This window comes from Yersinia sp. KBS0713 (genome assembly GCF_005937895.2).
Lineage (GTDB): Bacteria > Pseudomonadota > Gammaproteobacteria > Enterobacterales > Enterobacteriaceae > Yersinia > Yersinia bercovieri.
Window position 1 is genome coordinate 2,930,882 of sequence record NZ_CP042173.1, and the last position, 115,343, is coordinate 3,046,224.

Below are 115,343 nucleotides of genomic sequence, written 5' to 3' on the forward strand. Positions count from 1 at the left end.
TGGTTCCTGCTACCACTAGGGCATAACGTCGGCACCATCGACCTATTCGGCGCCGCATGTGCACTGGGTGCGGGTGCCTGCTGGGCGCTCTATATTATTTCCGGGCAGAAAGCGGGCGGCGATCATGGACCGGGGACTGTTGCTATTGGCTCGCTAATCGCAGCACTGGTTTTCTGCCCCATTGGTGTGGCGTATAACGGCATGGCGCTGTTCGACCCCGCCATTTTGCCAATTGCCTTGGCCGTCGCCATTTTGTCCACCGCACTGCCCTACTCACTTGAAATGGTTGCGCTAACCAATCTCCCTACTCGCACATTCGGCACATTAATGAGTCTGGAACCTGCATTGGCGGCAATTTCAGGATTAGTGTTCTTAAACGAGCATCTGACATTGATTCAATGGATGGCACTGGCATCAATCATCTGTGCCTCTATAGGCGCAACACTGACTATCAGACCCAAGCCACAGCTTGATAACATTACCTGAGAAGGGGCATAAGGTGGAGATTAGAGCTGCAACAACCGCAGATTTTGCTGAAATTTGGCCACTATTTCAGGCCGTGGTGAGTGGCGGGGATACCTATGTATTCAGCCCCGAGACACCGGAACAAGATGCCTACGACTACTGGTTTGGTGCGGGTGTCCGCTGTTTTGTCGCAGTACATCAGCAGCGTATTGTGGGGATGTATAAACTCATCAATAACCAGCGCGATTTAGGTGCCCATGTGGCGAATGCTTCATTTATGGTTGACGGGCAAGCGCGTGGCTTGGGGGTCGGCAAAGCACTCGGCCTTCATTGCATTGAGCAGGCGACTGCGCTGGGCTACCGGGCAATGCAGTTTAACTTTGTCGTCAGCACCAATACTCTGGCCGTCGCGTTATGGCAAAAACTAGGTTTTAAGATTATTGCCACCCTGCCAAAAGCCTTTAACCACCGCCAACTCGGTTATGTCGATGCCTATGTGATGCATCGGGTATTGGAAGCAAACCCGCACTAATTGCCCTTGTTACCCCCCAATATTATTTTTATTTATTGCACGCCAACCCAGTCATTTCGCGGGTTGGCGTTTTTTATAGCTTATTTTTCATTTTATTTGCATCCAAAACCACAAGCTGATTCGTATAGGTAGATGTGAGGCAAGACTTCACCTCAACCATCCTAAAAGGAATACATTATGAAAACGCTTATTCGTACCGCTATCTGTGCTTCCTTACTGTTCAGCACTGTTTCTATGGCCGCTATGATGTCCGAAACTGTCATGGTGGGTGGCGCTTCAATGTTCCCCAGCAAAAATATTATTGAGAATGCGGTGAACTCAAAAGATCACACCACCTTAGTGGCTGCGGTTAAAGCGGCGGGATTGGTTGATACCCTACAAGGCCCAGGGCCATTTACCGTGTTCGCGCCCACCGATGCCGCGTTTGCAAAATTGCCCGCAGGTACGGTTGAAAGTTTGGTCAAACCAGAAAATAAGGCCATGCTCACCCAAATCCTGACCTATCACGTGGTGTCGGGTAAGTACGATATGAAACAGTTAGAGAGTAAAATTAAAGCCGGTGGCGGGAGTGCCGAGCTGAAAACAGTCAACGGCCAATCACTATGGATTATGAATAATGGGCCGCATAACATTCAGCTTAAAGATGGCAAAGGTAACATCGCCAATATCAGCACCTATGATGTACAACAGAAAAATGGCGTTATCGATGTGATTGATACTGTTCTGATGCCTAAATAAAACCCGTCTATACTGGGTGCAGTGTCTCACTACACCTGACGGATTTTTAGGGATTGGCGCATGAATGAATGTTCTGTGGAACAACAAGTCGGACTGATAGATGCCATTGCTAAAGGCGATCAGTCCGCCTTTGAAAAACTTTACCGTTTGACCTCCCCCCGATTATTCGCGGTCGCCGTACGTATGCTACGCAACCACGCCCGTGCAGAAGAAGTTTTACATGACAGTTTTCTCACCGTCTGGAACCGGGCTGATAATTACAACGCTCAACTCAGCGCCCCACTAACTTGGTTGACCCATATCGTACGCAACCGGGCAATAGATCTGATGCGCGGCAGTGATAATCGTCTGCAAACACTCGACGACGATGCAACTGATACACTGACCGATAGCGCGCTGACACCACTGGCACAATTACAGCAAGATGGCGAGACTAAACAGCTGGCAGACTGCTTAGCACATCTGCCCGCAGATCAACGTCAAAGTATTATGCTGGCTTATTATCAAGGGCTTTCTCATGGGGAGATCGCGGTTCATTTACAGCACCCCCTTGGTACGATAAAAAGCTGGATACGTCGTGCACTGGACCACCTAAAGGGCTGTGTAGGCTTATGAAAAACAGACGCGAATATGACTCAGCACTGGCCGCAGAGTATGCACTAGGCACCTTGCGTGGCTTGGCACGGATGCGTTTTGAACGCCGCTTCCGTCGTGACCCACGGCTGGCGGCAGATGTTGCCAGTTGGCAGAGCCTGTTTACTCAACTGGACAATCAGCTCGCCCCTTTAGAGCCACCTGAGCGCGTTTGGAAACGCTTAGCGTTGGAGCTACCACAGGAAAATGTGCGCCACATCAAACGTCATCGCTGGTCGTATGCCGGTTGGGCGGTCGCCGCAGGCCTGGCGGCACTCCTCATCGTGCCGCGTCTATTGGTGGAACCCCCTACCGCGATACCGGTAGCCGTGCTATCAAATAGCCAGCAAAATAGCCAATGGGTGGTCAGTTTGGAGAAATCGACCCGCAATTTGACCTTAACGCCACTGAATCCAGTCGCGGTAAGCCGCAATAATAGCCTTGAGCTGTGGAGTATTCCTGCCGGTGAAAAGCCGCACTCACTGGGGTTGCTCAATAGCAGCGGGCCGACACAACTGATATTGGCTGAAAACCAGCTAACCGATAACTCACTGCTGGCGATTAGCCTTGAGCCTCACGGGGGTTCCCCGACCGGTCAGCCAACCGGGGCGGTGTTGTTTAGCGGGCCATTGCAGAATCTGTAACATGCCCTTTTATCTGGCGCGGCAACTCCACTGAATTGCTGCACCAGCGCTCTCCCCACGCCCAGCTTGTCGGCATTGATAACTCGAAAGCAATGTTGGCGAGCGCGCAACAGCGCCTCCCTGATTGCGCTTTTCTTGAGGCAGATATCCGCCACTCATTGATGGCCGGCGTTTACTGGCATTTCCGCGCTTATTTATCATCGCCCGCGCCCGCCCATAATCCCACAATAAATGCCGGTTAATTTAATTAGCCGGTATATCGCACTGATAAAACAACAATAAAATAGTCAATGGTGAGAACTATTTATTTTCATAAATAATATCTCACCTTAGCGTCAGCATAAAATACTTAGCCAAGATATTGAAAAACATTTAAATAATAAAACAGATATAAATCACAGCGATAGTTATTATCAATTAGACATGAAAATAAAAGTGACACTATTTTATCAATGAAACACCAAATTACATTTTCAAACACTTTCGGCAGTTGGCTATTTAATTGATAGGCGCTATCTGACCTGCAAAATTAAATATCTTTGTTATACTTATTGCGGTGAAGAAATTGGCAATCAACTCAATAAAGGGATACCTATTATGAGTACAGCAAAACTGGTAAAAGCAAAATCTTCTGAACTAATCTATACCCGTAATGACGTTGATGAACATGATAAAACGCTGACGATTAAGCTATTAAACCAGCTGGTTATTCAGTTTATCGACCTGTCGCTGATCACCAAGCAGGCTCACTGGAATATGCGCGGTGCGAACTTTATCGCAGTCCACGAAATGTTGGATGGCTTCCGCACGGCCATTAATGATCATCTGGATACTTTTGCCGAGCGCGCGGTTCAATTAGGTGGCGTAGCACTCGGGACTGCACAGCTAGTTACCGATAAAACCCCACTGAAGAGCTATCCGACCCATATTCATAGTGTGCAAGAGCACCTGAAAGAGTTGGCCGATCGCTATGGGGTGGTCGCAAACTTTATCCGCAAAGCCATCGCTGAGGTCGATGATGAGGCGAGCGCCGACATGTTTACTGCTGCATCTCGTGATCTGGATAAATTCCTGTGGTTCCTTGAGGCAAATATTGAGTAATCACCCCCATTGCTCTCCAACATACCGGCTATTTGTAAGATGAACGGTATTTGAAAGATGACAGACAGGGCCGGTTAATCGGCCCTATTAGCGGAGGTCATATGGCAAGTGGATGGGCCGGAGACGGCGCAGTACAAGATCAAATTGACTCCACCCTTGAAGATGCGGTTCAGCGCGCCCGACAGGCTCTTGGCAAAGGCGAGAGTGAAATCTACTGCCTGGCGTGTGGAGCAGCCATTCCCGAGGCACGACGTACAGCACTGGCTGGTGTGAAGTATTGTCTGGCCTGCCAAAACCAATTAGATAAGCATCAGGCAAACCATGCCGGCTACAACCGCCGTGGTAGCAAAGATAGCCAACTTAGATAGCCCCCGCACGACTCACTCCCAAGCTGCACCCTTTTCAGGCAAAAACTCGATACAGTTAACAAGATTGTTGCATAAGTGTTATTTATCGATTGTTTCTTATTGATTGGCGAGTTAATAATAAGTAAATATATAGCTTGTTGCACCACAATGATAATCACGCACCATTTTGGTGAGTCAGCATGGTGCAATAAAAGCTTGCTAAGTAGTTTCAGGCTAACTACCCGCAGCAAACTCTTTATTTTTAAATAAGTTGCATTTCTGGCACGATCTTTTCATATTGCTCCCTGAAATATAAAAATGGATCTCTTTGCCCCAAGTTATTGCATCGCAGGTTAACTGCGGTGTCGGTACAAAAGGTATATCCACAAAAGCACAAAGGAACACCCACTTATGAAGTCACTTGTTAAAGTTTCATTGGCCGCACTCGCACTGGCCTTTGCCGTTAGCTCCCACGCCGCAGAAAAAGAGTTGATTGTTGCTACAGATACCGCTTTCGTTCCATTTGAGTTCAAACAAGGGGATAAATACGTCGGTTTTGATATCGACTTATGGGATGCCATCGCGAAAAAACTGGATGTGAAATACACCCTGAAACCAATGGATTTCAGTGGCATCATTCCTGCACTGCAAACTAAGAACGTAGATCTGGCACTGGCGGGTATCACCATCACCGACGAACGTAAAAAAGCGGTCGATTTCTCTGACGGCTACTACAACAGCGGTCTGCTGGTCATGGTCAAAGCGGACAACAACGACATCAAAGGCGAAGCGGATCTGCAAGGCAAAGTGGTAGCAGTAAAAAGTGGCACCGGTTCTGTTGATTATGCTAAAGCCAACATCAAAACCAAAGACTTACGTCAATTCCCGAATATCGATAACGCCTATCTGGAGTTAGGAACTGGCCGTGCTGATGCCGTATTGCATGACACCCCCAACATCCTGTACTTCATCAAAACGGCCGGCAATGGTCAGTTTAAAGCGGTGGGCGACTCCATTAAAGCTCAGCAGTACGGCGTAGCATTCCCGCAAGGTAGTGACCTGCGTGATAAAGTCAACGTAGCTCTGAAATCTCTGAAAGAAGACGGCACTTACGCTGCAATTTATAAAAAATGGTTCGGCGTAGAACCTAAATAATTAATTTTTTGCCGTTTTTAGACCAGGAGAATATCCATGCAGTTTGAATGGAGCGCTATTTGGCCCGCCATCCCAATCCTGCTTGAAGGCGCCAAGTTAACCCTATGGATTTCGGTCCTCGGGTTGCTTGGCGGCCTGATTATTGGGGTTATAGCCGGTTTTGCCCGCGCTTACGGTGGCTGGCTGAGCAGAAATATCGCATTAGTATTTATTGAGCTGATCCGTGGCACGCCAATTGTGGTGCAGGTGATGTTTATTTACTTTGCCTTGCCGATGATGATGCCAGTGCGCATCGATCCTTTCTCCGCCGCCGTTGTGACGATTATTATTAACTCAGGGGCTTATATCGCGGAGATCACCCGTGGTGCGGTGCTGTCAATCCACAATGGCTTCCGTGAAGCGGGTCTGGCGCTAGGTTTATCCAAACGCGACACTCTGCGTTACGTGATTGCCCCTCTGGCCCTGCGCCGTATGCTGCCGCCACTGGGTAACCAATGGATCGTCAGTATCAAAGACACCTCACTGTTTATCGTGATTGGCGTTGCAGAACTGACTCGTCAGGGTCAGGAAATTATCGCCGGTAACTTCCGCGCCATGGAGATATGGAGTGCGGTGGCGGTGATCTACCTGATAATCACCCTGGCTCTGAGCTTTGTTCTGCGCCGGTTAGAAAGAAAGCTGAAAATAATATGATTGAATTCAAAAACGTCTCCAAACACTTTGGCAAAACCCAGGTGCTCCACGACATCAATCTGAATATCACCAAGGGAGAAGTGGTGGTGATTATTGGCCCTTCCGGCTCGGGTAAATCTACCCTGTTGCGCTGTATCAATAAGCTGGAAGTGATTACCAGTGGTCAATTGATTGTCGATGGCCTGGATGTAAATGACCCCAAAGTTGATGAACGCCTGATCCGTCAGGAAGCTGGCATGGTGTTCCAACAGTTTTATCTGTTCCCGCATCTGACCGCGCTGGAAAACGTGGCCTTTGGCCCAGTCCGGGTCCGTGGGGCCTCGAAAGAGGCGGCGAATCAGCTAGCGATGGAGTTATTGACCAAGGTTGGGCTGGCAGATCGTGCTCACCACTTCCCGGCAGAGTTGTCGGGCGGTCAACAGCAGCGGGTGGCGATCGCCCGCGCTCTGGCGGTAAAACCCAAGCTGATGCTGTTTGATGAGCCGACCTCCGCGCTGGACCCGGAATTACGTCATGAAGTCTTGACCGTAATGAAAGATTTAGCCGAAGAGGGCATGACGATGGTCATCGTCACCCATGAAGTGGGCTTTGCCCAAAAAGTGGCATCGCGCCTGATCTTTATCGATAAAGGCCGGGTGGCACAAGATGGTGAACCAGACAGTCTGATCTCCAATCCGCCAAGTGAACGTTTGCGGGAGTTCCTGCAACACGTCTCCTGATGTGCGGTTTAGTATTAGCCTAAAATAAAATGGGCGGGCATCTTAGGATCCCGCCCATTTTTTATCTGATAAACCGCTCATAGATGGGGTTGCTGATTCTTGACCTGCGCAAATGCGGTCTTGAGCAATTGCCAGTGACGGCGATAGCCACCGCTAAGCACATATTGCGGATCACAAAACAGTAGTAGCCTCAAGGACGAAGGGTCAACCCAAAGTTATTGGAGTTGCAGCTAGGCAGCAAGCGAGCGAATCCCGATGAGCTTACACCAGTAAGTGATTCGGGTAAGTGAATGCAGCTAACACCCCTGCAGCCTCAAGGACGAAGGGTCAACCCAAAGTTATTGGAGTTGCAGGTAGGCAGCAAGCGAGCGAATCCCGATGAGCTTACACCAGTAAGTGATTCGGGTAAGTGAACGCAGCTAACACCCCTGCAGCTTCAAGAACGAAGGGTCCAGCGCTCAGACCTCCAAACAGCCTGCTCCTCTGGCGTCAGAAAAGTCCATGCTACAAAACGACTCACTTTCTGACCCTGTGCCATATCAATGGTGCGAACTTCAACTGCATTGGCGTAGCGCAGAGCATGATAGATAGCGGGTAACGTCGTTTTCTTGGAGATCAATGAGGTAAACCAGAAACAACTCTTCGCTTTAGTGGCGCTTTCCACCACCATGCGGCTGACAAAACCCTCTTCGCCGCCCTCACACCACAACTCGCTATTTTTGCCACCAAAGTTTTGCACCGGCTTGGCGGCAACCTCGCCTTTACCTAATTTGTGCAGCTTACGGCGTGTAGTGGCTGCGGCCTCTTCTGCCGAGCCGTGGAACGGCGGATTACACAATGTGGCATCGTAGCGCTCATTCGCCGCCAGAACCCCCTCGAAAATGGCCTGCGGATCTTTTTGATGTTTCAAACGCAGGGTATTTCTTAGGGTCGGGTTCATGGATACCACCATTTTTGCCGCGCTCAGTGCTTGCGGATCAATGTCAGTACCGGTAAAACGCCAGCCATATTCACGCTGACCAATAATCGGGTAGATGCAATTAGCACCGACACCAATATCCAGTAGCGCAATATTTTTACCTGCCGGGATCACTCCATCATTGCAACTGGCTAATAGATCAGCCAAATGATGAATATAATCAGCGCGGCCAGGGATCGGCGGGCATAAAAAGTCAGCGGGGATGTCCCAGTATTCAATGCCGTAAAAATGTTTCAGTAATGCCCGATTCAGCATTTTCACTGCCAAAGGATCGGCAAAATCGACAGAAATATCACCATAGGCATTCGGGGCCAAAAAAGGGATTAACTCTGGGCAACTCACTGAAAGCGCATCAAAGTCATAACGCGAGCGATGACGATTCCGGGGATGCAATCCACTTTTTTCTTTGGGGAATACTTTTTTGTTTTCCATCGTACTGACTCTCTAATCGGCATTTTCTGGCGCGTAAGATAGCATAAATCGCCCTAAAGCGGGTGTCATCCCGTGAGTGGGGCAACTGAGATGAGTTGAATGGCATTATGTGCCGCCCTCTCAACCAATATCAGCGGGCTACGTTCATCAACCACCTGCGGTTATCAACCGAACACTTAATGTCATTATCCCTCTCCATCATCTCTCCCTATGCTCACTCATACGACCTGGATATCGTACCTGCGAAAGCACATCGGTCTGGGGCGACCTTTTTTCCCTTCAGGAGAAACCAAAATGACCAATACTCACTTGTCTGCCCATCCCGGAGAGCCTGACAGCCGGCTTGATACTACTCTGCCGGCACCCGGACTGCGCGAATCCGCCGGGGGGGCCATTCAGCTTAGCGAGCTCGGCACGAAAAAAACCGTCAATGTGGATATTCTTCCCTGGCCCGGAATGGCCGGAGGTCAGTATGTCACTCTGCGCTGGTGGGGGGTTCTACCCGACATCAATCTGTTGGGGCCCAACTATAATAAAGGCAAAGCCGTGTCGGCAGGCACCGTGGATAAAGTCATCACTTTCCCGGTCGATATCGCCACTTATCTGAAGCCCTATGCCGATGGAGGTACATTGTACCTGAGCTACGATGTAGATGGTGTCTACTCAGAGGAAGAGCACATTGGGGTGGATGTCCCGCCGGTGAGTCAACTGGCCGCCCCGGAGATTGAAGAAGCGCTGGCGGGTGAAATTGACCCGCTGGAGCCGGAACTCCTCACCCTGACCGTCCCACCCTGGCCAGGAATGGCAGCAAAAGACAAACTGAGTTACCTCTGGCGGGGTAGCCCCCCGTCGGGCGACCCGGTGACCCTGACGGACAGTATGCCTGTACCAAGGGCGCTGGTCGGTGAGCCAGTCAGTTTTGACTGCGAGGCGGCAGAGGGCGCGCAGCCGTTTGATGGCGGGACGGTAGAGGTCTGGTACGAGGTGGAGCCGGTGGCCGGTGGCGACACACAGGTGTCATTACATCAGACTTATCGGGTGGGCGAAGCCGCCCCATTGACTGCCCCGGTGATAGAGGAGGCAGACGGTGACCAGCTTGACCCGGAAAGACTGATCGGCGGGGCCCAGGTGCGTATCAGCTACCCGCTGATAGCCGCCGGAGACAGAGTACAGCTGGAGTGGATGCCCGTTGATGCGGCGGGGACTCCGGGGCAGGTATACAAGTCACCGGCCAATTTGGTGAGCACAGTGGACGTTGCCCAGGGATATATCCGCGTCCAGGTGCCGACCGCACAGATTGACCCCTATCTGGGGGGCTCGGTGGACCTGCGCTACGCGGTCAACGACGACAGGCTGTCGGCCATAACGCACTACGGTATCCAAAAACTGGTTCATGTCGGCAATCTGTGGGTGGTGGGGGCCAGAGGTAGTTCGGCCTCCTATCATCAGGGTTCGGGCTGTCTGGTGGCCCAGGACCAGACCACCCGGGCGCTGCTCAAGGCGCACTGGCAGTATGAGGGGCTGCCCGAGGTGAGCACTGACGTGCGCTTTATCGATACCCACCCAGAGCTGGAACTGGTCGTCAGCGTCGGCACCGAGGTGGTGCGGTTACGACCGCAGAACATAGCCCTGTCTAGTGGTGCCTGTGCGGTGGTGCTCAATGACGGTAGCGTGGCGGCCTGGGGGGGTTACGATTACCCGGGCGACGCAGCCACGGTGGCCAGCCTGCGCGATATTGTCCAGGTGGTCGGGGGTCAGTCTACCTTTGAGGCACTGGGCGCCAACGGCAGCGTGGCAGCCTGGGGGTATGACTTCGCCGGGGGCAAAGTACCACCAGCGGTAGCTAACCTGCGCAATATCGTCCAGGTGGTCGCGGGGGGGAGTGCCTTAGCGGCACGGTGCGCGGACGGCAGCGTGGTGGCTTGGGCGAAGGATGCCAATAATGGGGGCACAGTGCCGCCGGCGGTGGCGGGCCTGCGCGATATTGTGCAGGTGGTCGGGGGCTTGTCGGCCTTTGCGGCGCTGCGGGCAGATGGCAGCTTGGTGGCCTGGGGAAATCCCGACGATGGGGGTACTGTATCGCCGGCGGTGGCGGGCTTGCGCGATATCGTGCAGGTGGTCGGGGGTGATTATGCCTTTGCGGCGCTGCGCGCCAACGGCAGCGTGGTGGCCTATCCCTACTACGCGTTCGGTGGCGACACGAGCTCAGTGGCGGGCCTGACCGATATTGTGCAGGTGGTCGCAGGGGAGACTGCCTTTGCGGCGCTGCGCGCCAACGGCAGCGTGGTGGCCTGGGGGAGCTCAGACAGTGGGGGCACGGTATCGTCGGAAGTGGCAGGCCTGAGCGATATTGTCCAACTGGTCGGGAGTGGGAGTGCCTTTGCGGCGCTGCGGGCGGATGGCAGCGTGGTGGCCTGGGGGGATCCTGCCCGTGGGGGGACGGTTTCCAAGGAGGTGGCTGGCCTGAGCGATATTGTCCTACTGGTCGGGAGCTCGTATGCTTTTGCGGCTCTGCGCGCCAACGGCAGCGTGGTGGCTTGGGGGAATCCTGACCTTGGCGGCACAGTGCCGACCGAGATTACCGCACTGCATAACCTACGGGCAGTCTACGGCGGTTACGGAGTCCTTGCCGTACTGGATGATGCCGGTGTTCCAACCTCCTGGTCGTCCGTGACGGGCAGCCCCCCAGCCGGGGTGGCGGGTAATGTAAGTTACACCCTACCGGAGCGGCCGAAACTGCGCCAACTGAAGTAACTGCTCTACAAGCGGGGGACAGCGGAAGTCCCCCGCTTTATCAGCGGCCGTGGGTATATTCACTCAATAACCACACCGCTACCGTGACAGAGGCTGTAACGGTCAGTGATTACCAAACACGGTAAATTTTACCGCTCTCGATCCCTTCAATACTGCGCTGATACGCCATGGCCACCCGGCTGCCCGGAACACTTTCAAATCCCGGGAAGAAGGGGCCGTAGCTCTCTTCAGCTTCGGTCAGTATGGTTGGGCTAACCGCGTTAATCCGTAATCCCGGCAGCTCATTGGCTACCGCGCTGACAAAACCTTCCAATGCGGCATTCACGGTGGTGGCATTCACCCCATCGCGGATGGCATTCTGCGCCAGTATTCCGGTGGTTAGGGTAAAGGAACCCCCAGGATTCAGGTAGTCCTTGCCGATCATCACCAGTTGTACCTGCCCCATGAGTTTATCATGCAGCCCAGATTGAAACTGTGTAGCCGTCATCTCGCGAAATGGCCCAAAGTGAACATTTCCTGTGGCAGCCACAATGGCATCAACATGGCCGCTTTGCTTAAACAGGGCACGCACACTCTCCTCATCCCTGATATCAACCTGCAAATCGCCCTGCGTTTTTCCAACACAGATGATGTCATGCCTGCTCTTCAACTTTTCTACTATTGCACGCCCAATGGTTCCACTGGCCCCGATAATCATCACTTTCATTTTGATTTTTCCTGTTGTTAAGTTAGATGAAGAGAGTCAAAGAGTCCCCCCTCAGTCTGGCACTATCAGATCAGACAACAAACCACGAGCAGATCAGACAACCACGAGAAAAACTAGATCTTTTCAATCTGTTGCAGCGCTTGCTCAACAGAGTCAGCCCGCCCTGCCGCCACTAAGCAGCACGCCAGCTGTTTTTGAATCGCGTCAGGGATTGGAACCTCGCCCGCCAGACAGCGCTCAATCCAACCTGCGGTTACCGCCGCCTCTTTCGACGCGGGCAGCTCAGATTCCGTCAGCTCTGGTTGGCGATCGAGTAAAATCTGCTGTTCGCCCCCATTGATATAATGAATCGGCGAGCTACGTAATGGGCTGGCATAAACCTCCCCTTCAGTGCCTTGCTGCAACAGCGCGGGTGCATTGATCGCCTGGAAGAATCCCCCGACTTTTTGCATATATTCAGGGTGGGACACACTGGCTAGCCGCAGTGCTTCATCATGAATGAATGGCGTGGCCAGTTTTGCCAACGTGTGGCTACTGTTTCTCACCCCCATACGCCAGCGTTGCTGTAATTGATTATCCAACGGCGCGGAGAGTGCGGACACCGGGATAAACACGGGCAATCCGCTATCTAGCCGCTGTTGGGCTTCTGCTGCGGTGAGTGACCACGGGATATTCAGCTGTTGGAAAATCTCGGCACTGGTCACCCGGCTGCTGTCTTCGGTCACACCGTGTACCACCACCGGCAGACCAAGACGCGAGAGTAACAGCGCCAGTAAGGGGGTTAGATTGGCTTGCTTGCGAGCGCCGTTATAGCTTGGGATCACCACCGGTAACGGGTGGCCCGCCGGTGCGCGCAGTGCCATCACCTGCTCTTGCATCGCCTGATAAAAGCCCAAAATCTCCTGTTCAGATTCACCTTTGATCCGAAAGGCGATCAGGATGCCACCCAACTCCAGCGCCGGGACTTGCTCTGCCAACATGGCTTTGTACAGTTCATAAGCCGTCGGTTGATCCAGATCGCGGGCATGGTTCTTACCGCGCCCAATCTCTTTGATAATTTTGCTGTAATCCATGGTGCGGTATTACCCCTGTCATGATCTGTTAAATATAAATCAGGTTAAATATTAGCGAAACTCTATCACTGATAGTAATAGATATAGCCCAATAGTTACCACTCGGTTGTGATGTAACAGCCGCAACCAATGCATCAAGGATATCAATCGGCTATGTTGCTTTTAGTGACCTGTCACTGGTGGGTTTATGAGGGGGGTGACGTGAGAGCAGGCCACTGCTGAGATAATTACAGCAGTGGCCTGAAGATTAGTGCGGCTTACTCAGCTCTTCCGGTGGGCTGAACAGAACACGATAGATGGCACCGCCCAGCGCTCCCCCCACCAAAGGGGCGAGCCAGAATACCCATAATTGTTGTAAGGCAACCCCCCCGGCAAAGATCGCCACGCCGGTGCTACGTGCAGGATTTACCGAGGTATTATCCACCGGGATGCTAATTAAATGAATAAGTGTGAGACATAACCCGATAGCCAGTGGGGCCGCAGCAGCCGGAGAACGTGTATCGGTCGCCCCCATAATAACCATCACAAACCCCATGGTCAGCACCACCTCGGCCACCAGCACCGCTTGTAAGCTATACCCCCCCGGTGAGCGCTCACCAAAACCATTGCTGGCGAATCCGGCAGTGACATCAAAACCCGCTTTACCACTGGCGATTAAGTACAAAATTGTCGCACCCGCTAGCCCGCCTAGCACCTGCGCCACGATATAGGGTATCAATTGCGAACCAGAGAAGCGGCCACCGACCCATAAGCCCAGTGATACCGCCGGGTTAAAATGCGCGCCAGAGACATGCCCCAATGCATAAGCCATGGTGACCACCGTCAGGCCAAATGCCAGCGCCACCCCGAGAAATCCAATCCCCGCCACCGGGAACATAGCCGCCAAAACTGCGCTACCACACCCGCCTAACACCAACCAGAAAGTGCCAATAAACTCTGCCATTAGCTGTTTCATGCTGCTTCACCCCTGCCTGATAAATATGTCGATAGCAGTTAGCGCAACCGCTAACCCACCACCCGCTATTTACGCCGAAGGTACTACCAGACTTAACTTGTTAGGGTCAGCTCCCCAGCGGCTTATTTAATCTTAGTCACTGATTTTATGCCGATAGGGAAAGATTTCAGATGAAATGACTTTTTATATAAATAATTAGGTAAAAAGAGGGTTAGTGAGCCAAAAACCAAACTTTACCCCCGTTTCTTACGCCCTCTCTTCCCCGCTGGCTTAGCTGGCGGCGCTAACATAGGGGTAATTTCCCCCTCCGGCATATCGGGTTGCTCAATGGGGAAGATTGGTAGCGCGGCCAGTAGTCGTGGCCCATAACCTTTGGTTAATAAACGCCGATCATAAATTACAATTTCACCGTGGCACTGATTACTGCGGATCAGCCGCCCGACCTGCTGAATCAGGTTAAACGAGGCGCTTGGCAAACTTTGCACCTCAAATGGGTAGCGCTTCAGTGACTTCAGCCACTCCCCCTCCGTGAGGATCACTGGGCTGTCGATAGGCGGGAACGATATTTTGTGGATATGAACTTGAGTCAGTAATTCACCCTTCAAATCCAATCCCTCGGCGAATGATTGCAAGCCAATCAATACACTGGCAGTGCCACTATTGACCCGTTTACGGTGCTCCTCGACCAGCCGATAGCGCGGTTGATCGCCCTGTACCAGCAGCATCAGACGTAAATCCGTCACATGGCTGAGGAAGGTTTGCATTGCCCGGTGGCTACTGAACAGAATCAGCATCCCCTTATGCCGCCCACTGGCCTGCTGGGCGCGGAAAAAGTGCGCCATTTCAGCTAAATGTTCAGCCTCATGGGCCATGGTCGGCTCAAAGCGCATTTTGGGAATAATCAGCTTCCCTTGCTCAATATGGTTAAACGGCGATGACAGCGCGGCAAAGCGATCTCCAGCCTTTTCGCTCAAGCCACTCAGCTCTTGCAACCGTGCAAAGCTATTTAGCGAGCGCAAGGTCGCGGAGGTCACAATCACATGAGGCACTTTACGCCACAGCATTTTATCGAGTTGATCGCTGACCCGTATCCCCACGCAGTGAAAATAGAGGTGCGTTTGGTTTTCGCGATAATCGCGGGTGATCCATTTGGAAATAGGCGCATTCGAGGCTTTGGCCATCGCCGCCAGCCGCCAAAGCTTGCTCATGGCCTCCAGATAGCCCAACGTTCGGCTCATTTGAATAATCGCCCGATGCAAACGGACAATGTCGTGCTTACCGGTCTGTTCGCTCAAATCATTGAGCACAAACTCGGCCAAACCGCGTAAGGCATCTGTCAGCTTAAATAATTTGGCGCAATCCTCCGTCAAACTGCCCGGTAGCTCGCCCATCTCAAAACGGTACACCGCCGGGCTGCCATCGGCGGGTAGCAGTTGATTTACCTGCTGTTCGACACTCAACATCAGCTCGCGCAACTGCTCACAATGATCTTTTAGGCGCTCCGGATTCGATAAACTGGGGGGGCTTTTTGGCCGATACTGCACCATACATTGATCCACCAGTCGCACAATCATATCCAACTGCATATTGGCAAAAACGGCGGTAATTTCACCTTCAATTTCAAGGGCATCCCGCGCCACATCCGGCAAATGGTGGCCTTCATCCAACACCAATAGCAGCTCTTTGGGATTAGGCAACACCGATTCCGTTTCCAGCGCCGCCATCACCAATGCATGGTTGGCGACCACCACATCAGCGCTCTCTATCTCTTTGCGGGCAATAAAAAACGGGCATTCACGAAAATAGTGACAATTACGCCCCAGGCAGTTGGCTTTATCAGTGCTCAATTTGGCCCACAAGCTGTCACTGAGTGACAACTGATGATGGTCGCGCAGCCCGTCCCAGAGATGGCTATTCAGTGATTTAGTGAGCGCCAGACAGGTAGCTTGCTCTTCACTATTGGCGGGGGCCAGTTCATCACCGAGAAACAGCGAGAGATCCCCCTGCCCGGAAACATCGGTGCACATTGCCGCCAGATTACGCGGACACACATAACGCCCACGGCCAAAAGCACCGGTGAATTTAAGATCGGGAATAATTTTCTTCAGCAGCGGCAGATCCTTGCTGTAAATCTGATCCTGTAGTGCCACGTTAGCGGTACTGACCACTAACGGCTTGCTTTCTGCCCGACCAATCGCAATGCCGGGGATCAGATAGGATAAGGTTTTGCCGACACCGGTCGGTGCCTCAATGGCCAAATGGCGGCCAGCATCCCCCGCCAGCGTTTTCGCCACTTCGGCTATCATCTGGCGCTGTGGCGCGCGGGAAATAAAATCGGGGATCTGCTGCGAAAGCGCCTTATACCACTGACTTATTTGCTCTTTTACTGCTGGGGACAACGCCATGCATATCTTATCTAAACTGAGTGTTGCCCTATTGTCCCACACCATAACGCCCACGTCAGCCTGAAAGCACAGCAGCAGTAGTTGAAATCCGCGACTTGTGCCAATGACGGTGGAATAAAATTTACGCAATGTCGCAGTTATTTATGATTTGTCATAAATAGATCACACAGATGCGGTAAAAATTCTGCGCTGGACGAATTCAGACAGATATTGGATACAGCAAAAAATTTCACCATTCGTGTCTTTTCAAATAAGAGAAACAGGGCAAAATATGAAACGTAATATTCTGGCAATCCTGGTACCGGCTTTATTAGTTGCCACTACGTCACACGCAGCAGAAATTTATAATAAAGACGGCAACAAACTTGATTTATACGGAAAAGTAAAAGCATTGCATTACTTCTCTGACAATAATAAAAGTGATGGCGACAAATCTTATGTCCGTTTTGGTTTTAAGGGTGCCACCAAAATTACTGACGATCTGACCGGTTACGGCCAATGGGAATATAACATTGCGGCTAACTATGCTGAAAGCCAGGAAACAAAAGATAACAAAACACGTCTAGCTTTTGCTGGTTTACGTTACGGTAAATTAGGCTCCATCGATTATGGTCGTAACTACGGCGTATTATATGACGTCGCCGCCTGGACCGATATGCTGCCTGAGTTCGGCAATGACAGCTACACCAGAACCGATAACTTTATGACTGGCCGTACCACGGGCGTAGCAACATACCGCAATACAGATTTCTTCGGTCTGGTTGATGGCCTGAAATTTTCTCTGCAATATCAAGGCAAAAATGGCAGCGAAGCAGAAAGCAATAATGGCCGTGCCGATGCGACCAAACAAAATGGCGACGGCTTCGGCATCTCCTCTAGCTATGAAATTGGTGCGGGTGTGAGTGTTGGTGCGGCCTATGCTTCATCTAACCGTACCACCGCACAGAAGAACGGCACCTTCGGTAAAGGCGATAAAGCTGATGCCTGGACTACCGGTCTGAAATATGATGACAACGGCGTTTATCTGGCAGCAACTTATGCCGAAACCCGTAATATGACACCTATTTCTGGCACTGCGGTGATTAATAGTGTGTCAACCAGCGTAAGTGGTTTTGCTAATAAAACCCAAAACGTGGAATTAGTCGCTCAATACCTGTTCGATTTCGGTTTAAAACCTTCATTGGCTTATGTTCAATCTAAAGGCAAAGATATCGAAGGTATCGGCGATACTGATTTAGTAAAATATGTTGATATCGGTGCTTCTTATTACTTCAATAAAAACATGTCCACCTATGTGGATTATAAAATCAACCAACTGAGTGACGATAATAAGCTGAAGCTGAATACCGATAACGTTGTGGCTGTCGGCCTGGTTTATCAGTTCTAATTACCCTATACCGGTATTATCCTCATTGCTTTACTGTTTGAATGCTTCATTGTGATTGGTAAGTTTAATTTGTTACTTGTCATTATGCCGGGATAATTCCCGGCTTTTTTATTTATCGGCAAACGACTATTTTATGTGCCAACAACCCTTTGCGAATGGACGATTAATCTGCGCTCACTGCCAATAGCCTTGATTCGCGCACTGCCTCAGCGACCGCACCTCTTCGCTTTGCATCGTCAATAGCGGAAAAATCTGCGCGTTTAATCTATTGCTGGTAGCGATTTTCACCTAAGCCTTTATCAGCCTGAACCATCAGTGGCACCAAGCAGACGCCGATATGATCAAGGCTGCGATAGGGCCATTTCTTCTGCTCATCTGAGGGAGGCCATCACTTTTTTCGCTATCTGGCCACCAGTAGGCACTGAGACTGAGATAATCATGTTTAGAGCCGCTAGGTGGCATCATGCTTTTCTCCATGACACTTTGATCCGGCTGTTTCAGTGCTCTATCCGCTTGTTGCAGTAGCCGCTGATAGGCCTGCATGGTCTCCTTCGATGCCTGTTTCTGTGCAATCGCTAGTTTATTATGCTGCAACGCGTGGGCCGATAGAAAAGCATACTCATGTTGCGCGGCATCAGCGGGCATGGCGGTGAATGTAAATAGCAGTATTAGGCCGGCGAAGAAAGCGCCAAAAATGAGGGAGTTAATACCAAACTGCCGCCCTTTGCATAAAGAGATCACAGCCATAAATCATTCACCTTGTCTGATAATCAGAAATAACGGCAAAAACCATACCTAAGATAGGGATCTAACTTTATGCATCATGCCTGAAGCATTTTTAGCTTTCATGGAAAAGATAGATTTTGTCACTGCTTATGAAGCCAATCGCCACCAATTTCAAGAATAACCCCCTGTTTTAGCGTAAAATTTAGGCGAAAATTTAAAACATAAAAAAACGATAAAAACCTTTGCTAACCAACACTGTTCTCATGTTTACTGATGCATCTCTGTTTTACTGCCCTTTTCCTATTGAATAACTATGCTAAAGCAAAATAGCCGTAATCTGTGGTTGCTGGTCGGTTCACTCTTCACCCTATATTTCGTTTGGGGTTCAACTTATCTGGTCATCCGCATCGGGGTGGAGAGCTGGCCACCGCTGATGATGGCGGGCTTACGCTACCTGATCGCCGGAGTGTTACTGTTCAGTTTCCTTGCCATTCGAGGCCATGCTCTACCCACGTTACGTCAATGGATGGGTGCCAGTGCCATCGGCATCTTATTATTGGCCATCGGCAATGGGCTAGTTACCATCGCCGAACACCAGCACGTCCCTTCCGGCATTGCCGCCGTCATGGTCGCCACCGTACCACTATTCACTTTATGTTTCAGCATGTTATGGGGTATGCGCAATACAAAACTGGAGTGGTCTGGGATTGCTCTCGGTCTGGTCGGCATCATACTGCTAAATACCGGCAGCAACTTATTGGGTAACCCAATGGGTGCGGCCCTGATATTGCTCGCTTCTGCTAGCTGGGCATTTGGCTCGGTCTGGAGTTCACGTCTGGCATTGCCAAGTGGTGCGATGTCCGGCGCGGCACAGATGTTGGTTGCCGGGGTGGTGCTGTTAGTTGCCAGTACATTAAGTGGCGAAGAGCTAAATCAAATGCCAAGTATGAGCGGCATTCTTTCATTACTTTATTTGATTGTTTTCGGCTCAATGCTCGCCATCAGCGCCTATATGTATTTGCTGAAGAGTGTCCGTCCGGCGGTGGCAACCAGCTACGCTTATGTGAATCCGGTAGTTGCTGTGTTGCTGGGTATCGGCTTTGCCGGTGAAAGTTTATCGACCACTGAATGGTGTGCATTAGCCGTGATTGTTTCTGCGGTGGTATTGGTCACGCTGGGGAAATTTCTGTTTAAGTCGCGTTAATCTTTTCGCATCAAGAGTGCAACACAGTTGTTTCATTGAGTGAACAGGCTATAATTCCCGTTGGTTAGATAAAAGTGAAAATAATTATGCTAAGAAAAGCACTCATTATCCTGATTGCGATAATGGCTCTGAGTTCATTAGGTGGCGTTTTTCTGGCCGGGCTGAACATTTATACCCGTTCAACCACGCCACATGAAACTGAAACCACAGAATCCTCCCCACTGTCTGATATCGGCCCTGCGGGCTTATCCAACAATGGTCAAGAGTCCCCGTAGCACCCATTAATCACAGGGTATAATCACTCCCCTGTGATTAATAATCAAACACAGTCACAACGACTGCTTCAACACCCAGATAAAGTAGCACCCATCTTTCTGCTCGGAACCTTCCAAAATCTTCTCGAATCCGGGGAAATGCCGGCCCCAATCAGCAAGGCTTCGGATGTAGCGCAACCACGGCTCATCATCGCGCCCAAAACTCTCCCCCGGCATCACAATAGGAATACCCGGAGGGTAAGGAATGACGCCGACAGCAGAGATGCGCTCTGCCAACTTGTCTAGTGGTAGCAACTCACAACGCCCAGCCATATGTTCTTGAAAAGCCTGACGCGGTAAGGTTACTGGAGTGGGTAAATGACCGAATGCCTGCGCCTGCAACTTATCCATCTCACTGGTTTTCATATAAGCAAACATGGTGTCACACAGCTGTTTCAGACCAATATGCCCATATTGCTGCGGATAACCTTTAGCCAGATTAGGCAGACAGGTCGATACTGGCGTATTGCTGTCATAGTGCTGCTTGAACTCCAGCAGTACATTGATTAGCGTGCCCCACTTCCCTTTGGTCACCCCAACCGAAAACAGGCACAACACCATAAAGTCAGTGGTTCGCGAAGGCACAATCCCCCGCTGCCCGAGGAATTCCGTCACCACCGCCGCGGGGATCCCCTCGGCAAGCAATCTGCCATCATCCCCCATGCCCGGCACCATAATCCCAGCCTTGATGGGATCAAGCATGCACCAATCATCCTCCAATTGATCAAAACCATGCCACGACTCACCGGGTTTGAGCACCCAGCAGCCAGGATCGGTGGTTAACTGCTCTCTTGACGCTTGTGCAAAAGGAACCCGCTTACCACTTTTACGCTCCGTGATCTCCGGCGCATTCCAGGGTTTAAAGAACCACTCACCTTGTTGGGCAAAAGCGTCATGGGCACGTGCTAGCGCTAAGCGAAAATCGACCGCTTCATCAATAACCTCTTGCGTTAACGCCCGGCCTTGATCCCCCTCCATCATCGCCGCTCCCACTTCATTGGCGGCAATAATGGCGTAGAGCGGCGAGGTGGTGGATTGCAACATATAGGATTCATTAAAACGTGAGTGCTCAATGGGTTTTTTACCATTTCTCACGTGAATATAAGAAGCTTGAGATAGTGCTGCCAGCAATTTATGTGTTGATTGCGTGGCAAAAACAGTCGGCCCCTGCGGATCATGATCTGTGGGGGCGCCGCGCATGGCGAAACGATCACGGTAAAGAGGATTAAAGCGCGCGTAGGCATACCACGCCTCATCGAAATGAATCTGATCGACACTTTTGGCCAATAGATCTTGTGCTTGTTTCGCGTTATAGCACATGCCGTCATAGGTACAATTGGTGATCACTGCATAGACAGGTTTAGCCTCTGAAATCAATGCCTTTAGCGGATTCTGCGCAACTCTCTCGGTAATGGCGGCGGGCTGAAATTGGGCTTTGGGAATAGGGCCGATAATGCCATAGCGGTTGCGGGTTGGGATAAAAAACACCGGTAATGCCCCGGTTAACACCAACCCCTGCTCAATGGACTTATGGCAGTTACGGTCACATAACGCGATCTGCTTATCACCCACCACCGCCGTCATAATGGCGCGGTTAGAACCGGAAGTGCCATTGAGCATTGAGTAACTGATATGTGCACCAAAGATTTGTGCCGCATAGGCCTCGGACTCTTTTATTGGCCCGCTGTGGTCAAGTAACGAACCCAATGATGCCCGCTCGATCCCGGTATCTGAACGAAACAGATTTTCGCCAAAGAAATCCAGAAACTCACGCCCCACGGCACTCTTACTGAACGCCACTCCCCCCTGATGGCCCGGTGCGGCCCAGGAGTATTCAGGATTATCTTGCGTGTACTGCAACAGGGCTTTGGTAAAGGGGGGTAATAACTGCTGATAATATTTGCTAATCAATGCATTGGCGCGGGCAGCAATAAACTCAGCTGTATCTTCATGCATCCAGACAAACTCATTGACCAGCTTCATGGTATCTAAGTTTAGGCTATCAATACATGAATGCTCCGCCATCAATAACACCGGAATAGATTTATTACGGTGGCGAATATCTTGCAACAGAGCAAATGCCTGACTGTGGGATTCATCATCATTACCACCGGAAGTCCAATCGACAAAAATACAGCACAATGAAGCATCCGACACCACTGTTGCCCGGCCATCTTCAAATGTCGCGGCAGCAATGACATTGAAGTTGATATCATCCAACGCAATAATAAGTTCATTCACCGCCCGACCATTAGCCGTATTGAAATCACGAATATTACTGTCGACGACTAAAACGTTACGTTTTTTGTGGCTACTTAAGTCAATCATCGTATTGGTCCTTATTCGCTATGATTATCGCATCATAACAATGATGCCCAATCAATTAGCAGGTAACCCCATGATTACGAAGAACTCCTAGCAGAGGAGTCGAGTGGGAATGGGTTTTTATGGGTACGGTTATAATTGAATGTGTATAGGGCAGTGATAACCATTAGAGTGACGAATGACCACATCACCTCTTCTGCCCCCGAACCGACGACAGCCCAAATACAATAGACAAAAGCGATCAGTGTAATGCCGACATAGGTGTTTGCTCTTGATCCTAAATGACCATGCCCCACCAGCAATAACGCGGCGCAGGTATACAAATAGGGAACTAACGTAAAAATAACGGAGACAGAAGAGACTAAACCAAACTCTTTAGCGGCATTGGGCGAGATACTGCTGATTTGGAATATCGTCATCAGAACCCCCAGGATCAGCAGCCCTGCAACCGGTGTCCCGGACTGATTAACCTTCCCAAATATCGGCGGGAATAATCCATCATCAGCGGCCGCTTTAGCCGTTTGCCCGGCAACCAGTGTCCAGCCCCCTAGCGAACCTAAACAACCTATTGCCGCACAGAGTGAAACTATTGCGCCAGCGGTGTCCCCTAAGGCAAGACGTGCCGCATCACCAAAAGGTGATGCTGAAACACGTAACTCCGCATTAGGAATCATACCCATGATGGCGCTACTGGAGAGGAGGTAGCAGACGGCAGCAATCAGCACGCCCCCGACAGTGGCAATCGGCACATTGCGCTTGGGATTCTTCACTACACCGGCAGCTACCGAGGCCGTTTCTACCCCAATAAATGACCATAACGTGACATTTAGCGTACTTTGAATTGCGCCAAAGGTGCCCAAACCGCTGACATTCCAGGCGGCCATATAAATTTCGCCTTTGAACCAGAACCAGCCAAATAGTGCGATACCAACAATAGGTATCAATGCTAGCGACGTGGCAATAGCTTGTACTCGGGTAATCATTTTAGGCCCAACAATATTTAGCCCAACAAATATCCATAGAACCACGACACAGGTAATAGTTAATACCATTGGCTCTTTCAATATTGGGAAGAAATAGCTGAGATAACCGACACCAATCACTACCATCGCAATATTGCCAATCCAGCAGGCTAACCAGTAGAGAACATTGGTCTGATAACCTAAAAATGGGCCAAAAGCTCGCCGCGCATAAGCATAGGAGCCACCCGGGCTATCATCTAAAGATGACATTTTGGCATAAACCATTGAAAGTGCTAAGGCACCAATAATTGTCACCAGCCACCCCCAGATGGCTATTCCACCCGTTGAGGCTAAACTAGCCGGTAATAAGAAGACACCAGACCCCATTATATTCCCTGCAACCATAAGTGTTACCGGAATAAGCCCGACCTTTTGATCATCTGTAGACATAGGTAATCCTTACAAACGCCTATATAAGAGTAAAAATGAGAATAGATATTTTGTGCAACTATAAATGTAGCTGATATAAGGTATAAATAAAGAAAGTTTACAGTATGAATAATGACATTTATATAATCTGACGCATTTAAATTATTATTTGACAAATTATTTATGATATAAATTATTTAATATGAAAACCCAACCCATATATTAACCATCAATATAATTACATGCATTGTGAATATATATTATCAAAGCATTTCTGCGCCCAATGTAAAAGCTGTGGCCTACATCTGCTTAATGATGCTCTAAGCCGCTCAAGATAATAAGCGGCTTTACTCAATATTTTATCTTTAGCTAACACGGCCTCAGACCCATTGAACACATCCATATATCGGGAGTGAAATCAGCATAACTTCCTGCTGCTCATGAGGACTATCAAAAATAGTCAGTCGTGCTTCACTACGGGAAACGTTGGTCATTCGCGCCAACCTGACAACCGCCGACTCAAACGTGAAAATAACATATCTGTAATTATCGCCAATAGTGCGACAACAACCGCCCCCTGAATAACATAGGCGGTATTAAAGCCACTTAGGCCAATAATGATGGGAGAACCCAGTGTTTTAGTCCCGACGGTCGAAGCAATAGCGGCAGTACCAATATTGATAATGACCGATGTTCGAATACCCGCCACAATAACCGGGGCGGCTAGAGGTAATTCAACCCGCCACAAAATCTGCCGGCTACTCATTCCCACCCCTTGCGCCACCTCGCGGATACCTCGCGAAACAGACTCAATACCGGTGATCGTTCCTTGTAAAATGGGCAATAGGCCATACAGCACTAGAGCGATAATTGCGGGTTTCTCACTAAACCCCATCACAGGTACTGCAATGGCAAGTACGGCGACAGGTGGAAAAGTCTGCCCCATCGCGACAACAGTTTCCACCACTGAACGAAACTCTTTCCCTGCTGGACGAGTCACTGCCACACCAGCACTAACGCCGATCAAAACAGCGATAATACTGGAGGCCACTACCAGCATGACGTGAGCGACGACCAGTGACCAGAAGGTATCTTGCAGATAAACGGGCCTATCAAGACTGGGAAATAGAGCAGCAAAAAAATCGTGTAGGGAGGTCATGCCAAAAACCAGCCCTGCGAGCAGAAGCACCGCCCAACAGAGCGGGTCTGTTAACCCATTCAGTAGCCAAAATGCTCCGCGCTTAGAGGTGGCTCTCTTTATATCACTGCTGTTGGTCGCCCCAAATTTCACACGCCCCCCTTATCTGCTATCAAATCAGCAAAATAGAGCACACCTAATGGCTGGCCATGTTCGTCGATTACAGGCAATTTATCTGTCTGACGTGACACAAATAGGGAGAGTGCTTCACGCAGACTGGTTGTGCCGAGTATCGGCAACCCAATCAGTGTTTCACCGCGCCTAACCCGTTGTTCAGCCCAGCCGAGTGATAGCAACTTGATACCGAGGTCACTACGACCAAAGAAATCACGGACAAAATCATTGGCGGGTTGAGTCAACATTTCAAGTGGTGTTCCTTGCTGGATAACTCGCCCCTCATCCATCAGGACAATGCGGTCAGCCAGGCTCAGCGCCTCATCAATATCATGGGTGACCAACACGATAGTCCGCCCCGATAGTTGGTGGATACGGCTAATCTCGACCTGTAATGCTGAACGCGTCACCGGATCTAACGCGCCAAATGGCTCATCCATCAATAAAACTTCCGGATCAGCGGCCAAAGCTCGCGCAACACCAACCCGCTGCTGCTGCCCACCAGAGAGCTGATGGGGGTAGCGATGGAGAAATTGTTCTGGCTCCAGATGTAATAACTCAAGTAACTCTTTCACCCGCTGGCGGATACGATCCTGTGGCCATTTTAGTAACTGCGGCACAGTGGCGATATTGCGCTCCACAGTCCAGTGCGGAAATAAACCTATGGATTGAATGGCATACCCCATCCGCCGCCGTATCTCTTCCGGCTTATAATTGCGGATCTCTTCACCGGCAAAATGAATCTCCCCTTCATCATGCTCAATAAGCCGGTTAATCATCTTCAATGTGGTCGACTTACCAGAGCCAGAAGTCCCAATCAATACGGTGAACTCCCCCCTGGCAATCTGTAACGTCAGGTTGTCTACCGCCCGTTTGCCGGCAAAATATTTACTTACCTGATGGAAATGAATCATCGATTTGAAGTATCCATAAAAATAACGATGAATTTAAACAGTGAGTCAACCATGACTGCCATCACTATCACCGGTATCACGCCCAGTAGCACTAAGTCCAATGCGCTACTCAGCAAACCTTGAAACATAATCGCCCCTAGCCCGCCGGCACCAATTAATGCAGCCACGACAGCAAGCCCTACCGTTTGCACCGCAATAATTCGAATACCGGACAAAATAAGTGGCATCGCAATGGGTATTTGTACCCAAAAGAATAGCTGGCTACGAGTCATCCCCATACCTTGGGCTGACTCGACAACACTGTCCGGAACAGACTCTAGCCCCGCAACCACACTGCGCACTAGCGGTAACAACGCATAAAGCACCAGTGCGATAATCGCTGGTGCCAGACCGATACCGCTAACACCGTGATCTGCTAACCATGGGATGATCGCAGCCAATCCCGCCAAAGGTGCAATGAGCAAGCCAAACAAGGCAATTGATGGGATAGTTTGGATAATGTTCAAGGTTGAAAAAATAGTGTTTTGAAAGCGGCGAGAGCGAAAACAGAGTAAGCCAAGAGGGATACCAATAACTACCGCGGGGAGTAGCGTAGCCAATAGAATCTGAAAGTGTTGCCAGAGGGCATCATCAAATACGTCCTGGCGATTAACGTACTCTTTCATTAAAGATAGTTGATCAAGTTGCCCCGTAGCCAGCAATACCACGACCGGTAAAACCAGCAAGAGATTAGCTAAACTGCGCCAGAGAGGATTGGCAATGGCGCGGGACAAGCTATCCACCGCAATCAATATAGTTAACCCACTCATTAGCCAAAACCCACCACCAAGTGAGGTGCGAGCAAGGCTATCTTCCCCCCCCGTAAGCTGTGTGGCCGTTCTCCCCGCTAGCAGCAGCAAGCCAAATAGCAGCAGTTCGGCAAATAAGAGTGTTGACCCATACAACACAATATTTTGTTTACAAAAAGCACAGGCAAACAGTAGCAATATAGGAGCTAACAGCCACCAAACCGAACCTGTTATCAACGACATTAGCGCGATCCCCTGTCCGGAAATCAGCCTATTCGGTGCGTGACTGACAAAAGATAGCCCTAGCCCAGATAAAACTAGCAAAATAACCAGTGCTAGCAGGACTCGGTTTTTAACGGCCATAAAAATCCATCTCCATGACAGGTAACCTTAATCACAATAACGGATTAGCTGTGTATTTGAATGGCACTACAGATTGCAGCTATAGCACCATCCCTAACACACGCGGTTATCCTTTAATGAAACCTTTTTCTTTCAGGTAATTAGCCGCCACTCTCTTCGCATCCTGACCCTCAACCGCGATACGCGCATTCAGTTTTTGTAACGTCGGGCCATCCAGAGTGGCAAATACTGGGTTGAGTAACGCAGGTATCGTTGGATGTTCTTTCAGTGTGGCCTCACGAATAATCGGTGTTGGCGCGTAAATAGGTTGCACCCCTTTAGGGTCTTCCAGCGTTTGTAACCCTAAAGCCGCGACAGGGCCATCTGTGCCATAAGCCATCGCCGCATTAACACCTGAGGTTTGCTCAGCAGCGGCTTTAATGGTCACTGCTGTATCGCCACCCGCCAGTGATAACAGCTGGTCTTGATCCAATTTAAAACCATAGGCTTGCTGGAAAGCAGGTAAGGCATCAGGACGCTCAATAAACTCGGCAGAGGCCGCCAGTTTGAATTTACCCCCCGCATTAATCCATTTACCCAGATCATCCAAGGTTTTCAAATTATTCGCTTGAGCTAAATCCTGACGCACTGCAATGGTCCAGGTATTATTTGCTGGCGCGGGCGAGAGCCATACCAATTTATTTTTCTCATAATCCAGCGCTTTTACTTTCTCATAGCCCGCTTTGCTATCCTTCCAGGCAGGATCTTTCTCATCAGAGAAGAAAAAAGCACCATTACCGGTATATTCAGGATAGATATCAATCTCACCGGCAGTGATGGCACCACGCACCACTTTGGTAGTACCTAACTGTGATTTATTGGTGGTTTTTATCCCATTGGCATCTAGCACCTGCACAATAATATTGCCTAACAATGAGCCTTCGGTATCAATTTTTGAACCAACACGAACCGTATCTGCTGCGTGAGATACGCCACTGAATGCTGCCACCATCACGGCAAGCAGCGCAAAAATCCCGCTACGGGGTAGGGTCTTTGCCATGTTTACCTCTATATGCTTAAGGGTTAGTAAAAGTTCAAACGTGAATGTTTCCAGCAACTGACCGTCTGAAAGCATGAAGAACAACTGCCATTAACAAATCAGTAACCATATTAGATTTAGTCTAAAACAACCCAAATAACCAATTGATATTCAATATATTATTACTACACACCAATCTAACGGGCTAATCTATCTTAGATACAACAGTATGATTGCTAAGTATTTAAGCAAAATTTTGTTACTTAGGATCATGAGTAAGATTACATTAATGACTGTATATAACAACAGTTAATTTTCAGTGACGAGAGAGATTGACAAGAGTTCACGGCCAAGACGTTAAATTGATGAGCCGCTTTCAATTGGCGAGCAATGACGGCTAATATGTAGGGTACTGGCGCAATAACTGGCGTGTCGGCAGTGATGGAGGGGCCGCCTGTTCCCGCGTCAGTGACTCTAAAAGGAGAGTTAACGAGTCAAATTTTAGACTTGTGCATTAATTCACTGCTGTATTATATGCACCAAAAAGCAACGCAGGGAAAGGCCCTACCAGTAAGCGGCCTTTCCCGAATCACATCCTAACAACAGTGTTACAGCTCTTCACCGTTACTGGAGATCACCTGCTTATACCAATCAAAGCTTAATTTACGTGAGCGCGCCATGGTGCCGGTGCCGTCATCGTTTTTATCCACATAGATAAAACCATAACGTTTGCTGTATTCACCGGTGGTAAATGATACACAATCAATGCAGCCCCACGGGGTGTACCCCATTAAGTCAACACCATCTTCAAATACCGCTTTCTTCATCTGTTCAATATGCGCTTTCAGATAAGCAATGCGATAATCGTCATGCACCATGCCGTCATCGGCCACTTTGTCGATCGCACCAAAACCGTTTTCAACAATAAACAGCGGTTTTTGATAGCGCTCATACAATACGCTCAGTGAATAACGTAAACCAACCGGGTCAATCTGCCATCCCCAGTCTGACGCCTTGACGTGCGGGTTAGGGACACTGCCTTCAAAGCCAGAAAGTGAGTTGCCACTCCCTGGATTGACCGCAGAAACCGCATTACTCATGTAATAGCTCAGCCCCATGTAGTCAGCACAGCCCTCACGCAGAGCCTCGAGATCGCCCTCTTCCATATGGATAGTGAATCCACGGCGCTCCCACTCATTTAGGATATATGACGGGTAGTAACCGCGCATATGGACGTCACCGAATAGATAACGCTCACGCATGGCTTCCACGGAGTACATCATGTCATCTGGATGGCAGGAGAAGGGATAGAGCGGCACCATCGCGACCATACAGCCAATTTTGAACTCTGGATTAATGGCATGACCGAGTTTTACCACTTTAGCACTGGCAACAAACTGATGATGCAGCACTTGGTACATGGTCTCTTCCGGGTTCTCCTGCTCGGTGAATATCACGCCCGAGCAGCAATAGCCGAACAATGGATATTTCCAGTTGCGCTGGTTATTGATCTCGTTGAAGGTCATCCAATATTTCACTTTGCTTTTATAGCGCTCCATCACCACTTCGCTGAATTTCACGAAGAAGTCGACCACTTGCCGGTTTTTCCAGCCGCCATACTCTTTCACCAAATGCCACGGCATCTCGAAGTGAGATAAGGTAATAACCGGCTCGATGCCATATTTCAGCAACTCATCAAACATGTCGTCGTAGAATTGCAGGCCCGCTTCATTCGGTTGCTGCTCATCGCCGTTCGGGAAGATGCGCGTCCAGGCAATGGAGGTGCGGAAACACTTAAAGCCCATCTCAGCAAATAACGCGATATCTTCTTTGTAATGACCATAGAAATCAACGGCTTCATGGTTTGGATAGCGGTAACCCTCCTGCACGCCATCAGTCATAACACGATCAATACCGTGCGCGCCGCCGGAGAGCACATCGGCAATACTCACGCCTTTGCCGCCTTTATCCCAGCCACCTTCAACCTGATGTGCGGCGACTGCGCCACCCCATAAGAAATCTTGCGGTAATTGTTTGTGACTCATAACTTTCTCCCTTAGTGCTACGGGCAACTATGCACCCTGAAAATGGAAATCAACGGCGGGTAATTGCCCGCCGGAAGATGAAAATGACTTTAGCCCTGATTCATCTGCGCCTGAGCAATCGGCATTTCTGGTGCTTTGCCGCTTTGCTCCGCACTTTCTGGCTCATCAGTAAAACCAACCAACCAGGTGAAAACAGCACCTAATACGAATGCCACCGTGATAGAGAGCAGGAACCCGAGGAACTGTGCCATATGCCCCTCTTTAAAGAAGACCGGCAGTACCGCGATCCCCGGTAAACAGTAACTCCACGACACGGCATTAAATGAACCGGCAACCGCCCCGCCAATCCCACCGGCGGCACAACTGCACAAGAAAGGTTTTTTCAACCGTAAAGCGACGCCATAAATTGCCGGCTCGGTAATCCCGAACAGTGCAGTGATACCTGCCGACAGTGAAATACCTTTCATTTCGCGGTTACGGGTTTTTAAGTAAACGCCAAACATAGTACCCGCCATGGCAAAGACCGCAGAAGCCTGCAGACCGGTAAAGGTGTCATAACCCAGAGTCGCGTAGTTACCGACCGTGACCGGCGTAATCCCCCAATGAACACCTAAGGTGACCAGTGGCTGCCAGAAAGCCCCGACCATAAAGCCTGCAATAGCTGGGCTAAGGTTATACAGCGTGTTGTAAACTCCACCAATAGCCCCGCCAATCAGATTACCGACCGGGCCGAAAACCAGCAGTGTTAATGGCACCATGATGGCGATACAGAACATCGGGGTAAACAGATTACGCACCACCATCGGTAAGATGCGCTCGAAGAAACGCTGCACATAAGACATCGCCCAGACCATTAAAATGATCGGGATAACCGAGGCGGTATAACTCAGGTATTGCACGGGAATGCCGAAGAAATCCAAGGTCGGGGATGATAAAGGAATGCCAGCAATGGTATTCAGAATATGGGCAACCTGCGGATTATTCACCGCTTCATGCATCAGTTGCTGAACAGCTGGATCAGCTGAATTCACCGTGGTGATTTTATTGGCCGTCAGCATATTCATATAATCAGGGCTGATCAGCGCACAGGCGGTAATAACGGCGGTAAAGGGATTAACATTGAATTTTTTCGCGGCGGTAAAGGCCACCATCACCGGCAAGAAGGTAAAACCAGTCCATGAAACAAAATTCAAAATACGGTAGGTTCCGCTCGCCGCATCCATCCAACCGATCGCGGCAAGAAAAGAGATGATCCCCTGCAAGATACCGCAGGCAGCCAGCGGGTAAAGAAAGGGAGCGAAGATACTGGAGATGATATCCATCAGGCGGCTAACAATACCCACCTTTGGTGCAGCAACCGGGGCGCTTTCATCGATACTTATCAAACGGGTAACGTGCTGATAGGCATCACCGACGTGATTGCCGATCACCACCTGCATTTGTCCGCCCGCTTCAATAACGGTAATAACACCCTTAACGCGATTTAACCGCTCTTTGTCGACAATTTTATTATCTTTCAATATAAAACGTAAACGTGTCGCACAATGTGTGACAGTAATCACATTATTATCACCGCCAATATATTTAATAATTTCCTGAGCGGCCAATGCATAATCAATTGCCATTATTAATCTCCTGTCGCGAGTACTGAGTATAAGGTAAGCAGAACGTTATTAACTTATTATTAGTATTTTTATTTGATGCAGAGTGGAGTTTAGCAAAAAGAAAAATGAAGTCACGATATAACAAAAATCACAATTTGTAATATGTCACATGTAAAAAACACCCTGTTTTAGGGTGCTTTTTTATGCGTTATTTGCGGGAGTTTCTTGCCAATGGTTTCAATAATATATAACACCGGAATTTGAGTGGTAATATTATAATGCCCTTCAAGGACAATAGGTGGCATATGGTAAGAGATATTAAGGTCGGCCATTTTAGCCAACGTCGAGTTTTCACTATTGGTCAGACTAATTATTTTACATTTGTGTAGACTAAACTGATTGGCTATGCGAATAATCTCTTCTGTTTCACCGGATACCGAGAGAATGATAGCAATGGCATCCTGATACATATCACTGTTAATAGGGTAATAGGGATCATCAATATAAGTGCTGAACTTACCAATATTAGAGAAGAAACGCGCGCTATATTTCCCCAGCGCACCAGAGGTGCCAATGCCAACAAATATAATTCTATTTGATGCAGCTATTTGGGCTGCTGCCGTATCAAGTAACTCATCAAACTCACTATTATTTATACTCTTAAAATAACTAATTATTTCACTAATACCAAAACTGACCGGCGGTTTATCATCGTGTTCTAAATAGAGCTTAAAACGAATTCGAAATTCAGAGTAACCATCACAATTCATCTTCTTGCAGAAACGTAACACTGTGGTGGTAGAGACACCCGCAGCATCCGCCAGTTCTCTGATGGTCATATACATCACTTTGTCGGTATTTTTTATGATGTAGTTATAAACAATCAATTCCAGTTCGTTAAGCGCTGATATTTCTTTATATGTAAACATATGATACCTAAAACGATGTATTGACCTTAGATACGCGAATTTAGCATGAAACGAAGAGACTAACGAGGGGGGTGGTTGTAGGGCGACAATCACGTTGTTTTATTTTAAAATTAACTGTATATTTAAGGGTCTTCCCCTGTTGTGGTGGCTGAGGGCATTATAGTGGCAGTCTTGATTTTCTGGGGAGCCTGCCATGGACGAAAAGTCCCTCTATGCACACATTCTCAACCTGTCCGCGCCGTGGCAGGTCAAATCAGTTTCTCTCGATGAAAATGCCGGTTCTGTGACAGTTACTGTCGGCATCGCTGAACATACTCAGTTAACCTGTCCGACCTGTGGTAAATCCTGCCCTATACATGACCATCGACACCGTAAATGGCGTCACCTCGATACTTGCCAGTTCACCACGCTGGTTGAAGCTGATGTCCCACGCATTGACTGCCCTGAACACGGTTGCCAGACACTGCCCGTCCCCTGGGCTGGACCCGGTAGCAGGTACACGTTGTTGTTCGAGTTTTTTGTCCTCTCATGGCTGAAAATCAGCACGGTAGATGCCGTCAGAAAGCAGCTTAAGCTGAGCTGGAATGCCGTAGACGGTATCATGGTGCGTGCCGTTAAACGGGGCCTGTCCCGGATAAAAAGGCCTTTATCGGCCCGCCACCTCTGCGTGGACGAAGTGGCCTTCAAAAAAGGCCATAAGTACGTCACCGTTATCTCTGACCGGCAAGGCCGGGCTCTGAAACTGACAGATGACCGCGGCGTTGAGAGCCTTGCTAGCTATCTGCGTAGCCTGAGCGATCACCAGTTGGATGAGATAAAAACGTTGTCGATGGACATGAACATGGCCTATATCAGCGCAGCCCGGATCCATCTTCCCAATGCCGTGGATAAAATCGCCTTCGACCACTTCCATGTGGCAAAAACGCTCTGCGGCGTTGTTGATAAAACACGAATGACGGAAATGAAACGCATCTCGTCGTTAGACAGGAAAGGGGCTCATCGCTCGCGTTATCTGTGGTTTTACGGTAAACAAAATCGACACGGAGGCAGGGCGGAACGGTTGGAAGTAGCACGTCTGGTATTACCCGAAACTAGCCAGTGTTGGGTAATGAAAGAACTTGCCCGCGACCTTTGGCACAGGCGTTATGACAGGCATAGCCGCAGGCTGTGGCAAGAATGGATGTTAATGGCAAAGAATAGCGGGATCCCTCTCATGGCAAGCGTTGCCCGCATGGTGGCAAAGCGTCTTTACGGGATCCTAAATGCAATGAAACACCGAGTATCGAACGGTAATGCGGAGTCTCTAAACAGCAAAATACGCCTGCTCAGGATCAAGTCACGAGGCTTTAGGAATAAAGAACGGTTCAAACTGGGTGTGCTGTTCCACTACGGAAAGCTGAACATGGCGTTCTGAGTCTCCCACCATGATCGGGGAAGACCCATATTTAAACAGTTGTTTGTTCATTTAGGAAAAACCCATGCGTGTTGAATTGATTTATGACAAACGGAATGTCGCCGGCCTTACCAATGCTGGTGAAATGATTAAGGTTGAACTGACTAAACGTGTGCATCGTGTGTTTCCAGGTGCCGAGGTTAAAGTCAAAGCAATGCAAGCTAACGGCATCAATACAGATGCCAACAAGCAAGAGAAATCAGTACTCAATCGCCTGGTCGAAGAGATGTTTGATGAAGCAGACGAATGGCTCGTTACTGAGTTTTGATATGAAGTCACCCGGGTGATCCCGCCCGGAATAGACTGTTTTTTGTGCTATTCTAACAAAGTTAGTGCCGATTAATATTTTTAATATTCTTTTAATTTTTAATTTAAAAAATTAAATCTGTATCAATGTTATTTTTCATTATCGATATTTAAGAAAATTAAAGGTCAGTAATGAAATACAGTACATTGGTAAAAAAAAGCGCATGTACGTTAGCACTACTTATGACATGTCATGCTGCCGCTGCCAGTTATCATTCGGGCAGCACAGATAATGTCACTATTAGCACCTCGCTGGGATTACTCAATGCACAATCGCAAGAGTTTGCTTATCATCCCGGAAATAATAATCATAAGCTGAGCCAATTAGATTGGGAAGCGAAGAACACTCCAATTATCAAGATGGATATTTCATGGGATCTCTTATCCAGCTTAACATTAACCGCTCGAGGTTGGAGTACATTATCATCTGGTGATGGGGTAATGGATGATTATGATTGGTTAAACAAAAATGAGACTCAGTGGTCTCAGTGGTCTCACCATGAAAAAACCAATTTAAGCTATGCCAACGAAATTGATCTTAATGCTAAATTTTGGCTTTTGAATGAGCAAAACTATCGTATTGGGGTAATGTCAGGCTATCAACGGAGTAATCATAGTTGGGCGGCTTATGGCGGAGAGATTAAATCTCGCAATAAGTTGATTAAACTCCCCGATAATATAATTTTCATTGGTTATAAACAGAAATTTGATATGCCCTATCTTGGCCTGGCAGGCAGTTATCGTTACCAAGATTTCGAGTTGACGACTTTATTGAAGTACAGCCGTTGGGTTAATGCTAATAGCAGTGACGAACACTATCAACGAAACCAATCATTCAAAGATAGTAGTAAGAACTCCCGCTATTATGCGGTCACCCTTGGTGCAGGTTATTACCTGACCCCAAATACCAAACTATTTGTTGAAGCGGCCTGGAATCGCTATACCGAAGGCAGAGGAAAGGCACAAATTCTCAGCCATACCACGGGTATGTCAACAGCTATTTCCGATGGCGCGGGTATCGCTCACCAAAGCCAAACAGTCTCTTTGGGTTTACAGTATAAATTTTAATTGTGTCGATACCTTTTAATTACATCAATAAACTGTAATCACCCCATCCCAGCATCAATGCGCCGTGTACACACCCGCTATACCCGCATTGATGCTGAATTAGCACTTTAAATATCACTATTTTTTTCAACATTTTTTTCATTTTTATCATTAATTTTTAAGCTATCTAATTAGCAAGCTGATGTTTTTATTAGATATCAATAGCAACAAAATCCCCCATAGCTGTCACTGTTACATAAAGAAGCATTAACAATGGCGCACTTATTGTCATTTATTACTGTGACTCAGTTCAAGTTTTTCCCTGCCAAGCCGTTATTTGAATCATGCCTTCCCATCTATTTAGGACGCTCTATGCTTGATTCCATTCGTTCACGTATCTTGGCAGCCTGCATCATCATCGTGGCAGGCTCTCTCGCCATTAACACTTATTTTAACTACTCAGTTGCCAACAAATATAACAGCAGCGCAATCGATAACACTCTCACCGCCGTGACGGCGAGTCACGGTGTTGGGATCGCGGAGTGGGTGGCGACTAAAACACAAATGATTGTGTCGCTGAAAGATAGCGCACTAACAGCTGATCCGACGGCAGCACTGCGTCAGGTGGCCGCGGCGGGCAACTTTATTAACGTTTATATTGGTTACGCCAATAAGACAGCCACTTTTTCTAATCCCGATGGTATCCCCGCAGGTTACGACCCCACTGGGCGGCCATGGTATTTACAAGCGGTTAAAGCCGGTAAACCCGTGGTAACACCGCCATATGTTGATGCGGGAACCAACCAATTAGTGGTGACCTTTGCCTTACCTATTATTCAGGATGGGAGTGTGAAAGGGGTATTAGCCGCTGATGTGACTATGGATAGCGTAATTGCAAACGTGAAATCTATACATCCGACGGATGACAGCTTCGGCATGTTAATTGATGCCGATGGCACCATTATCGCGCATCCCGATGCACAGTTAACTCTTAAGCCGCTGAGTGAAATAGCGCCGACATTAGAGCTTAAGACTCTATTGAGCGCGACTGATCCTATTGTTGCCAACATTGGTGACCAGAGTAAATTGCTGCTCGCGCAGTCTGTACCTGGCACTCAATGGTTTACCGTGGTGGCACTGGATAAAACCCATGCCACCGCCGGTATGCGCTCATTGCTGACAACATCACTGGTCACGCTAATCGTCATTATTTTAATCGCCGTGGTGATTATTAGCTTAATTACCCAGCGCGCCCTACTCCCCCTGAACCATGTGCATAAGGCGATGGATGCTATCAGCTCTGGTGCAGAGGATTTAACCCGACGTTTACCGGTCGAAGGCCGCGATGAAGTGGCGAAAATCGCCCAGTCATTTAACCAATTTGCCGACAAACTCAGTGCCGTGATGGCACAAATCCGCGATACCAGTGAGTCGGTGCGGATTGCCGCTAACGAAATTGCGGCGGGGAATCAGGATTTATCAGGACGAACAGAGTCCGCCGCTGCCAGCTTGCAGCAAACCTCGGCCGCATTAGAGCAGATTTCAGCCACCGTGGCCCAGTCGGCTAGTGCCGCAAGGCAAGCAAACACCGCCGTGCTCTCTGCTGCGAATGATGCTTCCCGTGGCGGCGAGGTGATCGCCAAAGTGATTACCACCATGGAGTCGATTGAGGCCGCATCGGGCAAAATCGGCGATATTACCAGTGTCATCGATGGCATCGCTTTCCAAACCAATATCCTGGCACTAAATGCAGCGGTAGAGGCGGCGCGCGCCGGTGAGCAAGGACGCGGTTTTGCTGTGGTGGCGGGTGAAGTTCGCACACTGGCACAGCGCAGTGCGCAGGCGGCAAAAGAGATCAAAACTCTGATTGAATCCACCGTCAGCAGCGTCTCCTCCGGCTCGGGTCAAGTCCGCCTGGCCAGTAACACCATGACCGAGATTGTCAGCAGCGTGTCTGATGTCACGACCATTATGTCGGAAATCACCAACGCGGCAGATGAACAAATGCGTGGCATCCATGAGATCAATAGTGCAGTCGCGCAATTGGATACCATGGTGCAGCAAAATGCGGCACTGGTTCAGGAGTCGACGGCGGCATCTGCGGCATTACAGTCTCAGGCGGGCGATTTGACCGAGGCAGTGAATCAATTCAGGATCTAGTTCGACACCCAGCATTCGAATCATTATCTTTGGGTTTCAGCGGGTTATCTCGCCCGCTGAAACGCCTTTAGCCCAGTAAGATCCGCGCACCAATTTTAATCGGCGCAAAATTATCATTCGTCACACCCGCGGCAGATAGCGCCAGTTTGAGCTGCTGTGGTGGCTCATCTAATGATTCATCTGCTAACTCAAACACCCCCCAATGAATCGGCACTGTTATCGGTTGCTGCAATTGCTGGAATAACTGCACCGATTGCTGCGGGTCCATATGTTGCGCCTGCATAAACCAGCGCGGGGCATAAGCGCCAATGGGCAAAGCGGCATAATTGAATGGCCCTAACCTTTCACCAATGGTCAGTAGTTGCGGGCAATACCCGGTATCGCCGGTGAAATAGAAGTTAATCTCACCACGTTTGACCACCCAACCCGACCACAGAGTGTGGTTGCGATCCCAAGGTGTGCGCATGCTCCAATGACGGGCTGGTACACAGTGAAACTCAAATTCGGCGGCAAGCTGTGTCTCCCACCAATCCAGTTCGTGAACATGGCGAGCACCGTGTTGCAGCAACCAATTTTTTAACCCCAGCGGGGCCAGAAAGGTAATTTCAGGGAAGCGACGCAGTAATTGTGTGATGGTCGTCACATCCAAATGGTCGTAGTGATTGTGGGAAATCACCACCACATCAATCGGCGGCAGTGCCTTTACCCGCGTGGGGACCGGTGTTTTGCGCGCTGGCCCATAAAAATTCAGTGGTGAAGCGCGGCTGGAGAGCACCGGATCAAACAGCACGGTTTTTCCACTGACCCGCAGCAAGAGCGAAGCATGACCCAGCCACCATAAGGCATCTTGCTGATCACTGAAATCGGCCTCTTGCCACCAGTCGCTGACAAATTGTGCATACCCCTGCTGAGGCGGTTTGGGCAGTGATTGGCGTTTTCGCTCTTCACGCCAGCGCTTTAAATCTTGCGGATGATGAATGACTGGTTCCAGATTCTGGAAGCCAAACTCAGTGTGGTGTGGCTTATTAGCATCATAATACGGGTTTTTTTTCGCCATTTTACATCCTTCACTGCTAGCCACGACGGTAGCCAGCACTCATTCATGGGCTATGCCCGTAATAATTCATTGGTGCTCAATATTGATACTCTACCACGCTGAGCAGTAGACCTAATGCTAGTGATGATATTTCACTCTGCTGATTAAAATCTTGCCACACTTGTCACGGTCATGATTGGCGTAAAAAGGCATTATCACTTAATCGTATTCTTATAGATATTTCATTTTTTACCGAAAATCGCCACCCACCACGAAATTGATTCATATCAATTTTTACTTTAATTCGTGCCATTTCAGGCCGCAAAACCCTTTTTCGTGATCAAACACTCATTTTTAAAAACGCCATGCCTATATAAAGAAAACGATTATCCATTATTAATAAAACATTGTTTCAATTTGAGGTGGCGGTAAAAATGAGTAAACAGATTTCAACAAGGCATACGTTGGCGTACGGGAGTGCCAACTTGTTGGGCAGTGGAGCGCTGGCAATCAGCGGTGCCTGGCTAATGTATTTCTACACCACCTTTTGTGGGCTATCTGTCGTAGAGGCAGCCACTATCTTTTCAATCGCCAGTATTCTTGATGCCATTAGTAACCCAGTGATGGGTTATATCACCGATAACTTCTACAATACCCGTCTGGGTCGCATATTTGGCCGTCGCCGCTTCTTTATCTTGCTGGGTATCCCGCTGGTATTGGTCTATCCCATGCTCTGGATGAGCGGCTTCGGATTCTGGTATTACCTGCTAACCTATGCGCTATTTGAACTGATTTACACCTCCATCATGGTGCCTTACGAAACGTTAGCCACTGAGATGACTACTGATTTTGCCAAGCGCTCTAAGTTAACCGGCTCCAAAGCGATTTTCGGCAAAGTGGCTAACTTTTTGGCCGCCTTTATTCCCGGCCAGTTTATTGCTATTTATGGCAAAGACTCCGCGACCCCCTTCCTTTATACCGGTATCGCCTACGGTCTGATTATGTGCTGCGCGATGATTTGGCTCTACAGCTCCTCTTGGGAGCGTCCGGCCAGCGAAGTGGTGCGGGAAACCACCAGCAGCTTAGGTCAGGCACTGAAAAAACTCTGTGTGGATATGGCGTCAACCTTCCATCTGCGTATTTTCCGCAAACATCTGGGCATGTATCTGTTTGGTTTCGGTGCTGAATGGTTGTTCGCCTCCGCATTTACCTACTTTATTATTTTTGGTCTCGGTCAGGATGCCGCGCTGGTTTCTCAGCTCAATAGTTTCAGCTCAATCATGCAGTTGATCTCTACCGCCATCTTTATCGGCATCTGCGTCAAGATGGGCTTTGCTCGCCCATTCCGTATTGCCCTGCAAGTGGTGATAGTCAGTGTGATTGCCTATGCCGCGCTCTATTTCACCGGTTGGTCTCAAACCACAACCGTAATTGTGCTGTTCTGCATCACTGCTGTTTTCGGCTTAAGCACTGGCGGCATTTATTACATTCCGTGGACGGTCTATACCTTCCTGGCGGATGTCGACGAAGTATTAACTGGCCGTCGCCGCGAAGGGATCTACGCTGGGGCGATGACCTTCGCCGGTAAAATGGTGCGCTCGATTATTGTCTTCGCCATGGGTTGGACGTTAAGCCGCTTTGGCTTTGTCTCTGGGCAATCGAGCCAGCCAGAAGTGGCGGTGCAAGCGATCGTTGGCGTATTTGCCATCGGGGTGGTCTCACTGGCGCTAGTCGCTATTTACTACACCACCCAGATGAAGCTAGATCGCAAAAATCATAAAATTCTGCTGGAGGAGATTGAGCGCATCAAAGGTGGCGGGGCTATGGCGGATATTCCAGCCCATGCCCGAGTGGTTGCTGAGGAGCTAACCGGCTGGAAATATGAGCAGTGCTGGGGAAATAACCCACTGGGCATGAAGGAATCAACAACAGTGATCCCTAAACCGGTGACTGAAAGTTAATTGTTACCTATCATAATCCACCGCATCGGCGCTCTCCGATGCGGTTTTTTTTTGGTCTAAGATGTGGTTTTTTTTGATCTAAATAGCTTGATTGGTCAGTTTTCGCGCTTTTCTGCCGCGATGCCCTTCCCGGTAATGTAAATTATTCGCCTACAAGATAATTTCAGAATGTTTTATTTAGATATCCGATTACTATAACTCCACGACCACTTATTTTGCTTTCTGAACATGGATAAAAGAGTGCTGAAATATTTCTCCTCCTCACTGCTGGCCACAGCCCTACTCACCATCTCCTTGTGTAGCCAGGCTAAAACTGAGCTGTTGGCCTCACAAGTTGTTGATCAACATGCCGAACACATTTTCTATAACAGTGGTGCCATGGGGATGGCACTGGTGGTTATCGATAATAATCAAGTGGTCAACCGCAGTTTTGGTGAAACTAAGCCCGGTAACAACCTACGCCCGCGTCCAGACTCATTAATTCGCATTGCATCAATTACTAAGCTGATGACCAGCGAAGTGATGGTCAAACTGGCCGATGATGGCACGGTGAAACTGACCGATCCGTTGCGGAAATACGCGCCTAAGGGCGCCATAGTCCCCTCTTATAATGCAAAGCAGCCGATAACCTTGCTGAATCTGGCGAGCCATACCAGTGGTCTGCCACGTGAGCAACCCGGCGGCCCGCAAAAAAGACCGGTGTTCACCTGGCCGACCAAAGATAATCGCTGGCAGTGGCTAAAACAGGCCAATGTGACCGTGCCGCCGGGTGTCAGAGCCGCGTATTCCAATTTGGCCTACGACTTGCTGGCCGATGCATTATCACGAGCCTCAGGGAAGCCTTATACCAGCCTGCTACGAGATAAAATCACTGCTCCGCTGGGCATGAAAAATACCACCCTCACCCCGACGGCAGAGCAATGTAACCGGCTGATGGTGGGCGTTGGTAGCAGCCGCTGTGAAAATACTACCGCGGCCGCGGGCAGTGGCGGAGTCTACTCAACGCCAGAGGATATGCAGCGCTGGATGCAGCAATTCTTATCTTCCGATAACAGTGCGCGCAAAAGCTCAGCCAAACGTGAGCAGGCACTCTATTTCCAGCGCCGTGATCTGACCTCACTGAAGGGTATGGATGTTGCGGGTCAGGCCGATGCATTGGGTCTGGGCTGGGTTTACATGGCACCGAATGCAGATCTGCCGGGTATTATGCAAAAAACCGGTGGTGGCGGTGGATTTATTACCTATATGGCGATGATTCCAGAGAAGAACATTGGCGTATTTGTGGTGGTGACCCGCACTCAGTTGACGAAATTTAGCAATATGAGTGATGGCGTTAATCAGCTGGTTGCGCAGTTGGCGAAGAATGGCTGACTTGATGGGCGGCAGTGGTAACCCTGCTGCCGCAGTGACAAGGTGAAAAGCAAAAACCCTGTTATCTTATTCAGATAACAGGGTTTTTTATTGGTGCCGGCACCAAGAGTCGAACTCGGGACCTACTGATTACAAGTCAGTTGCTCTACCAACTGAGCTATGCCGGCGTAATTTGGCGGAAGGATAGAGATTCGAACTCTAGGACCTGTTACAGTCGACGGTTTTCAAGACCGTTGCCTTAAACCACTCGGCCATCCTTCCAATGAGCGGGATTATGATCTATAGCGTGATGATATGTCTAGTGTTTCATTTAAAAAAATTTGAAATTTGATTCGTTTGGTTAAACTTCATGCCGAAAATGGTCAAAAAAAGCCAATTTGTTCAAAAAGTGGGCGAGTAAGAATTCAGTCGCGATAGCTCTTTGCCCGCACCAGAAACAAAAAAACGCGGCCAAATGACCGCGTTTTGTCTCAGTACTTATCCTGCTAGCAGAATTAGAACTGGTAAACCAAACCAACTGCTACGATATCATCAGTGTTGATACCGGCATTTTTGGTGAATTCATTTTCATCCAGCAGGTTGATTTTGTAATCAACGTAGGTGGACATGTTTTTGTTGAAGAAGTAAGTTGCCCCGACATCAACATATTGCACCAGATCCTGGTCGCCGTAACCATTGCCCAAGTCTTTACCTTTGGATTGCAGGTAAGCCACGGATGGGCGCAGACCGAAATCAAATTGGTATTGAGCTACTAACTCAATGTTTTGCGCTTTGTTAGCAAAACCTGAATTGTTATTCTGGAAATTACCGAAGCGAGTCAGGTTGTATGTTTGGGCATAAGTCGCCGCCAGATAGACGTTATTGGCGTCATATTTCAGGCCACCACTGTAGGCATCAGCACGATCACCATTACCAAACAGCAGCTGATTTTGCTCAGTAGTACGCTTAGAGCTAGACATCGCCGCAGCCGCACTCACCCCCCAGCCCAGGTCATAAGATAGTGACATACCGTAGCCGTCGCCATTCTGACCCTTAACATCACGACCATTGTTGCTTTCAGTCGGGCTGCCATTTTTACCCTGATATTGCAGGGCAAAGTTTAGGCCATCAACCAGACCAAAGAAGTTGGTGTTACGGTAAGTCGCCAAACCGTTAGCACGTTGCGACATGAAGTTATCCGCGCCGTAGGTATCACCACCGAACTCTGGCAGTACGTCAGTCCATGAGGTGACGTCGTACAGCACACCGTAATTACGGCCATAATCCAGAGAGCCGTAATCAGCAAATTTCAAGCCAGCAAAGCCAAGACGAGTAAAGTTGCCTTGGTCTTGATCTTCTGCTTTATTCAGGTTTGCCTGATATTCCCACTGACCGTAACCGGTCAGTTGGTCACTGATCTGTGTTTCGCCTTTCAGGCCAAAACGCATATAGGACTGGTCGCCATCTTTGCTCTTGTCATCAGAGAAATAGTGCAAGCCATCGACTTTGCCATACAGATCCAGTTTGTTACCGTCTTTGTGGTAAATTTCAGCCGCGCCTGCACTACCTGCAACTAATAAAGCGGGAACAAGCAGGGAAAGAACTCGAAGTTTCATCGTTATTATCCTCTATTATTAGATCTAACTATGCCACTGCTCTTGCGAGCATATAATCCCAACGGGGTTATTCTATTGTGGTAACAATATTTGGATTAATCCATACAGAAAATGCTACCAAGTTGGAGATAATGTTTCATATAGCCCAAAAAGCATTTCAAAATGTAAATATCAGCGAACTTTCACAAAAACAAGAAACACGTAAAATATAGCACCAACTGCTAAAGACAAATATTATACTTATATAAAACAGCAACATACAAAAATACTTGCGCAGCACAAATTGACAAGTAATATACTTAACCTTGGAGCTACAATAGCTCTGCTATCATCATTATTTTTTATATTACTTTCATTGTGGCTCTCGCAGCCAGATAATTCGTTAGTTGACGGCCGGTCTTTTGACCGGCTTTTTTATTGCCTGAGATATAGATAGGGAAGTATATTTATAATGCTGACTATATTAACAAAATGAAACAATACCATTATAATATAATTTCGAAATTATATTTAAGCACGAATAGCTTAACTAGCGATGCTAATAATTTTACTGATCGCTTAACTATTGCTCAGCTACTTATTTGTATTGCTTTACATTTATTAGTTAATAATTACCACTCTACCGCCAATGGTAAGGTGCCATAGCGGTAGAGTGGTAGCCGGTGATATTAGCGCTCCCGCAGTGACTCCTTCACTTTATTCAGGGGTTTTATCAGGTAATCCAAAACTGTTTTTTGGCCCGTTTTAATTTCTACGCTAGCGACCATGCCAGGTAATAAATGATAAAATGCTGATAAAAAATGCCTGAAATGGCGAAAGATATATCGCATAATATAATGATAAATAACGACATTAATTATTTTAGCGCAAAGTGTGCCACTGATCGTCAATCAAGAGATCCGCGCTCTCCCCATCATAACTTACATTATTAAATTTAATGATTTATGCTACATTTCCGTAACATTGAATGTGTCGATAGTTTAACTTTCGAATATTATTAACTTGAATCACTATGGTGTACACAATTTGAGCAAAAACGAGACCAAAGGGGCAATCCTATGCATTAGACCGCCAAATATTCTGCTAATCAGATAAATCCCTTCGACCCGCATTTCGCTTTATGATAGAAACGTCTATCTATCTTGATCGTTCATAATAATCACAGACTCTAATACCTCATGAGCTCCGAATTACGCCAACAAACCATAGGTCAACAATCAAATCAGCCCGGTGTTGCACAGCAAATTTCGACCCGACTGGCTTTCTTTATCGCCGGATTGGGCATGGCCGCCTGGGCACCACTGGTGCCTTTTGCCAAGGAGCGTATTGGCCTGAATGATGCTTCGCTGGGTTTGCTGCTGCTGTGCATTGGTGTCGGCTCAATGCTGGCCATGCCTCTGACCGGCGTGCTGACGGCAAGATGGGGCTGCCGGGCAGTGATTTTACTGGCGGGCGCGGTATTGTGCCTCGATCTCCCCTTACTGGTACTTATGCATACCCCGATGACCATGGCCCTTGCCCTGCTAATCTTCGGTGCCGCGATGGGGATAATAGATGTCGCGATGAATATTCAGGCTGTCATTGTTGAAAAAGCCAGTGGCCGAGCCATGATGTCCGGCTTTCACGGGCTGTTCAGTGTCGGCGGGATTGCCGGGGCTGGTGGCGTGAGTGCACTATTGTGGCTGGGCCTCACACCACTAATGGCGATTATGGTGACAGTGGTATTAATGATAATCCTACTGCTGACCGCCAATAAAAACCTGTTACATGGCAGTGGTGAATCCCATGATGGCCCACTATTTGTTTGGCCGCGTGGTTGGGTCATGTTTATCGGTTTTTTATGTTTTGTGATGTTTCTCGCCGAAGGTTCAATGCTTGATTGGAGTGCCCTCTTCCTGACGACGCTACGGGGCATGGATCCCTCACAGGCGGGGATGGGCTATGCCGTATTTGCGATAGCCATGACACTGGGCCGCTTAAATGGTGATCGGATTGTCAACGCCTTGGGTCGATACAAGGTACTATTCGGCGGCAGTCTGTGCGCCGCGATTGGGATTATGACGGCGATATGTGTTGATAGCTCAATTGCCGCTATTATTGGTTTTATGCTCGTGGGGCTGGGCGCATCAAATGTGGTGCCCATTTTGTTCACCGCCGCCGGTAACCAAAGTGTGATGCCCGCCAATCTGGCGGTGGCATCCATTACCACCATCGGTTACGCCGGTATTCTGGCCGGCCCGGCGGCAATTGGTTTTGTCGCACAACTGAGTAACTTATCGGTCGCTTTTGGCTGTGTGGCATTGCTGTTACTGGCAGTCACCGCCAGCGCCAGAGCCGTCACGCGCTAACCCAGGAATATGCAGTCTCTCTATGCAAAATAACTCGTTATCTACCAGTTCAGCTAAGATCACCCGCTGCTTCTGGCTGTTTATTGTATTGCTGCTCATTACCATCGGGCTGTATGGCTACAACTATACCAATGCTTATCTGACAGAAAAAAAGCACGCCCTAACCTATATCGCCAGTGGTTTGCAGCAACGCATTGATGATTATCGCTATCACACCTACCAACTCTATGATTTAGCGAATAACCCGGATGTCGCGGAGAAGGTCATTCTCTCTGCGCAAGAGATCCGTCTGCGCCCTGACATTTACTATATTGAGAAACCGCGCAGAAAAACGGATGCGGTCATTTTTGGCAATCACGAGCCAGCGACCCTGCCGATGGCATTGCAGATGTCCGACTACCTCGATAGCCACTGGGGGGCACAGTATGATACCTACTCAATGTATTATCTTAACGGGCAGGATAATAGCCTGACGCTGATTACCACTCAGGCGCTGAAAGAGGTCACCTCGCGCTTTAAAGAGAGTTACCTGACGGCCGCGGCTGAATCCCGGCGGGCAGAGATGCTACAACAGGCCAATACCTTAGATGAGCGCGAGAGCTTCTCGCCGCTGCGCAAATTACGTTTCCAGAACGCCTACTACTTCACCCTAAGAACCACCTTTAATCACCCAGGGCATCTGGCGACCGTTATCGCTTTTGATTTACCGATCAATGACTTAATTCCACCGAATATGGCGCGATCTAACTTCCTGCTGCAAAAAGATAAGACGCCCATTAATGAAGGCATGGCACCTGAAGATGTCGCCGCCGCCAGTGTGACACTCAATGGCTACTGGGTTGAGTTCTCCGCCCCTTTGGCTAATGCCACACAAAAAATCGTTTATCGTGTGCCGATTAATCTGTTAGCCATTGATTTACTGAGGAATAACTTCTGGCTAATTCTGACCAATATCTTGCTCTTGGCATCAGCAGTGTTAGGTATCTATTTCGTTCGCCGCCAATACGTTCATCCAAGTGCGGATGTGGTCGAAAAATTAGAGATGCAGAAATCACTGAGTCAGGAAATTATAGCCAACCTACCCCAAGGGTTACTGGTCTATAACTTCAGCAATAACACCGTCGTCGCCAGTAACCAGATTGCCGATAATCTAATGCCACACCTTAATATGCAAAAAATTGCGCATATGGCGGAGCAGCACCACGGGGTGATTCAGGGCACCGTGAATAATGAAGTTTATGAAATTCGCATGTTCCGTAGCCAAATATCACCGGAAACCTATCTATTCCTGCTTCATGATCAGGATAAAGAAGTGTTGGTGAATAAAAAGCTGCAACAGGCGAGGCGTGAATACGACAAGAGTCTGCAAGCGCGTAAACTGATGCTGCACAATCTGGGGATTGAGCTGAATCAACCCGTCAATACCCTCAATCAAATTGTCCATCAGTTACAAAACAGCACTGACTTACAGCAACAACAAGAGCTGACGGCCAAATTAATTGCGCAATCAGATACCATTATTGAATTGATTGAGAACATCACCCTACTCACGCGTCTGGAAACACAAGATTGGCAACCTGAACAGCATAGCTTCTCACTGTCGGCATTAATTGATGCCCTGCTGTTAGAGATTCTGCCCGCCATTAATCAAAAAGGCTTAACACTCTTTAATCACTATCGTGCCGATATTGATCAAAATTACACGGGTGATGAAAATGTATTACGCAAAATACTTTCACTACTGCTGCACTACTCCATCATCACAACGGATTACGGCAAAATCACACTCAATGTTGACCACGAACCAGGTCATCCAGAACAGCTGATTATTCAGATAACGGATACTGGTGTCGGTATATCTGATGAAGAGATCAGTAATCTTAATTATCCTTTCCTCAGCCAAACTTTGGTCGACAGATACAATCACGGATCGGGGTTAACCTTCTTTTTATGTAACCAATTATGTAGGAAATTAAACGGCCAATTAGAGATTCGTAGCAAAATCGATATAGGTACTCGTTATACCATTCGCTTAACTATACCTATCGAAAATGAGCAACAAGAAGAGCAAGAGAAATTATTAGATGGAGTGACGGCGTTATTAGATATAACCTCGGAAGAAGTACGCTCAATCATCACCACATTATTGGGTTCATTCGGTGCAAACTGCATTATTACCGATGATCGCCTGCCAGGCCGAGATTACGACGTCACCTTAACTGACAATCCTCAACACTATGATAATTTTACCTTATTACTGACTTCAGATGAGGTGGGATTACAACAATTACAAGATAACTATATCCGGGTAAATTATAATTTAGGCAGTGCAGTTATTGATGCAATGCTACTATTAATTGAACAACGGATCTTATCAGATGAATCTCAGGAAGAGTCTGAATCTATTGCTGAAGATGATATAAGCACCTATGAACAACAACTAAAATCCAGCGACTATTATTCCTTATTCGTTGAGACAGTACCGATAGATCTGAAGAAACTGTATACTGAACTTCAGCAACGTGATTTCATATCGCTTTCGCAGACTGCACATCGATTGAAAGGCGTATTTGCTATGTTGAACCTGGTACTCGGCAAGCAGCTATGTGAAACATTAGAACAGCATATCGCAGATGGCGATCGGTTGAAGATCGAAAATAGCATCAGTCAAATTGATTCTTTCGTCACCAGACTGTTGCAGCAAGGTAACCCATAACCATGAACAACCTTAATGTAATTATTGCTGATGACCATCCAATTGTTCTGTTTGGCATCCGAAAGTCGCTTGAACAAATTGAATGGGTCAACGTTGTTGGGGAATTTGAAGACTCAACATCGCTTATTAACAACTTATCTAAACTAGATGCCAACGTGTTAATTACTGACCTCTCCATGCCTGGAGACAAGTATGGTGATGGCATCACACTGATAAAATATATAAAACGTCATTACCCAGACTTAGCCATAATTGTTCTAACAATGAATAATAATCCGGCTATTCTTAGTTCTGTTTTGGACTTGGACATCGACGGGATCGTATTAAAGCAAGGCGCACCAGCTGACCTGCCTAAGGCATTGGCAGCATTACAAAAAGGGAAGAAATTCACCCCTGAAAGTGTAGCTAAATTGCTGGAAAAAATCAGTGCCAATGGCTACGGTGATAAGCGCTTGTCACCAAAAGAGAGTGAAGTTTTGCGATTATTTGCTGAAGGTTTCCTGGTGACAGAGATCGCCAGAAAACTTAATCGCAGCATTAAAACTATCAGTAGCCAGAAGAAATCGGCGATGCTGAAACTGGGTGTGGATAATGATATCGCCCTACTAAACTATCTTTCTTCAGTAACTATCAGTCAGGTCAATAAAGAAGAAGAATAGCTGTTTTCAGGCCCGGTATTGCTCAGCAGCACCGGGTCTATTTATCCCCTCTCCTATCCATCCAGATTATTCATTAATTTTCTCTATTACTAAATTTTTCTTTATTCCTAACTTTATAACCCAAAGTCATTGGCGTTACAGCAAGGCAGCAAATGAGCGAATGCCGCTAACACAGCTGTAGCGTCAAGGACGAAGGGTTTAGCGTGAGCGCCGCACCTTATCACTGTAATAGCGCAGCATCTGCCGCAATGTATCCAGTGTTACCGGCTTAGATAAACAGTTATCCATGCCCGCTTCAATACAGCGCTGCTTGCTTTCAGCCAGTGCATTCGCGGTGACACCAATGACCGGGAAGTGATGATTCAATTGCCGCAAACGCTGAGTTAAACGATAACCATCCATATTCGGCATATTGACGTCAGTCAGCACAATATCAACACTATTGGCACTCAGCACCGCCAGTGCATCCAGCCCATCATTCGCCGTCATCACTTGATAGCCCAATGCGGTGAGCTGATCGGCCAATAACCGGCGATTAATCGGATGGTCATCCACCACCAGAATTTGCAGATCGGCATTATCATCTTGATTGGCTTTCGGCGCAGCTAGCTGTAATGGCGTATTGTCGGCCACCGACAGAGGTTCCAGCAAGATCCGATCCAATAACGGGATAATCTCTAGCAGCGTAGATGTGCTCAACAACCAATAACCTGGACGCGTTTCTTGCGGCAAACCGATATGTTCGATAGAGAGTTGAATCCAGGTCGAAAGTGGCGCGCTGATTTGTGGCAAATAATCACAAATCAATACTTGATCATTCAGGGGCTGATCGAGACTATAGCGCCGCGCGGTGGCACCAAAATGCCCCAGAAGATCAAATAAATAGCGCTCAAGACGCGCATTACGAATATCTAACCACAGGGTTTTCCCTTGCCAGCGATCACTCTGTGGCAGCACAAAATTATTAGCTTCATCTCTGTTTTCGGCTAGAAAGAGTGGAATGCGGATAGCAAAAATACTGCCCATTCCTAACTCAGAGATCACCTCAACATCCCCATCCATCAAGTTGACCAACTTCTCGCAGATAGCCAAACCTAAACCTGTGCCCTGGAAATGGCGCTGCACGCCAGTGCCTACCTGGAAGAAGGGATCAAAGAGCTGGTTTATCTCACGTGAATTAATGCCAACCCCGGTATCGCGTACTCGGAATTCCAAATAATCGCCGCGCACCCGAACTTGCAGGATGATGCAGCCGGTATCGGTGAATTTAATAGCGTTATTCAATAAGTTAGAGATCACCTGTTGCAGGCGAACAGGATCCCCCATCATCACTCGCGGAACCTCCGGCTCAATAAAGCAGTACAGCCCTAGTCGTTTTTTAACCACTAGCGGCAGATAGTTAGCAGAGATGTGCGTGATCACTTCGACAGTAGAGAACTCGCTTGGCTCAATTTTCAGTTGTTCAGACTCGATTTTAGAAAAGTCGAGTATGTCACTGATAATTTTGAGTAATAAGCCAGATGAGTTGTTCATCGCCGTCACCAGGCGGTCAACACCGTGCGGCAGCTCTTTAGTTTGCAATAAATCGAGATTACCAATAATCCCATACAGTGGGGTACGCAACTCATGGCTGACAGTGGCCAAAAACATAGATTTAGATTGGCTGGCCTGCTCTGCTGCTGCGGCCATCTCTTGCAGTGACTCTTCCATTTTTACCCGCGAACTGACATCCACCAGCACGCAAATAGCCACATCTTCATTACGGTAGCGAGAGTGAACAAAGCTGATTTGCAGATTATTGTTATTACTGGTCATCACATCGACAAAGTTCGCCTGCTGTTCACAGATAATACGTGTAATGCGTTCGCGGTCTTCGTTCGTCAGCAAATTAATATAGTTATGCGCTAACTCATTACTGAGGATATTGGTTCCATCACTGATGCGCAGGATGGAGATACCCACCGGAGCAGAGGCCACAATTTTGCGGTTAAACTGCTCATGCTCCTCCAGTCTCAAGGCGTTATCTTCAGCCGGGTGGAACATTTTTCTTTCAAACAACCAGGCTAAGGTAAATATCACTACCGCAGAGAGTATATTCAGCAGTAACGCATTAAAAATAAAGAGTTTGAATGTTTCAATTATTGTTCTAACGGGTAAGGAGTAAGCAATACTGAGGGTCGATGGTAGCAAACTTTTTTTCAGCAAAAGATTATTATAATCATCGACATAACCGAAATAAGATGGAGAATCAGGGTAGTTATCCAGCATTGATGCATGGCGCTCCCCGGTTGCCAGCCGCAATACCGGTTCATTGTCCTGATCCAACAAGGTCACGCCAATGGGTAGCGGCCCAGAGGAGATAAAATCCTCCAGACGAATCGTTTGCTCAGTACCAACCAATGCCTCTAATTTGTTACCCACATACAATGGGCTAAGCACATACAGCGTACCAATATCTGGGCGCACGCCAGGAACGACCCAATACAGTGCGCTATCTTTATCCTGACCATTGGCATCACGATATTTTAAAATGTGTTCGTTCAGTGACTTAAGCAGATTTTCCTGATCCATTGGTGTGTTGCGGATATCGAAATCCACCATGCACAATGTGTCGCTACCAATAAAGAAGATGCGGTTGAGGTCATAAGCGGCAGCGAAATTCTCCTTCCAGTACAGAATAAGATTACTGAGCGAATTGAGTGACGAGTGGCGAGAGGTGCTAAGCGCGGCGCAATCAGCATCTGGATTGAGCGGATAATATTTGGGCGCAGTCTTGTTTTTGATGAAGGCACCCGCGGCGATATCACTGCTCGCCGAGCTGTGACTTAACCTATTCTCCGCCATGTATTTGATATCGCGGATAATGTCGGAAGAGTGCCGGATGTAACTCTGCGCCAACTCAAAGTTAGTATTATATTCCTGACGAATATCAGATTTTTTCTCATTAAGAATATTCAGGATATAAAACGTCGTTAGCAACGCGCCAAGTGACCATAACATAATGGCCAATACCCGAAATAGGTAGCGGGAGATTTTCAGTGTCGTGCGAAATGAAGAGAGATATTTCAATCTGATACCTGGTGAAAGCATCGCCACAGAGGCTGCATGATTTACAGAATACACTACCCATAACACATAAAAAAGCCAGCACGCGGCTGGCTTTTGTTTTCATCGAGTCGCCCTGCGGCTGATAAGCTCATCGGAGCAATTAACTGCTCCGTATGCCCTATCAGCGCATTATAGGTTCTCGTCTGCTACATCATCGTCTTCCGCTTCATCATCTGCTGCGTCGTCTTCAGCATCATCTTCCGGTGCATTCAGTGCGGCGTTTTCATCGCCCCCCTCTTCACCGTCCAATGACTCGCCATCAAGGATGTCATCATCCTCTTCCGGCTCTGCGACACGTTGCAGACCGACCACATGCTCATCTTCAGCTGTGCGGATCAGTGTCACGCCCTGGGTGTTACGACCCACAACGCTCACCTCTGAAACTCGGGTACGCACCAAAGTACCGGCATCAGTAATCATCATGATTTGATCAGTTGGTGCAACCTGAACAGCACCGACGACCTTACCATTACGCTCACTGACTTTAATGGAGATAACCCCCTGAGTCGCGCGGGACTTGGTTGGATACTCTTCCACTGCGGTACGTTTACCGTAACCATTTTCAGTCACAGTCAGGATTTCGCCATCACCACGCGGAATAATCAGAGAGATAACCCGATCATCGCCATTGAGGTTGATACCACGGACACCGGTGGCGGTACGACCCATCGAGCGGACCTGCGTTTCTGGGAAGCGAACCACTTTACCCAATGCGGAGAACAGCATAACTTCATTGCTGCCATCAGTCAGATCCACACCGATCAGCTCATCACCTTCATTCAGATTGACGGCAATAATACCGGCACTGCGTGGGCGGCTGAACTCGGTCAATGCTGTTTTCTTCACCGTACCGCTAGCGGTTGCCATAAAGACATGACGGCCCTCTTCATACTCCCGCACCGGCAGAATGGCGGTAATACGCTCATTCGGCTCAAGCGGCAATAAGTTGACGATTGGGCGACCACGGGCCCCACGGCTGGCTTCTGGCAACTGATAGACTTTCATCCAGTAGAGACGGCCACGGCTGGAGAAGCACAAAATAGTGTCGTGGGTATTGGCAACCAACAAGCGATCAATGAAGTCCTCTTCTTTGATGCGCGCAGCTGACTTACCTTTACCACCACGGCGCTGAGCTTCGTAATCCGTCAGCGGTTGGTATTTGACGTAGCCCTGATGGGACAGTGTCACAACCACATCTTCCTGATTAATCAGATCTTCGATGTTGATATCAGAGGTGTTGGCCGTGATTTCAGTACGACGAGCATCACTATATTGCTCTTTAATCGCCACTAACTCTTCGCGGATCACTTCCATCAAGCGCTCTGGGTTTTCCAGAATAAAGATCAGCTCCGCGATGGCGGTCAGCAGCTCTTTATACTCATCCAGCAGTTTTTCATGCTCCAGACCGGTCAGTTTCTGCAAACGCAGATCCAAAATAGCCTGAGCTTGCTGCTCGGTGAGGTAATACTTGCCGTCACGGATACCGAACTCTGCTTCCAGCCATTCAGGGCGGGCGGCATCACCACCGGCACGTTCCAGCATAGCGGAAACGTTACCTAACTCCCACGGACTGGCAATCAAGCCGGCTTTCGCCTCCGCAGGGGTCGCCGCACGGCGAATCAATTCGATAATCGGATCGATGTTAGCCAAGGCAATGGCCAGCGCTTCAAGGATATGTGCGCGGTCACGTGCTTTACGCAGCTCAAAGATGGTTCGACGCGTCACCACTTCACGGCGGTGGCGCACAAAGGCAACCAAAATGTCTTTCAGGTTCAGTAATTTAGGTTGCCCTTGAGACAGAGCCACCATATTGATACCGAAAGTCACCTGCAATTGCGTCAGCGAGTAGAGGTTATTGAGCACCACCTCGCCGACTGCATCACGTTTGATCTCAATCACGATACGCATGCCGTCTTTATCAGACTCATCACGCAGCGCACTGATGCCTTCTACCCGTTTCTCTTTCACCAGCTCGGCGATTTTTTCAATCAACCGCGCCTTATTCACCTGATAGGGGATCTCGTGAATAATAATGGTTTCACGGCCTGTTTTAGCGTCCGCTTCCACTTCACCACGGGCACGGATATACACCTTGCCACGGCCAGTACGATAAGCTTCTTCAATACCACGGCGACCATTGATAATGGCGGCTGTTGGGAAGTCTGGCCCCGGAATATACTCCATCAGCCCTTCGATGCTGATGTTTTCATCTTCGATATAGGCCAAACAGCCATCAATAACCTCAGAAAGGTTATGTGGCGGAATATTGGTTGCCATCCCAACGGCAATACCTGACGAACCATTAACCAACAGGTTAGGGATGCGTGTTGGCATGACCGCAGGGATCTGCTCAGTGCCATCGTAGTTCGGTACGTAGTCGACGGTATCTTTTTCTAAATCCGCTAACAATTCGTGAGCAATTTTAGACATGCGGATTTCGGTATAACGCATCGCCGCAGCGGAGTCGCCATCAACGGAACCGAAGTTACCCTGCCCATCCACCAGCATATAGCGCAGTGAGAACGGCTGGGCCATACGCACTATAGTGTCGTAGACCGCGCTGTCACCATGCGGGTGATATTTACCGATAACGTCCCCAACTACACGGGCCGATTTTTTGTATGGTTTATTCCAGTCATTGCCCAGTACATTCATCGCGAACAGTACGCGACGGTGAACCGGCTTCAGTCCATCCCGGACATCTGGTAAAGCACGTCCGACAATAACGGACATCGCATAATCCAGATAGGAGCTTTTCAGCTCTTCCTCGATGTTGACCGGTGTTATTTCTCTGGCAAGGTCGCTCATTGAGCCGCTATCCCTCTACTAATTACCGGATTTAAAGGTACGAAACTATATCACAAAACCCCAATTTTGGCGAAACTACATTGCGCTTAACTCTTAGAGACAAAACTGCGCCAATTGATGGGGAACATGTATAATCCGCGCAAAGAAACAGAACAGTGAGAACTCTTCATGCGTGTAGATAGCACCGCCCCCCAACACAATGTCGACGAGCAAGAAATCGCTAAATTTGAAGCAGTTGCCTCCCGCTGGTGGGATTTGGAAGGTGAGTTTAAGCCTCTCCACCGCATTAATCCCCTGCGTCTCGATTATATTTTGCAGCGCTCAGGCGGCATTTTCGATAAAAACGTGCTGGACGTCGGTTGCGGCGGCGGCATTCTGGCAGAGAGCATGGCACATGAAGGTGCACAGGTCACCGGGCTGGATATGGGCTATGAGCCGCTACAAGTGGCGCGACTGCATGCGCTGGAGAGCGGTGTCAAACTGGATTATGTGCAGGAAACGGTTGAAAGCCATGCGCAAAAGTTGCCACAACATTACGACGTGGTGACCTGCATGGAGATGCTCGAACATGTTCCTGACCCGGCCTCCGTTATCCGCGCCTGTGCACAATTGGTCAAACCCGGCGGGCATGTTTTCTTCTCAACCATTAATCGCAATACCAAATCCTGGTTGATGGCGGTGGTCGGCGCGGAATATGTGCTGAAAATGGTGCCGAAAGGCACTCATGATTCGAAAAAATTTATTCGCCCATCAGAACTTATCGGCTGGGTCGATCAAACCCCACTGCAGGAACGCCACATTATCGGGCTGCATTACAATCCGCTAACAGACCATTTTAAGCTGGGTCGCAACGTTGATGTAAATTATATGGTGCATACTCAACGGGAAGATAACAGCACTCACCCGTGAAGTATAAAAATCAAATAATACTCGATAGATTTCGTGCTGTAGCAAGGCGGCAACATAACAACAATTCGGTGAGAACCGATTTGAACAACATTTATGCTAGCCCGCAGGGTGAGCTGCTTAGAGGCTGATTAATCCCCAGGAGCTTAATCCACTAAGTGACTGGGGTGAGTTAGGGCAGCCAACACCGCTACGGCGTGAAAGATGAAGGGGATTTTTCTAATGTTTAATAAACCGGCAAACGATCAAATTTTTAAGATTTTCAGTAAAATCTTATCCCCTAGATTGACCGTAGGTAAGCCCCAGTAACGACGCCGCCTGAGGGCCATTTGTAACAATTCACCCCCAAGTTATCCACACAATTGTCCGATCTTGTTCACTTGCTAAAAGACGTAATACTCACTATCTTGTTATCTAACCAACACCCAACCCCTATATATTGTGTTTACATCCTGAGCAATGACACTACTCGCTGCCTGAAAATGCAGCGTGGCGTTTGCTTGGCTTACAGGGGATGAACACACGGAAGGTAAAAGATCACATGAACCAAAGCCTACTTGTTACTAAACGCGATGGCAGCAAAGAACGCATCAATCTGGATAAAATCCACCGGGTCATCGACTGGGCCGCTGAAGGTTTACATAACGTCTCGGTTTCTCAAGTAGAATTGCGTTCACACATTCAGTTTTATGATGGCATTAAAACTGCCGATATCCATGAAACCATCATCAAAGCCGCCGCTGACCTTATCTCCCGTGATGCGCCGGATTATCAATATTTAGCCGCTCGCCTGGCAATTTTCCATCTGCGAAAAAAAGCCTACGGTCAATTTGAACCACCAAAACTCTTCGCCCATGTGACGAAAATGGTGGAGATGGGTAAATACGACAAACATCTGCTGGAAGATTACACCGCAGAAGAGTTTGAACAGATGGACACTTTCATCGACCATTGGCGCGATATGAACTTCTCCTACGCGGCGGTTAAGCAGCTGGAAGGCAAATATCTGGTGCAGAACCGCGTGAGCGGCGAGATCTATGAAAGTGCCCAATTCCTGTACATACTGGTTTCCGCTTGCCTGTTCTCTAACTACCCGCGCGAAACCCGGATGGATTACATCAAACGTTTCTATGATGCCATTTCGACCTTTAAAATCTCACTGCCAACGCCGATTATGTCTGGTGTTCGTACCCCTACACGCCAGTTCAGCTCTTGTGTGTTGATCGAGTGTGGTGACAGTCTGGACTCAATCAATGCCACCTCCAGCGCCATTGTGAAATATGTGTCACAACGAGCCGGTATTGGTATCAACGCGGGCCGCATCCGTGCGCTGGGTAGCCCAATTCGTGGCGGCGAAGCCTTCCACACCGGCTGTATTCCGTTCTACAAACACTTCCAGACCGCGGTAAAGTCCTGCTCACAGGGCGGCGTACGAGGCGGTGCGGCAACCTTATTCTACCCAATGTGGCATTTAGAAGTTGAAAGCCTGCTGGTGCTGAAAAACAACCGTGGCGTTGAAGGCAACCGCGTACGTCATATGGATTACGGCGTACAGATCAACAAACTGATGTATCAACGTCTGCTGAAAGGTGAAGATATCACCCTGTTCAGCCCGTCAGATGTGCCGGGATTGTATGATGCGTTCTTCGCCGATCAGGATGAATTTGAGCGCCTTTATGTCAAATATGAGCAAGATAGCAGCATCCGCAAACAGCGGGTAAAAGCGGTTGAGCTATTCTCTTTGATGATGCAAGAACGTGCTTCTACTGGCCGTATCTATATCCAGAACGTGGATCACTGCAACACCCATAGCCCATTTGACCCAACAGTGGCACCGGTACGTCAGTCAAATTTATGTCTGGAAATTGCGTTGCCAACCAAGCCGTTGAATGACATCAATGACGAAAATGGCGAAATCGCGCTCTGTACCTTGTCGGCGTTCAATCTGGGTGCCATTGATAGCCTTGATGATTTAGAAGATCTGGCAGTACTGGCGGTACGTGCGCTGGATGCTTTACTTGATTATCAAGATTATCCGATTGCTGCGGCACAGCGTGGCGCAATGGGCCGTCGTACCTTGGGTATTGGCGTGATTAACTTTGCTTATTATCTGGCAAAAAATGGTGTGCGTTACTCTGATGGCAGTGCTAACAACCTGACTCACCGCACTTTTGAAGCGATTCAATACTACTTATTGAAAGCCTCAAACGCGCTAGCCCGTGAGCAAGGTGCCTGCCCGTGGTTTAACGAAACCACCTATTCACAGGGTATTTTGCCGATCGACACCTATAAGAAAGATTTGGATGCTATCAGCAGCGAACCATTGCATTATGATTGGGAGACGCTACGTAAAGAGATTCAAACCCACGGCCTGCGTAACTCCACGCTCTCTGCGCTGATGCCTTCTGAGACATCATCGCAAATCTCCAATGCCACCAATGGTATTGAACCACCGCGCGGTTACGTCAGTATCAAAGCCTCTAAAGATGGTATCCTGCGTCAGGTTGTGCCTGAATATGAGCGCCTGAAAGATGCTTACGAACTGCTGTGGGATATGCCAAATAACGACGGTTACCTGCAACTGGTTGGTTTGATGCAGAAATTTGTCGATCAGGCGATATCGGCGAATACCAATTACGATCCGACCCGTTTCCCGTCAGGCAAAGTGCCAATGAAGCAGTTGCTGAAAGATTTGCTGACCACCTATAAACTTGGTGTGAAGACCCTTTACTATCAAAACACCCGTGACGGTGCTGATGATGTGCAGGAAGATATTCAAAGCCAGCCGGGTGATGATGACTGCGAAGGCGGTGCATGTAAGATCTGATTGAGTATTCAGGCCCTTGATGACTGCAAATGTGGTCATCAAAGGGCTTAGCTTTATTTGCCCGTTGCTTGTCCCCTGAGGAAATCATGGCCTATACCACTTTTTCACAAAATAAAAACAATCAGTTACTCGAACCAATGTTCTTTGGTCAATGCGTCAACGTGGCGCGTTTCGATCAGCAAAAACACGCTATTTTCGAAAAACTGATTGAGAAACAGCTCTCTTTCTTCTGGCGGCCAGAAGAGATCGACGTCTCACGGGATCGTATTGATTACAATGCATTGCCCGATCACGAAAAACACATTTTTATCAGCAATCTGAAGTACCAAACCTTGCTGGACTCCATTCAGGGCCGTAGCCCTAACGTCGCCTTGTTGCCGCTGATCTCTATTCCTGAGCTAGAAACCTGGGTCGAAACTTGGTCGTTTTCTGAAACCATTCACTCCCGCTCTTACACACATATCATCCGCAATATCGTTAATGACCCAGCGATTGTTTTCGATGATATCGTGACCAACGAAGAGATCCTTAAGCGGGCAAAAGATATCTCAGCGTATTATGACGATTTGATTGAAATGACCAGCTACTACCATCTGCTGGGAGAGGGTAGCCATCAGGTCAACGGTAAAACCGTCGTCGTCAACCTGCGTGAACTGAAAAAACAGCTCTATCTCTGTCTGATGAGCGTCAATGCGCTGGAGGCGATCCGCTTCTATGTCAGCTTCGCCTGCTCATTTGCATTTGCTGAACGCGAACTGATGGAGGGCAACGCCAAAATCATCAAAATGATCGCCCGTGATGAGGCGCTGCATCTGACCGGCACCCAACATATTCTTAATTTAATGCGCTCCGGTGAAGATGATCCGGAGATGGCTGAAATTGCTGAAGAGTGTCAGTCACAGTGCTACGACCTATTTGTTCTGGCCGCGCAACAGGAGAAAGAGTGGGCAGAGTACCTGTTCCGTGACGGCTCTATGATTGGCTTGAACAAAGAGATTTTATGCCAATACGTTGAATATATTACCAATATCCGTATGCAGGCTGTAGGTCTGGGTGTGCCGTTTAATACCCGCAGCAACCCAATCCCCTGGATCAACTCCTGGCTCGTCTCCGATAACGTGCAAGTGGCCCCGCAGGAAGTTGAAGTCAGCTCCTATCTGGTCGGTCAGATTGATTCCGAAATCAGTGCTGACGACCTGAGTGATTTTGAGCTGTAATTGATGAAGTCTATTGTGACGTTGAGCACCACCGGTGCTCAACTTAACCGCCCGGCCAATAGCCGCAATTTGCTGGAAACACTCGAACACCATCAGGTAGAGATTGAGTATCAATGCCGCTCGGGCTATTGTGGCTCTTGCCGCCTGCGCTTACTCAAGGGTGAAGTTTGCTATTCACAGCAGCCCCTGGCGTTTATTCAACCCAACGAAATCCTGCCCTGCTGCTGCCAACCGCTAGGTGATATTGAAATAGAGCTTTGATCAGAATTGATAAAGCCAAGCCTATATGAATCCACCTATAATCACCTTGCCAAATAGATGATATTTTACTTCCACTATCATAATCATAGGGAATAAAGATGAAAATAGTGCCAATCGCACTCAGCAGCCTGTTAATGGCAGCATCGGCCAGCGCTCTTGCAGCTACTGAGTCACCGCTTAATCAACAGCAGCCATTAGAAAAAATCGCGCCTTATCCTGCGGCTGAAAAAGGCATGACCCGTCAGGTGATTTTCCTTGATCCGCAAAAAGATGAATCACGTTTCAAAGTGGAACTGCTGATCGGTAAGACCCTAGAGGTTGACTGCAACCGCCATATGCTAGGCGGCAATCTGGAGACCAGAACCCTGTCTGGCTGGGGCTTTGACTATCTAGTGATGGATAAAATTTCACCACCCGCCTCCACCATGATGGCCTGCCCAGACAATAGCCGTCACCCACAATTTATCGCCGCCAATCTCGGTGACGCTGCCATGCGGCGCTATAACAGCCGCCTGCCGATTGTGGTTTATGTGCCACAAGGGGTAGAGGTGAAATATCGGATTTGGGAAGCAGGTGCAGAGGTCAGAAACGCGCAGCTGAAGTAGTGTCATGGTGGCTCAAAATTAAAACCATCTAAATACCCATTCAACTGAGTGGGTATTAAAATTCTTATCGTTAAGCAGCAGAAATAGTTATGCCAAATAGATCCCGATTAAAAGGGGCTTGCTGTCAATGTAGGGGCAAGGCGTTGCACTGTTTGTGGCGGTGAAAAAACACCTTCGTAGTCACGAACCTTGCGATCAAAATCCGCTGTAATATTAATCAGTTGGCTCATGTCGTCATGAACAAATGGGCTATCAGACAACATCACTGCCGTATCAGCAAAAATAAAATCCTGCGCATCGAGCTGCTCAACATCCAGCCCATCCAGATAGGCCAACTCGAGACTCTTACCCTCAAAGTCTAAAGCGGCGGATGTGATATCCACACCCTGAATCAGAGCCAACCCATTAATAACCATCGAACTCCGCTTTATCAGAGTTAATTCACTGAAATTACGAATACCCATGGCGCTTAAATCAATTTTATCAATACCGTGGCGGAAGCCCTGCACCGCATTACCATACCGCCACTCCCCCTGTTGCGGCGTCACGACAAAGATGCTGGGTTTGGCGTTTTCCCGCTGATAGACCTTACCCACCAATGAGGCGACCATTTTATTATCAACGAAAGATAAGCTGACACCACCGCCTCCCCCATTGAGTATGATCTCCGTTTGCTTGGCAGCGGCGGGTTTATCCAGCAGAGTTGGCTGTGACTGTGGATTATCTATCCTTATGCTGCTATCAAAGTAGCCAGCGGGAGGGGTAAAGGTATCCGCAAAGTGAAAATGGTGCGCTTTCAGTGTCGCCACCTCTCTGTCCTTGACAATAATATGTTGATTATCATTTAGTTGCACCCTCACGTCCTGCCCATCTTGCTTAAGCCGCAATGCCCTGAATCTCTTATCGGCAAAACCAATCAAATGAATCACCTCTCCTCTATCGGCATCAAAGTTCACAATCCAGTCACCGCCGCTAGCGCGTTTGCGCACTACAAAAATCTCTTTCCCTGCGCCGCCCGTCAGTACATTTAACCCACGTCCACCATCCAGCACACTATGCTGCCGCCCCGCGATTAAAATATCGTTACCATCACCACTTATCAGATTATGGATCCTCGCCGGTGAGCGCAGTGTCAGTTGGGCATCGCCAAGAGTCGCTTCACCAGTGAGCAAATTGACCTTCACATCAGCCGCTACCGCCGACATATTCAGCGTATTGCGCCCCCCCACAACCCCATCGTCACTGTCATGCAGAAATGCCCGCGTCGGCTCCTGCGCAACCAGCGCAGCAAATTCATCAGTATAAACGTAAGTATCATCACGGCTAATCGAGTTGCCAAATAGCCGTATTGACCAATTTTTTAGCTCAACCGGTTGCCCGTTTTTGGCATTTTTAACCACCAGTCGCCATTGACCACCTGAGTGTTCACCCCGTTGCAGGGTCGACATAAAGGTATGGTTAAAATCACCCGCAATCTCGCTACCCGTATCGACATCATCACCACTGTCGGCCATTTTTTTCTCTGCGCCATCAAGCAGGATACTTTGGGTGCCATTCGGCGAGATCAGTGTCACCGTCAGATCCCCCAGACGCCCCACATTGGCACTAAAATCAACTTCAACCTGCTCCACCTCAATCTCGCCCTTAAGAATAACGGATGCCGCCCTGGTCATCCCCGCCAGCAGTGATTCTCCTGTGGAAAACTGATGCTTTGCTTGCAAAACCTGCTGATTCGCATCACTCCTTTGGTGAGTCCAACTCTCCGCTAGGCGCACTGCCGCCCGCGCATCTACCGCACCAAAACCATAATCATGACTCACCTGCATCCCGCCGCCATTCCAGCGGGTTGCACCATTAGTGCGCCATTCACTGGTCGGGTCTTTAACCCGCCGTGCCGATAGTGCGAGGATCGCCTGCACATCGCGATAACCGAGATTCGGATTGGCCTGCAACATCAGCGCGGCGATAGCGGAGACAATTGGCGCGGCAAAACTGGTGCCTTGTTCCGTGCTGTACTGCGCACCAAACACCGCACCGCGCTGTGCGGTGATCTGTTGGCTACTGGAGAGGATATGGCTGCCCGGCGCTGAAACCAGCAAACTGGAACCGGGGTTGGAGAAGGGGGCGCGGTGGGTCTGGAGAGTTGAAAGATCCGCTTTGCTATTCATGGCCGCCACCTGAATAGCAAAGCGGGAGTTGCTCATTAGCGACCCTTGGGTGCTGCCGCCCTGCGCCCGTTGATTACCACCACTGGTGACAATAATGGTGCCCAATCCCCCACGACCATTGGCTGCGGCATAGTGCAGTGTCAGATTGAGTGTATTAGCCAGATTAATCATGCCGCTGGAAACATTGCTGATGGCAAAGCCATGTTTGAAGCCCCAGCTGTGGTTCACGACATCATAGCTGGACATCTTACCTAGCGTGGTTAAATCCGCCCCATCGTTGCTCAGATAGTGACCGCCCAGTGTCGCTTCATGGGCAACGCCCACCCCGCCCAGATGATTTTTTGCCGCTACCATCACGCCTGCCACCATAGTGGCATGATTGGAGACCTCCTCGGGCAGTACGCCGCTTCTCTTCTGTGTTGCCAGCCAGCTGGGATCAACATTGGCGGCTAAATCGGGGTGGTTAATATCAAAAATCATCGGGCCGGTGGCAAACTGACCGCCGGGTTCAAACTGACCAATGCGCACCCCTTTGCCGGTATACTCCTGCCAGATGGGGATCACATTGATCTCGTTGAGATAACTCTGCTTGATAAACTGGGGATCGCTGGGAATATCCGCGCTGCGCAAGAGCACCGTTGCCCGCATGGTCGCCGACTCTCCGCTGGAGAGATCAAGCACGGAAAGTGCCGGGGCCCCAGTCGCACTTTTCACTTCATATTTAAAACTCATCACCCCGGTAAATCGGCTATCCGGGGTGAATAGCACGTTACCATCATCCTTCAGCTGCACCGTGCCGCCCACGGCGTCACTCACCTTAGCGATGAGCAATTCCGCCTCAGGATCAAAGCAAAAATCATTACGCAGCAGCGCCTGCGCCGGAATATTCGTACTCTGCAAGCGGCTGATGGGGTTGCCATTGCCGTAAATTAAAACATCGTTAACCGGAATAATCGTCCGCGCATCCAACTCTACCGCCGCAATATCGGCAAAATTCAGTTTTTGAATACGCTTCAGTGTCAGTGTGCCATCACGGCCCGCCACCTTATCCTTTAGCTGATAGCCGCTCTCCGTGCGGGTAATGGTGTAATCCGCATAGCTGCCGTGCAATGCCAGCACATTAATTCCCTCACCGCCATCAATCAGCGCATCCCCCTGACCGGCCACAATCACATCATTGCTCTTATTGCCATAAATGCGATCAGCGCCGCCCCCGGCATGGATAATACTGCCCTGCTCGGATGCATAAATTGTGTCGCCCTGCGGCCCGGCATAGATAACCGCTTTACCGCTACCGCCGATAATTTTATTTTTCCCGCGGCCGCCACTCAGCACATCATTACCGCCCCCGCCGACCAGCGTACTATTGCCGTTACCGCCCTGAATAAACACGCTATTATTGCCGCCACTGATAATGATGTCATCGCCATCCCCGCCCTGAGCAATAGTGATACCACTGCGGGCCATATTCAGCCCCACCCCTTGATCACCGGTGATCAGCACGGTATCTGTCCCACCTTTCCCCTGGATGTAGCGGGTATCATCACTGGCGCTGATAACAAACACGTCATTACCAGAATTCCCTGTATAGGTATTGCGACCGCCGCGCCCGACTAACCAACTGCCCTCAGGGCTGGCTATCAGGTCATCATCCCCCCGCGCACCATAGACATTCTTGGCCTGTAGCTGTGCGGCATTGAGTATTTCACCCTCATGATTGAAACTGACGTAGGCGGTGGTGGTGACCTCATCGCTGCTTGAGGTTAACAGTGCGCCATCATCAAGTGGTGTCACCCGGTTGCTAACCGATGACCCGACAAAATTCACCGCCAAAACCTCTTGCTGCTTATCATTGATGGTGAACAGCCCGCGAGCGACAATCTGGTTCCCCTTACCATCATCACGGCCAACCAGAGTTGCAGCGACATCAATGCGCGAGATCCCCCACTCATCCAGCGTTTTCAGTTCGCCCTCATCAACCTGACCATTGTGGGAGATATCCTGCCAAACACGTAATTTCGCCCAAATGGGATCAGCAGAGTCTATAACGCCATTGCCATCACTATCATCTTCAGCCAGTGCGGCAAAACCATGCTCAAAAAGTTTCTGCCCCGGCAAGCCATCTATTCCCGCTGTACCGCCATAATATTCCGAATAGATCTGGCTGATATTATCAATCTTCCCACTGCCATTATCGATAACCAGCATACCGCTCTCCGGCCCGACCCAACCGGTGCGTTTTAAACTGCCGCTATTATCAATATCAAATAAGACCCCCTCCCTCAGGCCGCTCATCTTCACGCCGCGACCGGAGAGATCCAGTAATAGCGGATCAACATAGGTATTAAAGGTGGTTTGCGCGGATAAGCCATTGAGTGTCGCAGCATCAAACAGGCCGGTCTCCGGCAACATATATGCCGGCTGTTCAAGATAGTAATCAGATAAATAACGGCTGGGCTGCACATTGGGATCTAACTGAATTTCGCCGGGACGGACACCACCCGAGGCCATGCTGCCCATCTGCACCGAGGCAAAATCGGTTTTATCCAGCGTGCCATCGGTAAAGGAGAAACTGTGGGTCGGTTTATTCACCAGATAACCGTTAGTCACATCTCGCTGTAGCTGATCTTCATCGGCAATACGCCGGGTGGCTTGTGGCGTGGGGTTAATCTCAATTTCAATATTACACTGCGGTATAACAATCGAGGTCTCATCGTCAGCGCTAAAGAGTTGATTGGTAGCGGTTTTGCCTAAAGCCCAGTAGCCAGAGGGGGAGTCAATAATTGAAAACCATCGGCGGGAAGTTTTCCGGATAGCCTCGGGGGAAAACATGGAAGATTGGGCCATCATATTGTAGGTTTCAAAAGAGAGTTTTAATTCTTTAGCCGGTTTCCCTGCTGCATTAAGCACATGCTGCCAATAAGTTGGCCGGCTTGTCTCTTGGATAGCATTAAAAACCGGTTCTAATGTCCAGGTTTCTGGCGGGAGTCCATGTCTTTTAAATACTATTTCATGAAATTGCCCTGCCTCTTTATGATTAATATCACCATAAATAGTGCCAGTACTAATATCGAGTCTATTTTGCAAAGCATTAAGATATCCGCCCGCCATATCATAGCGAATATTCTTAAGACGAACTTCTGTTATTGGCTTATTATGCTCGGCAGCAGTGCGCTCCATATAGTAAATAGCCATGGCACCTGCGAAGGAGTCCCCCCTGACGACACCATTAGCCAATACGGCATAGCGATCGCCTTTGCTGGCCAAATAGTTATACATCGGGCCAGGATCTTTACTCTCCTTATGAGACTCTAATATCTCTCTGGCGCAGGCCAGCTCGGTGGCGGTAAGTTTTAATTCGCCTGCATTTCTATTTTGCTGTAACATAATTATCGTCCTTAATGTTTAATATGCGCCAAAAGAAACTGCTGGGTGCGGCTCACAATTTCCTTCCATTGTTTCAATTTTTCAGGTGTAAAAGAAACCTCAACCAATGAGCCTATTTCTGACATCACAAAATGCGCTTCACAGATATAATCTCTTTTCTCCAATGGGAGCCAGATACAATCAAAAATGACAGGTATTCGCCCATCAATCTCTTGCCAGTAATAACCATTAATATCTTCATCAAACCAATAAGGATCATTTTCATCCTGTGACTTTGACCTTATTAATTTTTGAGTTGCCTTAACAAAAAAAAGCCCCAAGTCATCTCTGTAAATCACAGGATCAAATGTTTTATCTTTTCGTTTTTTAAGATAAAAATCACGCCTATAGGTAATATCTGAATCGGGTCGTTTTAATGGCTCGACACTGATAGTTAATCCATTAAATCCTCGTTTTTCCTTATACCAGTTTGATTTATCACCAGGTTGCATATCTGGCCAACTGGTTATCATCGGCAAAACAACAAAATTAGCATCACAACCTTTTTTATTATTAATAAAATCGGGGTCCCAGGCACTAGCTCCCTCATACTCTGCCCAGTAAATAATATAACTCTGCGGCACCTCCATCACATGACCATTAAACTTACCACAGACAAATCCCGGCCGATTATCGGCATAACTTAGCGTGGATAGCATTAATAAAATAATTGCCAGATATAAATTATATATCAATAATCCATTGCCATTTGATTGATGGCACATTATTACCCCCTTATTTTTTAATATGCGATAAAAGAAACTGCTGGGTGCTGCTCACAATGGACTTCCACTGTGGTAAATTTTCCACTGTAAAAGTAACTTCAACAAGAGAGCCTATTTCCGACATCACAAATAGTGCATCACAGATATAATATTTCTTCTCCAACGGGAGCCAAATACAATCAAAAATGACGGGTATTCTCCCCTCAACCTCTTGCCAGTAATAACCATTAATATCTTCATCGAACCAATAATATAACTCAGGATCACCTTTGCTTGGACGCCCAGACCTATTCAACTCCTTAGTGACTTCAACGAAAAATAGCCCTAACTCCTCAATATAAGACACAGGACTATATTTCTTATTCTTTTCTATTCCAAGATAAAAATCACGCTTATAAGTAATATCGAGATCGGGTCGTTTTAATGGCTCCACACTTATTCTTAGCCCTCCAAATTCCTCTCCATGTTTATACCAGTTTGATTTATCACCAGGTTGCATATCTGGCCAACTGGTTATCATCGGCAAAACAACAAAATTAGCATCACAACCTTTTTTATTATTAATAAAATCGGGGTCCCAGGCACTGGCTCCCTCATACTCTGCCCAGTAAATAATATAGCTCTGCGGCACCTCCATCACATGACCATTAAACTTACCACAGACAAATCCCGGCCGATTATCGGCATAACTTAGCGTGGATAGCATTAATAAAATAATTGCCAGATATAACTTATATATCAATAATCCATTGCCATTTGATTGATGGCACATTATTACCCCCTTATTTTTTAATATGCGCTAAAAGAAACTGCTGGGTGCTGCTCACAATGGTTTTCCACTGTGGTAAATTTTCTATTTTAAAAACCACACGAACAAACGCTCCTATTTCAAACATGATAAATTGAGCTTCACAGATATAATATCTCTTCTCCAGCGGGAGCCAGAGACAGTCAAAAATGACGGGTATTCGCCCATCAATCTCTTGCCAGTAATAACCATTAACATCTTCATCAAATCGATAAGGGTCATTTTTCTCTACTGGGGGATAACGGGTTATTTTCTTGGTCATTTTGACAAAAAAAAGCCCCAAGTCATCTCTGTAAATCACAGGATCAAATGTTTTATCTTTTCTTTTTTTAAGATAAAAATCACGTCTATAGGCAACATCGCTATCGGGTCGCTTTAATGGTTCCACACTTATTCTTAGCCCTCCAAATTCCTCCCTATATTTATACCACTTTGATTTATCACCAGGTTGCATATCTGGCCAACTGGTTATCATCGGCAAAACAACAAAATTAGCATCACAACCTTTTTTATTATTAATAAAATCGGGGTCCCAGGCACTGGCTCCCTCATACTCTGCCCAGTAAATAATATAGCTCTGCGGCACCTCCATCACATGACCATTAAACTTACCGCAGACAAACCCCGGCCGATTATCGGCAAAAACAACACTCATCGAGATAATAAGCAAAATAATAAAAACCAAAAATAATTTGCACGCCAATTTAAAATAGATATAAGACCAGAAAAATAAATTCAGCATAATAGCATCCTGATTAAAGATAAAAATGTATCTGGTATTTATCTATTACACAAGAAGCAGACTATAAATGAAATTCTTAAAAAACGGCCAGCGGAATATAATAATATATATATTCAAATGTTCGGGTAATTAGGGGAAATAATCGCATCTACAGGTTGAAAAAATGGCAGGTAAATATCCAAAGGGGATTCAGGCGCTTTTCTGCGCCTGAGGATAGATATTCGTCGTCTCTGTTTAACTATAAAATCTCAACAACTTCCAGCCAACCGTGCTGCCCGCAGACCGGGCTGCCTGTTAGCCAGCGGCGCAACATATCCAATGCCAGCATGGCGCTGCTCTCCTGCCGAGTCCGCAGACCATGGCGGCTGGCCTGATACCGCACCCGCTGAGCAAATGTTACTTCCGGGGTATGCAGCACCACACTCAGGCAATCATTTTGCATCGCACTTACTGCCAATACTAGCTGGGCACCGCACAGCATCGATAGTGACTGGGCGCGGCTAGCAACCTCGGCTAATGTCTCCTGGCAATGGGCCGGTAGCAGCTCGCCGCCCACCAGCGGTACAGCCGCGCTCTGCAACTGCCAGTGCATTAATCCGCCGGTAAATTGCTCACTGACCGCCAATAATAGGCCGCGTTGTGTCAACTGCTCGGCCAGCAGTGCCGGTAAGCCCTGGGTGCCTTCAAATAGGGTGCTATCGCCCGCCACCGCCCTGACCTGCTGCCACAGCTGCTCCATCGCCGGGCGTGCCGCAGCAGGCCCGGTCAACTTCAATTCAATAATCGGGGCGGAGGAGCGATAACCCAGCACCACGCCCTCCGGCAGTGGCAGCGGATCTAGCTCTAGCGCCAGATCACTCTCTGAGCGGCCAAAGGTGGTCATCCGTAAGCACAATGGCGGTTCAGCGACATCAAAGTGCTGGCGTAAACGCGGCATAATCTGCTGTTCCACCATCACCTTAAATTCTGGTGGCACGCCGGGGGTGAAAAACATCAAACATTTATTCAGCCGCAGCGCGAAGCCACAGGCCGTGCCGACCGGGTTATCCAGCATCTCCGCATTGGCTGGAATATGCGCCTGCTTGCGGTTGGTCGCCGACATCACCCGCCCGCGTTCGTGAAAAAAAGCCTCCATGCGCGCAATCCATTCCGGATGCTCAATCAGCTCCGTCCCGGCGGCACGGGCGGCGGCCAATGCGCTCAAATCGTCACTGGTTGGCCCAAGTCCACCATTCACAATCAGCACATCCGCCACCTGGCTACGCTCTGCCAGCACCTCGATAAGTGCCGAGAGTGAGTCACCGACGGTCTCTCTGCTGCTGATCGGCAAACCCTGATTAAAAAAATAGTCCGCCAGCCAGGCGGCGTTGGTATCAATAATCTGCCCATGCAGCACTTCATCCCCGGTGCTCAACATCTCCACTCTGATCATTTTATTCTCCGTTGGTGCCCATGCGTTGCTACCCATAATCGTTACTTTATGAATCCCATCACTTAAACACAATCATTTCCCGCAGGGAGAGTCGATAACCACAATAGAGCGCTCTGCTTTTGCACTCGCAACGTCGTAACGATTTGTTTACACTGATCGTAACGTCGATTTGACACAAACAGGTCAATCCACTACCCTGCTGCACTCAATAATTCCAATAAATTGTCATTTAGTAGAGGAAAGCGTGAAGAATCGCACTCTGGGCAGTATATTTATCGTTGCAGGGACCACTATTGGTGCCGGCATGTTGGCAATGCCACTGGCGGCGGCCGGGGTCGGTTTTGGTGTCACCCTTGCCTTACTAATTTCTCTTTGGGTATTAATGTGTTACACCGCTCTGCTATTAGTTGAGGTGTATCAGCATGAGGCGGCTGATACCGGGCTTGGAACTTTAGCGAAGCGCTATTTAGGTCATCGGGGGCAATGGCTCACCGGTTTTAGCATGATGTTTTTGATGTATGCCCTGACCGCAGCCTATATCAGCGGTGCAGGTGAGTTGCTGGCTACCAGTATCAGCCAATGGACCCAGCAATCATTTCCCACCTCTCTTGGTGTCTTGCTGTTCACCTTAGTTGCCGGTGGCGTGGTTTGTATCGGCACACATTCAGTCGACCTATTCAATCGCATCCTATTTAGCGCCAAGATTATCTTTTTGATTGTGATGCTGGCCCTAATGATGCCGCATATCGAAAAAACCAACTTATTGACCTTGCCACTGGAACAGGGGCTAGCGCTCTCTGCAATCCCGGTGATTTTCACCTCATTTGGCTTCCACGGCAGTGTACCGAGCATCGTCAATTATATGGGTGGCAATATTCGTAAGCTGCGTTGGGTCTTTATTATCGGCAGCGCGATCCCGCTGATTGCTTATATCTTCTGGCAGTTGACCACCCTTGGGGCCATCTCCTCCCAGACCTTTGTCGGTATTCTGGCGCAGCAAGCTGGGTTGAATGGCTTATTACAGGCGGTGCGCGATGTTGTTGCCTCACCACATGTTGAGCTGGCGGTGCATCTGTTTGCCGATTTAGCGCTGGCCACCTCCTTCCTTGGCGTGGCGTTGGGGCTATTTGATTATCTGGCTGATCTGTTTAAGCGCCGTAACTCCGTGCGGGGCCGCCTGCAAACCGGCGCAATTACCTTTACGCCGCCTTTGCTGTTCGCGCTGTTTTACCCGCGCGGTTTTATTATGGCGCTGGGTTTTGCTGCCGTCGCTTTGTCGGTATTAGCTCTGATTCTGCCGGCGATGCTGGCGTGGAAAGCGCGTAATATCCATCAGGGAAGTTATCGAGTCTGGGGCGGGAAACCGGCACTGGCAGCGGTATTTGCCTGCGGCGTGGTGGTGATTGGTATTCAGGTAGGAATTGTCACCGGTGCATTACCGGCCGTCGGATAATTCAGGCCACAAATAAAAGGGCGCATATCCAGCAGGAGTGCGCCCTTTTATTTAATTAAAAATTAAGGCCAGCGCCGATATACACCCCATCCGCTACACGATTATCCCGCTTTCCTTCTTTGCCTTCCATATTGATGTAGCGATAGCCGACATCAACAGTCAGTGGGCGGAAGACATTCCAGCGCAGGCCGCCGTTGGCTTCGCTATAGGATTTCATGCCGCTGGTCAGCTCTTCCGGAGCGAAATAGCCCTCACCGTACAGGGTGAATGATTTGTTGATGGGGTAAGTTAGCCCGCCACCAATCGCGATGGCCCCGCCATTGCTGCCATCTTCCGGTGACATATAGATGCCTTTGCCGCCTACAGTCGCCATCATCGGGCCAATAGGGAGATTGAAGCCCAACCCCAGCCCATAGATATCACCGTCGTGATCACTGCGCGCCCAGTTACCACTGATCGCCAAACCACCGGTATTGGTTCCCATGCCAAAACCTAAATTGGTGTAATCACGGCCAGTTTCGGCGTTAAAACTCACAGCACTGGCGGAACCTGCCACTAACAGCAGGCTAGCTGCACACGCGATCAAATGCTTATTCATATTTTTCTCTCATTATTCGTGATGTCACCTGTGAGCAGATTGCCGCAAACAGGTCTCCCTACGTCGAGTTTAACCGAAAAAAACACCATAAATACACGTAAAAAACGATTAAATAACACAGTATTTCAAATGATTGTAAATACTCATTCAATTGAAGTCACTTATGTTGGCAATGGTAATGATAAGTCCCGCCTATTTGCTGAATGCGGTCAATAAGGCTACAACTAGTGTGGAGATCAAAGAATCACCCTCGGTTGTTGGTTAAATTATTATCTTGTCAATCAGGATTTTGGCGAAATCTAATGCTGTTAAACACCCGATAAATCAATCAATTCAATAGTGATAATGGAGAGGATGATGAGTAAAAAGAAAGGGTTAACTACCGCAGCGGGCGCGCCCGTTGTTGATAATAATAATGTCGTCACTGCTGGCCGTCGTGGCCCCATGTTACTGCAAGATGTCTGGTTCCTGGAAAAACTGGCCCATTTTGATCGTGAAGTGATCCCAGAGCGCCGCATGCATGCGAAAGGCTCCGGTGCCTACGGTACTTTTACCGTCACTCATGACATCAGCCAATATACCCGCGCCAAAATTTTCTCTGAGATAGGTAAACAGACTGAGATGTTTGTCCGCTTCTCCACCGTGGCCGGTGAGCGTGGTGCTGCCGATGCTGAACGTGATATTCGTGGCTTCGCCATGAAATATTATACCGAGGAGGGGAACTGGGATTTGGTGGGTAACGACACGCCGGTGTTCTATCTGCGCGATCCGCTGAAATTCCCGGATCTGAATCACGTCGTGAAACGTGATCCGCGCACCAACCTGCGTAACCCTATCTATAAGTGGGATTTCTTCTCCCAGTTGCCCGAATCCTTGCACCAACTTACCATCGATTTCAGTGACCGTGGCCTGCCAAAATCTTATCGCCATATGCACGGTTTCGGCAGCCATACCTTCAGTTTTATCAATGCCGACAATGAGCGTTTTTGGGTGAAATTCCATTTCCGCTGCCAGCAAGGCATTGAAAATCTTATGGATGATGAAGCTGAAAAACTGGTCGGCAGTGACCGGGAAAGCTCTCAGCGTGATCTGTACGAAGCCATTGAGCGCGGTGATTTCCCCCGCTGGAATCTACAAATTCAGGTGATGCCAGAGCATGAAGCATCCCAGACCCCCTATAACCCATTTGATTTGACCAAAGTGTGGCCACACGGTGACTATCCGCTAATTGACGTGGGTTTCTTCGAGCTAAATCGCAATCCAGAAAACTACTTTGCTGAAGTGGAGCAATCCTCATTCAACCCAGCTAACGTGGTGCCGGGGGTGAGTTTCTCCCCTGACCGCATGTTGCAAGGCCGCCTGTTCTCTTACGGTGATGCAGCGCGCTATCGTTTAGGTGTGAACCATCATCAGATCCCGGTGAACAGCGCCAAATGTCCATTCCATAATTATCATCGTGATGGCGCGATGCGCGTTGATGGTAACAGCGGCAATGGCGCAACTTACGAGCCAAACAGTTTTGATCTGTTCCAGGAGCAACCCGATTTCAGCGAACCGCCATTAACCCTGGAAGGGGCCGCAGATCACTGGAATCACCGCGAAGATAGTGATTACTTCTCACAGCCACGGGCGCTATTTAATCTGCTGAGTGCAGAAGAGCATCAGCGGATGTTTGCCCGCATTGCCGGTGAGTTGTCACAGGTTCCGGAGGAGATCCAACGCCGTCAGGTTGCATTGTTCAGTCAGGTGCATCCAGATTATGGTGATGGGGTGAGGAAGGCTCTGGGGTTAAATTAAGATTTTTTGTTTTGGTTGATAATCGATTAGGTGATTGGTTTGGTTGATAGTTGGTTTGGTGATCGGTTCGGTTGATAATCGATTAGCGGTCACCTCACCTCCGCAGCCTCAACCGAGTCGGGCCGCAGGGCGGCGGCCCAACACCCGCGCCTGGCGCGAAATATTGCCCTGCGGGTAAACCTCCCACGTCTTTCGGGCTGACGAGCCAGCGCGATGGGCATCCCTGCCCAAGCGCGCTTTTCGCGGGCGTCCTGCCCGCTCACTCTACCCTCCATCCTCGTCGGCAATATTCCTGATTGCGCTTAAGGTCAAAAAAGAAAGTCAAAATCAAAACCCTGTTTTTAGGTTTTGAAGTTAAAAGCACATTTGAGCTGCCGAGTGAAGAGAGTAGGCAAGGAAAACGGGCAGGACGCCCGTTTTAGGCGTCGCGCGGAGGGACCCGCGTAAAGCCGTCCGCCAGCCGAAACGATGATTGAGGGAACCCACGAAGTGGGCAAGCGATACGTGCGCTAGCGCAGGGGTTCCAAGGGGGTTACGCGCTTGTAACCCCTTTGGCGGTTGAGGCGCGGGAGGCCAAGTGAACGCCGATTTCATGTCAACCGAACCGATCATCAAACCGAATATCAACCGAAACCAGATCCGATATCCAACAACCGAACCGATCATCAAACCAATTATCAACCGAAACCAGATCCAGCCACAAAATCAACCACCCCCCGCCTCGACACCTTAATCCCTCCCCCCTTCAGCGCCTCCGGCAGACGATAAAACGCCACTGGGCGCTGAAACACCGCCAATCGCGGCGTTAGCCAATCCGCCAAGGCCATATCATCCACGGTTTCATCGGCATCAATTACCGCCACTGGCCGGTGACCGAATTCACTGTCAGTGATAGGGACAACAAAGGCTTGCTGCACGCCGGGATATTGCAATAAAACCCGCTCGATATCCTCCGGCTGAATCCCCTCACCACCACTGAAAAACAGGTTATCCAGCCGCCCGATAATGTGTAGCTCGCCTTGCTGCCATTCACCACGATCACGAGTGTGAAACCAACCATCATCGTCGCATATTGGTCGTACCTGCCCCTGCTGCCAATAACCGGCAGCCAGGCAATCGGCTCTCACCCACACCTCATTTTCTACCAATTTGACCTCACGGCGCACCAGTGCCGCCCCCACACCGGGCAGGCCGTCGGCGCGTTTGGCGCACACCGTAGAGGCCGCTTCAGTCAAACCATAACCGCACCAGCAGCGGATACCTCGAGCCTCGGCCTGTTGCGTCAGCTCGGTGGGGATCATCGCACCGCCCAGCAGCACCTCTTTTAGGGTTAACGCCGCGCCCTCACTCGCCAATAATCGCCATAACTGCGTGGGAACCAGCGAGGCGTGGCTGCATCCACTCAGTGCTGCTGCCAGCGGCACTCCCTCTGGCAGCACCAAGGTCGCACCAATACTTAACCAGCGCCACACAATACCCTGCCCTGAGACATGAAACAGCGGTAACGATAGCAGCCAGCTATCTGTTGGCGTGAAATCCATCAGCTGTAACACGCCATCCGAACTGGCTAAATGGGCCGCCGCGCTATGCACTGCCGCTTTGGGTAGGCCAGAGGAGCCGGAGGTGAGTGTCATGGTCGCCAGCCGTTGGTTATCCCATGCCACTGCAGGGTTAGCCCTACTCTGCGCCGCCGCACTATCCGTGCTCAGTGCCAGCGGTGTAAAAGCCAGGTGTGCCGATAAAGGAGCCGCCAGATTCAGCATAAAATCGATATTTAGCTGTGGTAACAGCTGTGCCAATAGCACCTCGGGGAGTTGCGGATTCAGCGGCAACACACGGGCGCCGCACTGTAACGCCGCCAGATACGCCAGCAATAGCGAGTAGCTGTTTTTACCCCGCACTACCACACCACTGCCGCAACTCACGCCCTGCTGTTGGAAAGTAGCGGCCCGATCATCAATTTCAGCCGTCAGTTGTTGCCAACTGATCGGTTGCGACCCCGCCCGTATGGCTATCCCTTGGGGGCGAAGATTGGCCCAATGTCGCCATGGAGAGACGGATTGCCACGGCCAATCATTCAGCTGCGCCATAGCACGTCCAGTTGATCCACTGTCATTAGCGGCAGGTTGCTCTGCGGCCATGGGCGCAACAACTGCGCTTGCATCAACTCCAGTGTATCCAGCCCCGGCACAGTGGATGGTGTCAGCCAGTGGGCCAGTCGCGCCAGTTGGGTCAGGCCCAGACTCGACTCAATGCTGGAGCTTATCACCGCGACCAAACCCGCCTGATGCGCTTGTTGCACCAGTTGTTGGCAGCGAGCAATGCTGCCCACCAGTGTCGGCTTGATCACAATCGCCGCGACACCCGGCTCAGCTTCAACCTGAAAATCAGCTTCACGTACACTCTCATCCCAGGCAATGGCGATCCCGGTGTCGCGCGCAAATTCGCGGGATTCCGCGCGGCTCTTGCACGGCTCCTCCAGAAAGGCGATGCGCGAACGCAGCTCAGGATTGACATATTTGGCAAAGCCATCCGCCTTGGCGCGTGTCCAGCTACGATTAGCATCCAGCCGCAATTTCAGATCCGGCAGAGCTTCCAGCAGCACATTGACTATCATGCCGTCGCGCACCGCTTCATACAGCCCAACTTTTACCTTAGCGACTTTCTCACCCGGCAGCGCCTGTAGCACCGCGAACAGCTCATCGGGGTCCCCGGTGCATAGCGGGGCTTTGCGGTAATCCGCCGCCAGTGGCAAGCTTTGATCCAGCTCCGCCAGTGCGCAGCTAAGACCGAAAGCCACACAAGGCAGCGCGCCGAAATCCGGCACCTCGCCACTCACCCAGCTCTGTAGCCAGCTGGTTGCCGCCGTTTGTGCTTCAACCACGGTCTCCTGACTGAACTCCGGTAATGGGGCTATCTCCCCCCAACCGATCTGCTCACCCTGCTGCAACTTCACCAGCAAACCATCGCGATTTTTCAGCCGCTGATGGCGCAGGATCACTCCCGCATCCATCGGTATGCTGTAGCGGTAAAGTGTGGCCGCGCGCATTACGGATTTCGCTTGAATTTGCTGAAGTCCGGCTGGCGTTTTTCGTTGAATGCGTTACGCCCCTCTTGACCCTCTTCGGTCATATAGAACAGCATGGTGGCGTTACCGGCTAGCTCTTGCAGGCCCGCCTGACCATCGCAATCCGCATTCAGTGCCGCTTTCAAGCAGCGCAGTGCCATTGGGCTGTTTTCCAGCATTTCACGGCACCAGCGCACCGTCTCTTTTTCCAAATCAGCGACCGGCACCACCGTGTTGACCAGCCCCATATCCAGGGCTTGTTTGGCATCGTATTGGCGACATAAGAACCAGATTTCGCGCGCTTTTTTCTGGCCAACAATGCGCGCCATATAAGCCGCACCCCAGCCGCCATCGAATGAGCCAACTTTTGGCCCGGTTTGACCGAAGATGGCGTTATCTGCCGCGACAGTCAGGTCACACATCATGTGCAGTACATGGCCGCCACCAATGGAGTAGCCAGCCACCATGGCGACTATCGGCTTCGGGCAGGTGCGGATTTGGCGCTGGAAATCCAGCACGTTTAGGTGATGAGTACCAGTGGCATCCTGATAGCCGCCGTAGTCGCCACGAACCTTCTGATCGCCGCCGGAGCAGAAAGCTTTTTCGCCTTCGCCGGTCAAAATGATCACGCCGATATTGTCATCATAGCGGGCATCCGCCAGCGCCTGAATCATCTCTTTAACCGTCAGTGGGCGGAATGCGTTACGCACATGAGGGCGGTTAATGGTGATCTTGGCGATACCATCGCTGGATTTGTGATAGCGAATATCTTCAAACCCGGCGGAGCAATCTTGCCAATCGATGGCGGCATACAGTTGTTCTTCGCTCGGATAAAGCATAGTAAGCATTCCTTTAACGGGAGAGGGGTGAAAATGAAGATTGTGATAGAAACGAAAGAACCTGCGCGGCAAATGCACCGGGGTTAGCACGGTGAGCATTGTGTCCGGCGCGGGCCAGTGTGCGTAATGGCAACTTATGCTGTTCAGCCAATTGCTGGAATTTATGGTCGCGCTCCCCGCACAGATAGGTGTATGGGACGCGCAGGCGTTGCAAGGCGGGCAAGAGCCATGGCTGATGCCCCAGTGAGGTTGCTTCGAGCATCTCAGCTACGGCGGGGCCGCTATTGTTGGCACGTAATAGCACCAATTGCTCGCGCTGTTGGGCGTCTAAATCCGCAAATACGGCTTGTTGATACCAGTCGGTTAGCACTTGCGGCAGAGGTTCCTGGCGAAAACGCTGCGCCCATTGGTGGTCGTTTTGTTGGCGCTGACGGCGCAACTCATCACTTTCCAATCCGAGGTTTCCCCCTTCGACCAATAGCCCCTGTAAGCCATGATGGCTACCATAACAGGCGTGATACATCGCAATTCTGCCGCCTAAAGAGTAGCCTGCCAGCCAATATTCGCCAATGCCGTTAGCCTGCAATGTTTGCACTAACTGGCGGCTTATATCAGCAAAACCGCTGGTGGTCAGGGCGGTAGATTTGCCGTGACCCGGCAGGTCGACCAGCAGCGAGGGGGTGTCACCGCACAGCTCGGCAACGGGCAGCCAATCCTCACCACTGCCCAGCAGACCATGTAACCATACCAGCCACGGCCCGGCGTGTTGCTGTGTGGCAGATTGGGGATGAGCGGTGAGTTTACGGCAGGCGAGTGTCATAGCTGGGCCACCTGTTGCAGCAATTGTTGCACTGTTTCGGCCCCCTGACTTGGCGGCACCTCTATTTCGATCAGTGTCACACCACCTTGTAGCCAACACTGCTCGACCCGCTGCTGTAGCGCAAGCCAGCTCTCAGGGCGAGCATAATTTAGGCTGAACATAGCGGCGGCATGTTCAAAATTGACATTTTGCGGCATACAATAGAAACGCTGGCGATCAGCTTGTGGTGTCGGCAGCAGTGAGAAGATCTGCCCGCCATTGTTATTCACCACCAGCAGCACCATTGGCGCCGAACTTTGGCGCAATAACGCCAGCGCATTCAGGTCATAAAGGGCGGAGAGATCACCGACGATCGCCAGTGTCGGTTTGGCGGTGGCTCGCTGGACACCCGCCGCCGTCGATAGCAGACCATCAATGCCGCTGGCGCCACGGTTGCTGTAAACCGGATAGCCGACAGGCAGTTGGCCGAGCGCATCAATAAGGCGAACAATCAAACTGTTGCCGACAAACAGCTGGCCGTTTTCGGGCAATAGTGCCGCCAATTGATGCGCCACTGCCGCCTCGCTGAACTGATCGTTCAGCGCTTCTGCCACATGGAACTGCACTTTTTGCGACAATTCAATCAGTTCAGCAGCCCAAGGGAGACGGCGTTGCGCTGGATGCTGCTCCAACCACTCATTCACCGGTGAAATAATTCTGCGCCCACGGTGATTGGCCGGATCAAGGCGGCCCGGCAGATTATCCACCAGCCAATACTCTTGCGGCTGACACTGCGCCTGCCACTGCAACAGCCGTTTACCCGTCAGGCTGCTACCAAATTGCAGCACTACCTGTGCCTGATTCAGCACTTGCTGTGCATCCTGACGCCCTAGCCACAGATCTGCGCAGGGTAGCGGTTGGCCGGTTTGCGATAGTACATCGCCAATCAGCGGCCAGCCCAACAGCTCCGCCCACGGTGCCAGTTGTGCCCCCTCTTCTGCCGTCATGCGCCCGGCAATCACTACACCGCGTTTTTGCCGCCAGAAAAACCAATCAGGCTGCTGCATCTGCGGTTGATAGTGTGATTGTCGCAGCCACGGATGGCTATCTTGCCACCAGTCGCCCAGGGTGGCAGACCAGTCGGCATAGCACTGCTCATCGCCGCCATAGAGCGGTTCAGCAAAGGGGCAGTTAATGTGCAGGCCGCCATGGTGTAATTGCGCCATCGCGCTATCGAGGGTCGCCACCAACCAGCTGGCGGCAATATCCGGCGTGGGTCGGGGCAGATTGATACTGACAGTGGGGTGGCTGGCAAACAGCCCTTGCTGGCGGATAGCCTGATTGGCACCGCAGTCGATCAATTCTGGTGGGCGATCGGCGGTCAGGAAGATCAGACGCTCACCGGTTAGCCCCGCTTCGATCAGCGCCGGATAGAGATTGGCCGCCGCAGTGCCGGAAGTGACAATCACCGCCACCGGCTCAGTTGAGGCTTTCGCCAACCCGAGAGCCAGATGACCCAGACCGCGCTCATCAAAGTGGGTGTGGCAAACCAGCGCCGGATTCGCCGCCGCCGCCAAGGTTAGGGGTGTTGAGCGGGATCCGGGCGCAATACAGATATGACGCACGCCGTGGCGAGTTAACGCCTCCAGCAGCAATGCCGCCCAACGACGGTTAAAAATACTTGTCGACATGATTCGCCCAAAAGTCAGTTAACAGACACTACGACCCGACAATCAGCATGAGGAGTGCTATCTATCCTCTGCAAGCCCGGTGTGGCTGAGTTAATGGTTAAAATCCTACCCTACGAGACCAAGAGATCGCCCTGAATAGCCTATTAGCCACAGTCTACACCTGGCATCAGGGGGCCACAATCCGCCCACATAACGAGTGCGGTTAATTGCGACATGTTAGGTTTTACTCTCTTGCTGACTATCGAGCAAGGTGCGCAATCCCGCCGATTTATGGTTAATCTCTTGCCACTCCAGCTCAGGGTCAGATCCCGCGACAATACCGGCACCGGCATACAGATTGACCCATTGATCCTCTAGCCATGCCGAGCGCAGGGTGACACTGAACTCTGACTGTTGCCGTGAAAGATAGCCCGCAGAACCGGCATACCAGCCACGGGAAAATGGCTCGTTCTCGGCAATAAACTGGCGGGCGATATTGCGCGGTAAACCAGCCACCGCTGCCGTCGGTTGCAGTCGTTGCAGGCAATCAGTATCACTGGCGCGATTGAGCTGCGCATGGATGCGGCGGCGCAGATGCTGCACTTTGCGCAATCGGATTATCTCTGGCGGCATAACATCCACCGCGACAACACCGCCTTGTAAGCGCTGGCAAATGTCATCAACCACCAGCAAATTCTCGCGCTGATTTTTTTCATCACCCATTAACCAGTCAGCCAGCGCCATAGCTTGCTGATGGTCATCATCATTAGAGGTCGTGCCCGCCAGAGCTTCCGTTTCCAGATGCCATTTCTGGCGCAAATAGAGGCGCTCAGGGCTGGAGCCTAAAAATGCCCGCTGAGTATCAAAGCGCAGCATAAAGTGGAAGCAGTGGTGGTTGACCTGGCGGCTAGCCGCCATAAAGGCGCAACAGGAGAGCGGTTTATCGAGAGTTAAGCGGGTGGCGCGCGCCAGAACCACCTTCTCCATCGCCTGCTGCTCAATGCTGCTCAGCGCCTGCTGAATCAGGCTGCGCCACTGTGGATACTCCGGTACATGGCTGGCATGTTGCACCTGAACATCCAGCGCGGGGAGCGGTTTGGCGGCGACCAGTTGATCGATAAAGGCGATAGCCAGTAGCGCATCTTGCTGTAGGGAGCAGTCGCTCACCAGATTGAGGGTCACGTGGGTACGGTTGCCACGGCGCAAAATTTCAATTCGCGGGAGAAACAGAAAACTGGTCTGCGTCTGTTGCAGCGCGCAAGCTTCGGTGACAGCAGAGGGGAGGACCAGGCTCACCGGCTCGAAGGCATTCAGCCCCCAAATCCGTAATCCCGTGGCATCACTGTTTTGTTTTATCAATTCATGCTGCTGGATAAAGGCATCCGCAGATTGCACATCGTTAAATTGGCGAGTTTGCCCACAGACCGCGGCCTCTTCATGGCCTTCACGATGGTGCCAATAGAATTGTGGGAAATGGCATTGTGCAGCCAGCCACTCCAAGAGTTGGCTCCCCACCTGACCCGATGCGGGCAAGATAATTTGCCGAATACCTGCCTGGTCAGGGAAACCGGCACGTAACTTCTGCCGTAATTCGCCCAACAAACCAGAAAGTTGTTTCACGACCACCTCGGCAAATCAACAGAAAGAGTGGGATTATACGGGCCGTGAATAATAATAAAAGTCTGATTCAATAGTTATTGTTAGTTATCACACTAATATTTGATATTGATGTTTTTATATACTCAACAAGGGGTATCAGCTGAGCATTGGTATTGGATGACTTATGCCCATGGTGGGATAAGCCCATCCGCTTAAGCCCCTATTGTGTTGCAATGGCGACATCACCAAGATCTTCGATATCCTGTGACTAGGAATATCACGAAGATATAGGTTACCTCCGTGATATTTGTCATATTAGTCATTTATTTACGTTATGCCGGAACAATACTCCATTGCTGCGTTTCGGTCAGCAATGCCACTAACGAATAGACATTTCCTGAGTATTTTAACTCACTCGCATTGGTCACGGTTTGGGCTAATACTTGCCCCATTTGAATCCCCTGACCAGCGGCGATGAAATAGAGTGGTTCAGGTGTATAAATTTGGGTCGTATTGGTTAAGACTTGCTGCACAAAAGCCCCCTGCCCTGACATACCAATCCCCGTGGAATAGATATTGTTTGGCATGTTACTACCTTCAATAATCGTCAACTTGCCCGCTTGCCCACCGCTCGACAGATTACTAAAGGTCGGGGTGTTATTTGCCGTGTCAAATGTCACCTGATTATTGCCTGTCGGATCAGCATTCAATACCGCACCAGCCTCAAAAACCACCCCATCCGTCAGTGCACCCGTTCGCCCCCAGATAAATGAGTAATCAATTGACCATTTAAAAGTAAAAAAGCTATTAGGCGCAACTTTGAATGGCGAGGCCTGCCAGGCTAAAGAGAACACCTCCGAGGGTTGATTAGGCATTTTTTGATATAAATAGACAATCCAGGCCGATGGGGACTGATTAATAAATTTGACTTGGTAGGGGGTGCCATTAGATGAGTAGGTTGATAGATCGAGTGTATTACTCATAATAGATTCCTTATGATTTATATATTAACTATATTTAGCCACATTAAATAAAGGCTGTGTGAAGTCGATTCATTTATCATTAAGAATGAATCCCTATTTACTGAGTGAAAATAGCGTCATAGCGCCACAGCGGATATATCACTTCAAGTGCTAAATAAGATAAGACATTGAAAACAAACATTAGCTGACAAGGCACCTATGAGAGCACTTATGATTATCGCCGTCTAAATATGATAGAACATAAACAACCAAGTATTGTTACGCTACTGTTTATGGTTGGCAATATTATTAGAAGCGTGACTTACATCACGATATTTATTTGTTCGTTACACTTTCTCATTTAAATAAAATAGTATCATGTATATTAATTATAAATATTAGTTTATAGACAATGACTACCTATATATTAAATTAAAAAACAATAATATTTTCACTATAAAAATGACCCACTAAGTGGCCATTAATAATAAAGGGCAGAGATACCCCTGCCCTTAATATCGCGAGCGTGCTTGAGTTAGAACTCCCAGCGCAGACCGGCGTTCACCTGCCAGCTGGTATTGATGTCGCCGCCGGAAGATTTTTCCACATCAAGATAGAAGCGGGAGTTGTTATCTTCCGTTAACTGGATGTTGGTCCCCACACCGTAAGCTATCCAGCTATCTTTCCCATCTTGTTTAGAGACCAGTGTGGCATCTTTACCTTGAATAGTGACATTACGATCACCGGCAAACTCATGTAGCAAATCGGCTTTCAGATAAATATCATTATTGCTATTTTCGTCAAACCGATGACCTACCCGCACCCCAGCACGACCAATCACACTGTTGATATTATCCTGCTGGACTTTTAAGCCACTGCTCGTCGTGTAGTCGGCTTTATTAATGTGCGTGTAAACCAGTTGCCCTTGTGGTTCGATGAAATTACCACTACCGATTGAGAACTCACGACCATATTCCGCACTGGCACTCCAGGCCCCGTTACTGGCTGAACCATAGCCAGCAGTACCCAGTGTATTTTGGTAATCAAAGTTGCTCTTCAGGTGACTATATTTCAAGACCAAATCCACATAATCTTGTTTCTCTGGTCGATTCCATGAACCATAAATGCTCGCACCGTAGCTTTTGTTATCACCAGAACCCTGATCAAAGGTTGATTTACCATCCAGATAGTGGCCGGCCAAACCTGTTGTCCAAATGCCATTCTCATTTTCATCCTTATGGTCATAACCTAGCTGATAGAAATTGTAGCGGTTTTTAAAGTAGCTCCCCTCATGACTCTTTAACTCACCGCCTTTATAACGCAACCAGAGTCCATTCTCCTGTTGGTCACTCCTCAATTCACCTAATCGTTTGTTGAGATTATCAATTTCAATACGCGCAGTGGCTGTAGCATAGTTGACACTGGCATTCGCCAATGCGGTATCACTCCCGGCACTTAACTTTTTGTCAACGCCGGTGATATACCAGTTAGTACCGTACTGACTTACCGGGTCACCCTCTTTGATATCCGAACGAAGCAGAGGTTTATAGTCATAAACATATTCGTTGGTAATATCGATCTGATCGTATGCTTTAAAGCTGACATTATTGGCCGCATCTGCCACCCAAATATCTTCTCTCAGATCCGCCAATTTATTGACGTTCAAGGCTTCAATATAGTGAGTCCCACCGGTACTGCTGCTGACCACCTCAATAAAATCACTGCCATTCTTGCGTTGGTCATCAGTTTTGCTGGTATTGACATCAATCAGGAAAATACCGTCATTGCCTTTTAAGTCATAAATTTTGACACTTTCATTCTGACTTTTATTGGTATGAAGATTTAAACCATGCAAATTAACAACACCGTCTTTTTGCAGATTCAATGCACTGATCTCCGCATTTACCGCATCGGGTATCCACTGCGCTTTATTCATTAAAGTCACATCCAGTTTACCCGCCCAAGTATTAGTAGCTTCATTATAGGTATTGGCCTCAGTACCATGCCAATAGGAGTCACTGCCATTTAAGACGGCGGTAATGCTGCTGCCAGTCCCAAACTCACTCCCCAAGTCTAGGTTACCCAGTAAGTTAACTTGATAATTACCTGTTTCGTTAATGGTTACCTGACCGCCGCGCTTACCACTAACAGCATCACTTTTCGAACTACCACTGGGGTAAGTATCGTTTTGATTCAATGCCTCCAAAAAGTCTTTGGCGTAGGTGTTAATATAAACATCACCACTATTTGCAGTAATCGTTGAGCCGACCCCGGTCGCATACAGGCCATTATTGGCCACGGTGGTGTTGCCTGTCCCGCTGGTATCCATTTCGACAAGTGAATTAATATAAACTTTACCATTAATGGTCACCTCAGAGCCGTTAGAGACCATCAGCGCCGTACTATTGTGATGATGACCATCACCACCAATTTTCAGTTTATTGTCATAACTGAAGTTATTTAATGACACGGTGTTATTTTTATCGACAGCCAAACCAAAAAAAGCGGTATAGGGATTGTCGACAGTATTCTGTCCATTAATCTCGACGGAATAATCCCCAATATCGTATGCTTTATTGGCAGTCTCTGTTTGGCCAAGATAAATCTCAAGACTGCTACTGGGATTATCGACATTTACCGTGGCTTTATAATTGCCATCTCCTGATATAGCATCAGATAATGCCACAGATGACGGGCCGGAAATTGCAGATGAATAGGTATATTTACGTTCTTCCGCAATACTAAATCCAGGCAAAAGTATATTACTGATAATGGTTGATAAAAGTAATGGACGAAATAATTTAGATGCACACGACAAACTATGCATTTATATAACCTCCCATTATTAAAACATAATACAAACACCCCACTAACATTTATTAAATAATGAACTCACTCTACCTGCGACAAAGCAAATGGAATCAGAAACAAAATATAGATTAATAAATGTGCGGCTAGGATTATTTATAAAAAAAGCACCATGTCAATTACGCGCAATCGTTTGTTTAAATGATTTTACACTTCTTAGCGTATTCCTAACACTTACCGCCATTATATTATTTTTATTCACTTACCTTGCAGTTTATCTTTTACAAAATAAAAACGACCCATTTAAGGGCCGATAATAAAATTGAAATAATTTTAATTAAGTCGTCACGAAAATAGTTATTTCGCTAAAATAGTGACTCCTCGAAAATATTTTAGCGCCGCGCCAGTAATAGCCCGACAACCAAGCCGACAGTCGCGCCAATTCCCACGCTACACCAGGGTTTTTCGTGGACATAATCATCAGTACAGCACGCCAGTGCTTTCGCCCGTTTGATATAGCATTCATTGCGGCCACTCAAACGGCTCTTTACCTCCTTTAATGCTCTCTCCGCTCTGGCCTTGATCTCCTGATAGCTCTCATCTGCGGCATCGCCCGAGGCGAGCAGCACCTCCTCCAGGGTATCAGTCAGCATCGTCAGATCATCATCCAGCGAGGTTTGCTGTTCTTTATCTCGATTCATATGCGTACTCCATGAGTGAAAAAAGGGCATCTCATCAGTATAGTCGAAATGACTAAAAACGAATGCAGCACGCCCCCTGTTCTGCCCCAGTCACTTGTTCCCGTAGCGCGCCAAATAGCTCACGGCCACATCCCACATGGAACGCCGAGATATCCGGCAGTGTTGGGTGGCGTGCTGCCAATTCAGCTTCATTCACCAGCAAAGCAAGCTCGCCACTGACACCATCTACCCGCACTCGATCACCATTACGGATTTTTGCCAAGAGGCCACCACAATAGGCTTCAGGAGTCACATGAATGGCTGACGGCACTTTACCTGAGGCACCGGACAGTCGGCCATCAGTGACCAGCGCTACCTTAAAGCCGCGATCCAACAACACCCCTAAGGGGGGCATCAGTTTATGTAGCTCCGGCATACCAATGGCCCGTGGCCCTTGATAGCGCACCACCACCACACAGTCGCGGTTCAACTCGCCGGATTCAAAGGCGGCCCCGACATCATGTTGACTGTCAAACACCACCGCCGGCCCCTCAATAATCTGATGATCACGAGGAACCGCCGAGGTTTTCATCACTGCCCGCCCCAGATTGCCGCTTAATACTTTGGTGCCACCGTGGGCCGAGAACGGCTGGGCGATACTGGCAATAACCGAGTCATCCAGTGAGTGCGGCGGCCCGCTGCGCCATTGCAACTGCCCATTATCCAGATATGGCTCCTGCGTATAACGATGTAGACCAAACCCCGCCACGGTGTGGACATCCTCATGCACTAAACCGCCTTGCAGCAGCTCTTTTATCAGTAGGGCAACCCCGCCGACGGCTTGGAAATAGTTGATATCCGCCGGGCCATTGGGGTAGATACGGCATAACTGTGGCACCACTTCCGATAACTCGGAGAAATCATCCCAATCAATAATAATGCCCGCCGAGCGCGCCATCGCCACCAGATGCATGGTGTGATTGGTCGAACCACCGGTAGCCAATAGCGCCACCATGCCGTTGACCACCACTTTTTCATCCACCAATTGCCCCACTGGCAGATAATTACCACTGCTTTTAGTCAGTCGTGTCACTTGCCGCGCCGCGGCGGCAGTGAGCGCATCGCGCAGTGGGGTGTTGGGTTGGATAAAAGAGGAGCCGGGCAAATGTAGCCCCATCACCTCCATCACCATCTGATTGGAGTTGGCGGTGCCGTAAAAAGTACAGGTGCCAGCGCTATGATAAGAGGCGGATTCCGCCTCCAGCAAGGCGTGTCTGTCCACTTTACCCTCCGCAAACAGCTGGCGAACCCGCACTTTCTCTTTATTGGACAGCCCCGTAGCCATTGGCCCGGCGGGGACAAAAACTGCCGGTAAGTGGCCAAATGACAAGGCGGCCATCAGCAATCCTGGCACAATTTTGTCGCACACCCCGAGATAGAGTGCGCCATCAAACATATTGTGTGACAGGCCGATGGCCGCTGACATGGCGATAACATCGCGGCTCATCAGCGACAGCTCCATACCATCCTGCCCTTGTGTCACGCCGTCACACATCGCCGGGACACCACCCGCCACCTGCCCGACGGCACCGACCTCATGCAGTGCCTCTTTCAGTTGTTGCGGGTAATATTCATAAGGCTGATGAGCAGATAACATATCGTTATAGGAAGTAATAATGGCAATATCGCTGCGCACCATGCTCTTTAGCGCCGCTTTATCTTCCGGCTGACAGGCGGCGAAGCCGTGAGCCAGATTGCCGCAGGCCAGCTGTGAGCGGTGGACTGTATTCTCTTTTGCCGCGCTGATACGTTGCAGATAGGCCGTGCGGGTCGGTGCAGATCGTGCAGTAATACGCTGCGTGACACGGGTGAGAGTCGGGTTCATCGCCACTCCTTATTCGCTCAGGGGAGCCAAAAGCTCAATACTGCCCGCAGGCAAGCCGATAAACTCCGCCAGTACCTGTAACAGTAAATTGTGATCATCCAAATGTGGCGCGCCGGAAACATTAACGCTGCCAATAATTCCCGCCGGTTTAACCTGTAGCGGAAAACCACCGCCCAGCGCGGCATAGTCCCGCAGGCTAACCCCATAGCGAGCTTCCAGCGAGGTTTGGCGCTGTTGTAGCATCAATCCTGCGGCATAGGAGCTGGTATTCAGCAGCTCCACCACATTGCGCTTACGCCGCAACCAGTCATGATTCTCGGCGCTGGTGCCGGGCATGGCATAGCTGAATAAGGTTTGGCGATTGACGGTGATATCGATAGCCAATGCCGCACCTTGCCGTTCCGCTTGCCGCTTTATTTTTTCACCTAACTGCCAGGCGATTTCGTGATCGAAATGCATCAGCTGTAATTGTTGCTGATGCTGTTGGCAGGCAATGAGTTGCTGCTGTAAATTCATGACACTCTCCGGTGATAGACCGCAGGCGGTAGCAGGGTATCCAGCCGATACCGCCTGGCGGATTTAAGCGCGTTTAGCCTTGACCAGCCCTTTACCCGCGATAGCCTTGCCCGGCGTTTTAACTTCAACATCGCACTCTTTTGGCAATGTCAGGGTAATCAACCCGGCAATAATCAAGGAGCCTGCTAACATGCAAACCGCCGCACTCTGGCCATAGAAGAAGATCATCACGCCGACCAGATAGGGGCCGCAAAATCCGCCGAGATTACCTAAGCCATTGATGACACCCCGTGCGCCACCGGCCACTTCTGGCACGGCAATGCGCCCTGGGATAGACCAGAATGGGCTGGTTGCGGCTTTGAGGAAGAAACCACACACCACCAGCGCCAGATAGGAGATCAACACGTTGTGGCGGAAAATCACCGAGGTCACCAGACCGGCGGCGAAGCAGAACAGTGAAATCATAATCAGCAGGCGGCGTTTACCGGTTCTATCCGACAGGGTGGAGATGGCATAAATCCCAGCGGTAGTGGCAATAAACGGCAGAATCGCCAGAATACCGACCGAGGCCATATTACCGCCGGTCAGATTTTTCAAAATAGTTGGCAGCCACAGGGTGTAGCCATAATCCCCGGTTTGATAAAAGAAGTTCAGCGCCACCAGTTTCATCAGCCCTTTATTCAGGAACACGGCTTTTAATGGGGCATTGGTCACCGGCGCATCAAGCATCCGCTCTGCGCGTTCCCGTGACAACTCAGTGACCAGATAGTCGCGCTCTTTTGCCGATAGCCATTTTGCCTCTTCAGGGCGGTCACTGATAACAAACCACCACATCACCAGCACGATGGCGGACAGGGAACCTTCAAGGAAGAACAGCCAGCGCCAGTCGAGTGCATTGATAATAAAGCCGGACAGTGGCGCGGTGAACATGCCACCGATGGGGGCGAACATCATGACGAAAGCATTGGCGCGGCCAATTTCACGTTCCGGGAACCAGTTACTCACCATGGTCAGGACCACCGGTAGCATACCGCCCTCAGAGACCCCCAGCACAAAGCGCAGGAATAGCAATTGATAATGGTTGGTGACAAAACCGGTCAGAATCGAAACAACAGCCCAGACCGCCAGAGAATAGGCAATGAATTTTCTGCCGCTGCCATGTACCGCAATACGGCCACCCGGCACTTGTAAAAATAGATAACCAATAAAGAAAATACCGCCCGCTAAGCCGGCCATTTGGCTGGTAATCGCCAGATCACTCTCCATACCGCCAGGTAGCGCAAAACTAATATTGACCCGGTCCATAAAAGAAATAATACAAGCAATCATTATTGGCACAATAACGCGGAACCAACGGGCATTAGGGATCTTACTGTCCATATAAACACGCCTCATGATAATAGCTAAGCATTACCCTGCATCGCGCATAAAGACGCAGGGAATATCGAAAACAAATAAGGAATATTTGCAGCTGTTAATTAAACTTCACAAAATGTTGTTATTATTGCTATGACTTAATTTTTAATAAGTGATGGCCGTTGGTGCTGGTTGACCCGAGAAATGAGCATGAATATTAGAGAACACAATATCGCTCATTTGAATGCGCGTCTCTTTTGTGGCGCTGGCGATATGGGGCAGTAATACGACATTATCCATCTCAATTAATGCCTGTGGCACATTTGGCTCATCGGCAAATACATCCAGACCCGCACCGCCAATATCTTGCTGTTGCAGCGCATGAATTAAATCATCCTGATTAACCATGCTGCCACGGGCAATATTGATCAGCATCCCATCATTGGGCATCGCCGCAAAAATAGCTTTATCGACCAGACCGGCACTCTCTTTCCCACCCGAGATTGCCACTACCAGAATATCGCTCTGTTGCGCCAGGGTGATTAAATCTGGCACATATTGATATGGCAGACTCTCAATCTGTACCCTATCGGTATAGGCAATTGGCATATCGAAGCCAGCGGCACGGCGGGCAATAGCTTGACCAATACGCCCCATACCAAATATCCCCAGGCGTTTACCGGTCACTTTGGATGCTAATGGCAAACTGCTGTGTGGCCACTGACCCGCGCGCAGGAATTTATCGGCCTGACATAAGCGGCGCGAGGTAGCAATAATCAGCCCCAGTGCGGTGTCAGCCACATCATCTGTCAGCACACCCGGCGTGGTGGTCACAATGATTTTGCGCTCACGGGTATAATCCAGATCAACCGCATCAGTTCCGACACCGAAGATTGAGATAATCTCCACTTCAGGTAATAACGCCAGAACTTCGTTGGTCACGCCAATATCACCACGGGTCACAATACCTTTAATATTCTTGCCCTGCTCAGCCAGGAACTGCGCGTGATCCGCCATCTGGAAGAGTTTGTGAACAGTGAAGTTTTGTTCCAATTTTTCCGTCAGATAGTCCATTACTGGGGCGATGATTAATACGGCTTGTTTCGAGCTGGATTGCGTGCTGTTTTTCATTACGAGTACCTGACCTGTCAATAAATCAAAGAAACCAGAATGGCGAGAGGTCATCATCGGATGATGCAGCCATTCAGCGAATGTCGTTATGAGACCTGTTTTCAATGTTTTATTTTGTGATGTGGGTCACTGTAAATCATGTTAAGAAAACATGTTACCGGTAACGTGAGCCAGCTATCATTGTCCGAGCTGAATTGTTTCAGCTAATCAAATGAGCGTTAATCATTTATGTAAGGCATTTACTGAAATGTTATCAGCTGCGGTAATTTGTTATGGCGGGAATCAGGTAACAGCAAGGGAGAGTATGGGGAGTGAGTGACTGCCATTGCAGCAAACAATAGCAGCAAATGAGGGGTGACCATCCGTGCAGAGATGGCTGAAAGCTTAAATAGTGCCACCAAGGGAAATCCGATAATGCAGGTCAACCTGTTCAATTGTCGGGATTTTCTTAATTTTTTTAATCAAAATCTCAGCGGCAACTTTACCCATTTCAAAACGTGGCGTGGTGACACTGGCCAGCACCGGCGTGGTTGCCTGACCAATATCTAACCCATGAAAACCGGAAATTGCCATTGCCGCAGGTATCGCCATGCCCAATTTTAAGCACTCTTGTAACACCCCCACCGCCATATCATCATTGGTACAGAAAATAGCATCGATCTGCGGATACATTTGTCGTGCCAATGCCAACATCCCGGCCCCAATGGAGACCGAAGAGACTTTATTGGGGGTAATATGTAATGGCGTGAAACCTGCATCACTCATTGCCTGGCTATAACCTTGATAACGCTTGCGATCACGCATATCAGACATGGAACCGAAATAGACAATATTCTGTTTTCCACTGGCGAGCAGTGTTGCGGTCATATCGTAGGCGGCCTGATAATTATTGAACCCGACGGTGATGCGATTAAATTGTGGCTCCAGATCCATCACTTGTGCAATTGGAATTTCTGAAGCATTCAGATATTTATCAGCGCGTAAGGTATGTTCCGAGTCCGTGAGTATTAAGCCGGAAATCTGGCAGGAGAGTAGATTAATAATCTGCTCCTCTTCACGCTCTTTACTGTAGTTATAGTTAACCACCAGTGTCTGGTAACCACTTGCGGCCGTCACTGACTCAATACCGGCTAATAAATCGGAGAAAATCTGGTTATTAAAGGAGGGCACCAAGATTCCTATCCGTGGACTTTTTTGATTAACAGCCGTTTCCCCTTCAGAATCAGCACTGTAGTTAACTTCAGCCATCACCTGGGCAATGCGCTCACCGGTTTCTGCTGCCACTTTTTCCGGCGTACGCAAATAGCGACTGACGGTCATTTTGGTCACGCCGGCAAGTAACGCGATATCCTGTAACGTAACACGCTGGTTTTTCATGGCAAATACCTGGAGCAAAGGTGCGGGATGGGTAACGTGATTATGCACTGTTAGCTGGTGTAATGAAAAGCATGTTACCGGTTAAATATGCCATAACAACCATGCTGATCATTATTAAGTTATTTTATTATCAATAAGTTAATCTGCAAGCTGTTAATGAAATGGGCAAAGCCTCTGCTAACGGCGCTCTTTTTCTATCCTCAAGGCGATATTGCTCACGTAAGCGGTAACAAGTTGTCGTAACATGATTTAAAGTGATCTGCATCACAGTTTGCTACAGCAGAAAACGTTCTGATAGAGACATGTTTTCAGACGGTCAATTTAATTGGGAATACCGCTAATTGGATTTCCATCAGCTTAAAGCAATATTAGGGAATAATAACAACTTTATTATTTGTGATCTTATTGCCGAAATTGAATTTATTACTGTATTCACTCAGCAGTCATCACTCGTGACATCTATTTTACATGTCGCTTGATTAGCGCCATTAGGAATTAAAATGAAAAATCTATTTTCGTTAGAAAAACGCAAAGTATTGATTACAGGTTCAGCACAAGGCATCGGATTTTTATTGGCAAAAGGGTTGGCCGAATTTGGTGCGGAAATCATTATTAATGATATCACCGCCGAGCGGGCAGAAAAAGCCGTTGCAGAATTACGTGCTAGTGGATTTGTTGCTCATGCAGCGGCCTTTAATGTAACTGATCATGATGCAGTTAATGAGGCCATCGCACAAATAGAGAGCAGTATTGGCGCTATTGATATTTTAATTAATAATGCCGGTATTCAACGCCGCCATGCTTTTACTGAATTCCCAGAAAAAGATTGGGATGATGTTATTGCCGTAAACCAGAAATCAGTATTTTTGGTTTCACAAGCGGTCTCCCGTTATATGGTTAAGCGCCAACGTGGCAAAATTATCAATATTTGCTCCATGCAAAGTGAATTAGGTCGCGACACTATCACACCTTATGCCGCCTCTAAAGGCGCGGTCAAAATGCTGACTCGCGGTATGTGTGTCGAGCTGGCCCGTTACAACATTCAGGTCAATGGTATCGCCCCTGGCTATTTCAAAACCGAGATGACAAAAGCGCTAGTCGACGATCAAGCCTTTACCGATTGGTTGTGCAAACGTACGCCAGCGGCCCGCTGGGGGAACCCGGAAGAGCTGATTGGTGCTGCGGTGTATCTGTCATCCAGAGCCTCTGATTTCGTTAATGGTCATCTACTGTTTGTTGATGGCGGCATGTTGGTCGCAGTCTGATAGGCACAAAGGAAAGATATGTCTGGTAAATGCATTATTGTCATGGGTGTCTCCGGCACAGGTAAATCCTGTGTGGGTCAGGCGCTGGCGCTGGCCCTTAACGCCAAATTTATTGATGGTGATGACCTGCATCCCCGCGCCAATATTCAGAAAATGGCATCAGGGCAGCCGCTAAATGATCAAGACCGCGCCCCCTGGCTGGAGCGGCTAAGTGACGTGGCCTATAGCTTGCAACAAAAGAATGAAGTGGGTTTTTTGGTCTGTTCGGCACTGAAAAAACAGTATCGCGACCGTCTGCGCGAAGGGAACCACGGCATCCGTTTTTTGTGGCTGACCGGTGATTACGATTTAGTGCTGCACAGAATGCAGCAACGCGCCGGGCATTTTATGCCAGAGAGCCTGTTAAAGAGCCAGTTCGCGACATTGGAAGCCCCTGGGGCCAGCGAACCAGATGTCATCCAAATCGATATTTCGCCTGATGTAGCTGGGGTGGTTGAACTCTGTATTGCCGCGCTGGCAGATGAAAATAGCGTGAGTCATTGCGCATAAGCGCGGGCCACCGAAGCCTAGAGGAGTAGTTATGATACTTGATGAACTGAAAAGCGCGGTGAATAACCCGCTCTATCCGGATGCAATCCGCCGGACATTGGCAACCATCAGCCAGATGGATTTAGCTAATCTGCCTGCGGGCGAGCAAGAGATTGAGGGGCGTGAAATTTACCTAAATCATATTATTGCGGCATCCAAACCACTGTATGAACAGGCACCTGAATTGCATCGCTACTATATTGATATTCATATTCTGCTGGAGGGTAGCGAGGTGATTGGTGCTTCGCCCTCTGCTCAAGGCCAGCGCCCGACCATGGATTTTGATAGTGAGCGGGATTTCGGTCTGTTTGAGGGGATCAGTACAGAAACCTTGTTAACACTGGCCCCCGGTGATATCGCCCTATTGTTCCCCGGCGAGTTGCATCGCCCAATGGGGACGCTGGGGGAAGTTGCACCACTGCGCAAGATTGTGGTTAAAGTGGCGAATCACCTTATCTGATTTGGTGTTGTTGTGATTGGAGGCGGAAGTTTCGCTACCGCCCTAATCAGCATCTATCCTCACCGAGGGTTCCAAGGAGCTGCGCCCTTGGCGCTCTCTTCTCGCCGCCAGCCACAAGCCACTGTTCTTCATCCCATAACCAAACACCACGCCAACCAACAGTGAAGCGGTCACTAACTTCCAATTGCCATTACCGGCAAAGGTCGCGCAAGCACCGATAAAGGTGCCGGGGACGAAAGATAGCCACTGTTGGCAAGCCTGAATGCACATCAAAAACGCCACCATACCGGTCAGCACATAGCCGAGGATCGCCCACTCTGGCTGCAAAGCACTACCCTGAATAATCATCATCGCCCAAAATACCCCACTCAGGCAGGTTAACAAGGTAATCAGCAACCCTTTCAAGCCACCTTGTGGACAGGCGAAATAGGCGGTACAGCCCAGAAAACCGGCCCAACTGATAAGCCCCAGGCTGACCGCAACCCAACCCCAGATACCTGAGAGGATGCCGGTGGTAATGGCAATCATCAGAATAATGTTCATCAGCATTTACCTGCGCGAAAGTGTTAAACGAAACGTGTATTGAGTGAAAGTCGCGCAGTTTACCTGAATTCATACCTTTTTTATCAACTCAGATCACATTAACAACCAAGTTATTACTATAGTTTCATCAAAAACGTGACTTAAATCACCAATGAATACAGAAAAATAGAACACGGATTGCTCTATTGTTTATTTCACCTTTTATCAACTTAGAAACCCATATAAAACAAAACCCCCTGCCAGTTTTGCTGACAGGGGGTTGGAATTACCGAGTTAACGATGGTTACATTAGCGGTTGCGCCAACTGCACCAGCGAAATCAATGGCTGCGGGTAGATACCCAGGAACAGCACCAAAATCGCGGAAATCAGCACCACCACACCACCGGCAGTCAATGCCCAGTTGTTTGGTGTATCACGCACCAATTTTTCCGGCGCACTGAGGTACAAACTCACCGTCACGCGCAGATAGTAGTACAGACCAATGGCACTGCCCAAAACCACGGCACCGGTCAACCACCACAGGTTGGCGCTGACACCCATTGCCACCACGAAGAATTTGCCGATAAAGCCCAGTGTCATGGGGATACCCGCCAGTGACAGCATCATCACCGTCATCACCGCAGAGAGAATGGGCTTATGCCAGAACAACCCGCGATAAGAGAACAGGGACTCCGCATCCGGGCCTTTGTACGGGCTGGACATCAGGCTGACGACACCAAAGGCACCCAGGCTGCTGAACAGGTAACCGGCCAGATAGACGCCGACGGTTTCCAGTGCCAGCTGATGGGTCTGCACCGCCACCAGCGCAATCAGCAAGTAGCCAAGGTGCGCGATAGAGGAGTAACCCAGCAGGCGCTTGATGTTGGTCTGGCTGATTGCCATCAAGTTACCAAACAGAATCGACGCCACGGCAATCAAGGAGAGCACTAAGCGCACCGCTTCACTGTCGGCGGCTGGCGCATACAGGAACAGGCGCATCACCACCGCAAAGATGGCAATCTTGCTGGCGGTGGCCAGGAAGGTGGATACCGGAGCAGGTGCACCCTGATAAACATCTGGCGTCCAGAGTTGGAACGGCACCAGTGATAGCTTAAAGCCAAGACCAACAATCATCATCCCGAGGCCTGCCAGGATCAGCGGCTGGTGGATAGTGGAGTCACTCAGGCTCTTGCCCAAACCGGCGAAAGACAAGCTACCGGATTCCGCATACAGCAGCGCCATACCAAACAGCAGGAATGACGACGCCGCCGCAGAGAGCAGCATATATTTGATGCTGGCTTCCAGTGAACGCTTCTGGCGATAGGCATAACCAATCAGCCCAAACAGCGGCAGCGAGATAAGCTCAATACCCAAAAATAGCGACGCCAAATGGTTAGCACTCGCCAGCAGAATGCCCCCCATGGTGGCAATTAGCACCAGCAGGTAGAACTCTTCGCGGTTATCCGGATAGCCATTTAGCCACGGATAGGCAAAGGTGCTGGTCGCCAGACTGGCAACAATCACCAACCCGGTATAGAACATGGCATAGCCGTCAACCCGCATCAGCGGAGTGACATCCATTGGCCCTACCTGCCCGACGAAATAGAGGGAGAGCAGCGCCAGGTTTAGCCCGATGACCGTCAGGGTGGCGTTGATAAAGTGATCGCGTCGCCACGCAATGGAGAGCATCACAACCACCACCGTCAATCCGACGATCAACAGCGGTAGCATTGCGATCAGTTGTTGAGGAGTTATTGTCATGGCGAATTACGGCCTTGTAGTTGTAATTGATGAAGCATTGAACCACTGCTGTACATTGCTCATCGCAGCATGGGAGGTGTCGAGAATCGGCTGCGGGTAAACCCCGAGCAGCACCAGCAACACCACTAACAGCAGGATGATAGAGAGTTCCCTTGCACTCATACCCGGTAACGCCTCTTCTGATTTTGGCGCACCGTAATAGGCACGTTGCATCATGATAAGCGCGTAAACCGAAGCAAAAACCAGCCCAAAAGTAGAGATCACGGTGATCACCGGAACGACCTGGAAGCTGCCGAACAGAATCATAAATTCGCCGACGAAGTTACCAGTACCCGGCATCCCCAGGGTGGCCACCGCGAAGAACAGCGACAGTGCTGGCAAATATTTAATCCGCCCCCACAGGCCGCCCATCTGGCGCATATCACGGGTATGCAGGCGCTCATACAACTGGCCGCAGATGATGAACATACCGGCGGCTGATAGGCCGTGAGCAATCATCTGGATAACCGCCCCCTGATAGGCCAGTTGACTGCCGGTGTAGATGGCAATCAACACAAAGCCCATGTGTGACACGCTGGTGTAAGCAATCAGGCGCTTGATGTCGGTCTGGCAGAAGGCCATCCATGCACCGTAGAAGATGCCGACAACACCTAACCACATGGCAATCGGCGCGAACTCAGCGGATGCATTCGGGAACAGTGGCAAGCTGAAACGCAGCAAACCGTAGGCCGCCGTTTTCAGCAAAATCCCGGCTAAGTCAACAGAACCCGCTGTTGGGGCCTGACTGTGCGCATCAGGCAACCAGCCATGCAGTGGTACTACCGGCATTTTGACCGCGAAGGCGATAAAGAAGCCCAGCATCAGCAGATATTCCACATTATGGGACATCGGCGTTTTCAGCAGATTTTCGTAGTTGAATGTCCAGACACCCGTGGCTTTGTAGTGCACAAACACCAGCCCCAGAATGGCAATCAACATAATCAGGCCGCTGGCTTGGGTATAGATGAAGAACTTGGTTGCCGCCGCGATGCGAGTTTTACCGTCTGATGCTTTGTGGCCCCACAAGGCGATCAGGAAGTACATCGGCACCAACATCATCTCCCAGAAGAAGAAGAATAGGAACATGTCGATGGCGAGGAACACGCCGATAACCCCACCCAGGATCCACAATAGATTCAGGTAGAAGAAGCCCTGATTGCGCTGAATTTCACGCCACGAACAGAGGATAGCCAAAGCACCGAGCAGCCCCGTCAGCACCACCATCAGCAGTGATAGGCCATCCAGTGCCAGATGGAACTCAATGCCGAACCGTGGGATCCACGGCAGGGTGAACTCCGACTGCCACTGCGGGATACCCGCTGGATTAACCAGCGAATAGTTGCCCTGCCCCCACAATAGCAGGGAGAGCACCAATGTCAGCCCCATCGCGAACAGCGCTATCCAACGCGGTACTTTAGTCCCGAAGCGCTCACACTGCCAAGACAGCAGACCGCCGATAAAGGGGAGAAGAATTAGCCAAGGTAATAGCATGGCGTTTTGTGTCCCTAATTAAACGAAAAGCAACAGAGCCAGTACGACGACTGCACCCAAACCCATAGACGCGACATACCAACGCACCTGTCCATTTTCACTGACGGTCAGACCACGATTACTCCAGCGCGAAAGTATCGCCGGGGTATTCATCAGTGAGTTCAGCGGATCACGTTGTAGCAGTTTTGCAATCCACAGATACGGGCGAACAAATACATTATGGTACAACCAGTCGAAGCCCCACGCGTGGAACCACCAGAGCGTAAAGAAGCGGCCCGGCGCACTTTGCGCGATGCTATTGACCAACTGACGTTTGCCCAGATACAGCATTGCTGCCAACGCAATACCCACCACCACCAGCACACCGGAGAAGATTTCCAGCGGCATTTTGCCCTCTTCACCAAAGTGAAGCTCTGGCAACACGCCCGCCAGCGGGGGTGTTATCAGCGCGCCAACAAAGGTCGACAGCACCAGCAACACTATCAGCGGCAGGTTGTGGGTGATCCCCTTGACCGGATGCGCTTTGGTTTTTGGCTCGCCGTGGAACACAATGAAAATCATACGGAAGGTGTAGAGCGCCGTGAGGAGTGCCCCAACCAGCCCGGCGACCATCAGATTGATATGGCCACTGGCCAATGCGCCCCACAGAATTTCGTCTTTACTGTAGAAACCGGCGGTGACGATTGGCAGTGCTGCCAGCGCCGCGCCGCCCACCAGGAAGCAGATATAGACCAATGGAATGGTTTTACGTAACCCACCCATTTTAAAAATGTTTTGCTCGTGGTGACAGGCCAGAATCACTGAACCGGAAGAGAGGAACAGCAGTGCTTTAAAGAATGCATGGGTCATCAGATGGAAGATAGCCGCATCCCACGCCTGCACGCCCAGCGCCAGGAACATGTAGCCAATTTGGCTCATGGTGGAGTAGGCCAGCACCCGTTTGATATCGGTTTGTACCAGTGCCGCGAAACCCGCCAGCACTAAGGTGACCGCCCCGATAATCCCCACCAGATGTAGCACTTCGGGTGCCATCAGGAACAGACCGTGGGTACGGGCAATCAGATACACACCCGCAGTGACCATGGTGGCCGCATGGATCAGCGCGGAAACCGGTGTCGGGCCTGCCATTGCATCTGCCAGCCAGGTTTGTAACGGCAACTGCGCCGATTTACCGACCGCACCACCGAGCAGCATTAGCGTCGCCCAGGTAATGGCGGTTCCGCCCATCTCCAGTTTTTGCGGTGCCAACAGCATCAGCTCACGGATGTTCAGCGTGCCCAGCTCTTGGTACAGAATGAACAGCGCGATAGCCAGGAACACGTCACCCACGCGGGTCACGATAAAGGCTTTCATCGCCGCCGCGCCGTTAGCCGGATTGGTGTAGTAGAAACCAATCAGCAGGTAACTGCACAGCCCCACGCCTTCCCAGCCCAGATACATCAGCATCAGGTTATCCGCCAGCACCAGCACTACCATGCTCGCGATAAACAGGTTGGTGTAGGCGAAGAAGCGGGAGTAGCCCTCCTCCCCACGCATATACCAGGAGGCATACATGTGGATCAGGAAGCCCACGCCAGTCACCACCGACAACATGGTGAGCGACAAGCCATCCAGCGTCAGGGTCAACGGAATGTTGAAGGTGCCGACTGACATCCAGTTCCACAGTGTTTGGTTAAACACCTGTACCCCAGTGGCCTTTTGGCTGAGGAAGTCCACCGCCACATAGAGTGTCACCAGCGCCGTCAGACCAATCGAACCCACCCCGACAGTGGCCGAGGTATTTTCAGACCAGCGCCCACGGGAGAATGCCAACAGCAAGAAGCCCAGCAGTGGCAGCAGAATTGTTAAAAATAGTAGGTTCATCCGCGCATCTCACTGACTGTATCGATATTCAGAGTATGACGGCGACGATACAGCTGTAGCAGCAGTGCCAGACCAATACTGGCCTCCGCTGCCGCCAGCGTGATCGCCAGGATATACATCACCTGACCGTCAGCCTGCCCCCAATAACTGCCCGCCACCACGAAGGCGAGCGCGGCGGCATTGATCATCACTTCAAGGCTTATCAGCATAAACAGCAGGTTGCGACGGATCAGCAACCCCGTTAGCCCTAGCACAAACAGGATGGCCGCCAGAATCAGGCCATGTTGTAGAGGGATCATGCTTGTTCCTCCGTTTTTCTTTTCGCTGATTCGCTCGCGCCCAGCACGTCGCCCGGCTTATGCTCACGTCCGATATGGAAAGCAACCACCAGACCGGCCAATAGCAGCATTGACGCCAGTTCAACCGCCAACACATAAGGGCCAAACAGGCTGATACCCACCGCTTTGGCATCGACCATTTCGCCGCTGATACCGGAGTCTGTGACCGAGCTAATGGCATAGATCAGTACCGACAGCAGCACCAGCGCCAGTAAGCCGGGGCCTATCCATAGGGTCGGTTTCAGCCAGTCGCGCTCTTGTTGCTCGACATTGCCCAGGTTCAGCATCATCACCACAAACACGAACAGCACCATAATGGCCCCCGCGTAAACGATGATCTCCAGCGCACCAGCAAAGTAAGCTCCTAGCGAGAAGAACACCGCTGAGATAGCCAGTAACGAAATAATCAGGTACAGCAGCGCATGTACCGGGTTGGTATGAGTGATAACGCGAATAGTCGCCACCACTGCCACCAATGCTGCAATATAAAATGCAAATTCCATGGAAGCTGGCTCCTAAGGCATCAGACCTTTAACGTCGATCGGTTTGGCTTCATTTTCGGCTTCGCCTTTCGGCTTACCGTCAACCGCCATACCGGACATCCGGTAGAAGTTATATTCCGGATACTTACCCGGACCCGAGATCAGCAAGTCCTCTTTCTCATACACCAGATCCTGACGCTTAAACTCGCCCATTTCGAAATCCGGCGTCAGCTGGATAGCGGTTGTCGGGCAAGCCTCTTCACACAAACCACAGAAAATGCAGCGGGAGAAGTTGATGCGGAAGAACTCCGGATACCAGCGGCCATCTTTATGCTCTGCTTTTTGCAAAGAGATACAGCCCACAGGGCAGGCGACGGCGCACAAGTTACAGGCCACGCAGCGCTCTTCACCGTCCGGATCGCGCGTCAGCACAATGCGGCCACGGTAGCGCGGTGGCAGATAAACCGGCTCTTCCGGATACATTTGGGTTTCGCGCTTGTGGAAGGCATGAAGGCCAATCATCCACAGGCTGCGCACTTGGGTGCCGAAACCAACCACTAACTCTTTCAACGTCATGGTTCATTCACCCCTTATTGAGCGTTGTACAAAATGACCGCGGCAGTCGCCAGCAGATTCAGCAGGGTCAACGGCAGGCAAACTTTCCAGCCGAATGACATCACCTGGTCATAACGTGGGCGCGGCAAGGAGGCACGGATCAGAATGAACATCACCATGAAGAAGGCCGTTTTCAGCGCAAACCAGATAAATGGCGGCAAGAACGGGCCTTGCCACCCCCCGAAGAACAAGGTGACGATTAGCGCAGAGACGGTCACGATACCAATGTATTCACCGACGAAGAACAGACCGAATTTCATGCCGGAATATTCAATGTGGTAACCATCAGCCAACTCTTGTTCCGCTTCTGGCTGGTCAAAGGGATGACGGTGACAGACGGCAACACCTGCAATGGCAAAGGTCAGGAAACCAAAGAATTGCGGGATCACATTCCAGACCTGCTCCTGAGAGTTAACAATATCCTGCATGTTAAACGAGCCAGCCTGTGCCACGACACCCATCAAGGATAAGCCGAGGAACACTTCATAGCTCAGGGTTTGCGCCGAAGCACGCATCGCCCCTAACAGAGAGTATTTGTTATTACTGGACCAACCGGCGAACAGCACGGCGTAAACCGCCAGCCCCGCCATCATCAGGAAGAATAAAATGCCGATATTGAGATCCGCAACCGCCCAGGTCGGGCTGACCGGGACGATGGCGAAAGAGAGTAGCAGCGAAGTAAAAGCAATCACCGGTGCCAGAGTAAAGATAGCCCGGTCGGAGAACTTCGGTACCCAGTCCTCTTTGAAGAACATTTTGATCATGTCAGCGACCAGTTGCAGTGACCCGCCCCAACCCACACGGTTTGGCCCGTAACGGTTCTGGAACAGGCCCAGCAGACGGCGTTCACCGAAGCTCATAAATGCGCCACAGGTCACTACCACCAACAGAATCACCACCGCTTTCAGGACAGAGATTAAAATCTCAATCAATTCAGGGGTAAACCAGCTCATAGTCCTGCCTCCCGCAGATTCTCAACGCGCGCACCCACCATAATTGGCGGAATACCCGGTAAGCCAAGCGGCAAGCCGACCTGACCTTGAGCCAAGGTTTCACTCAAGCGCACTGGCAAGCGCAAGGTTTGGCCCGCACAGTTGAACTCCACCAGCGTACCGAGGTTAACCCCTAACTGCGCCGCATCGGCTGGGTTGACCATCACATAAGGCTCTGGCATCCGTTGTTGGATCACATCGGCGCGTTGGGACATCTCTTCACTACCAAACAGATGGTAATAAGGGGCAATCTGCCAGCTTTCGGCATCGGCAGTAAAGGCCGCCGGCACGGAATCAAAGTAGCCGAGTGTTCCCTCCCCTGCTTCAATCAGACGCACACCCGGATCACCAAAGCGCAGGTTGCCGCCCACTTCCGCCTGGAATTTGTTCCATGCTTGCGGTGAGTTCCAGCCCGGCGCCCAGGCAAATGGGATCTGCTGACGATCAGCCAGCGGGCTGTTGTTCCCCTCCATCGAGAAGGCAAACGGCGTGTCGATATCCTGCGGCTGACGCGGTTCGTGCACACTGATATCTGCGCGCATCGCGGTACGGCCACTGTAACGGATAGGTGAACGGGCCAGTTTCTGCCCACGAATGCGGAAAGTCGCATCCGGTGCGGCGGCAACCATCCCTTCCAGCTGTGGCAATGCCGCCACACAAGCTTGGATCACGTGATCCAACTGGGTCCAGTCCACATGACGGCTGGTATAGGTTGAGTGCAGCGAGTGCAGCCAACGCCAGCTCTCCAGCATGATGCTGCGGCTTTCTGGTTTTTTCGGGTCGTCGTAATAGGTGGGATCATAAACCTGGAAGAAGCGCTGAGCGCGGCCCTCCTGATTGACCAGTGTACCGTCGCTTTCAGCGAAGCTGGCGGCAGACAGAATCAAGCTGGCTCTATCCATAATCGCGGTGCGTTGATGATCCACCACAATCAGATTGGTGGTTTTCTCCAGCGCGGCGTCCACTTTATCTTTCGCCCCATGGCGATAGAGGTCATTCTCCATCACGATGGCGGTATCGGCTTCACCGCTGGACAACTGCGCCAGTGCTTGATCCAGTGAACCGCCCCCCATCATGGTCAAACCCATGCTGTTAGCGGCACTGGCAACAAAGGTGATGCCGACATCAGCGCCACGGCCTTTCAGGGCTTTCGCCACGTTGGCTGCCGCTTCAATGATGGCATCACTACCTGCACTGCTACCGGTAATGATGAGTGGTTTTCTCGCCCCGGCCAGCGCCTGCACAATAATATCCACTTTGCCTTTCAGCTCTTTCGCCAAATCATCAACCGCAGGCGCAGAGTCATCCAGCGCGTGGGCGATGGCGAAGCCTAAACGGGCTTGATCATCCACGGGTGCACGATAGTTCCATGCCGCGATATCATCCATGCGGGTGTTATCCACGTTGGTGATAAACAGCGGATGTTTCGCGTGCTGACCAATATTCATGATGGCGGCAATCTGCCAGTCGGCCACTTTTTGTGCCGCCGCCATTTCGCGGGCTTTGCCTTTCACCGCTTGACGAACTGAGAGCGCAATACGCGCGCCAGTCTGGGTCAGGTCTTCACCCAGAATCAGCACCGCATCGTAGCTCTCAATCTCACGCAGTGACGGCGTGTAAACTCCACCTTCGCGCAGCACTTTAAGCATCAATTGCAGGCGCTGTTGCTCACCTGCGGCGATACCGGTGTAGAAGTTCTCCGCACCCACCAACTCACGTAGCGCGAAGTTGCTTTCCAAACTGGCGCGTGGTGAACCGATACCGATGGTTTTTTTCGCCTGACGCAGAATATCCGCCGCCCCCTGCATCGCCTGTTCGGCGTTGAGGTGGATCCAGTCATTGCCACGCAGTTGCTGCGGCTGACGTGGGCGGTCTTTGCGGTTGACGTAGCCGTAACCAAAGCGGCCGCGGTCACACATAAAGTAGTGGTTCACGCTGCCGTTATAGCGGTTTTCAATACGGCGCAATTCACCATAGCGTTCGCCTGGGCTGGTGTTACACCCCACACTGCACTGCTGGCAGATACTGGGCGCGAACTGCATATCCCATTTACGGTTATAGCGCTCGGAGTGGGTTTTATCGGTAAATACGCCGGTCGGGCACACCTCTACCAGGTTACCGGAGAACTCGCTTTCCAGCGTGCCGCTCTCAGTACGACCAAAGTAGACGTTATCATGGGCACCGTAGACACCTAGGTCTGTGCCATCAGCATAATCTTTGTAGTAACGCACACAGCGATAACAGGCGATACAGCGGTTCATTTCATGGGAGATGAATGGGCCGAGATCCTGATTCTGGTGAGTACGTTTACTGAAGCGATAGCGGCGGAAACTGTGTCCGGTCATCACTGTCATATCTTGCAGGTGACAGTTACCCCCCTCTTCACAGACCGGGCAATCGTGCGGGTGGTTAGTCATCAACCATTCAACCACACTCTCACGGAACGCTTTGGCTTCGCCGTCATCAATGGAAATAAAGGTTCCATCAGTGGCCGGGGTCATACAGGACATGACCAAACGCCCACGGGTATCATCGGCGTTTTGGTATTGCTTTACCGCACATTGGCGGCAAGCGCCGACGCTTCCCAGCGCCGGATGCCAGCAAAAGTAAGGAATATCGAGTCCCAGGGAGAGACAAGCTTGTAACAGGTTGTCGGCCCCGTTTACGTCGTATTCTTTGCCGTCTACATGAATCGTAGCCATATGCATGCTTCCAAGTGACTTGTGCATAAGCCGATTTAATGTCTGTACGACGACATTAAGGCGGTTCATTTACAAGCGTTAATCAAAAATTCTGGCCCCTACGGCAAACCGCAAGGGCATCTATGCTACCAGCGCGCTTTAAGTAGGTTCGGTTGAATACCGGCTATGGCTCGGGTGTTGCCATAGTCCTTAGCTGCGATCCCGGCTTCGAACTCTTCCCGGAAATATTTGATCGCGCTTTGTAGTGGTTCAACCGCGCCCGGCGCGTGAGCACAGAAAGTTTTGCCTGGCCCTAAGAAGCGGCACAGCTGCTCTAGTGTCTCAATATCGCCCGGCTGACCTTCGCCGCGCTCCAGTGCGCGCAGGATCTTCACGCTCCATGGCAAACCATCGCGGCAAGGGGTACACCAGCCACAGGATTCGCGGGCAAAGAACTCTTCCAGATTGCGCACCAGTGGCACCATGCCAATTTCGTGGTCTACCGCCATCGCCAGCGCGGTGCCTAAACGGCTACCTGCTTTGGCGATATTCTCGAAGTCCATCGGCAGATCCAGATGGTCGGCGGTCAGGAAGTCAGTGCCCGCCCCGCCCGGCTGCCAGGCTTTGAATTTCAAGCCATCGCGCATGCCACCGGCGTAATCTTCCAGAATTTCACGGGCGGTGATACCAAAGGGTAGCTCCCACAGACCTGGGTTTTTCACCCGGCCTGAGAAGCCCATCAGTTTGGTCCCGGCATCGTTACTCTTACCGGCAGTGATCCCCTGATACCACTCAACACCATGCTCAAGAATGGCGGGCACGTTACACAGGGTTTCCACGTTATTCACGCACGTCGGCTTACCCCAAACACCCGAAGAAGCGGGGAACGGTGGCTTGGAACGTGGGTTGGCGCGGCGGCCTTCCAGCGAGTTAATCAGCGCGGTCTCTTCACCGCAGATATAGCGGCCAGCACCGGTATGGACGATCAGCTCAAAATCAAAGCCGCTGCCCATGATGTTTTTACCCAGCAAGCCGGCTTCGGTTGCCTCGGCAATAGCGCGGCGCAAATTCACCGCCGCTTCGATATATTCGCCACGCAGGAAGATGTAGCCACGATAGGCTTTCAGCGCAAAGGCGCTGATCAGCATCCCCTCCACCAGCAGATGCGGCAATTGCTCCATCAGCAAGCGGTCTTTATAGGTGCCCGGCTCCATCTCATCGGCATTGCACAGCAGATAGCGGATGTTCATGCTTTCGTCTTTCGGCATCAAGCTCCACTTCAAACCTGTGGAGAAACCTGCACCGCCACGGCCTTTCAAACCCGCGTCTTTGACTAAGTTAACAACATCAGGTGGTGCCATGCCTTTTAAGGCTTTTTCAGCGCCCAGGTAACCGGTTTTGCTGCGATATTCATCCAGCCACACCGGCTGTTTGTCATCACGTAAACGCCAGGTCAGCGGGTGCATCTCCGGTGTCCGGATAATCTCTTTATTAAACCCCGTGGCTTTGGTAATACCTGAGTTAGCTGTCATGGATATTGCTCCAGTAACTTCTCGATATCTTCAGGTTTCAGGTAGCTGTGGGTATCGTCGTCAATCATCATGGTGGGGCCACGATCGCAGTTACCTAAACAGCAGGTTGGCAGCAGTGTAAAACGGCCATCAAAGGTGGTTTGGCCCGGCTGAATGCTGAGTTTCTTCGAAATCGCGGCCTGAATCCCCTGATAACCGGTGATATGGCACACCACACTGTCACAGTAGCGGATCACATGACGCCCTACCGGTTGGCGGAAGATCTGGCTGTAGAATGTGGCGACCCCTTCAACATCACTGGCCGGGATACCCAGCACTTCAGCAATGGCGTGAATCGCCCCATCCGGCACCCAGCCACGCCCTTTCTGCACGATTTTCAGTGCTTCGATTGACGCGGCGCGGGCATCTTCGTAATGGTGCTTTTCATGTTCGATAGCATCACGTTCTTCAGCACTCAACTCGAAAACGTCAGTGGTGGTCGCCGGTTCAGCCGCATTGACTGCCTGATCCACCACATTTTGGCTTTCGTTACTCACCTGAGTATCTTTTTGGTCACTCATAATTAGCGGTCCACATCAGACATTACAAAATCGATACTGCCCAGATAGACAATCAAGTCAGATACCAGGCTGCCACGGATAACCGATGGGATCTGCTGCAAATGGGCATAGCTTGGTGTACGTATCCGGGTGCGATAGCTCATGGTGCTGGCGTCACTGGTCAGATAGTAGCTGTTGATCCCTTTGGTCGCTTCAACCATCTGGAATGATTCGTTGGCTGGCATCACCGGGCCCCATGATACTTGCAGGAAGTGGGTGATCAGCGTTTCGATATGTTGAAGCGTGCGCTCTTTCGGCGGCGGTGTGGTCAGTGGGTGGTCAGCCTTGAATGGCCCCTCTGGCATGTTTTTATAACACTGCTCGAGAATGCGCAGGCTTTGACGCAACTCCTCCACTTTCAACATCACGCGGTCATAGCAGTCGCCGTTATTACCGATCGGCACTTCAAAATCGAAGTTTTCATAACCGGAATATGGACGCCATTTACGCACGTCAAACTCAACACCCGTCGCCCGCAAACCAGCACCGGTAACGCCCCACTCCAACGCCTCTTTAGAATTATAGGCAGCGACACCTACAGAACGCCCTTTCAGGATGCTGTTCTGCAACGCCGCTTTGACGTAGGAGTCCAGACGTTTTGGCATCCAGTCGAGGAAGTCACGTAGCAGACGATCCCAGCCACGCGGCAGGTCATGTGCCACGCCACCAATCCGGAACCAGGCCGGGTGCATACGGAAACCGGTAATCGCTTCCACCAAATCGTACACTTTCTGGCGGTCGGTAAAGGCGAAGAACACCGGCGTCATAGCGCCAACGTCTTGGATAAAGGTACTGATGTAGAGTAAGTGACTGTTGATGCGGAAGAGTTCGGATAACATCACGCGAATGGTGTCGACCCGCTCTGGCACTTTAATACCCGCCAGTTTTTCCACTGCCAATACGTATGGCATTTCGTTGACGCAGCCGCCGAGGTACTCGATGCGGTCGGTGTACGGAATATAGCTGTGCCATGATTGGCGCTCGCCCATCTTTTCCGCGCCACGGTGGTGATAGCCCACATCCGGCACGCAATCGACAATTTCTTCACCATCAAGCTGCAACACGATACGGAACGCACCGTGTGAAGAGGGGTGGTTCGGGCCAAGGTTAAGGAACATAAAGTCCTCATTTTCGGTCCCGCGCTTCATACCCCAATCTTCCGGTTTGAAGGTCAGTGACTCCATCTCCAGATCCTCTTTCTGCTTAGTCAGCACAAAGGGATCGAACTCGGTAGCACGAGCTGGATAATCTTTACGTAGCGGGTGACCTTCCCAGCTCTGCGGCATCATGATGCGCGTCAGATGTGGATGGCCATCAAAGGTAATACCGAACATTTCCCAAGTTTCCCGCTCATACCAGTTGGCATTAGGAAAAATTTTGGTCGCTGTGGGCACGTGTAACTCTTTTTCAGACAGTGCCACTTTCAACATAATGTCGCGGTTGCGTTCGATGGAGAGCAGATGATAGAAAACAGAAAAATCCGCTTCAGGAAGACCCTGGCGGTGAGTACGCAGGCGCTCATCCACACCATGTAAGTCAAACAGCATGACATAGGGTTTAGGCTGTTTTCTTAAGAACGACATTATTTCCAGCAATTGTTCACGCTTCACCCATACCACGGGCATACCGGTACGGGTCGCTTGAACAACAAAGGCCTCAGGCCCAAAACGGTTCGACAGTTCACCAATCACCGGATCATCAAGATGTGAGCTGGTCTGCCATGCTGGCTGGGTGCTGTCGGACGTCGTTAAATCGGTCATTATTTATTCACCACACTGTTTTTTCACCACACTGAATGTGTCATTTTGTGGTCATTTGCCGCACACATGTTCTGGATAAAAACGGTTCCATCCAGAAACAAATCACTTACGCACAAAAAATCCAACACCGAAAGTCGGGTTAGATCTCGTCAGGTGTACGCAAGTTAGTTACTGCAATTCGTTCAGCATGCTTACGTTCTCTTTCTGGCTGCATATTGGCGCGGTAAACACCTTGATCACCCACAACCCAAGAGAGAGGACGGCGCTCTTTACCAATAGACTCCTGTAGCAATAACAGTGCTTGCATATAAGCTTCCGGGCGCGGTGGACAACCAGGAATATAGACGTCTACGGGTAGGAATTTATCCACGCCTTGTACCACGGAGTAGATATCGTACATGCCGCCTGAGTTGGCACAGGCCCCCATGGAGATAACCCATTTTGGCTCGAGCATCTGTTCATACAGACGCTGGATAACTGGGGCCATTTTGGTGAAGCACGTACCGGCCACCACCATGAAGTCGGCCTGACGCGGAGAAGCACGCAGGACTTCGGCACCAAAACGTGCCACGTCATGTACCGCAGTGAACGAGGTCACCATCTCGACATAACAGCAAGAGAGGCCGAAGTTATATGGCCAAAGAGAGTTCTTACGCCCCCAGTTCACCATGTCATGCATGGCGTTCTCAAGTTTACCCATGTAAACACTACGGTGGACATGTTGCTCGAGAGGATCGCCGCTGACGGTTTCCTGAGTTTGCAGGGGGTAACGGTCGTTCTCACCGTTAGGGTCTATGCGGGTGAGCGTATAGTCCATGTTAATGCCTCGCTGTATTTATTGGCGTATATCTGGATGACTGCTGGCGTATTTGACTATGCTCGGTTTGCTCACGCGGCGATTAGAGCGCACAGGAGTCCAATCTAGAGCGCCGATACGCACCAGATAAACCAAACCAGCCAAAAGCACCAAAATGAAAATGGTTGCTTCGATAAAGCCTACCCAGCCGCTCTCACGAATTGAGATTGACCACGCATACAGGTACAGGGCTTCAACATCGAAAATAACGAAAAACATGGCGACCAGGTAAAACTTGGCAGATAAGCGCATCCGCGCTGAACCTACCGAGTCAATACCAGACTCATAGGGGACGTTTTTGGCGCGGGCCCGAGCTCTCCCACCCAGGAAGAACGCACCCAACAGCATCAAACCGCACAGTCCGATTGCGCCAATCAGGAATACAGCGAACGCCCAATGATGAGCGATAACTTCAGTGGTTGTTGACATACGCATTGCTTACTCATCAAAAGTGGTGTCGGACATCCTGCTCTTGTATTGGCAGTTAGTGCACCACATCGATTCAAAGGGAAGGATAAAAACCACACAAAACACACTGTCTTTACAACTGTTTAGCCAGTGTTTTACTGTGGGCTTTTTACTCCTTTCAGTAACCTTTTGTCAACTTAGACAAAAGTAACTACAGATTAATTTACAATTGCACGATCTTAGTTAACATTTGGTGCGGACTTGTAAGCTAAATCGAGTCAGTAATTTGTTAAGCCAGAACATACACATATAAACCAACCAGTATAGTTCACATTAACTATACCATTGTCTCAGGAATAACCGGTTCTTCCACTCACTAGCTAGGGGTATTTTTTTGATCCAGAACACGTTTTAAGTGTTATTTAATAAATATTCACTATGAAAAGTTGCACTTTAATATTTATTAATAATGAAACATCGTTCCGATTAAATTAATTCGTCAATAAATGAGAATGAATATTAATTACGTTTATCTTTCGTTAACGCCATTTTTCTGATGCCAATAAACAGCCATAAGTAAATAAAACGACGTTCTGAGCATGAAATTAATATGAGACAGGAATAAATCTGATTTTTATTATCAATAAAATTAAAAAGCCCCAAAAATTAGGGGCTTATAATATAATGTTTGTGTTGAATTCTTAACTTATATCGTCTATTAGATAATCAGAATCCAGAACCCGATCTGAGTCAGACTGTAAACCATGTTGATGGCCCGTCTGCATGGCATCGAAAATGGCTAATGCCAATTCATTGTCACACTGACTACTTTTACAAAGTGAATAGTGAGTTTCAGGCAGGCGAGGTAGCCCTTCTGTTTCACCCAACACCCGTAAATCAGGACTCATCATCTCTATCGGTCTGGCGGTCACCCCCAGCCCTGCCCTAACTGCCGCTCGAATGGCAGAAAGCGAAGAGGCAACATAGGCTATCCGCCATGCAATACCCGCTTTGGTGAGATGCTCTATTGCCATATCACGGAAAGGGCTTGGCTCATCCATCACCACTAAGGGAACTGACTCGCCGGGCTGAAACTGATAGTCGGCGGAACAGTACCAAAGTGTCGGTGATGTTCTCAAAATTACATGAGGATGAGTGTCAACCTTAGCCGTCGTAATAGCCAGATTCACCTCGCTAGTATTTAGCATATCGGCGATAAGCGGGCTGCGTTTTACCCGCACATCTATCGCCAACCGAGGATATAGCGTCGCCACCCGGTTCAGCAAAAAGGGTAACAGCGTATCGGCAGTATCATCAGATGCACCAATAACGAGCGACCCTTCTATATTGCTGTACATGAGTGACGTACAGGCTTCATCGTTAAAACGTAAAATTTTTCTGGCATAGCCGAGTAACTGGAGACCATGTTCAGTGAGTAATTTGTTACGCCCATGACGGGCAAATAACTCCTTACCAACTAACTGTTCTAACCGTTGCATTTGTTGGCTAACCGCTGACTGAGTTCGACAAACCGCTGCAGCAGCAGAGGCGAAAGTATTCAAGTCAGCAACAGCTACAAAGGTTCTAAGCAGATCGAGGTCGAGATTAATTATCGGACGATTTGCATTTGTCATAGTGTATTCTTCACTTTTTTGAATTCTAATTACAAACTACCCTGGTGTTTAAGTATTAGCGCCATCAATAAGGGACAACGCTAAGTATGACAGTACCCCACTCATTAGAGTAGGGCAAAAAATTTACTTATATTTCGTTACCGCTATCTCTTTTTAAAAAAAACTATTGGCTAAGTTATGCAGTTGTTTGTGAATAGGCTCATAAAAAACCACTAAATCTTCGATTACTGAAGATTTTTCTGCTTCAGTAATCTCACTATTCAAGATTGATTATAAGAGTTAGAAACCCATTTTAATTAAAAGACCAAGGCCCTAAAACTGAAATAATATCAAAAAATCTCAATGTATTACTCTGTGCTTTTTTTATCTAACTGAGGAAATTCAAGCAGTAATGTTTGGCAACCATTAAAGCCACCCAAATTAACATTAGTTATTCTTAATAGTTTTCCTATTTACAAATTTACGCTAACCCACACTGTAAGAATATGTATGATGATATAAACTGTTGAATTGAGACTCTTGCCTTTAAAAGGCAACATCAATGAAGAGGATTAACCACTATAACGACAACGCTTTGTCGCGAAGAGAATCCCCTTTACCCTGTAAAAGCTATTTTTTTGTTAACTATTGTGTGTATCCAAATCGGCCAGGATAAAACTTCAGATAAATTCATCAATCACGCATAACTGGCAAGGGTATAACGGTAAAACACCATTAATGTCACTCCCCGCTTTCGGCCAACCCTCATTTGAAATAAAAACAGCCATTCGCACTAAAGATGTGCATAGAACTTCAAAAAGCAGCGGCGTCGGAGTACATTAAATGCCTTGCAGTGTTCCACGCTGAGGACACGCTTTTACCAGAAAAAGGCTCAATTTTTTATGTCCCCTATTGAGAAATCCAACAAACTGGACAACGTTTGTTACGACATTCGTGGCCCCGTGCTAAAAGAAGCTAAGCGTCTTGAAGAGGAGGGTAATAAGGTTCTGAAACTGAACATCGGCAACCCTGCCCCGTTTGGTTTCGATGCACCAGATGAAATTCTGGTGGATGTGATCCGTAATTTGCCAACAGCACAAGGCTATTGCGACTCCAAAGGCCTATTTTCGGCGCGCAAAGCCATTATGCAGCACTATCAGGCCCGTGATGTGCGCGACCTGACAGTCGAGGATATCTACATTGGGAACGGTGTTTCTGAGCTGATCGTGCAATCCATGCAGGCATTGTTGAACATCGGCGATGAAATGTTAGTGCCAGCACCGGACTACCCGTTATGGACAGCGGCGGTTTCGCTTTCAAGCGGTAAAGCCGTGCACTATATGTGTGATGAAGAGTCAGGCTGGTTCCCTGATTTGGATGATATCCGCAGCAAAATCACCCCGCGCACCCGTGGGATTGTGATTATCAACCCGAACAACCCGACCGGCGCGGTATACAGCAAAGAGTTGTTACTGGAGATTGTCGAAATCGCCCGCCAGAACGACCTGATTATTTTCGCCGATGAGATCTACGATAAGATTTTATATGACGAAGCGCAGCATCACTCTATTGCGGCGCTGGCACCTGATTTACTGACCGTCACCTTCAATGGTTTGTCCAAGACTTACCGTGTTGCCGGTTTCCGTCAGGGCTGGATGGTGTTGAATGGGCCGAAGAAGCACGCCAAAGGTTATATCGAAGGCTTGGAAATGCTGGCGTCAATGCGGCTGTGTGCCAACGTGCCGATGCAACATGCGATTCAAACGGCACTGGGCGGCTATCAGAGCATCAGCGAGTTTATTCAGCCGGGTGGGCGTTTGTACGAACAGCGCGATCGCGCCTGGGAGTTAATCAACCAAATCCCTGGCGTTTCCTGCGTGAAACCTCAGGGGGCGCTCTATATGTTCCCGCGTATTGATCAGAAGCGTTTTAACCTGAAAGATGACCAGAAGCTGGTATTGGATCTGCTGTTACAAGAGAAAGTGTTGCTGGTACAAGGCAGCGCCTTTAACTGGCCATACCCGGATCATGTGCGGATTGTAACCTTACCCCGCGTGGACGAACTGGAAATGGCGGTTGGCAAACTGGGACGCTTCCTGGAAACCTATCACCAATAATTGCTATTATTATAGGTGTTTATGACAAATAATTTAATAAAAATATTATTTGTCATAAACACCTATCTAGCTGAATATACATTTTATATCATCTTGGAATATACCCATCATTGGGTGTGGAATAGCTAAGCAATTCATCTAACCTAATTAGGCTCATCCAGAAATGAGCCTAATAGACTTGAGTGGAATTAATAAAAATCCTATGGATTTTATATTTAGAATGTGAACGCAACATAAACACAATGCATATAAAATATAGAAAAGGTGACTATTATGAAATATATAAAATCGATATCGCTATGTGGTTGTTTACTCTCGGCTCTCCTTGTAATGGCTCCCATTACAGGGCAGGCCCAACTACTGAAACCTGATCATATACCGGCACCTGAGTTTTGTACTAAACCGGTACATAAATGGAATTTACATGATGTTCTTATGGCACCCCTTAGAGGGTTTATGATTTTATTTAATCGCTCATGCGACAATC

The 115,343-nt window shown here is 49.5% G+C and carries 88 protein-coding genes, 2 tRNA genes and 2 pseudogenes (1 of these 92 cut by a window edge); 35 read left to right on the plus strand and 57 right to left on the minus strand.

What is annotated here, in order from left to right; genetic code table 11:
* The 11 genes and pseudogenes from rhtA to glnQ form a co-directional block, all read left to right on the plus strand.
* On the plus strand, nt 1–486 hold the 3' portion of the coding sequence (gene rhtA, locus FFE93_RS14000; protein ID WP_054872887.1) for a threonine/homoserine exporter RhtA. 402 nt of this gene lie to the left of the window's left edge; the window shows 486 of its 888 coding nt (coding positions 403–888); its start codon lies beyond the left edge, outside the window; the stop codon is at nt 484–486.
* Between the two features lie 13 nt (nt 487–499).
* Nucleotides 500–997 (plus strand): GNAT family N-acetyltransferase, encoded by a 498-nt coding sequence (locus FFE93_RS14005; protein ID WP_005273895.1) that lies wholly within the window; start codon nt 500–502, stop codon nt 995–997.
* A gap of 177 nt (nt 998–1,174) precedes the next feature.
* Nucleotides 1,175–1,735 (plus strand): fasciclin domain-containing protein, encoded by a 561-nt coding sequence (locus tag FFE93_RS14010; RefSeq protein ID WP_005273898.1) that lies wholly within the window; start codon nt 1,175–1,177, stop codon nt 1,733–1,735.
* A 60-nt stretch (nt 1,736–1,795) separates the two neighbouring features.
* Complete coding sequence (locus FFE93_RS14015) at nt 1,796–2,350, plus strand: RNA polymerase sigma factor (RefSeq protein WP_138775364.1); 555 nt, start codon at nt 1,796–1,798, stop codon at nt 2,348–2,350.
* Entirely contained in the window at nt 2,347–3,012 is a 666-nt protein-coding gene (locus FFE93_RS14020) for an anti-sigma factor domain-containing protein (RefSeq protein ID WP_032897719.1), read from the plus strand. Before FFE93_RS14015 ends, FFE93_RS14020 begins: the two co-directional genes overlap by 4 nt.
* A 20-nt stretch (nt 3,013–3,032) precedes the next feature.
* Nucleotides 3,033–3,194, plus strand: a pseudogene (locus FFE93_RS14025) (methyltransferase domain-containing protein); the annotation flags it as partial.
* Between the two features lie 415 nt (nt 3,195–3,609).
* Nucleotides 3,610–4,113: a DNA starvation/stationary phase protection protein Dps gene (gene dps / locus FFE93_RS14030; protein ID WP_005273908.1), complete on the plus strand. Its 504-nt coding sequence runs from the start codon at nt 3,610–3,612 to the stop codon at nt 4,111–4,113.
* A 101-nt stretch (nt 4,114–4,214) separates the two neighbouring features.
* Nucleotides 4,215–4,481 carry a DksA/TraR family C4-type zinc finger protein gene (locus FFE93_RS14035; RefSeq protein ID WP_005273910.1) on the plus strand — a complete coding sequence of 89 codons (267 nt, stop codon included), beginning with the start codon at nt 4,215–4,217 and terminating at the stop codon, nt 4,479–4,481.
* 390 nt (nt 4,482–4,871) lie between these two features.
* On the plus strand, nt 4,872–5,615 hold the full coding sequence (gene glnH, locus FFE93_RS14040; protein WP_005273914.1) for a glutamine ABC transporter substrate-binding protein GlnH: 744 nt from the start codon (nt 4,872–4,874) through the stop codon (nt 5,613–5,615).
* A 36-nt stretch (nt 5,616–5,651) separates the two neighbouring features.
* Nucleotides 5,652–6,308 carry a glutamine ABC transporter permease GlnP gene (gene glnP, locus FFE93_RS14045; protein ID WP_004709093.1) on the plus strand — a complete coding sequence of 219 codons (657 nt, stop codon included), beginning with the start codon at nt 5,652–5,654 and terminating at the stop codon, nt 6,306–6,308.
* Nucleotides 6,305–7,027: a glutamine ABC transporter ATP-binding protein GlnQ gene (glnQ, locus tag FFE93_RS14050; RefSeq protein ID WP_032897722.1), complete on the plus strand. Its 723-nt coding sequence runs from the start codon at nt 6,305–6,307 to the stop codon at nt 7,025–7,027. Before glnP ends, glnQ begins: the two co-directional genes overlap by 4 nt.
* 436 nt (nt 7,028–7,463) lie before the next feature.
* Here the strand turns inward: glnQ and rlmF are convergent, their stop codons facing one another.
* Nucleotides 7,464–8,438 carry a 23S rRNA (adenine(1618)-N(6))-methyltransferase RlmF gene (rlmF, locus tag FFE93_RS14055; RefSeq protein ID WP_005273919.1) on the minus strand — a complete coding sequence of 325 codons (975 nt, stop codon included), beginning with the start codon at nt 8,436–8,438 and terminating at the stop codon, nt 7,464–7,466.
* A gap of 294 nt (nt 8,439–8,732) precedes the next feature.
* On the opposite strand from rlmF, the gene FFE93_RS14060 reads away from it, so the two are divergent.
* Entirely contained in the window at nt 8,733–11,192 is a 2,460-nt protein-coding gene (locus FFE93_RS14060) for an RCC1 domain-containing protein (RefSeq protein WP_054872885.1), read from the plus strand.
* A gap of 109 nt (nt 11,193–11,301) precedes the next feature.
* Here FFE93_RS14060 and FFE93_RS14065 read toward each other — a convergent pair whose 3' ends face one another.
* The 4 genes from FFE93_RS14065 to dinG all read right to left on the minus strand — a co-directional run bounded on the left by FFE93_RS14065 (nt 11,302) and on the right by dinG (nt 16,331).
* Nucleotides 11,302–11,898 carry a short chain dehydrogenase gene (locus FFE93_RS14065; RefSeq protein WP_005273923.1) on the minus strand — a complete coding sequence of 199 codons (597 nt, stop codon included), beginning with the start codon at nt 11,896–11,898 and terminating at the stop codon, nt 11,302–11,304.
* Between the two features lie 113 nt (nt 11,899–12,011).
* The gene (gene ybiB, locus FFE93_RS14070) at nt 12,012–12,971 is read right to left on the minus strand and encodes a DNA-binding protein YbiB (protein ID WP_005273926.1); all 960 of its coding nucleotides are present in this window, start codon (nt 12,969–12,971) and stop codon (nt 12,012–12,014) included.
* A gap of 247 nt (nt 12,972–13,218) precedes the next feature.
* Nucleotides 13,219–13,926, minus strand: coding sequence for an aquaporin Z (gene aqpZ / locus FFE93_RS14075; protein ID WP_005273929.1), 708 nt, complete (start codon nt 13,924–13,926; stop codon nt 13,219–13,221).
* A 233-nt stretch (nt 13,927–14,159) separates the two neighbouring features.
* A complete protein-coding gene (dinG, locus tag FFE93_RS14080) occupies nt 14,160–16,331 on the minus strand; it encodes an ATP-dependent DNA helicase DinG (RefSeq protein WP_138775365.1) in 2,172 nt (723 codons plus the stop codon).
* A 271-nt stretch (nt 16,332–16,602) separates the two neighbouring features.
* On the opposite strand from dinG, the gene ompF2 reads away from it, so the two are divergent.
* Nucleotides 16,603–17,718, plus strand: coding sequence for a porin OmpF2 (gene ompF2 / locus FFE93_RS14085; protein ID WP_005273934.1), 1,116 nt, complete (start codon nt 16,603–16,605; stop codon nt 17,716–17,718).
* 312 nt (nt 17,719–18,030) lie between these two features.
* Here ompF2 and FFE93_RS21765 read toward each other — a convergent pair whose 3' ends face one another.
* A complete protein-coding gene (locus tag FFE93_RS21765; RefSeq protein WP_315850379.1) occupies nt 18,031–18,465 on the minus strand; it encodes an alginate lyase family protein in 435 nt (144 codons plus the stop codon).
* A 292-nt stretch (nt 18,466–18,757) separates the two neighbouring features.
* Here FFE93_RS21765 and yedA point away from each other — a divergent pair, with 292 nt between their 5' ends.
* A complete protein-coding gene (gene yedA, locus FFE93_RS14095; protein ID WP_005273938.1) occupies nt 18,758–19,648 on the plus strand; it encodes a drug/metabolite exporter YedA in 891 nt (296 codons plus the stop codon).
* An 86-nt stretch (nt 19,649–19,734) separates the two neighbouring features.
* A complete protein-coding gene (locus FFE93_RS14100) occupies nt 19,735–19,923 on the plus strand; it encodes a hypothetical protein (RefSeq protein ID WP_032815427.1) in 189 nt (62 codons plus the stop codon).
* Between the two features lie 54 nt (nt 19,924–19,977).
* On the opposite strand, the gene FFE93_RS14105 is transcribed toward FFE93_RS14100, so the two are convergent.
* The 9 genes from FFE93_RS14105 to FFE93_RS14145 form a co-directional block, all read right to left on the minus strand.
* A complete protein-coding gene (locus FFE93_RS14105) occupies nt 19,978–22,290 on the minus strand; it encodes an Orn/Lys/Arg decarboxylase N-terminal domain-containing protein (RefSeq protein WP_138775366.1) in 2,313 nt (770 codons plus the stop codon).
* 74 nt (nt 22,291–22,364) lie between these two features.
* A complete protein-coding gene (gene adiC, locus FFE93_RS14110) occupies nt 22,365–23,699 on the minus strand; it encodes an arginine/agmatine antiporter (protein ID WP_005273945.1) in 1,335 nt (444 codons plus the stop codon).
* 469 nt (nt 23,700–24,168) lie between these two features.
* Entirely contained in the window at nt 24,169–24,837 is a 669-nt protein-coding gene (locus FFE93_RS14115; RefSeq protein ID WP_161598530.1) for an ABC transporter permease, read from the minus strand.
* 128 nt (nt 24,838–24,965) lie between these two features.
* A complete protein-coding gene (locus tag FFE93_RS14120; RefSeq protein ID WP_032897727.1) occupies nt 24,966–25,904 on the minus strand; it encodes an ABC transporter ATP-binding protein in 939 nt (312 codons plus the stop codon).
* Complete coding sequence (locus FFE93_RS14125) at nt 25,901–27,055, minus strand: ABC transporter permease (protein WP_049599311.1); 1,155 nt, start codon at nt 27,053–27,055, stop codon at nt 25,901–25,903. Before FFE93_RS14125 ends, FFE93_RS14120 begins: the two co-directional genes overlap by 4 nt.
* 106 nt (nt 27,056–27,161) lie before the next feature.
* Entirely contained in the window at nt 27,162–28,094 is a 933-nt protein-coding gene (locus FFE93_RS14130) for an ABC transporter substrate-binding protein (RefSeq protein WP_005273957.1), read from the minus strand.
* Between the two features lie 587 nt (nt 28,095–28,681).
* Nucleotides 28,682–30,118: a 6-phospho-beta-glucosidase gene (locus FFE93_RS14135; RefSeq protein WP_057647031.1), complete on the minus strand. Its 1,437-nt coding sequence runs from the start codon at nt 30,116–30,118 to the stop codon at nt 28,682–28,684.
* A gap of 89 nt (nt 30,119–30,207) precedes the next feature.
* Nucleotides 30,208–31,743, minus strand: a complete 1,536-nt coding sequence (locus tag FFE93_RS14140; RefSeq protein ID WP_138775367.1) for a PTS transporter subunit EIIC — start codon at nt 31,741–31,743, stop codon at nt 30,208–30,210.
* 167 nt (nt 31,744–31,910) lie between these two features.
* Nucleotides 31,911–32,651, minus strand: coding sequence for a MurR/RpiR family transcriptional regulator (locus tag FFE93_RS14145; RefSeq protein WP_005279545.1), 741 nt, complete (start codon nt 32,649–32,651; stop codon nt 31,911–31,913).
* Nucleotides 32,652–32,844: 193 nt separating this feature from the next.
* Here FFE93_RS14145 and FFE93_RS14150 point away from each other — a divergent pair, with 193 nt between their 5' ends.
* The 4 genes from FFE93_RS14150 (at nt 32,845) to FFE93_RS14165 (ending at nt 37,617) form a co-directional block, all read left to right on the plus strand.
* Complete coding sequence (locus tag FFE93_RS14150; protein WP_138775004.1) at nt 32,845–34,065, plus strand: ISL3 family transposase; 1,221 nt, start codon at nt 32,845–32,847, stop codon at nt 34,063–34,065.
* A gap of 64 nt (nt 34,066–34,129) precedes the next feature.
* Nucleotides 34,130–34,372: a DinI-like family protein gene (locus tag FFE93_RS14155; protein ID WP_005279543.1), complete on the plus strand. Its 243-nt coding sequence runs from the start codon at nt 34,130–34,132 to the stop codon at nt 34,370–34,372.
* Between the two features lie 170 nt (nt 34,373–34,542).
* Nucleotides 34,543–35,478 (plus strand): omptin family outer membrane protease, encoded by a 936-nt coding sequence (locus FFE93_RS14160; protein WP_057647027.1) that lies wholly within the window; start codon nt 34,543–34,545, stop codon nt 35,476–35,478.
* Between the two features lie 351 nt (nt 35,479–35,829).
* Complete coding sequence (locus FFE93_RS14165) at nt 35,830–37,617, plus strand: methyl-accepting chemotaxis protein (protein ID WP_054872881.1); 1,788 nt, start codon at nt 35,830–35,832, stop codon at nt 37,615–37,617.
* 67 nt (nt 37,618–37,684) lie between these two features.
* Here the strand turns inward: FFE93_RS14165 and FFE93_RS14170 are convergent, their stop codons facing one another.
* The gene (locus FFE93_RS14170) at nt 37,685–38,674 is read right to left on the minus strand and encodes an MBL fold metallo-hydrolase (protein ID WP_054872880.1); all 990 of its coding nucleotides are present in this window, start codon (nt 38,672–38,674) and stop codon (nt 37,685–37,687) included.
* A 413-nt stretch (nt 38,675–39,087) separates the two neighbouring features.
* Between FFE93_RS14170 and FFE93_RS14175 the strand changes: the two genes are divergently transcribed.
* Both FFE93_RS14175 and ampH read left to right on the plus strand, forming a co-directional pair.
* Nucleotides 39,088–40,614, plus strand: a complete 1,527-nt coding sequence (locus FFE93_RS14175) for an MFS transporter (protein ID WP_032899079.1) — start codon at nt 39,088–39,090, stop codon at nt 40,612–40,614.
* Between the two features lie 228 nt (nt 40,615–40,842).
* Entirely contained in the window at nt 40,843–41,985 is a 1,143-nt protein-coding gene (gene ampH, locus FFE93_RS14180; RefSeq protein ID WP_138775368.1) for a D-alanyl-D-alanine-carboxypeptidase/endopeptidase AmpH, read from the plus strand.
* 91 nt (nt 41,986–42,076) lie between these two features.
* Here the strand turns inward: ampH and FFE93_RS14185 are convergent.
* The 4 genes and pseudogenes from FFE93_RS14185 to FFE93_RS14200 form a co-directional block, all read right to left on the minus strand.
* Nucleotides 42,077–42,152: transfer RNA gene (locus FFE93_RS14185), tRNA-Thr, on the minus strand.
* A 6-nt stretch (nt 42,153–42,158) separates the two neighbouring features.
* Nucleotides 42,159–42,246: transfer RNA gene (locus FFE93_RS14190), tRNA-Ser, on the minus strand.
* 233 nt (nt 42,247–42,479) lie between these two features.
* Nucleotides 42,480–43,580, minus strand: a complete 1,101-nt coding sequence (locus FFE93_RS14195; protein WP_005277966.1) for a porin OmpC — start codon at nt 43,578–43,580, stop codon at nt 42,480–42,482.
* Between the two features lie 668 nt (nt 43,581–44,248).
* Nucleotides 44,249–44,356, minus strand: a pseudogene (locus FFE93_RS14200) (hypothetical protein); the annotation flags it as partial.
* A gap of 402 nt (nt 44,357–44,758) precedes the next feature.
* Between FFE93_RS14200 and FFE93_RS14205 the strand changes: the two are divergent.
* Genes FFE93_RS14205 through rcsB form a run of 3 tightly spaced genes read left to right on the plus strand, consistent with a single transcriptional unit; the run spans nt 44,759 to nt 49,303 of the window.
* Nucleotides 44,759–45,928 carry an MFS transporter gene (locus FFE93_RS14205; protein ID WP_005277976.1) on the plus strand — a complete coding sequence of 390 codons (1,170 nt, stop codon included), beginning with the start codon at nt 44,759–44,761 and terminating at the stop codon, nt 45,926–45,928.
* Between the two features lie 22 nt (nt 45,929–45,950).
* Nucleotides 45,951–48,644 (plus strand): phosphotransferase RcsD, encoded by a 2,694-nt coding sequence (rcsD, locus tag FFE93_RS14210; protein WP_138775369.1) that lies wholly within the window; start codon nt 45,951–45,953, stop codon nt 48,642–48,644.
* Between the two features lie 2 nt (nt 48,645–48,646).
* A complete protein-coding gene (rcsB, locus tag FFE93_RS14215; RefSeq protein WP_004875319.1) occupies nt 48,647–49,303 on the plus strand; it encodes a response regulator transcription factor RcsB in 657 nt (218 codons plus the stop codon).
* Between the two features lie 198 nt (nt 49,304–49,501).
* Here the strand turns inward: rcsB and rcsC are convergent, their stop codons facing one another.
* Both rcsC and gyrA read right to left on the minus strand, forming a co-directional pair.
* Entirely contained in the window at nt 49,502–52,372 is a 2,871-nt protein-coding gene (gene rcsC / locus FFE93_RS14220; RefSeq protein WP_032898658.1) for a two-component system sensor histidine kinase RcsC, read from the minus strand.
* Nucleotides 52,373–52,540: 168 nt separating this feature from the next.
* Nucleotides 52,541–55,219 carry a DNA topoisomerase (ATP-hydrolyzing) subunit A gene (gyrA, locus tag FFE93_RS14225; RefSeq protein WP_005277987.1) on the minus strand — a complete coding sequence of 893 codons (2,679 nt, stop codon included), beginning with the start codon at nt 55,217–55,219 and terminating at the stop codon, nt 52,541–52,543.
* A 168-nt stretch (nt 55,220–55,387) separates the two neighbouring features.
* On the opposite strand from gyrA, the gene ubiG reads away from it, so the two are divergent.
* From ubiG to eco, 5 genes are all read left to right on the plus strand, one after another.
* The gene (ubiG, locus tag FFE93_RS14230; protein ID WP_138775370.1) at nt 55,388–56,128 is read left to right on the plus strand and encodes a bifunctional 2-polyprenyl-6-hydroxyphenol methylase/3-demethylubiquinol 3-O-methyltransferase UbiG; all 741 of its coding nucleotides are present in this window, start codon (nt 55,388–55,390) and stop codon (nt 56,126–56,128) included.
* Between the two features lie 538 nt (nt 56,129–56,666).
* Nucleotides 56,667–58,952 (plus strand): class 1a ribonucleoside-diphosphate reductase subunit alpha, encoded by a 2,286-nt coding sequence (gene nrdA / locus FFE93_RS14235; RefSeq protein ID WP_049599350.1) that lies wholly within the window; start codon nt 56,667–56,669, stop codon nt 58,950–58,952.
* Between the two features lie 86 nt (nt 58,953–59,038).
* On the plus strand, nt 59,039–60,169 hold the full coding sequence (nrdB, locus tag FFE93_RS14240) for a class Ia ribonucleoside-diphosphate reductase subunit beta (protein WP_005278000.1): 1,131 nt from the start codon (nt 59,039–59,041) through the stop codon (nt 60,167–60,169).
* Between the two features lie 3 nt (nt 60,170–60,172).
* A complete protein-coding gene (gene yfaE, locus FFE93_RS14245) occupies nt 60,173–60,430 on the plus strand; it encodes a class I ribonucleotide reductase maintenance protein YfaE (RefSeq protein WP_005278004.1) in 258 nt (85 codons plus the stop codon).
* A 98-nt stretch (nt 60,431–60,528) separates the two neighbouring features.
* Complete coding sequence (gene eco / locus FFE93_RS14250; protein WP_005278006.1) at nt 60,529–61,035, plus strand: serine protease inhibitor ecotin; 507 nt, start codon at nt 60,529–60,531, stop codon at nt 61,033–61,035.
* Between the two features lie 107 nt (nt 61,036–61,142).
* Here the strand turns inward: eco and FFE93_RS14255 are convergent, their stop codons facing one another.
* The 5 genes from FFE93_RS14255 to FFE93_RS14275 all read right to left on the minus strand — a co-directional run bounded on the left by FFE93_RS14255 (nt 61,143) and on the right by FFE93_RS14275 (nt 70,336).
* On the minus strand, nt 61,143–66,590 hold the full coding sequence (locus tag FFE93_RS14255; protein WP_138775371.1) for a S8 family serine peptidase: 5,448 nt from the start codon (nt 66,588–66,590) through the stop codon (nt 61,143–61,145).
* 11 nt (nt 66,591–66,601) lie between these two features.
* On the minus strand, nt 66,602–67,354 hold the full coding sequence (locus tag FFE93_RS14260; protein ID WP_099460651.1) for a hypothetical protein: 753 nt from the start codon (nt 67,352–67,354) through the stop codon (nt 66,602–66,604).
* A gap of 10 nt (nt 67,355–67,364) precedes the next feature.
* The gene (locus FFE93_RS14265; protein WP_138775372.1) at nt 67,365–68,126 is read right to left on the minus strand and encodes a hypothetical protein; all 762 of its coding nucleotides are present in this window, start codon (nt 68,124–68,126) and stop codon (nt 67,365–67,367) included.
* Nucleotides 68,127–68,136: 10 nt separating this feature from the next.
* On the minus strand, nt 68,137–68,817 hold the full coding sequence (locus FFE93_RS14270; protein WP_138775982.1) for a hypothetical protein: 681 nt from the start codon (nt 68,815–68,817) through the stop codon (nt 68,137–68,139).
* A 325-nt stretch (nt 68,818–69,142) separates the two neighbouring features.
* The gene (locus FFE93_RS14275) at nt 69,143–70,336 is read right to left on the minus strand and encodes a nicotinamide mononucleotide deamidase-related protein YfaY (protein ID WP_049599365.1); all 1,194 of its coding nucleotides are present in this window, start codon (nt 70,334–70,336) and stop codon (nt 69,143–69,145) included.
* A 244-nt stretch (nt 70,337–70,580) separates the two neighbouring features.
* Here FFE93_RS14275 and tyrP point away from each other — a divergent pair, with 244 nt between their 5' ends.
* A complete protein-coding gene (gene tyrP, locus FFE93_RS14280) occupies nt 70,581–71,789 on the plus strand; it encodes a tyrosine transporter TyrP (protein WP_005279743.1) in 1,209 nt (402 codons plus the stop codon).
* A gap of 55 nt (nt 71,790–71,844) precedes the next feature.
* Here the strand turns inward: tyrP and FFE93_RS14285 are convergent, their stop codons facing one another.
* Nucleotides 71,845–72,387, minus strand: a complete 543-nt coding sequence (locus FFE93_RS14285; RefSeq protein ID WP_005279745.1) for a YfaZ family protein — start codon at nt 72,385–72,387, stop codon at nt 71,845–71,847.
* 357 nt (nt 72,388–72,744) lie between these two features.
* On the opposite strand from FFE93_RS14285, the gene FFE93_RS14290 reads away from it, so the two are divergent.
* Nucleotides 72,745–74,184 (plus strand): catalase, encoded by a 1,440-nt coding sequence (locus tag FFE93_RS14290; protein ID WP_186367720.1) that lies wholly within the window; start codon nt 72,745–72,747, stop codon nt 74,182–74,184.
* Between the two features lie 677 nt (nt 74,185–74,861).
* Here FFE93_RS14290 and menE read toward each other — a convergent pair.
* From menE to FFE93_RS14360, 14 genes are all read right to left on the minus strand, one after another.
* Nucleotides 74,862–76,274, minus strand: coding sequence for an o-succinylbenzoate--CoA ligase (menE, locus tag FFE93_RS14295; RefSeq protein ID WP_138775374.1), 1,413 nt, complete (start codon nt 76,272–76,274; stop codon nt 74,862–74,864).
* Nucleotides 76,262–77,233, minus strand: a complete 972-nt coding sequence (gene menC, locus FFE93_RS14300; RefSeq protein ID WP_138775375.1) for an o-succinylbenzoate synthase — start codon at nt 77,231–77,233, stop codon at nt 76,262–76,264. Before menC ends, menE begins: the two co-directional genes overlap by 13 nt.
* Nucleotides 77,233–78,090: a 1,4-dihydroxy-2-naphthoyl-CoA synthase gene (menB, locus tag FFE93_RS14305; RefSeq protein ID WP_049599382.1), complete on the minus strand. Its 858-nt coding sequence runs from the start codon at nt 78,088–78,090 to the stop codon at nt 77,233–77,235. Before menB ends, menC begins: the two co-directional genes overlap by 1 nt.
* Before the next feature lie 13 nt (nt 78,091–78,103).
* On the minus strand, nt 78,104–78,910 hold the full coding sequence (gene menH, locus FFE93_RS14310; protein WP_049599385.1) for a 2-succinyl-6-hydroxy-2,4-cyclohexadiene-1-carboxylate synthase: 807 nt from the start codon (nt 78,908–78,910) through the stop codon (nt 78,104–78,106).
* On the minus strand, nt 78,907–80,580 hold the full coding sequence (menD, locus tag FFE93_RS14315) for a 2-succinyl-5-enolpyruvyl-6-hydroxy-3-cyclohexene-1-carboxylic-acid synthase (protein ID WP_138775376.1): 1,674 nt from the start codon (nt 80,578–80,580) through the stop codon (nt 78,907–78,909). The genes menH and menD overlap by 4 nt, the downstream gene beginning before the upstream one ends.
* A 216-nt stretch (nt 80,581–80,796) precedes the next feature.
* On the minus strand, nt 80,797–82,179 hold the full coding sequence (gene menF / locus FFE93_RS14320; RefSeq protein ID WP_005276350.1) for an isochorismate synthase MenF: 1,383 nt from the start codon (nt 82,177–82,179) through the stop codon (nt 80,797–80,799).
* Between the two features lie 311 nt (nt 82,180–82,490).
* Nucleotides 82,491–83,141, minus strand: coding sequence for a hypothetical protein (locus FFE93_RS14325; protein ID WP_005276351.1), 651 nt, complete (start codon nt 83,139–83,141; stop codon nt 82,491–82,493).
* 514 nt (nt 83,142–83,655) lie between these two features.
* Complete coding sequence (locus FFE93_RS14330) at nt 83,656–85,947, minus strand: autotransporter outer membrane beta-barrel domain-containing protein (RefSeq protein WP_138775377.1); 2,292 nt, start codon at nt 85,945–85,947, stop codon at nt 83,656–83,658.
* A 373-nt stretch (nt 85,948–86,320) separates the two neighbouring features.
* Nucleotides 86,321–86,629: a DUF883 domain-containing protein gene (locus FFE93_RS14335; protein WP_138775378.1), complete on the minus strand. Its 309-nt coding sequence runs from the start codon at nt 86,627–86,629 to the stop codon at nt 86,321–86,323.
* A gap of 52 nt (nt 86,630–86,681) precedes the next feature.
* The gene (gene edd / locus FFE93_RS14340) at nt 86,682–88,493 is read right to left on the minus strand and encodes a phosphogluconate dehydratase (RefSeq protein ID WP_186367658.1); all 1,812 of its coding nucleotides are present in this window, start codon (nt 88,491–88,493) and stop codon (nt 86,682–86,684) included.
* Nucleotides 88,494–88,502: 9 nt separating this feature from the next.
* On the minus strand, nt 88,503–89,009 hold the full coding sequence (locus tag FFE93_RS14345) for a heme-degrading domain-containing protein (RefSeq protein ID WP_005276360.1): 507 nt from the start codon (nt 89,007–89,009) through the stop codon (nt 88,503–88,505).
* A gap of 63 nt (nt 89,010–89,072) precedes the next feature.
* Nucleotides 89,073–90,389: an MFS transporter gene (locus FFE93_RS14350; RefSeq protein ID WP_054872431.1), complete on the minus strand. Its 1,317-nt coding sequence runs from the start codon at nt 90,387–90,389 to the stop codon at nt 89,073–89,075.
* A gap of 141 nt (nt 90,390–90,530) precedes the next feature.
* The gene (locus FFE93_RS14355; RefSeq protein WP_032898285.1) at nt 90,531–91,496 is read right to left on the minus strand and encodes a 2-hydroxyacid dehydrogenase; all 966 of its coding nucleotides are present in this window, start codon (nt 91,494–91,496) and stop codon (nt 90,531–90,533) included.
* A gap of 384 nt (nt 91,497–91,880) precedes the next feature.
* A complete protein-coding gene (locus FFE93_RS14360; protein WP_005276369.1) occupies nt 91,881–92,873 on the minus strand; it encodes a substrate-binding domain-containing protein in 993 nt (330 codons plus the stop codon).
* Nucleotides 92,874–93,373: 500 nt separating this feature from the next.
* Here FFE93_RS14360 and idnO point away from each other — a divergent pair, with 500 nt between their 5' ends.
* The 3 genes from idnO to FFE93_RS14375 are packed head-to-tail and all read left to right on the plus strand — an operon-like array spanning nt 93,374 to nt 95,186.
* A complete protein-coding gene (idnO, locus tag FFE93_RS14365; RefSeq protein WP_138775380.1) occupies nt 93,374–94,138 on the plus strand; it encodes a gluconate 5-dehydrogenase in 765 nt (254 codons plus the stop codon).
* A gap of 18 nt (nt 94,139–94,156) precedes the next feature.
* Nucleotides 94,157–94,687: a gluconokinase gene (locus FFE93_RS14370; RefSeq protein ID WP_057646997.1), complete on the plus strand. Its 531-nt coding sequence runs from the start codon at nt 94,157–94,159 to the stop codon at nt 94,685–94,687.
* A 31-nt stretch (nt 94,688–94,718) separates the two neighbouring features.
* A complete protein-coding gene (locus FFE93_RS14375) occupies nt 94,719–95,186 on the plus strand; it encodes a YhcH/YjgK/YiaL family protein (RefSeq protein WP_054872435.1) in 468 nt (155 codons plus the stop codon).
* A 42-nt stretch (nt 95,187–95,228) separates the two neighbouring features.
* Here the strand turns inward: FFE93_RS14375 and FFE93_RS14380 are convergent, their stop codons facing one another.
* From FFE93_RS14380 to rovM, 15 genes are all read right to left on the minus strand, one after another.
* A complete protein-coding gene (locus FFE93_RS14380) occupies nt 95,229–95,729 on the minus strand; it encodes a DUF1097 domain-containing protein (RefSeq protein ID WP_138775381.1) in 501 nt (166 codons plus the stop codon).
* Between the two features lie 283 nt (nt 95,730–96,012).
* Nucleotides 96,013–97,470, minus strand: a complete 1,458-nt coding sequence (nuoN, locus tag FFE93_RS14385) for an NADH-quinone oxidoreductase subunit NuoN (protein WP_032898288.1) — start codon at nt 97,468–97,470, stop codon at nt 96,013–96,015.
* Nucleotides 97,471–97,476: 6 nt separating this feature from the next.
* A complete protein-coding gene (nuoM, locus tag FFE93_RS14390) occupies nt 97,477–99,000 on the minus strand; it encodes an NADH-quinone oxidoreductase subunit M (protein WP_005276382.1) in 1,524 nt (507 codons plus the stop codon).
* Nucleotides 99,001–99,018: 18 nt separating this feature from the next.
* Nucleotides 99,019–100,863 carry an NADH-quinone oxidoreductase subunit L gene (gene nuoL, locus FFE93_RS14395; RefSeq protein ID WP_049599400.1) on the minus strand — a complete coding sequence of 615 codons (1,845 nt, stop codon included), beginning with the start codon at nt 100,861–100,863 and terminating at the stop codon, nt 99,019–99,021.
* Complete coding sequence (nuoK, locus tag FFE93_RS14400; RefSeq protein WP_032815102.1) at nt 100,860–101,162, minus strand: NADH-quinone oxidoreductase subunit NuoK; 303 nt, start codon at nt 101,160–101,162, stop codon at nt 100,860–100,862. Before nuoK ends, nuoL begins: the two co-directional genes overlap by 4 nt.
* Complete coding sequence (gene nuoJ / locus FFE93_RS14405) at nt 101,159–101,704, minus strand: NADH-quinone oxidoreductase subunit J (protein WP_049599403.1); 546 nt, start codon at nt 101,702–101,704, stop codon at nt 101,159–101,161. Before nuoJ ends, nuoK begins: the two co-directional genes overlap by 4 nt.
* Before the next feature lie 12 nt (nt 101,705–101,716).
* Nucleotides 101,717–102,259 carry an NADH-quinone oxidoreductase subunit NuoI gene (gene nuoI, locus FFE93_RS14410; protein WP_004391656.1) on the minus strand — a complete coding sequence of 181 codons (543 nt, stop codon included), beginning with the start codon at nt 102,257–102,259 and terminating at the stop codon, nt 101,717–101,719.
* A gap of 14 nt (nt 102,260–102,273) precedes the next feature.
* Nucleotides 102,274–103,251 carry an NADH-quinone oxidoreductase subunit NuoH gene (gene nuoH / locus FFE93_RS14415; RefSeq protein ID WP_032898290.1) on the minus strand — a complete coding sequence of 326 codons (978 nt, stop codon included), beginning with the start codon at nt 103,249–103,251 and terminating at the stop codon, nt 102,274–102,276.
* Nucleotides 103,248–105,992, minus strand: a complete 2,745-nt coding sequence (nuoG, locus tag FFE93_RS14420) for an NADH-quinone oxidoreductase subunit NuoG (protein ID WP_032898291.1) — start codon at nt 105,990–105,992, stop codon at nt 103,248–103,250. Before nuoG ends, nuoH begins: the two co-directional genes overlap by 4 nt.
* Before the next feature lie 125 nt (nt 105,993–106,117).
* The gene (nuoF, locus tag FFE93_RS14425; RefSeq protein ID WP_071984921.1) at nt 106,118–107,503 is read right to left on the minus strand and encodes an NADH-quinone oxidoreductase subunit NuoF; all 1,386 of its coding nucleotides are present in this window, start codon (nt 107,501–107,503) and stop codon (nt 106,118–106,120) included.
* Nucleotides 107,500–108,063, minus strand: coding sequence for an NADH-quinone oxidoreductase subunit NuoE (nuoE, locus tag FFE93_RS14430; protein ID WP_005276394.1), 564 nt, complete (start codon nt 108,061–108,063; stop codon nt 107,500–107,502). The genes nuoF and nuoE overlap by 4 nt, the downstream gene beginning before the upstream one ends.
* Before the next feature lie 2 nt (nt 108,064–108,065).
* On the minus strand, nt 108,066–109,862 hold the full coding sequence (nuoC, locus tag FFE93_RS14435) for an NADH-quinone oxidoreductase subunit C/D (RefSeq protein WP_005276396.1): 1,797 nt from the start codon (nt 109,860–109,862) through the stop codon (nt 108,066–108,068).
* A 139-nt stretch (nt 109,863–110,001) separates the two neighbouring features.
* Nucleotides 110,002–110,679 (minus strand): NuoB/complex I 20 kDa subunit family protein, encoded by a 678-nt coding sequence (locus FFE93_RS14440; protein ID WP_002210278.1) that lies wholly within the window; start codon nt 110,677–110,679, stop codon nt 110,002–110,004.
* Nucleotides 110,680–110,697: 18 nt separating this feature from the next.
* Nucleotides 110,698–111,153: an NADH-quinone oxidoreductase subunit NuoA gene (nuoA, locus tag FFE93_RS14445; protein ID WP_032898292.1), complete on the minus strand. Its 456-nt coding sequence runs from the start codon at nt 111,151–111,153 to the stop codon at nt 110,698–110,700.
* 674 nt (nt 111,154–111,827) lie between these two features.
* Nucleotides 111,828–112,760: a virulence transcriptional regulator RovM gene (rovM, locus tag FFE93_RS14450; RefSeq protein ID WP_005276400.1), complete on the minus strand. Its 933-nt coding sequence runs from the start codon at nt 112,758–112,760 to the stop codon at nt 111,828–111,830.
* A gap of 881 nt (nt 112,761–113,641) precedes the next feature.
* Between rovM and FFE93_RS14455 the strand changes: the two genes are divergently transcribed.
* Nucleotides 113,642–114,856, plus strand: a complete 1,215-nt coding sequence (locus tag FFE93_RS14455) for a pyridoxal phosphate-dependent aminotransferase (RefSeq protein ID WP_005276404.1) — start codon at nt 113,642–113,644, stop codon at nt 114,854–114,856.
* The last annotated feature ends 487 nt before the right edge of the window (nt 114,857–115,343 follow it).

Coding starts and splice junctions, on each gene's coding strand:
- menH (WP_049599385.1), bottom strand. CDS start 78,910: ATGACACTCGCCTGCCGTAAACTCACCGCTCATCCCCAATCTGCCACA.
- FFE93_RS14265 (WP_138775372.1), bottom strand. CDS start 68,126: ATGTGCCATCAATCAAATGGCAATGGATTATTGATATATAAGTTATAT.
- rcsD (WP_138775369.1), top strand. CDS start 45,951: ATGCAAAATAACTCGTTATCTACCAGTTCAGCTAAGATCACCCGCTGC.
- FFE93_RS14010 (WP_005273898.1), top strand. CDS start 1,175: ATGAAAACGCTTATTCGTACCGCTATCTGTGCTTCCTTACTGTTCAGC.
- FFE93_RS14170 (WP_054872880.1), bottom strand. CDS start 38,674: ATGGCGAAAAAAAACCCGTATTATGATGCTAATAAGCCACACCACACT.
- FFE93_RS14020 (WP_032897719.1), top strand. CDS start 2,347: ATGAAAAACAGACGCGAATATGACTCAGCACTGGCCGCAGAGTATGCA.
- nrdB (WP_005278000.1), top strand. CDS start 59,039: ATGGCCTATACCACTTTTTCACAAAATAAAAACAATCAGTTACTCGAA.
- FFE93_RS14100 (WP_032815427.1), top strand. CDS start 19,735: ATGCTAAGAAAAGCACTCATTATCCTGATTGCGATAATGGCTCTGAGT.
- dps (WP_005273908.1), top strand. CDS start 3,610: ATGAGTACAGCAAAACTGGTAAAAGCAAAATCTTCTGAACTAATCTAT.
- nuoA (WP_032898292.1), bottom strand. CDS start 111,153: ATGCGTATGTCAACAACCACTGAAGTTATCGCTCATCATTGGGCGTTC.
- FFE93_RS14350 (WP_054872431.1), bottom strand. CDS start 90,389: ATGGACAGTAAGATCCCTAATGCCCGTTGGTTCCGCGTTATTGTGCCA.
- rcsB (WP_004875319.1), top strand. CDS start 48,647: ATGAACAACCTTAATGTAATTATTGCTGATGACCATCCAATTGTTCTG.
- FFE93_RS14130 (WP_005273957.1), bottom strand. CDS start 28,094: ATGGCAAAGACCCTACCCCGTAGCGGGATTTTTGCGCTGCTTGCCGTG.
- FFE93_RS14140 (WP_138775367.1), bottom strand. CDS start 31,743: ATGGCAATTGATTATGCATTGGCCGCTCAGGAAATTATTAAATATATT.
- FFE93_RS14160 (WP_057647027.1), top strand. CDS start 34,543: ATGAAATACAGTACATTGGTAAAAAAAAGCGCATGTACGTTAGCACTA.
- FFE93_RS14440 (WP_002210278.1), bottom strand. CDS start 110,679: ATGGACTATACGCTCACCCGCATAGACCCTAACGGTGAGAACGACCGT.
- nuoE (WP_005276394.1), bottom strand. CDS start 108,063: ATGAGTGACCAAAAAGATACTCAGGTGAGTAACGAAAGCCAAAATGTG.
- FFE93_RS14375 (WP_054872435.1), top strand. CDS start 94,719: ATGATACTTGATGAACTGAAAAGCGCGGTGAATAACCCGCTCTATCCG.
- FFE93_RS14270 (WP_138775982.1), bottom strand. CDS start 68,817: ATGAGTGTTGTTTTTGCCGATAATCGGCCGGGGTTTGTCTGCGGTAAG.
- ubiG (WP_138775370.1), top strand. CDS start 55,388: ATGCGTGTAGATAGCACCGCCCCCCAACACAATGTCGACGAGCAAGAA.
- dinG (WP_138775365.1), bottom strand. CDS start 16,331: ATGGCGTTGTCCCCAGCAGTAAAAGAGCAAATAAGTCAGTGGTATAAG.
- nrdA (WP_049599350.1), top strand. CDS start 56,667: ATGAACCAAAGCCTACTTGTTACTAAACGCGATGGCAGCAAAGAACGC.
- FFE93_RS14150 (WP_138775004.1), top strand. CDS start 32,845: ATGGACGAAAAGTCCCTCTATGCACACATTCTCAACCTGTCCGCGCCG.
- edd (WP_186367658.1), bottom strand. CDS start 88,493: ATGAACCCGACTCTCACCCGTGTCACGCAGCGTATTACTGCACGATCT.
- FFE93_RS14335 (WP_138775378.1), bottom strand. CDS start 86,629: ATGAATCGAGATAAAGAACAGCAAACCTCGCTGGATGATGATCTGACG.
- menB (WP_049599382.1), bottom strand. CDS start 78,090: ATGCTTTATCCGAGCGAAGAACAACTGTATGCCGCCATCGATTGGCAA.
- FFE93_RS14175 (WP_032899079.1), top strand. CDS start 39,088: ATGAGTAAACAGATTTCAACAAGGCATACGTTGGCGTACGGGAGTGCC.
- FFE93_RS14285 (WP_005279745.1), bottom strand. CDS start 72,387: ATGAATAAGCATTTGATCGCGTGTGCAGCTAGCCTGCTGTTAGTGGCA.
- FFE93_RS14115 (WP_161598530.1), bottom strand. CDS start 24,837: ATGACCTCCCTACACGATTTTTTTGCTGCTCTATTTCCCAGTCTTGAT.
- rlmF (WP_005273919.1), bottom strand. CDS start 8,438: ATGGAAAACAAAAAAGTATTCCCCAAAGAAAAAAGTGGATTGCATCCC.
- FFE93_RS14120 (WP_032897727.1), bottom strand. CDS start 25,904: ATGATTCATTTCCATCAGGTAAGTAAATATTTTGCCGGCAAACGGGCG.
- FFE93_RS14380 (WP_138775381.1), bottom strand. CDS start 95,729: ATGAACATTATTCTGATGATTGCCATTACCACCGGCATCCTCTCAGGT.
- FFE93_RS14455 (WP_005276404.1), top strand. CDS start 113,642: ATGTCCCCTATTGAGAAATCCAACAAACTGGACAACGTTTGTTACGAC.
- nuoI (WP_004391656.1), bottom strand. CDS start 102,259: ATGACGTTGAAAGAGTTAGTGGTTGGTTTCGGCACCCAAGTGCGCAGC.
- FFE93_RS14035 (WP_005273910.1), top strand. CDS start 4,215: ATGGCAAGTGGATGGGCCGGAGACGGCGCAGTACAAGATCAAATTGAC.
- menD (WP_138775376.1), bottom strand. CDS start 80,580: ATGTCGACAAGTATTTTTAACCGTCGTTGGGCGGCATTGCTGCTGGAG.
- eco (WP_005278006.1), top strand. CDS start 60,529: ATGAAAATAGTGCCAATCGCACTCAGCAGCCTGTTAATGGCAGCATCG.
- nuoN (WP_032898288.1), bottom strand. CDS start 97,470: ATGACAATAACTCCTCAACAACTGATCGCAATGCTACCGCTGTTGATC.
- FFE93_RS14360 (WP_005276369.1), bottom strand. CDS start 92,873: ATGAAAAACCAGCGTGTTACGTTACAGGATATCGCGTTACTTGCCGGC.
- FFE93_RS14260 (WP_099460651.1), bottom strand. CDS start 67,354: ATGTGCCATCAATCAAATGGCAATGGATTATTGATATATAATTTATAT.
- nuoG (WP_032898291.1), bottom strand. CDS start 105,992: ATGGCTACGATTCATGTAGACGGCAAAGAATACGACGTAAACGGGGCC.
- FFE93_RS14145 (WP_005279545.1), bottom strand. CDS start 32,651: ATGTTTACATATAAAGAAATATCAGCGCTTAACGAACTGGAATTGATT.
- yedA (WP_005273938.1), top strand. CDS start 18,758: ATGCTAAAGCAAAATAGCCGTAATCTGTGGTTGCTGGTCGGTTCACTC.
- FFE93_RS14065 (WP_005273923.1), bottom strand. CDS start 11,898: ATGAAAGTGATGATTATCGGGGCCAGTGGAACCATTGGGCGTGCAATA.
- FFE93_RS14370 (WP_057646997.1), top strand. CDS start 94,157: ATGTCTGGTAAATGCATTATTGTCATGGGTGTCTCCGGCACAGGTAAA.
- glnP (WP_004709093.1), top strand. CDS start 5,652: ATGCAGTTTGAATGGAGCGCTATTTGGCCCGCCATCCCAATCCTGCTT.
- FFE93_RS14125 (WP_049599311.1), bottom strand. CDS start 27,055: ATGGCCGTTAAAAACCGAGTCCTGCTAGCACTGGTTATTTTGCTAGTT.
- FFE93_RS21765 (WP_315850379.1), bottom strand. CDS start 18,465: ATGGCTGTGATCTCTTTATGCAAAGGGCGGCAGTTTGGTATTAACTCC.
- FFE93_RS14345 (WP_005276360.1), bottom strand. CDS start 89,009: ATGAATTTACAGCAGCAACTCATTGCCTGCCAACAGCATCAGCAACAA.
- menE (WP_138775374.1), bottom strand. CDS start 76,274: ATGGCGCAGCTGAATGATTGGCCGTGGCAATCCGTCTCTCCATGGCGA.
- FFE93_RS14275 (WP_049599365.1), bottom strand. CDS start 70,336: ATGATCAGAGTGGAGATGTTGAGCACCGGGGATGAAGTGCTGCATGGG.
- FFE93_RS14290 (WP_186367720.1), top strand. CDS start 72,745: ATGAGTAAAAAGAAAGGGTTAACTACCGCAGCGGGCGCGCCCGTTGTT.
- FFE93_RS14355 (WP_032898285.1), bottom strand. CDS start 91,496: ATGAAAAACAGCACGCAATCCAGCTCGAAACAAGCCGTATTAATCATC.
- yfaE (WP_005278004.1), top strand. CDS start 60,173: ATGAAGTCTATTGTGACGTTGAGCACCACCGGTGCTCAACTTAACCGC.
- FFE93_RS14105 (WP_138775366.1), bottom strand. CDS start 22,290: ATGATTGACTTAAGTAGCCACAAAAAACGTAACGTTTTAGTCGTCGAC.
- nuoK (WP_032815102.1), bottom strand. CDS start 101,162: ATGATCCCTCTACAACATGGCCTGATTCTGGCGGCCATCCTGTTTGTG.
- ampH (WP_138775368.1), top strand. CDS start 40,843: ATGGATAAAAGAGTGCTGAAATATTTCTCCTCCTCACTGCTGGCCACA.
- FFE93_RS14255 (WP_138775371.1), bottom strand. CDS start 66,590: ATGTTACAGCAAAATAGAAATGCAGGCGAATTAAAACTTACCGCCACC.
- nuoC (WP_005276396.1), bottom strand. CDS start 109,862: ATGACCGATTTAACGACGTCCGACAGCACCCAGCCAGCATGGCAGACC.
- FFE93_RS14330 (WP_138775377.1), bottom strand. CDS start 85,947: ATGCATAGTTTGTCGTGTGCATCTAAATTATTTCGTCCATTACTTTTA.
- nuoJ (WP_049599403.1), bottom strand. CDS start 101,704: ATGGAATTTGCATTTTATATTGCAGCATTGGTGGCAGTGGTGGCGACT.
- nuoH (WP_032898290.1), bottom strand. CDS start 103,251: ATGAGCTGGTTTACCCCTGAATTGATTGAGATTTTAATCTCTGTCCTG.
- FFE93_RS14135 (WP_057647031.1), bottom strand. CDS start 30,118: ATGAGTCACAAACAATTACCGCAAGATTTCTTATGGGGTGGCGCAGTC.
- glnH (WP_005273914.1), top strand. CDS start 4,872: ATGAAGTCACTTGTTAAAGTTTCATTGGCCGCACTCGCACTGGCCTTT.
- FFE93_RS14165 (WP_054872881.1), top strand. CDS start 35,830: ATGCTTGATTCCATTCGTTCACGTATCTTGGCAGCCTGCATCATCATC.
- adiC (WP_005273945.1), bottom strand. CDS start 23,699: ATGTCTACAGATGATCAAAAGGTCGGGCTTATTCCGGTAACACTTATG.
- ybiB (WP_005273926.1), bottom strand. CDS start 12,971: ATGGATTACAGCAAAATTATCAAAGAGATTGGGCGCGGTAAGAACCAT.
- nuoM (WP_005276382.1), bottom strand. CDS start 99,000: ATGCTATTACCTTGGCTAATTCTTCTCCCCTTTATCGGCGGTCTGCTG.
- gyrA (WP_005277987.1), bottom strand. CDS start 55,219: ATGAGCGACCTTGCCAGAGAAATAACACCGGTCAACATCGAGGAAGAG.
- menC (WP_138775375.1), bottom strand. CDS start 77,233: ATGCGCGCGGCCACACTTTACCGCTACAGCATACCGATGGATGCGGGA.
- glnQ (WP_032897722.1), top strand. CDS start 6,305: ATGATTGAATTCAAAAACGTCTCCAAACACTTTGGCAAAACCCAGGTG.
- FFE93_RS14015 (WP_138775364.1), top strand. CDS start 1,796: ATGAATGAATGTTCTGTGGAACAACAAGTCGGACTGATAGATGCCATT.
- idnO (WP_138775380.1), top strand. CDS start 93,374: ATGAAAAATCTATTTTCGTTAGAAAAACGCAAAGTATTGATTACAGGT.
- aqpZ (WP_005273929.1), bottom strand. CDS start 13,926: ATGAAACAGCTAATGGCAGAGTTTATTGGCACTTTCTGGTTGGTGTTA.
- FFE93_RS14195 (WP_005277966.1), bottom strand. CDS start 43,580: ATGAAACTTCGAGTTCTTTCCCTGCTTGTTCCCGCTTTATTAGTTGCA.
- rovM (WP_005276400.1), bottom strand. CDS start 112,760: ATGACAAATGCAAATCGTCCGATAATTAATCTCGACCTCGATCTGCTT.
- FFE93_RS14155 (WP_005279543.1), top strand. CDS start 34,130: ATGCGTGTTGAATTGATTTATGACAAACGGAATGTCGCCGGCCTTACC.
- FFE93_RS14205 (WP_005277976.1), top strand. CDS start 44,759: ATGAGCTCCGAATTACGCCAACAAACCATAGGTCAACAATCAAATCAG.
- nuoF (WP_071984921.1), bottom strand. CDS start 107,503: ATGACAGCTAACTCAGGTATTACCAAAGCCACGGGGTTTAATAAAGAG.
- nuoL (WP_049599400.1), bottom strand. CDS start 100,863: ATGAACCTACTATTTTTAACAATTCTGCTGCCACTGCTGGGCTTCTTG.
- FFE93_RS14325 (WP_005276351.1), bottom strand. CDS start 83,141: ATGAGTAATACACTCGATCTATCAACCTACTCATCTAATGGCACCCCC.
- ompF2 (WP_005273934.1), top strand. CDS start 16,603: ATGAAACGTAATATTCTGGCAATCCTGGTACCGGCTTTATTAGTTGCC.
- FFE93_RS14060 (WP_054872885.1), top strand. CDS start 8,733: ATGACCAATACTCACTTGTCTGCCCATCCCGGAGAGCCTGACAGCCGG.